Here is a 90,973-nt window from a genome sequence, read left to right as displayed (position 1 = left end):
GTCCTTGCGACCGGACTCGACGATCGCGCGCAGAACGTTACGACCGATACGACCAAAGCCGTTGATGGCGACCTTTACTGCCATTGTCTGTCTCCTGATGCTGAGGCGGGCACTGTTCGGCCCGATCCTCGTTTGGAACGGAGGAAGTCCGGCGGGTTCCGGAGCCTCCCCCAACTTTCCTCACCCGGTGGGAAAGGCGGGAAGACCGCCGTCCCCACCGGGCAATGCCGTCAACCCAACTTGACCGAGGCGAGCTCGGCGATACGGCTCGCGGTGATGCCGAACTTCTCGTAGAGCAGTTCGATCGGCGCCGAGGCGCCGAAGCCGGTCATGCCGACGAAGATACCGTCGGAGCCGATGATCTCGTCCCAACCCATGCGCAGGGCGGCTTCGACGCCGACCTTCACCTTGGCGCCACCGATGACTTCGGCGCGATAGGCGTCGGACTGGGCGCGGAAGTTCTCGAAGCTCGGAACCGAGACGACGCGCGTCGGATGGCCGGCGGCGTCGAGCAGCTTCTTGGCGTCGAGAGCGATGGCGACTTCCGAGCCGGTGGCGAAGATCGACACTTCGGCCCGGCCTTCGGCTGCCGCGACTTCATAGGCGCCCTTAGCGACCTTGTTGTCGGCGCTGACCTCGAAGCGGACCGCCGGCAGGTTCTGGCGCGACAGCGCCAGGGTCGTCGGGCCCTTCTTGTGGTTGAGCGCGAACTCCCAGGCCTCGGCCGTCTCGTAGGCGTCGGCCGGACGGATGACCGTCATGTTCGGGATGGCGCGCAGCGAGGCCAGATGCTCGATCGGCTGATGCGTCGGGCCGTCCTCGCCGAGACCGATGGAGTCATGGGTCATGACGTAGACGACGCGCTGGTGCATCAGGGCCGACAGGCGCATGGCCGGACGGGCGTAGTCGGAGAACACCAGGAAGGTGCCGCCGTAGGGGATGAAGCCGCCGTGCAGCGCGATGCCGTTCATGGCGGCGCTCATGCCGAACTCGCGGATGCCGTAGTGGATGTAGCTGCCCGTGTAGGCGGGCGCCTTCACCGCTTCCTGGCCCTTGGTCTTGGTCAGGTTGGAGCCGGTGAGGTCGGCCGAGCCGCCGGCCATCTCGGGGATGGAGCCGTTGACGACTTCGAGGGCCATCTCGGAGGCCTTGCGCGAGGCGACCTTGGGCAGTTCGGCGACCAGCTTGGCCTTGTAGGCGGCCATGGCGTCGTTGAAGGCGGCCGGCAGGTCGCCGGCGACGCGGCGGTCGAACTCGGCGCGCGTCTTGGCGTCGAGGGCATTGTAGCGGGCGAGCCAGGCGTCGCGGTCCTTGGCGGCACGCTTGCCGGCGGCGCGCCAGTCGGCGAGGATCTCGGCGGGAACCTCGAAGGGCGCATAGGGCCAGCCGAGCTTCTCGCGGGCGCCGGCGATCTCGGCGGCGCCGAGCGGAGCGCCGTGGACGGCGTGGGTGCCGGCCTTGGTGGGCGCGCCGAAGCCGATGGTCGTCTTGGCGGCGATCAGCACCGGCTTGTCGGATTTCTTGGCGCGCTCGAGGGCGGCGAGGATCGCCACGGGATCATGGCCGTCGACGGCGTCGGTGTTCCAGCCGGCGGCGCGGAAGCGGGCCGGGATGTCGCCGCTCTCGGAAACCGAGATGGGTCCATCGATTGAAATGCCGTTGTCGTCCCAGATCAGAACGAGCTTGTTGAGCTTGAGGTGGCCGGCCAGCGAGATCGCCTCGTGGCTGATGCCTTCCATCAGGCAGCCGTCGCCGGCCAGCACGTAGGTGCGATGGTCAACGAGGTCGTCGCCGAACTGGGCGTTCAGCATGCGCTCGGCGAGCGCGAAGCCGACCGACATGGCAAGCCCCTGGCCAAGCGGGCCGGTGGTGGTCTCGATGCCCTGGGCATAACCGTATTCCGGGTGGCCGGCGCACTTGGAGCCCCACTGGCGGAAGGTCTTGAGGTCGTCCATCGAAACATCCTCGACACCGATCAGGTGGAGGACGGAATAGAGCAGCATCGAGCCGTGGCCGGCCGACAGGATGAAGCGGTCGCGGTCGGGCCAGGCGGGGGCGGCGGCGTCGAACTTGATGACGTCGCCGAAAAGAACAGTGGCGATATCCGCGGTGCCCATGGGCATGCCGGGGTGGCCGGACTTGGCCTTTTCGACAGCATCCATCGCAAGAGCGCGGATGGCGTTGGCCATATTCTTGTACCGGGCAGAGTCAGTCATTGTTATTTCCTGACAGGATTTGGCCGGAAAACTCCTTGGGCAAGCCAAATGACGGACAAATACGTATCTTCCGGCAGATACGACGCGCCATTACGTCTTTCGGCTAAAGCGGCCGATCAATAGCAGGGCGGTATCATCTGTCAATGACGACAGGCCCTTGCCAAAGCGCTCACAGGCCAAAAAAGGGGAAAGCTGGTATTTTCCCAGATCGCCGGCAAACGGACCGTTGTCAGGTCTTTGTCTTTGTGGCAACCAGACCTGAGAGATCGTTCTGTAACTATGCTTTGATGGTCGTCTGACAAGGCCTTCTTCGGTTCCGAGGGTCACGGACTTCAACCTCCGTGCCGGTCACCGCGAGCCTGCCAGCCACCTCTCCCGAGCGAAGGACAACGCGATCTCGCACAAGTGATGAGTTCTCCGGCCGATCTTCTGTCGACCCGGTAGAGCATCCGGAGGCGGTCATGGCCGGAGCGGCGTCTTTGGACGCGGCCTTTGAAAGGCTCGACCAGGCATTGGGGCGCCTGGAACTTGCGGTGGAACGACGGCTTGCCGGCGAACGCACCATTTCCGGTCTCGAGGACGAGTTGTTCCGCCTCGGGGAGGATCGGTCGCGCCTTGCCGGCGACCTCGACGACGCGCTTGCCAAGGCCGGTCGTCTGGAAGACGCCAATCGCGAAGTGTCCCGCCGCCTCGTTGCCGCCATGGAGTCGATCCGCTCCGTTCTCGATACCCACGGAGGCTGATCCCTTGAGCCAGGTGACGGTGACGATTGCCGGCAAGACCTACCGCATGGCTTGCGACGATGGCCAGGAGGAGCATCTTTACGGGCTCGCCAGCCGTCTTGACGCCATCATCAACGAAATCCGGGGCGTGTTCGGCGAAATCGGCGACCAGCGACTGACCGTCATGAGCGCCATCACCGTGCTCGACCAGTTGTCGGAGACCGAGCGGCGCCTGAAGGGGCTGGAAGCTGAAGTGCGCTCTTTGCGCGAGAGCCGCGACGCGCTTCTCGAACGGCAGGGCGAGGTGGAGCGGCGCCTGGCCGAGAAGGTGCTCACCGCCGCTGCCCGCATAGAGGCCGCCGCCGAGAAGATGGTCTGAGAGACTGGCCCGAAGTTCTACCGGGGCGGACATCCCGGGCATATGTCTCGCCCCAGCGAGTTTGCGATCAGGCTCTGGCCTACCGGTCCCCGTGTCATCCACGCAGCCAAACGTCGGGTGGACATGAGCTTTCGTCTACTGGTGGCAGAGACGAAATAGGGGCACCCTCTTCGTTGGAATAGTTCGGTATTTTCTTCGGAGTCCCATGCAGGCGGTGCAGAGCTGATGCGGCGAAAGCACCGTTGCCTCGCTACGGATAATTCCATATATGGGGCGCGACAGGATTTTCCGGAGGACTTTCATGGCCAATCACGAGCGGGCAACGGAACATAGCGGCCCAAGCGCCTGGACGACGCTGGCGATGATGGTGGTTGTCCTCCTGGTTGGCATTGGTGCGGTGGCGGCCTTCGGCTACCCCGCCCTGATCGTCCTTGCCCTGGCCGGAACGGCGGCGATGCTTGCAACGCTCGTCGTCATGACGGCCGGTCGGTAACGGCTACTGCGATCCGCGCAGCGACTGGGGCGGTGGGGTTTCCTGCCGCCCCTTCTTTTTGCCCGAACCGATCCTGAGACTTGAACTAATCTTGAGGCCTTTTGTCGCAGTTTGGCTCTTTGCCGAACCGATGGTCTCGCCTATATAGGTGATGTGGCGTAGCTGCGCTTCTCGTTAGGAATCAATATCCCCGGGGCCTTAATGATCCTGAAGGGAGCTGTCCCCGCCCGAACCCGTGGGTTTGGGCAAACGGCGCCCACCTACGTTGTAGGTTTCCCGGGATCACACTTCCGACGGTCGTTCGCGGGCGCCACACCCCTTTTCGGCTTTCGGCCTTTCCGCAATTTCGGAGGCGTGCCATTTCCATCGATGATACTTCACCTCTTCCTTTCGGTGCGCTCGCGGCCACCGAGAAGGCTCGCGTCCGTGCGTCGGCGCTGACGTGCCGCGACGGACTCGACGCCATGGAGAGAGCGAGCGGATCGGCCGCCATCGTCGCGTCGGTGCTGGCTCTCGATCTGGAGCCGGGGTGCGCGGTTTCCGCTTTCCTGCCCATCCTCAGCGAAGTCGATCTCACCAAGGCCATTGCCGGGTTGGATGGGCGCGGCCATCCGGTCGGCCTGCCGGTGATGGTGGAAAGCGGTCTCGTCTTCCGCCGCGTTCGCCCCGGAGACAGGCTGGTTCCGCTGGGTTTCGGCACGCGAGGTCCTGGCCCCGACGCCCCGGAGATCCTGCCGGACGTTCTGTTGATGCCGCTCACCGCTTTCGATCGGAACGGCGGCCGGGTTGGCTACGGACGGGGCTTTTACGACCGCGCCGTGGCCGGTTTGCGCGCCGCCGGCCGTTTTCCCCGCTTGATCGGCATCGCCTTCTCGGTGCAGGAAGTGGCGGTGGTGCCCATGGAACCCCATGATGCACCACTCGACATGATCGTCACCGAGCGGGACGTCTTCCGCTTCGCTCCGTGATCTCTAGAGCAACTCCTGCAAAAGTGGGAACCGGTTTTGCGTCCGGAGTTGCGTGAAAACAAAGAGATAGAGCATGTCGGCGAACCAGGATTCGCCGGACATGCTCTAGAGGACGTGAGGGAGACCGCCGGACGATGCGATTGCTGTTCGTGGGAGACGTGGTGGGCCGCGCGGGCCGCAATGCCATTTCCGACATCCTGCCCGGCCTGATCGCCGACTACGCGCTCGATCTGGTGGTGGTCAACGGAGAGAACGCCGCCGGGGGCTTCGGCATCACCGAGGAGATCTGCCAGGACTTCCTCGACGCCGGCGCCGATGTCGTGACCACCGGCAATCATGCGTGGGACCAGCGCGAGGCGCTCGTCTTCATCGAGCGGCAGCCGCAGCTTCTCCGTCCCGCCAACTATCCGCCGGGAACGCCTGGGCGCGGCGCCACGGTGGCCATCGCCCGCAACGGCGCGCGGGTGCTGGTGGTCAACGTCATGGGCCGCGTCTACATGGATGCGCTCGACGATCCTTTCGCCGCCGCCGACCGCGAGCTCAACGCCTGCCCGCTCGGCAGCATGGTCGATGCCGTGGTGGTGGACATGCACGCCGAGGCGACGAGCGAGAAGCAGGCGATGGGCCATTATCTCGACGGACGGGCGTCGCTGGTCGTCGGTACTCACACCCACGTGCCGACCGCCGACTACCAGATCTTCGACGGCGGCACCGCCTACCTCTCCGACGCCGGCATGACCGGCGACTACGACAGCGTACTCGGCATGGAAAAGGACGAGCCCGTCAATCGTTTCCTGCGCAAGATTCCGACCGCTCGCTTCCAGCCGGCGCTGGGCGAGCCGACGCTGTGCGGCGTCGCCGTCGAGGTGAGCGATTCCACCGGCCTTGCCGAGGCGATCGAGCCCGTCCGGATCGGTGGCCGTCTTGCCGAGGCGCTGCCGACGTTTTGGTAAGTCCCCCGGCTGGATTTAAGGCCAACAAACGCCTATAAGGCGGCCCATTCGTGGAATAGTGCCGTGATCGATGGTCGCGGAGGCGTGTGCATGCGCCCCGCGCCCCTTCGCGGCCCCCTCAGGAGGCACTATGGCCGGTCATTCACAGTTCAAGAACATCATGCACCGCAAGGGCGCGCAGGACGCCAAGCGGTCGAAGATCTTCGCCAAGCTCGCCCGCGAAGTCACGGTGGCGGCCAAGATCGGCGGCATGGATCCGGCGATGAACGCCCGTCTGCGTCTCGCCATCCTCAACGCCCGCGCCGAGAACATGCCCAAGGACAATATCGACCGGGCGATCAAGAAGGCCGCCGGCGCCGATACGGAGAACTTCGACGAAGTCCGCTACGAGGGCTACGGCCCGGGCGGCACCGCCGTCATCGTCGAAGCCCTGACCGACAACCGCAACCGCACCGCCTCGGTGGTTCGCTCGATCTTCACCAAGGCCGGTGGCGCCCTCGGCGAAACCGGTTCGGTCGGCTTCATGTTCGATCGCCTCGGCGAGATCAGCTACCCGCTTTCGGCCGGCTCCAATGACGCCATGGTGGAAGCCGCCATCGAGGCTGGCGCCGACGACGTGGAGTCCGACGAGGAAGGCCATTTCATCTACTGCGCCTTCGAATCGATGGGCGAGGTGACCAAGGCGCTGGAAGCCGCGCTGGGCGCCGCCGCCTCGATCAAGTCGGTCTGGAAGCCGAAGACCACGTCGAACCTCGACGAGGAGAAGGCGACGAGCCTGATGAAGATGGTCGATCTCCTGGAAGACGACGACGACGTCCAGAACGTCTACACCAACATGGAAATCTCCGACGAAGTGGCGGCCAAGCTCGCGGGCTGAGGCTGACCTCGTTTCCGGCATTCGCGCCCGCCGTTGCCCCTGGGGTGACGGCGGGCGTTTTGTTCGTGGCCTGTGCTATCGTGGCGCCGGAGGTGCGAGATGAGCGAAGACGGTCATTCCGGCGGATGCCAGTGCGGGCGGGTGCGATTTCACGTTGCCGGACCGCTCGGGCGGGCCAGCATCTGCCATTGCCGCATGTGTCAGAAGGCCTTCGGCTCGTTCTTCGGCCCGCTGGTGTCGGCGCCCAACGAGCGCTTCTCCTGGACGCGCGGCGAACCGACGTGGTTCCAGAGCTCGAACAAGGTGCGGCGCGGCTTCTGCGATCATTGTGGCACGCCGCTCGCCTACGATTGGGGCGGCCCGGTGATGGAACTCGCCATCGGCGCCCTGGACGATCCAGAAAGCGCGCCGCCGACCATTCAGGTCGGGCTCGGTCACCGGATGAGCTGGTTCTCCCGCCTCGCAGACCTGCCGACCCGGCCGGCGGAGGAGCAGGAGAAGGTCGAGCGCTTCCAGGCCGAGATCGTTTCCTTCCAGCATCCCGACCACGACACCTGAGGGAGCGGGGCGTGTGCTTGTTTGGTGGCCTTCCGTGCTCATAGTTTGTTCTTGAGGTAGGGGGAGGCGGCTGTTAGCCCCGCGACGGTTGCCCGCCGTGTGGCAGCCGCCCTGTTGCCTACTGTCAAGGAGCTGCCATGACCCCGTCCCTTCCTTCGCTTGCCGCCGCTGGCGTGCTGATCGCCGTTTCTCCGGCGATGGCGACCGAGGCGCCGATTGCGCCCAAGGTGCTGGTGATCAGCATGTTCGAGCACGAGGCGACGCAGTGGCTCGAGCGCGAAAAGCTCGATATCAAGACACCGATTGCCGGCCTGTCCGAAGCCTTTCCCGATCTGTCGTGCAACGCGGCCGGTCTCTGCCTGGTCACGACGGCGATGGGCTACGCCAATGCGGCAAGCTCCATTTCCGCACTGGTCCACTCCGACAAGCTCGACCTCAGCCACACCTATTTCCTGATCGCCGGCATCGCCGGGGTCGATCCGGCCGATGGCACCACGGGGTCGGCTCTTTGGGCGCGCTATGTGATCGACGGCGGCCTGCAGTGGGAGGTCGACGCCCGTTCGCTGCCGAAGGGCTGGAATACCGGCCTGTTCGGCATGTACTCCAAGGCGCCGGGCGAGAAGCCGAAGTCGGTCTATGGCACGGAGATCTATCATCTCGACGAGGCGCTGCTGGACAAGGCCTATGCGCTGAGCAAGGACGTCGCTCTCGCCGACAGCGATGACGCGCGTGCCTACCGGGCGCTCTATCCCGCCGCCCCGGCCAATGCCGCGCCGAGCGTGTCGATCTGCGATACCGTTTCCGGCGACACCTGGTGGCACGGCAAGGCGATGAGCGATGCCATCAACGCCTGGGCCAAGCTCCTGACCGACGGCGCCGCCAATTACTGCACGACCCAGCAAGAGGACAACGCCACGCTGACCGCGCTGAAGCGGGGCGCCGACATGGGCCGGCTCGACTTCAAGCGAATCGCGGTGCTGCGCACGGCGTCCAACTTCGATCAGGAGCATCCGGGGCAACTGCCCAGCGACTCGCTCAATGCCAACTCCGGTGGGTTCATGCCTTCGCTCGAGAATGCCTACCGCGTCGGATCGGCGCTCACCGGCGCCATTATCGCCGGTTGGGATGCGTGGAAGGACGGCGTTCCCAAGGACTGATGCCAAAGGTCATCGTAGGTGGCGGACGCGTTCGAGAGTTTTTCGGAGAACCGAGAAACTCTCGATCCCCCAATGAGCGGCGACCCGGCGTCCTGAAGGATTGCCATGCCGAGGCCTCGTCAGACGAGGTAGAGCGTAAGGCGCTGGTTTCCCTGCCATTTCTGGACTTCACGGAAATGTTCACGCCTCGGCTCTAGGTCAAAGCGGCGGCGTGCACTAGAAAAGGGTGCATATACCCCTAAATCTGGTCGATCCTTTTCCGTCCAGCCGCCAGGAACCATCTCATGCCCACACTCTTCGATCCCGTTCGCCTCGGCGCCCTCGAACTCGGCAACCGTATCGTCATGGCGCCGTTGACGCGGTCGCGCGCCACTGCCGACCGCATCCCCACCGACGTGATGCGCGAGTATTACGAGCAGCGGGCGTCGGCCGGTCTCATCCTCACCGAGGCGACCATCGTCATGCCGAAGGGCGCCGGCTACGCCGCCACGCCCGGCATCTATTCCGACGCTCAGGTCGAGGCCTGGAAGCCGATCACCGAAGCGGTGCATCGCAAGGGCGGCAAGATCGTCATGCAGCTCTGGCACGTCGGCCGCATTTCCGATCCGTCGCTGCTGGATGGCGATCTGCCGGTGGCGCCGAGCGCCATCCAGCCGGCCGGACACGTCAGCCTGCTCCGGCCCATGCGCCCCTATCCGACGCCGCGCGCCCTCGACATCGGCGAACTGCCCGGCATCGTCGAGGCTTATCGCAAGGGCGCGGAAAATGCCCGCGAGGCCGGCTTCGACGGCGTGGAGATTCATGGCGCCAATGGCTATCTGCTCGACCAGTTCCTTCAGGACAAGACCAACCGCCGGACCGATGCCTATGGTGGGCCGGTCGAGAACCGCGCCCGGCTGATGCTGGAGGCGGTGGATGCGGCGATCAGCGTCTGGGGCGCCAGCCGCGTCGGCCTGCACCTTGCCCCGCGCGGCGACAGCCACGACATCGGCGACAGCGATCCGAAGGCCACCTTCGGCTACGTCGCCCGCGAGGCCGGCAAGCGTGGCCTTGCCTTCATCTTCACTCGCGAGCATCTCGGCGATGATCGTCTGACGCCCCATATCAAGGAGCAGTTCGGTGGCGCCCTGATCGCCAACGAAGGGTTCACCTTCGATCAGGCGACGGCGGAAGTGGCGGCCGGCCGAGCCGACGCGGTCGCCTGGGGCAAGGAGTTCATCGCCAACCCCGACCTCGTCGAGCGCTTCCATGCCGGTTCGGCGCGCAATCCGCTGGTGCCCGAGACCATCTACGCCGACGGCGCTCTCGGCTACACCGATTACCCGGCGCTTGAGACCGTCACGGCCTGACGGGAAACCCCGGATATCCACGGCAAAGAAGCGCCCCGCGGCGAGATCGTCGCGGGGCGTTTGGCATATTCCGGAAGGCCGGTCAGCCGTCCTCTGCCTCCCGGCGATATTCGAGGATGTCGCCGGGCTGGCATTCCAGCGCCGCGCAGATCTTGGCCAGCGTTTCGAAGCGAACGCCGCGTACCTTGCCCGACTTGAGCAAGGACAGGTTGGCCTCGGTGATGCCGATGGTGGCGGCCAGCTCCTTGGAGCGCATCTTGCGCCGCGCCAGGACGACGTCGAGATTGACGACAATGCCCATTGCTCAGACGAAACTCCGGTTTTCCTCGGCAAGGCCGAGCGCTTCCTGCATCACCAGCGAGAAGACCAGGAACAGAAAGCCGAGCATCAGACCGGCCAGCGCCTGCGAATCGATGCCTATCGTGAGCATACGGTGTCCTGGAGGGTTGGCCGAGGTCATGAGCAACGTCACCACCGTTGCGCAGACGACAGTGGAGGCTGAGCTTGAGAATGCCAGCCAGCCGACCCGGCCGAGCCGACGCGGAACCGCCGGATCGAACACGGGACCATTGGCGAACAGACGGAAGAGCCGTCCGAGCTCGAAGAGCATGGCAACCAGCAAGGCGATCGGCGCCATGGCGACGGCTCCGGCGGTGCTCACCATGGTCGGGGATGGCATCACGATGATTCCTTCTTCCGATTTGACGAGCCAGTCGGAGAGCGCTCCCTCGACCAGCCAGAGATAGGCTGTCGCGAGCACGATGACCGCCGCGGCTATGAAGCTCGCCCATGAGGCGAAGCTGGCAAGGCGCGTCAGACGGTGGTGTTGCGACGTGCCGGCTGGAGTCTGGGCCATGTCGTTGAGCGTAAGCGAGTTCATGATGTCCACACCTTGTCTGTGTTGGTGCAATTATCGTAGTTTAATAATTATGCACCGTCAAACAGAAATTATCTATCGACACTCGTGATCCGTCGACCACGCGGTCGGCCGCTGGCGGCGTCGATGATCGCTCGCCCGTCACCGACGCCTGCGAGACGGAGGCGAACGGTCTGGTCGTTGCGAGGCGGCCGTCTCAACGCGGTATCGCCGGCTCCGGCAATCAGGCGCCCGTCGTCGGCCAGTTTGGCGATCCGGCCGCGCGCGCAGCCGAGCTCGATGGACAGGAGGCGATCGAGGCGCAGGCCGGTCGGGTGCGGCACCGCAAGGAGGATCTCCACAGTCGTCGCGCCGGCATTGCCGGCGAGGACCGCCTTTTCCACGTCCACCCCGTCGGCTTGCAAGATCACGGAGGTCTTGCGGCGAAGGGGAGCAAGATCGAAGGCCAGGCGGCGGGCGAAGGCCGGGTCTGCCGATCTCAGGGCGGCGAGCTCGGCCGGAGGGATGTCGGCGGCAAGCCGGCGTTCGAAGATCGGCCGGTTCCAGGTGCGGTCGCAGTCGTCGCACTTGTAGATCAGCCAGGCATCGAGCCGCTTGCCGTTGGCGTTGAGGCGGATCTTGCCGCTCGGGTGATAGGGACGGTCGCCGCCGCAGGTCGGGCAGGGGAGAACGGGACGGGGACAGTCGCGCGGAACGATGGTCCAGCGGATGCGGAGACAGTCGGACATGCCAGGGTCTTCCTGAAAGGAAGTCCAGCGGCATGGCGGACGAGGCCCGACGGAGCGGGCGCGGCTTGGCGGGTGCGCGGATCAGTTCGGATGCGGCGGGGTGCCGACGGCGACAAGGCCAGGCCGGTCTCGATCCGCCACCCGATGGACATGAAACGTCGTCCGGAAACCGGAGTTTCCGAAAATGCGGGTGCTGCGGGATGAGACCGGCATTACAACGGCAAGGCGATGCCTCTTCATGTGCTTCCAACGGACCGGCTCAGTAGCATGGCCGGCGCCCGGTGCAACCGGGAAAAGCGCTGCCCGTTACCTTGGGTTGCCATCTGTTGCAGCGGCGCAATGGACGGTCACGCCGTCCTTGCCCGCCGTCAGTCCGGCGGTACCTAGCAGTTGAAGCTTGGCATTGAATACATTTTTTTGTGCACTATGCAATTTTTGATAATTGTTCCAGGTTAGCCTGCAAGCTTCCACTTTGCTTCGCCGTACCCGAGCCAGAGTTTCTCTAGAGAAACGCCTATTTTTTGGGGAGCGTATCATGGGATCAAGCCGTACCACTCATCCGGAGGCGCAGTCTGTCTCCGCAACCCACGCCCAGCCTGCGCCTCCCGACAAAAAGCTCGAAGCGCGCGAACACGAGGCGGAAATCGCCTCGCTCAAGGCGGAGATTGCAAACTACCGAACGGCGTTCGGCAACATTTCGCAGGGTGTTTGCCTGTTCGACGGCGCCCGCAAGCTGGTCTTCTGCAACGACCGCTATGCCCAGCTCTATCGCCTGACGGCCGAGCAGGTGCGGCCGGGAACGCCTCTTCAGGCCATCATTGAAGCCCGGTGCGCCGTTGGAACGTCGCCCGTGTCGGCGGAGGAGTATCTGCGTCTGGGAGAGGAGATCAACGCCTCAGGTCCCCCGACGTCGAGGCTCACCGAGCTTCCCGACGGCCGGCTCATCTATATCTCGAACCAAGGCATGCCGGGCGGCGGCTGGGTCTCGACGCATGAGGACGTGACGGAGGTCACGACCGCGCGCGCCCTGGCGTCCGAGCGCATCTCGTTGCAGCTGTTGATCGATCTGGTTCCCGACTACTTGTGGGTCAAGGATGTCGAGGGGCGTTTCGTCGTGGTGAACCGGGCTCTCGCAATCGATACGCGTTACGCTCACACCAGCGACATGATCGGCACGAGCGACGTGCAGCTTCATGCGCCGGAGATCGCCCAGGAGTTCCGGGCGATCGAAGCCGAGATCATGCGGAGCGGCATTCCGATGGTCGATCGGGAAGAGCTCGTCACCGACGCGGCCGGCGCCAAGAAGTGGATTTCCTCCACCAAGGTTCCGCTTCGCGACGACCGGAACGAGGTGATCGGTCTGGTTGGCATCGCCCGTGACATCACCGCCCGGAAGCTGGCCTCGGTGTTGCAAGCCGGGCAGATCAGGATCCTCGAGCAGATCGTTGCCGACGCCCCCTTGGAAGACGTGCTCGATCAGGTGGTGCTCCTGGCGGAATCCCAGAGCACCGGATTGTTCTGCTCCTTGCTGCTGCTCGACGCCGACGGCGTCACCCTGCGTCGCGGAGCGGCGCCCAGCGTGTCCGAGCCGTTCCTGGGGTCGGCAAAGGGAATCCGCGTGGGGCCCTACAACGCGTCCTGCGGCGCCGCCGCCCATCGACGCGAGATGGTGGTCGTGTCCGACATCCTGAGCGATCCCCTGTGGAACGAGTACCGGTCGGTGGCCAGCGCGCACGGCTTCCGTTCCTGCTGGTCCACGCCGATCATCTCGCGCAAGGGCGATGTCCTCGGCACCTTCGCCATGTACTCGAGGTCGGTGCGGGAGCCGGTCAAGGCCGAGTATCAGTTGATCGAGTTCGCCGCGCGTCTGGCAGAGATCGCCATCGAAAGGGCCCGCGCCACCGCCGCTTAAGAGGGGAGCGTCCGGGCCTCGGGCCGGGGCGGCCTTGTCGCCCCGGCCCGAGGCAGCGTTCGTCCTTCGCCATCGGGAACCGGTGGACGTCGTTTGGTCGCCATCTGTACAAACCATGAACGCATGGATAGCGTGCGCGCATGACCACTGTCACGCGAATCATCGGCATCGATCCCGGGCTCAGGCGCACCGGCTGGGGCGTCATCGACAGCCTCGGAAACTCGGTGCGCTTCGTCGCCTCGGGCGGGGTGACTTCGGACGGCGACCTGGATCTCGCTTCGAGGCTCGTCCAGATCCACGACGGGCTCGACGCGGTCCTGCACCAGTACCAGCCGGACGAGGCGGCGATCGAGATCACCTTCGTCAACAAGGACGCCGGCGCGACGCTGAAGCTCGGCCAGGCGCGCGGCGTGGCGCTGCTGGTGCCGGCACGGCGCGGCCTTCCGGTCGGCGAGTACGCGCCCAACGCTGTGAAGAAGGCGATCGTCGGCGCCGGCCATGCCGAGAAGGGGCAGATCCGCGTGATGGTCAAGGTCTTGATGCCGAAGGCGACCTTCGATAGCGACGACGCCGCCGACGCGCTGGCCATCGCGTTGACGCATGCCCATCATCGCGGTTCGGTGGTGGGGCGGCTCGCCAAGCTGGCGGCCGGGTGACAAGTGGAGGGCAGGGCAGCATGATCGGCAAGCTCAAGGGCGTGGTGGACAGCTTCGGCGACGATTGGATGATCCTCGACGTCCACGGCGTCGGCTACCAGGTCTACTGCTCGTCGCGGACCTTGCAGCGCCTGCCCAAGGCGGGCGAGGCGGCGACGCTGGCCATCGAGACCATGGTCCGCGAGGACATGATCCGCCTCTACGGTTTTTCCAACGATATCGAGCGCGAGTGGTTTCGCCTGTTGATGACGGTGCAGGGCGTCGGCGCCAAGGTGGCGCTCGCCGTGCTGTCGGTGCTCGATCCCGGCCAGCTCGCCACGGCCATCGCCATGCGCGACCTCACGGCCATCTCACGGGCGCCGGGGGTCGGCAAGCGCGTGGCCGAGCGCATCGCCACCGAACTCAAGGACAAGGCGCCGGCCTTTGCCGACGCCGACCCGTCGGTGATCCGCGTCGCCGCCGACGTTGCCGAGGCGCGGGTGTCCGGGCCGGTGGCCGAGGCTGTGTCGGCGCTGGTCAATCTCGGCTATGCCCAGTTGCAGGCCGCCGCCGCCGTGCAGGCCGCGGCCAAGTCGATCGGCAGCGAGGCGACCACCACCCAACTGATCCGGCAGGGCCTCAAGGAACTGGCGCGCTGACCCATGCGGCAACCGCCGCGACCCAATCAGAGACAACCAGGAGGCCAACATGGCCGATGAGATCATCAAAGCAGGCAATGTAGCAGTGATCACCGGCGCGGCGCGTGGCATCGGCCGGGCGGCGGCGCTCCGCCTCGCCCAGAAGGGCATGAAGCTGGTGCTGGCCGATGTCGTTGGGGGCGAACTGGCCGCGACAGCCTCGGCGGCCAAGGCGGCCGGCAGTCCGGAGGCGATCGCCGTGCCGACCGATGTCGGCGATCGCGCGGCGGTCGAGGCGCTGGCGGTGGCGGCCTTCGAGCGCTTCGGCGACGTCGATCTCCTGATGAACAACGCCGCCATCGGCGAAGGCGGCGGCGTCCTTGAGAATCCCGACAACTGGCGGAAACTGATGGACGTCAACTTCTGGGGCGTCGTCAACGGCGTGCAGGCCTTCGTGCCACGCATGATCGAAGCCGGCAGGCAGGGGTATGTCATCAACACCGGCTCGAAGCAGGGCATCACCACGCCGCCGGGCAACGCCGCCTACAACACCTCGAAGGCGGCCGTGAAGGTGGTGACCGAGCAACTGGCTCACGAACTGCGGTCCTGCAACAGCCGGCTCACCGCCCACCTTCTCATCCCCGGCTGGACGTTTACCGGCCTGACGGCGTCCGACCCCTCGGCCGAGAAGCCGGCCGGCGCCTGGCACGCGGTGGAGGTGATCGACTTCATGCTGGCTTCGCTGGAAAAGGGCGACTTCTACATCCTCTGCCCCGACAATGAGACGCCGCGTCGCCTCGACGAGAAGCGCATGGCCTGGGCGAGCGGCGACGTCATCTACAACCGCCCGGCGCTGTCGCGCTGGCATCCGGACTTCAAGGACGCCTTCGCCCGCTATATCGAGGAGTGATCGCCAGCAGGGCAGGGTAAGGCCTGAGACGGGCAGCCTGCGCGCAATGCCCTCGCTCGCCGTTCGTCTGGCGCGCCCATGGCGGGCCATGAGCGTCGATGAGTCACGCTGAGTCGCTCTGAACCCGCATGGACTCCGATGACTCCCATGGAGAGCGAGAAGGTTAGTTGGTGAGGATCCGCTGCGCGTCCGTTGCCAGAACCTCGACGTCGGCGTTCTCGCCCGAAACGACCGTGACCAGACGCTGGAACTGGCCATCCTCGTGGTTGGCGATGACGGTATAGTCGCCTTCCGCCAGAACGAAGGAGGGGAAGGCGCCGACGCCAGTGGTGACGAGGTCGCCGGCCTGGGTCAGGATCGACCAGCGGGTGTCGGCAATGGCTTCTCCGCCCTCGGCGCTCACCAGCTTCAGGGTGATCTTTGCGGCCTTCTCGGTCAGCGTGATGTCGGAGAGCTTGCCGGCCTTGACGTCGATGTCGGCGGTGGTGCGGGCGTTGGCATCGCCGTAGTTGGCGACGACGTTATAGACCTGGGCCGGCAGGCGCACGATCTGGCCCGGGGCGACGTCGAGCGCGACAGCCTTCGGCTCGCCGTGCGAGTCCAACTCCTGGGAGAAGATATCGAAGCTGAGGTCGCTGCCGTCGAGCGGCGGACGGTCCTTGCCGGTTACAGCGGCGAGGCGCACGCCTCCGGCGTTGAGGATCACCGATTCCGCCTTCAGGCCGGTGCCGACGACGACATGTTCCGTGGTGCCGGCGTACCCAAAGCCGCAATAGATGAAATAGCCGCCGGGTTTCAGGACGAAGTCGGCCGAGCCGCCGCGTCGTTCGGCCACCAGTTCGCGGATGCCGCTCGGCCCTTGCGCCTCGGCGAACACGCGCCAGACGACCCCGGCGCCGAGCGGTGGGCCGTCGGGCGTGAGGCGCGCAGTCATCGACAGCGTTCCCGTTTCGCGGGGAGCGACGGTGGCGAGCGGTTTGGTCTCGACGGCGGGCTCTGTGCTCGGCGCATAGGGCGTGGCCGCTTCGGGAAGTGGCGCCGACGTTCCATCGCCGGGTGGCGGCAGGAGTTGCAAGGGTCCCGCCCCCGGTTGCATGAAGCCGGGCATCGGCGCATCGCCCGCCAGAGGCGTGTCCTGGGCCAAGGCTGGCGTCGCAAACACGGTCGCAAGAGCAACGGTCGCGGCAATCCAGCCGTCGCGGGCAACGTACCACCATGCCATGCGTCGCAGTCTCGCTGCAGCCAAGCTTTTCATGGCGTCAGTCTTGGCCGATCATCGTGTTGATTTCAAGTCCGGGTTCGGTGTTGTGAGCTACCACGGCCGGGGCTTCCTGACGCTCGCTGATCGAGTGAGCCGGCCTGATCGAAGGGCGGCAGCCGGAGCGTGGGGACCGGGGAGACGCGCCGGGCTGCTGGATGTCTCATCGGGTCGGCGAGTGCCCTAGATCATTCGCCGACTGAGTTGAAACAGTTGGTCGTCCAGCGAATGCTCCAGATTCATTTGCTGGAGCAGCCGCTTTTCGATCAGGTTGATTCAACCTGATCGGCGGGTGCTCTAGGTATTTCCAAGGGGGTCGAACGAGGATATGCCGGTTGGGAGAACCATTTCTTTCCGGAGTCCTCCCTTCATGAACGCCATGCTCGATCTGCTGCTCACCCGCCGCTCCGTCCCGGCCCAGATGCTCGCCGCGCCCGGTCCGAGCGCCGACGAACTGCGGACGCTGTTGACGATCGCCTCGCGGGTGCCCGATCACGGCAAGCTCGCCCCCTGGCGCTTCATCGTCTTCGAGGGGGAGGCGCGGGTCGAGGCAGGTCGGCGTCTCGGCGAGATCGTCGTGGAGCGCCGGCCGGAGATATCGGAGGCGCGCCTTGAGGAGGAGCGGCGTCGCTTCTCCATGGCGCCATTGGTCGTGGCAGTGGTGGGCCGGGCCGCCGAGCACCCCAAGATCCCGGTCATCGAACAGATCTACTCGGCCGGCGCCGTCTGCCTCAACCTGGAGATCGCCGCCCACGCCATGGGCTATGCCGCCTGCTGGCTGACCGACTGGCCGGCCTATGACGCCGATGCGCGCGCCGCTCTCGGGCTGGCCGAGAAGGAGACCCTCGTCGGCCTCATCCACATCGGCACGCCGACGATCACGCCGACCGATCGCCCGCGCCCGGCGCTGGAAGACATCGTCAGCCGTTTTGGCGACTGAGGCGAGAAAAACAAAACGCCGTGGGTTTCCCCACGGCGCTCGCTTTGCTCAGGATGGAGATCAGCCCCGGGCGGCAGCTGCCAGGGCCGAGAATCGCGGTGCCGGCTGCGCGATGGCGGCGGCGGGAACGTAGAGGCCGCGCCGGTCGGGGGCAGGCTTGAAGGCGTCGGTGAGGCCGACCACCGTCTCGGCGGCGCCCAGCACCAGATAGCCATCGGGGGCCATGATCTTGGAGATACGGCCGAGGATGTCCACCTTGGTGGCCTGGTCGAAATAGATCAGGACGTTGCGGCAGAAGACGATGTCGAACTGGCCGAAGCTGGCGAAGCTCTCAAGAAGATTGAACTTCTTCCACTGCACCATCGATCGCAACTGCGGGGAGATGGTCCAGCTTTCGCCTTGCTGGGTGAAATACTTCAGCAGCAGCTGGATGGGCAGGCCGCGCTGCACCTCGAACTGGGTGTAGGTGCCGGCCTTGGCGCGATCCAGCACCTCGTTGGAGATGTCGGTGCCGAGGATCTCGATGCGCCAACCGGCAAGCTTGCTCTCCATCTCCTTGAGGCACATGGCGAGCGTGTAGGGCTCCTGGCCGGTGGAGGCGGCGGCGCACCAGATACGGATCTTCTTGCTCGACGCGCGGGCCTTCAAGAGCTCCGGCATCATCATCTGGGTGAAGTGCTCGAAGGGGGTCTTGTCGCGGTAGAAGAAGCTCTCGTTGGTGGTCATCGCCTCGACGACGGCCTCGGCGAGCGTCGTCTCGCGCGGTTCCTTCAGCTTGGCGACCAGCGCGGCGATGGACTGCAGGCCAGCCTTGCGGGCGACCGGCAGAAGGCGGCTTTCGATGAGATACTGTTTCTCGTTCGACAGAACGAGGCCGGAGCGGCTCTTCAGGAACTGACGCAGGTAGTCGTATTCCGCCGGACTCATGGACGGCCTCCGAGCAGGATCTTGGACACCTTCCGACCGATTTCGTTGAGCGGCAGAACGTCCGAACACATTCCGGTATGGGCGGCGGCGCCGGGCATGCCCCAGACCACCGATGTTTCTTCGTCCTGGGCGATGGCGCTTCCGCCGATCTCGCCGATCTTGCGCACGCCCTCGGCGCCGTCCGAACCCATGCCGGTGAGAACGACGGCCAGCGTCGCGGTCCCGAAGATTTCCGCCACCGACTTGAACAGCGGGTCGACGGCGGGCTTGCAGAAGTTGACCGGCGGCGCGTCGCTCAGCCTGATGACGACGTCGTTGCCGTTCTTGGCCAGCAGCATGTGCTTGCCGCCGGGGGCGACGTAGATATGGCCGGGCTGGATCACTTCGCCGTCGCGACCTTCGCTGGCCGGTCGGCCGGACGCCTTGGTTATGTGCTCGGCCAGGATGGCGGTGAAGGTCGGCGGCATGTGCTGTGTGATCACCACCGGCACCATGCCGATGGACGAACCGATTTCGCCAAACAGCGCGTTGAGGGCCTGCGGGCCGCCCGTGGACGAGCCGATTGCGAGGATGCGCGGGCGTACCGAGGAGTAGGCGCGGACGGTGAAGCTGGCGGGGCGCGAGGCGCGCAGAGCGCTTGGCGCGGCGGAGGCGCCGGTCTGGAGCGCACCGGTCAGCGAGCGGGCCATCGGCCGACCGCCCGCCGCCTGGCCGGGCAGGCCGCGCTTCTTGGCGCGCTGGCCGAGGTTGATCACCTTCTCGATCAGCTCGCGGCGAAACTCGGCCGACGTGGTGACGCCGGAGTTGGATTCGGGCTTGGGCACGTAGTCGGCGGCGCCGAGCGACAGGGCCTTCAGCGAGATTTCGGCATTGCGGCGCGTGAGCGTCGAGGCGACGACGACGACAAGGTTCCTCTTCTTCTCGATGAGAAGGGGCAGGGCGGTGAGCCCGTCCATGTCCGGCATTTCGATGTCGAGGATCACGACGTCGGGGTTGGATCTCAGGACGTCGTCCACCGCGAGGCGGCCGTTACGGTGGCTCGCTACCACGGCGAGATTGGGGTCCTCGTCGAGCCAGCGGCCGACCAGGCCACGAATGACCACAGAATCGTCGACGACCATCACTCGGATGGGGTCGGTCACAGTTCCGGAAGATGAAGGCGCGCGCGCGATGGCCGACATTGAATCGGTCTCCAATTTCGCATCGATCTGTGAACCGTCAGAGAAGCCCGACTTCCTGGAACTTGGCTTCGACAATTTCCCGATCAAAGGGCTTCATGATGTATTCGTTGGCGCCGGCGCGGATCGCACGGGCGATGTGGCCGACGTCGTTCTCCGTGGTGCAGAACACCACCTTCGGCGTGTCGCCGCCGTCCAGCTTGCGCAGCTGGGCGAGGAACTCCAGGCCGTCCATGACGGGCATGTTCCAATCGAGAAGGATGGCGTCCGGCATCGTTTCCTGACACTTCTCAAGGGCCTGCTGGCCATCCTCGGCCTCGAGAATGGTGAAGGACAGGTCTTCGAGAATGCGCCGGGCCACCTTGCGGATGACGCTCGAGTCGTCGACCACGAGACAGGTCTTCATTGTTTCACTCCTCACGGCGGGGAAGCCGGCTTTCTTGCGTCGTCACGTCAGGCGGCCATGTCGCCCTGCATGCGGCCAAGCACGCGCTCGACATCCAGGATGACCATCAGCTGCCCCGAGAGGCGATGGACACCGCCGGAAATCTCGGCCCAGCGAGGGTCAAGGTTGGCCGGGTTGGTCTCGCGGCCGGCCGCATCGAGGTTGAGCACTTCGCCGACCTCGTCGATGATGAGGCCGTAGGACTCGCCCCGATACTCGATGCCGACGGCCATGATGCCGTGGTTGCCTTCGCGCTGGGGCAGACCCAGGCGGCGGCGCATGTTGATCGCCGTCACGATGCGACCGCGAAGGTTGAGCACGCCGGCGACTTCCGGCGCCGACAGCGGCACGCGCGTCATGCTCTCGGGCACGAAGACGTCATGCACCTTGTGGATGGGCAGGCCGAACAGCTGGCCGCCGATGAACACGGTCACGTACTGGATCTGGCCGGAGTGGCTGTCGTTGGCGGCAGCGCCCGGGGTGTGGCTGGTGGCGGTCATGCTGCAATCCCATAGTCAGCGCTGGTGATTTCCTTGAGGGCGGCGATCAGGCCCGGACGGTCGAACTTGGCGACATACTCGTCGAAGCCGGACTGGCGGCCGCGCTCGATCGAGGCCGGTGTGCACAGGGCCGACAGGGCGATGATCGGCGTCTGCCGGAAGCGGGCGTCGCGACGCAGCATCTCGGCGAACTCGAAGCCGTTGACCACCGGCATCTCGATGTCGGAGACGATGACATCGAAGGCGGCGCCCTCGCCCAGAAGGCGCATGGCCTCCGTGGCCGACGAGCAGATCGTCACGTCGAAGCCGGCCGCCTTCATCACCGGTCCCAGCATGTTGCGGAAGAAGGCGCTGTCGTCGATGAACAGCAGCTTTCGCGTCAACGCGGCCGACGAGATTTCCTTGCGCTTGAACCAGTCCTCGAAGGCGAGCGGCAGGTAGTGGCCGATGTCGAGGATCTCGGTGGCCTTGCCCTTGATCACCGCCGAACCGAGGACGCCCGGCACGTCGGAGCCGACCTGGATGTCGAGCGACTCCTCGACGATGTCGACGATCTCGTCGACGACGAGGCCCATCGAGCGGCCGGCGTCGGAGAACACCAGCATCGGCTGGGTGCCTTCCTCGCGGCGGCGCACGTCGTAGTTCGGGTAGACCAGCGGCATGAGCGAGCCGCGGTACTGCACGAGGTCGCGGCCGTTGGAGTGCTCGATCTTCTCGATCTCGAACTCCTCGAGGCGGGTGACCAGGGACAGCGGCACCGCCTTCGGCTCGGGCGAGCCGGCGCGGAACAGCAGCATGGAGATCTTGGCGTCGTTGTCGATACCGCGGGCGGCGTCGGCATCGGCGTGGTTGTCGAGCGCGTCGCTGGCGACGGCCGTACCGATGGCGCTGGCGACGCCGTTGGGATCGACGATCATGATCACCGAGCCGTCACCGAGGATGGTGTTGCCCGAGAACATGGTGATGTGGCGAAGCATCTTCGACATCGGCTTGACGACGATTTCCTCCGTGTGGAAGACGCCGTCGACCACCAGGCCGAAGGTGACGTTGCCGACCTGCATGACGACGATGAAGCCCTCGTCCTCGCTCTTCTCCGCCGACATGTCGACCTTGAGGAGGCCGGCCAGCGGCACCAGCGGCAACAGCTTGTTGCGCAGGCGGAGGACCGGAGTGTCCTTGATGCGCTCGATGCGGTGTTCGGAGTTGTTCTGAACGCGCACCAGCTCGACCACCGAGAGCTGCGGGATGGCGAAGCGGTCGCCGCAGCTTTCGACGATCAGCGTCGAGACGATGGCCAGCGTCAGCGGGATCTTGATGGTGAAGGTCGTGCCCTTGCCCTGCGTCGACTTGAGGTCGACGGTGCCACCGATGGTCTCGATGTTGGTGCGGACGACGTCCATGCCGACGCCGCGCCCGGAGACGGACGTCACCTTGGCGGCGGTCGAGAAGCCGGGAGCGAAAATATACTTGTAGATCTGGTTTTCGCTCATCTTCTCGAGTTCGGCTTCACCGGCGAGGCCATTCTCGACAATCTTCTGCTTGATGCGATCGAGATTGAGGCCGCGACCATCGTCGGCGATCTCGATGATGATGTGTCCGCCCTCGTGGTAGGCGGCGAGGCGGATGGTGCCCTTCTCGGTCTTGCCGCTCTTGCGCCGATCCTCGGGACGCTCGAGACCATGGTCGGCCGAGTTGCGGACCATGTGGGTGAGCGGGTCCTTGATGAGCTCCAGCACCTGGCGGTCGAGTTCGGTCTCGGCGCCGACCATCTCGAGCTCGATCTGCTTGTTCAGTTCCTGGGCAAGGTCGCGGACGATGCGCGGCAGCTTCTGCCAGGCGTTGCCGATCGGCTGCATGCGCGTCTTCATGACGCCTTCCTGCAGCTCGGCGGTGACGTTGGAAAGGCGCTGCAGGGGCACCTTGAATTCGCTGTCTTCGTGACGACGGACGATTTCCAGCAACTGGTTGCGGGTCAGCACCAGCTCGGAGACCATGGTCATCAGATGTTCGAGCGTCTCGACGTTGACGCGGATCGACTGGCTGGACACCGAGCCCTTTTCGCTCTTGGCCTCGGCTTCGGCCTCGCCGTCCTCGGCGGACTTGGCCTTGCCCTGCTTGTCGTCCGGATTGGCCTGCTTCATGCGCGCCTCGATCTCGGCGGCGACGCGGGCAAAGTCGATGCCGACGGGAGCAGGCGCGGCCGCTTCCTCGGCGGCCGGTTCGTCGGCGGCGATGTCCACCTCGACTTCCGTCTCGCGGAAGGCGCGCTCAAGCTCGTCGAGCGACACTTCGCCGGGGCGCAGCTCGCGCTCCAGGACCTGGGCCACCAGCGTTCCGGCGGTTTCCTTCTTGTCCTTCTTCGGCGGCTCCTTGCGGGGCGCGGCCTCGGCCATCGACATGGCTTCCAGCAGAGAGATCAGGTCGCGGTCTTCGCCCTTGGGCTCTTCGCCCTCGTTGGCTTCGAGTTCGGCCAGAATGCCCTTGATGCGGTCGATGGTCTGCAAGACGAGGCTCACGGCCTCTTCCGTGACGGCGGCGCCCTCGCGGAACTTGCCCATCAGCGTCTCGGCGGCATGGGCAAGCGCTTCGAGGCGCGGCAGGCCCAGGAACCCGCAGGTGCCCTTGATCGTGTGCACGAGACGGAAAATGTTGTCGAGAATGCGGGCGTTGTTCGGCTCTTGCTCGAACTTCACCAGTTCCACGTCTACGGTATCGAGCGACTCGTTTGTCTCGGTGAGGAATTCACGCAAAAGGTCGTCCATACTTCACCCCCAGGGAAGGCCGAACCGGAGGCGCCGCATCCTTTTGGGGCGCTCGCTCTACCAGCCGCATTAGGGGGAAGTGTCCCGTCAAACTGTTAATATTGATTGAAGTGTCGGGTTCAAACGTATCTTTGAGACGCACATGTCGACGTCGGTCGAGGCGCACCACATGGCATGATGCACAAGACGACGTCGGCACTATCAGTAATTGTGGAGGCGCTTTACGCTTTATTCAGTTTGCTCGACCGGAATGGCGGTCTGCGCTGCCTTCGCCTCGAAGACGACGGTGTCGCCGTCCTTGGAAATCTCGATGACGAGGCCGGCCTCGCGGGCGAGTGCTCCGGCGTAGTAAGGCTGGATGGCGTGGGCGTCGACATGGTCGCCAAGATCACCGGCCAGGAGCTCGGCGACACGGGGCGGAATGCGGGACGCGGCGCCCGTCGCCTCGATGCGCTGGACAGGGAAGGGCAGGTCGCCCTCGACGCGCACCACCACGCGGCCGCCACGGGGAACGGCCTGCAGGGAAATCAGCAGCAGGTTGAGAAGCAGCTTGACCTGGTTTTTCGGCAGGAGGCGACGGGTCGCCTGCCAGTCGATGTCGGCCTTCTCGCTCTCCATGTAGCGCTTGGCCACGGTTTCGGCGTCGCCGAGATCGACCTCCGCGCCGACCGAGCCGGCGGCGCCGAAGGCGAGGCGCGCGAACTGCAGCTTGGAGGAGGCGGTGCGGGCGCTCTTGCGAATGAGGTCGAAGGCGAAGGCCTTCATGTCCTCGTTGTTTTCCTCGTCGAGAACCTCGAGGCCGTTGGTGATCGCGCCGACCGGCGAGATGATGTCATGGCAGACGCGCGAGCAGAGCAGGGCGGCAAAATCCAGGGCTTCCAGCTTGGCCAGGTCGGACATGGGCGGTTCCATTGGGTTCAGGGCCGACGACGGGCGAGGCCTATCGACGAATCGGACGATTGTTTGGGGTCATGGATAACGCCCGTTGCCGGTGCTCACAAGCGCGGGAATCCGCCTGACGCCTCAAAGATCGATGACATGTTCGTAAGCAAGGGCCGGTTCGCGACGGCTGGGCGCGCCGACGCGGCCCGTTATTGTCCCGACCGTCGGGCAAAAGACGCGAAAACCGTGTGCGTTCAGTAGGCCAGCACCTTCAGCACTTCGGGCCAGCGGGCGGCGGCGGCGGCGATCATGGCGTCGGGATTGGCGAGGAACGTCCGTCGTTCGTCCTCGGAGGCAAAGAGGTAGAGGCGATTGCGGTGGACGGCGAACAGCGTCGGATTGCCGGGCTGGGCGACGCCACGCGTGATGGCCGCCAGCGCGTAGCCGCCGAAACCGGGAATGTAGGCGGCCGGTGCGGCGCGGAAGGCGGCGGCATTGGCTTCGCTGGCGAAATGCCAGTAAGTATCGCCATAGACGACTTCATAGTCGGGAAGGCCCTGCAAGGCCGCGCCGCTGACGAAATAGGCCACTGGGTCATAGCCACCGAGCGACAAACCGGTGTAGGGATCGAACACTATCCTTTCGTCTAGTGCGTTTACCGGCTGGCAGGGGATGAGGAGAAACAGCGACAAGACAATGGCGCGGGCGAAAAAACTCGCCCAATCTTGCCGCCGTGATGTCTGATTCGTCTGTATGCTCATGATGCCACCGGCCGTCCCTCGCGTTCATCTTGGCAGGACCGGGTGTCGGCTAGGTTAATATTAGGAAGGTCTCGCAGCCCCGCCATGTCGGGCGGAGGGCAGGCGGGACAAGGAGGATTGCCGATGTCGCTGCGTCTGTCGGTGCTGAAAGCGCTGCCGTTCCTTCTGCTGGCCTTCGTTGTTTCGGCGGTGATGCCCGCCGCCGCCCAGCAGGCCCCGCAGACCTACTCGTCGTCGGAGCTGGTCGACACCGGCCACAAGTTCTTCGGCGAAATGTCGGGCGGCCTCGCCTCGGCGATCGAACGGGCGGCGTCCGAATACGGACAGCCCAACGGATACATCCTCGGTCAGGAAGGCTCGGGCGCCGTGTTCGGCGGGCTGCGTTACGGCGAGGGCATCCTCTACACCCGCAATGCCGGCAACACGCGCGTCTACTGGCAGGGGCCGACCTTTGGTCTCGATTTCGGCGGCGACGGCGCCCGGACCATGATTCTCGTCTACAATCTGCCGTCGGTTCAGTCGATCTATCAGCGCTTTGGCGGCGTCAACGGTTCGGCCTACCTGGTCGGCGGCTTCGGCATCACGGCGCTTCGCCAGGGCAACATCACGCTTGTGCCGGTGCGCACCGGCGTCGGCGCCCGTCTCGGCATCAATGTCGGCTACCTCAAGTTCACGCCTCAGGCGACCTGGAACCCATTCTGACGGTTGAGTGGCAACGAGGACGGCTTCCGCCACTTTTTTCTTCATCCGACAGGCGCGGACGTCGGTCGGCCCTTGACCGTTTTGTTGCCAATGCGCGACAAATGGTGGAATGTCGGGGACTGATCTGCCGCGGGATGGCATGACGTGATCGAGACGGTGCTGATCTTTCTGGCGGGGATGCTGACGGCGGGGCTCGGCGCGTTGCTGCTGATGCCGGCGATCAACTCGCGCGCCGTGCGGCTTTATCGCCGCAGGCTCGATCAGCAGCTGCCCCGTTCGGTCGCCGAGATGGCGGCGGCCAAGGACGCGATCCGGGCTGAGATGGCCGCGCGGATGGCGCGGATCGAGGTCGAGCTCGACATCGCGCGGCGGGCGGTGGCCAGCGCCGAGCTCAGCAGCTCCGAGGATCGCCGCCTGACCCGGGCGCTCGAGGCGGAGAAGGCGGCTTTCGAAGCGACCATCGCCGATTACGAAAAGCGCCTCGAGGAGGCTCATTCGATCGCCCGTTACGCTCACGAGGCGGTTGCGCGCGTCGATGCCGAGCGTCGCGAGCTGCAGCGCCAGGTCAGCACCCGGGCCATGGAGGCGGAGACGAGTCGCGACGAGGCGGAGTCGCTGGCCGCCGACATGAAGATGGCGCTGGTCGAGGCCGAGGCGCGCATCGCCGTGTTGTCCGAGACCATCGCCGACCTCACCCACACGCCGCCGCTGATTCAGTCTCCGACGGTGTCCAGCACATCGCCGGCTCCGGTCATTCACGTTGATTTCGGGGCGAAGACCGAGCGCCAGACGGACAGGCCGCCCGCCAAGGGAGAGGAAACGGATGTCGACGACGAGGCGCGCATCGACGACCTCGCCAACCGACTGAAGTTGCTGCGTGCCCGCAACGCCGTTGCCCGCCAGCGCATCGAATCGGCTCTCGCCAAGGGAAGTGAGCCGTCGGGCGATGCGCCGAAGTCGGGCTCGTCCTGACCCCGATTGTTCCTCGCATGCGTTCGAAAGCGATCTCAGCCGGTGCGGTGGCGTGCCGGCCGTAGCCGCGCGATCAGGCCGCCGGTGGGGCCGAAGGCGATGGACAGTGCGTAGAGGATGCCGGCGGCGACGATGATCGCCGGGCCCGACGGCAGATTGGCGGCGAAGGACGCGGCGAGGCCGGCGACCGACGACAGCGCCGCGAAGGCCATGGCCAGCGCCGTCATGGCGCCGAGCGAACGCGTCCAGAAGCGGGCGCTGGCGGCCGGCAGCATCATCAGGCCGACGGAGAGAAGCGTACCCAGCGCCTGGAAGCCGGCGATGAGGTTCAGCACCATCACCAGCATGAAAGCGACGTGGATGATCGCGCCGCGCCCGCCAACCGCCTTCAGGAAGCCGGGGTCGACGCACTCCAGCACCAGCGGTCGCCACATGACGGCGAAGGCCAGAACGGTGATCGAGGCGACGATGCCGATGAAGATGAGCGCGGTGTCGTCGATGGCCAGCACCGAGCCGAACAGCAGGTGCATCACGTCGACCGCCGAACCGCGCGCCGAGATCAGGATGACGCCGAGCGCCAGCGATACGAGGTAGAGGGTTGCGAGCGAGGCGTCTTCCCTGAGCGGCGTCAGGCGGGTGACGGCGCTGGCCATCAGGGCGATGGCGAGGCCCGCGGCGAGGCCGCCCGCCGTCATGGCCCAAAGGTTGAGGCCGGCCAGCAGGTAGCCGGCGGCGACGCCCGGCAGGATGGCGTGGGCCATGGCGTCGCCGGTCAGCGACAGGCGGCGCAGCATCAGGAACACGCCGACGGGCGCGGCGGCGACGGAGAGCACCAGGCAACCGGCGAGCGCCCGCCGCATGAAGGCGAAGTCCGAGAAGGCGGCGAGAAGATCGGCGATGGTCATGGGGCGGGCTCTGCCTCGCAGAAGGGGGCGGCTTCGTCCCAGGCTTCGATATGGTGGCGGGCCGCGGCGAGGTTCTCGGCCGTCAGGACGTCGGCGGTGGCGCCCTCGGCGATCAACCGTCGGGCGATCAGCAGCGTTCGCTCAAAGCGTCGGCGCACCAGTTCGAGGTCGTGCAGCACGGCGACCACCGTACGTCCCTCGGCGTTCCAGCGGGCGATGAGGTCCACCAGTTCGCCGATGGTGCGGTCGTCGACGGCGGTGAACGGTTCGTCCAGCAGGATCAGCGGCGCGTCCTGGAGGGAAAGGCGGGCGAAGAGCACCCGCTGCAACTGGCCGCCGGACAGCGTGTCGAGCGGGCGCTGCTCGAAGCCGATGAGGCCGACGCCGGCCAGCGCGCGCGCCACGTCCTCGTCGTCATCGCGGCGGAAGCCGCCGAAGGCGCCGCGTCGTTGCCAGAGGCCCATTGCCACGAAGTCGAACACTGGCAGAGGGAAGGTCCGATCGATTTCACTGAGCTGCGGCAGGTAGGCGACCTCGGTCCGACGACAGCCGCCGATGGCCACCTCGCCGCCGATCGGGCGGATGTGGCCGATCGCCGCCTTGAGCAGGGTGGACTTGCCGGCGCCATTGGGGCCGACGACGGCGGTCATGCTGCCGGGCGGAAAGCTGGCGGAGAGATGATGCAGCGCCGGATGACGGTCATAGCCGATCGTGGCGTTCCTGAAGGCCAGCGAGGCGCCGCCGGTCGGCCGGTCCTGTCGGGTGAAATCCATTATCGCAGCACCCATCCGATCGTCGCCCAGATGCCGGCGATGAGGATGCCGGCGCCGGCGAGGCGGGCGGCCAGACCAAAGCGCAACACCGACGGCCGTATGGCGATGATGACGGATCGACCGGTGTCGGCCGACGGAAATGGCGTGGAACGAAGGGGGTGTTGCAGCATGGCGGCCCGGGGCTCGGCGGCAAAAATCAAGGTCAGAACCGTTATAGTATAACGTTTTGTCGGTCAACCGCCGCGCCCGATGGCAAGCTGACACTTTAAAATGTGTCGAGACTGGCGCGGATCAATTTTTATTTATCCGGCAAGGTCATCCACATACATTCGTGTATGTAAATATAATTACAGGAGCGATCAGGAAACAATTTTCATAGAGAATTCGGTAAATGGAAACTTGTCGGAAGTCTTTCCTGAGAAAGAGCTATTTGCGACATATGCGAGGTGCATGCTTGAAGTCTCGGAGGTTATTGTTTAGTAGGATTAAAGGCAATACGATTCCCTTCAAGGTCGCAGCAAGTGGTCACCAGCATCCTCCTTTCCTCCGTTCGGCAAAATGCAGGGGAGGCGGCCGTCTCGGCCGAACCCGACCTCATGAAAACCTTCCTGCTCGCCTACGAGTCGGTGATCGAGACGCTTCGGCCGAGCATGAAGGTGGCTGGCCTCACCGAACCTCAATGGCGCGTGCTGCACGAGCTGAGGGCGCGCTCTCCGATGATCGCTTCCGAGCTCGCGGCCAACACATTCGTCAGGGCGTCGAGCCTGTCGCGCATCTTGCGCGACCTTGAGGCGCGCGACCTGATCGCCCGCGCCCAGCAGTTCGAGGATCTGAGGAAGACGCTCGTGTCGCTGACCGACTATGGTCGCAAGACGATCGCGCCGATCGAGGCAGCCTATGCCGAGCTCGGCCAGCGTATCGCCGATGCCGTTGGGCGCGAGGGCGTGCTTGCCTGCGCTTCCGCTTGCGCGGGTATCGTCGAGCAGATTGGCGCGCAGCCCGGCGACGACTGAGGCCGCTCTCCAGCCACAACAATGCGAACGACCGATCGGGAGGCCCGCTTTGGCGGCGCCTCCCGATCTTTTTGTTACCCCTGCGGCTGAGCCGGCGCCGTGACCAGCACCTTGTCGATGCGGCGGCCATCCATGTCGACGATCTCGAACCGCCAGCCGCGCCAGTCGACGATGTCGCCGGTGGACGGGATGGCCTTGGTCACCGACAGCACGAAGCCGGCCAGCGTTTCGTAGTCGCGTTCGGGGTCGTCGAGCCCCCTGCAGTCGATCTTCTCGGCCACAAGGTCCACGCCGAGGTCGGCATCGATCAGCCAGCTTCCGTCGGCGCGCTGGACGATCTCGCTGACCTCCTCGTCGGCCTCGCCGCCGAGGTTGCCGACGATGGCCGTCAGAATGTCGGCGGCGGTCACCATGCCCTCGACCGATCCGTATTCGTCGATCACCATCACCATCTGCAACGGCGAACGGCGAAGCGTGTCCAGCACGTCCAGCGCGGAGGCGGTGTCGGGCACCATGTCCACCTGGCGGATGCGGCTTCGGATGTCGAGCGGTTCGCCCTTCAGATGCTGGTCGAGCAGGTCCTTGGCCTGGATGACACCCTGCACCATGTCGATCTCGCCGGTGAACACCGGGTAGCGCGAGTGGGAGGAGGTGGCGATCGCCTCGATGATGCGCCGATCGTCCCAGTCGAGGTCGATGCCGGTGATGTCCGGGCGGGGGATCATGACGGCGCGGATCGACCGGTCGCTGAAGCGCATGACGCCGGCCATCAGCTCCTTCTCCTCCGGCTCGAGGATGCCCGAGTTGGTGCCTTCGGCGATCACCGCCTTGATCTCTTCCTCGGTTACCGTGCTCTCGCCGGTCGCCTTCAGGCCGAGGACGCCGATGATGAGGCGGCTGGAGCGCTCGAGCACGAAGACCAGGGGCGCCGCGATGAAGGCGACGCCGAGCATCGGCCGCGCCATCAGCGAGGCGACCGCTTCCGGATTGCTGAGCGCGATCTGCTTGGGCACCAGTTCGCCGATCACCAGCGAGAAGTAGGTGATGAGGCCGACCACGACGGCGATCGACAGCGCCGAGGCGAAGGAGGCGGGAACGCCTTCGGCCAGAAGGAACTCGGCGAAGGGTTCCGACAGCGTCGCACCCGAGTAGGCGCCGGCAAGGATGCCGACCAGCGTGATTCCGATCTGCACCGAGGAGAGAAAACGCCCCGGATTGGCGGCAAGCTTCAACACCGTCGCCGCGCCCTTCGATCCCCTGCTGGCCATGGCCTCGAGGCGCGGACGGCGGGAGGAAACCACCGCCAGCTCGGACATGGCAAAAAGACCGTTCAATATCAGGAGGATGAAGATAACGCCGATTTCAAAGAGGTAGCCCATGGGGTGCGGGGGTGACCCGGCTGCTCCGTCGCAAGTTGCAAGTTTTCGGAAAAATACAGGCTGTTCGGTTTTCCCGCTAGTGCTCGGCGCGGACATTTGCATGGCGCCCGAAATGATCGTCCGACCTATCGCTGGCGCATCGCCCGCCCTACGCCTGCCGGTGAGTGCGCAACGCCTTCCGTGTCGACGAGCAGATGGGTGAAGCCGGCGATGGCCGGTTTGCCAGTCGCCGACAGGCTGCCGGCGCCGGTGAGGTAGACCGGCAGGCGAAGGGCCGCGCCGGCCAGCGCCACGAGGCCGGCGGCGACGGAGCGCGGGGCGTCGATGCCGCCGGGGGCGCCCAGACCGAAGCCGTCGAGATCGATGCCGATGGCGGCAAGCCGGCGCGAGGCGGGCCTGTCGCGGCCGAGCCGGAGAGCTGCGCCCGGTCCGGCGATTTCCAGGATCAGCGATAGGGCGCCATCGGCAAGGCCGAGTTCCGCCTCGGCGACCGACAGCGCCACCGCCATCCGGTCGGCCGGGGCGAAATCGTCCTGGACCGGGACCAGGATTGCCCGGGCGCCGGTGGCGACGGCGGCTCGCGCGGCGTCGGCGTCGGCCGTTGCGACGGAGAAGGTTACGCCCGGTACTTCGTCGCCGCTTGCGATCAGCGGCCACAACAAGGTCGGATGATTGACCAAGTCTTTTCTGATGTTTCTGCTGAGTAACTGGAAGATGAACGACATTTACTAATCCTTAACCATTCCCGTTGAGAATGATTAACAAATAACTAACCGAGGCTGCGAAGCCTCGCCCTCCGACTTGCTGGAGTATCCGGAGGGCCCTTGCTGGTGAAACGCCCATGAATCCGGTTTTCCAATGGGTCTACGGGACGCCGGCGCAGAAGACGACGGCGCCGCCGACCACGTCAACAGGCATTTCGGGTCGCATCGAGCAGGCGTTCGATGCGGCGAGTGATACCACCGGGACCTCCTTCCAGTATCTCCTCGACACCGCCCAGCGGGAATCCTCGCTTCAGCCGGACGCCAAGGCCTCGACGTCGTCGGCCGCCGGCCTGTTCCAGTTCGTCGAGGGCACCTGGCTGCAGACGCTGAAGGAAGAGGGACCGTCACTGGGCCTTGGGCAGTATAGCGCCGAAATCACCAGGACGAACGGCGGTCGCTATCAGGTGGCGGACCCCGCCATGCGGGAGAAGATCCTGGCGTTGCGCGAGGATCCGGACGTCTCTTCGCTGGTGGCTGGCGCCTTCACCCGCCGCAATGCCGAATCCTTGCGCGACGACATCGGTCGCGATGCCACGGCGGGCGAGCTCTATATCGCCCATTTCCTGGGGGCGAAGGGCGCCTCGTCGCTGATCGGGGCTGCCGGCAGCGACCCGACATCGAGCGCCGCCGACCTGTTTCCCCAGGCGGCGAGGGCCAATCCGGCCATATTCTACGAGGGTGGGCGCGAGCGGACCGTCGCCGAGGTCTACGCCAACCTGACCGGCAAGCACGGCGGATCGGCTCCCGTGGCGGTCGATGCCGGCCATGTCGTCGCCCGGTTGGACAGGCCGGACGAGCCGGTCTCCACCCGCTGGGATCCGGCGCTCGGCTATACCGACGCCGAGACCGGCGGCGGTGCGTCGCGCCGCATCGCCGAGGCGGAGTCGGCGCTCACCGCGCTGACTTCGACGGATGGCCCGGCCAGCTCCGGCTGGACGGCGGCCGAGCCGACCGATGCCTTCTCGGCGATCTATCGCACCGAGGCGCCCGCCACCGCCACGGCCGCCTCGGCCTTCTGGCAGGGCTTCAGCCTGTTGCCGAACCTGTTCCACACGGCCGTCTCCGACGACGCCTCCAGCCTCGCCGCCACCGTCTCCCAGGCGGCCGATACCAGCGCGGCGTTGAGGGCCAGCCAGCCGGGGCAGATTCTCAACCGTGGTTTCAAGGCAAGCGGGCCGCTCGACCTCGCCCGTTTCCTCCACGATAGCTGACGTGTCCGTCGCCTCCTGTGCGAACATGCGAGGGGGCGCCCCTCGGGGGCGGACGCCGTCATGATCGATCTCGCCGCCCTTTTCGGCCTGTTCCTGGCGGCCCTGATGGCCGCCACCATTTTGCCGATGCAGTCGGAGGCGGCGCTGGTGGCGCTTCTCGTCGCCGGCACGCATCCGGTATGGCTCCTGGTGGCGATCGCCGGTCTGGGCAATGTGCTGGGATCTGTCGTCAACTGGCTCATCGGCCGTGGCGTCGAGCGGTTCCGGGACAGACGGTGGTTTCCGGTCAAGCCCGCCGCCCTCGACCGCGCCCAGGGCTGGTACCGGCGATATGGCAAATGGTCGCTGCTTCTCAGTTGGGCGCCCATCGTCGGCGATCCGCTCACCGTCGTCGCCGGCCTGGCGCGAGAACCCTTTCCCGTGTTCCTCGCCCTGGTCACCGTCGCCAAGGTCGGCCGCTACGTGGTGTTGGCGGCGGCTACCCTCAGCGTCATCTGAGTGCGAGCGCCAAATATCATGGTGAACCAATCCTTAAGGGTCGGCATGGGATCATCCCGTCGATGACCGCTGGCGCGTGTTGCCGGCGCAAGAGTTTGACGGGGCGAGGGCATGGGGCGGTTTCGGCTCATCGACTGGATGGACAACGCGCCGGCTCCGGCCCGGGCGTCGGCGGTGCCGGCGCTGGTCAGGAGCTACGTCCACGGCGACCTCACGGCCGAGGCGCGCGAGATGATGGAAGCGGCGCTGACGCTCATCGCCGACGATCCGTCGCCCGACGTCCGCCGCGCGCTCGCCGAGGCTCTGTCGATCCACGAGACGGCGCCGCGTCACCTGATCGTGGCGTTGTCGCAGGATCTGCCGGCCGTCGCCGAACCGATCTTCCGCCGCTCGCCCTGCCTGATCGATAGCGAGCTCACGGCGGCGGTAGAGCTCGGCACGCCGTCGATCGCCAAGGCCATCGCCAGCCGTCCATGGATCTCCTTCGACGTGGCCGATGCCATCGCCGCCGAGGGCGACCGCGAGGCCGTGCTTGTCATGCTCGGCAATCCGGGCGCCGATCTCGACGGCGAAGCCTTCGCCGTCATTGCCGAGCGTCTGGGCGCCGATGGCGAGATCCGGGAGGCGTTGTTCGCCCGCCGCGACCTGCCGCTTGCCGTCCGTCAGTCGCTGATTTCGGCGCTGGGCGAAAAGCTCGGCCGCTTCCTGGTCGGGCGCGCCTGGATCGCGCCCAAGCGAGCCGGTGTCGTGCTGCGCGAGGCTTGCGACAAGGCGACTGTGTTCCTGGCCGGCTCCGCCGAGGAAGCCGAACTGTCCGCGCTGATCGAGCATCTGCGGTCGACGGGGCAGCTGACGACGGCTCTGCTCATCCGCTCGATGTGCGAAGGGCACATCCGTTTTCTCGAGGCGGCGCTCGCCCGTCTGTCGGGGCTGCCCGCTCCCCGCGTCTATGCCCTCCTGATGGACGGTCGGGCCGGTGCGCTCCGGGCGCTGTTCACGCGGGCCGGCTTGCCGGAGCGCAGCCACGCCGCTTTCCTCGCCGCGCTCGAGGTCTGGCGCGAGCTGGATTACGACGGTCGCGATGGCGACAAGCCGCGTTTCGGCCGGCGCATGGTCGAGCGCATTCTCACCCGCTATCAGGAGTTCGCGCCGGGCGAGGTGGACGACCTTCTGGCCATGCTGAGGCGGCTAGCCGCGGAAAGCGCGCGCACTGCCGCTCGCGAGATCCTCGAGGCGCGACGCGAAGGCCGGCAACGGGCCGCCTGAGCACAAGATGCCAGGGCAGGCGGGTCTCTTGCTATCAGCTTGACCGAGAAGGCTCGTTGCTTTCAGGCCGATGTTCACAAATCGCGGATGATGACGCCGTCGTCTTCCTCGTCGGCGTGGCCGTGCTTGGTGATATAGGCTTCCGTCACGTCGAGCAGCGTCTGGGTCAGCGCCGAGCCGACGCGATTCTGCTCGTCCTTGGCGCGTTCGCGGACGATGGCGCGGATGGCGTCGACATGCTGGTTGACGAGGTCGATCGGCATCAACACACGATCGGTGATGCGCTCGAGCAGCGCACACAGGCTGCCGGCGACGCGGGTTGCCAGCGGGAAGCCGAGCGTGGTCGACTGGCCCTTGATGTCGTGAACGGCGCGGTGAAAGGCGTGTTTCTCCTCGCCTTCGCGATAGTCGGTGGCGGCCCAGGCATCGCGGGTCGAGAACATCGTCTTGACCTCGTCGAGCATCCAGTCGTCGAAATGTGTCGACAGGATCTGCAGCGCGGCCTCGGCGCGCTTCACCGGATCGTCGGCCGGAGAGCGACGACGGATCTCACGCACCTTCTTGCGGAGGTCGTTCTTGGCCTCGATATACTCGGGGGCGTCGGAAGGCTTGGTCATCGGCGTTGGTTCCGTCGACTGCGCGGCATGACACCGCAAGGTGCAATTGTCGCCGTCGTCGCTTAAGGAAACGTAACGGAAATCAGGTCCTGAACTGCTCGGTCAGCACGCGCTCCTCCCAACCGTGGTTGCGGTCGAAGAGGATGAGGCTGCGCTGGCGCACGTCGGCCCGGATGGCGACACGCAGCACGTCGCGCACCTCCTGATGATCGGCGGCGACGGAGACCGGCCGCTTCTGGTGCTCCAAGACGTCGATGACGATCGAGCAGCGGTCGGGAATGACGGCGCCGCGCCAGCCACGCGGGCGGAAGGCGCTGATCGGCGTCACGGCCAGGAGCGGCACGTGGATCGGCAGGATGGGGCCGTGGGCGGACAGATTGTAGGCGGTCGAGCCAGCCGGCGTCGCCACCAGCACGCCGTCGCAGCTCATCTCCTCGAGACGCACCTTGTCGTCGATGGAGATCCTGAGCTTGGCCGCCTGATAGGTCTGCCGCATCATCGACACTTCGTTGAAGGCGTGGGCGAGATGGGTGTCGCCGATCACCGTCTTCGCTTCCATGGCGAGCGGGTGCAGGGCGGTGACCACCGAATCGGCGAGCCGCTCCCTCAGCCCCTCGACGCGGAACTCGTTCATCAGGAAGCCGACCGAGCCGCAGTTGAGCCCATAGATCGGCTTGTCGGAATTGATGAAACGGTGGAGCGTCTGCAGCATCAGGCCGTCGCCGCCCAGCGCCACGATGGTGTCGGCCTCATCAGCTTCGACGTTGCCATACTCGGCGACGAGAAGCGCCCTGGCTTCCTGGGCCTCGGGCGTGTCGCTGGCAACGAAGGAAAGGCGTTCGAAGGAAGGGCGTCCGTTATGCGGCATCAGGTCCGTCGCGTCAGTCGTCCAGTGGTTCAACTGCTCCGACCGGCCGCCACCGTCCCCTGCCACACGCGACATGCGGACGGTGCGCCCGCCGCAATTGGGGGTCCACTTTCGTAGGATATGATCTAGCATGGCGTCGTTGAAAAGGAAACGTGCCGCGCCGGTCGCCGATTCTCGCCGCCTCGGCACCCCTCGGAAGCTGCGGGAGAGCCCATGTCGAAATCCGTCGACGACCTGCGTATCGTCAGCGTCACCTGCCCGGACGAGGCGACGGCGCTCGCCATCGGCCGTCTTGCCGTGGAACGGCGCCTCGCCGCCTGCGCCAACGTCGTGCCGGGCGTCCGCAGCGTCTATCGCTGGATGGGCGAGATCAGCGAGGACAGCGAAGTGCTTCTCACCATGAAGACGCGTGAGGACTTCGTGGAGTCGCTGTTCACGACCATCGTCGCCAATCACCCCTTTCAGCAGCCGGCCATCGAGGTGATGGCGCTGGCCGGCGTCGGGCGCGGCGTCGCCGCCTGGATCCGGGCGGAGACCGGCGGCGAGGGCAGCACGGCGCTGCCGAAGGGGTTCAAGTCGGTCGAATAGGCGCAGGTCACCTTTTCGGGCAATAAAAAACCCCGGCGAAGGCCGGGGCGAAGCCGAGCGCGGCGCGAAAAGGGGGAACGCGCCGCGGCTCTGTGGGGTCGGTCGTGTCAGACCGCTTCCTGGATCTCGTCCGGCTCGCGCAGCACGTAACCACGGCCCCAGACGGTCTCGATGTAGTTGCGGCCATCGGTGGCATTCGCCAGCTTCTTGCGAAGCTTGCAGATGAACACGTCGATGATCTTCAGTTCGGGCTCGTCCATGCCGCCGTAGAGATGGTTGAGGAACATCTCCTTGGTGAGGGTCGTGCCCTTGCGGAGCGAAAGCAGCTCCAGCATCTGGTATTCCTTGCCGGTCAGATGCACGCGGTTGCCGTTGACCTCGACGGTCTTGGTGTCGAGATTGACCACCAGATCGCCGGTGACGATGACAGACTGGGCGTGTCCCTTGGAACGGCGAACGATCGCATGGATGCGGGCGATCAGCTCGTCCTTGTGGAACGGCTTGGTCATGTAGTCGTCGGCGCCGAAGCCGAGGCCGCGCACCTTGTCCTCGATATTGCCCAGACCGGACAGAATGAGGATGGGCGTCTTGACCTTCGACACGCGCAGCGTCCTGAGCACCTCGTAGCCGGACATGTCCGGCAGGTTGAGGTCGAGCAGGATGATATCGTAGTCATAGAGCTTGCCGAGGTCGATGCCTTCCTCGCCAAGATCCGTCGTATAGACGTTGAAGCTCTCGGACTTCAGCATCAGTTCGATGCTTTGTGCGGTCGCGCTGTCGTCCTCGATCAGCAAAACTCGCATTCCGTTATCCCCTTTTTCTAGGGCCTCGGGCCCGACCTTCTGTCGGAAGCGTGTCCGATCTTCCGCCGGACATGGGCTATCGAGGCCAAGGCTAGTCCCGAATGGTTAACAAACAATGATTCTCGGCCGCAAGCTTTTTGACGCCATTCCGCCAAAAGTCCGGGCAGGCCCTTAAGAATCAACGATAAATCGGCTTCGGTTGTCCTCATGCGACAAATTAAGAAACTTGCCTAAGCGATTCTGCCGACTCCACGAAGATTCCTTGTCCACACCCCGGTCGCCCCGCGCCGGTCTCCATCGCACTCATGAGCAAAGTATTAACGCCGGACCTTAACGAAGCGTTACACTCCCCCCCATGGAGCCGAATCATTTCGGAAACCTTTTGCCCGGAACACGCCGATGACGCTGGATCGTCTCGCCGCAGAAATCGCCGCCCTCCGCCCGCTCGAGATTTACGGGCGGGTCGCCAGCGTGCAGGGCATGCTGGTCGAGGTGGCTGGCCCGGTGCAGGAGATGAGCGTCGGCGCCCGCCTGTCGGTCAGTGGATTCGGCGGTGCGCATGTGCCGGTCGAGGTGGTCGGGTTCAACAACGGCAAGGCGCTGTGTCTGCCCTTCGCTTCCATGGAGGGCGTGCGGCTCGGCGCCAAGGCGACGATCGCCACCTCGTCGGCGTCGGTACGCCCCTCCGAGGGCTGGCTCGGCCGGGTGATCAACGCCTTCGGCGAGCCGATCGACGGCAAGGGGCCGTTGCCGCTGGGGCCAAGCGAGATGCCGCTCAGGGCCTCTCCGCCTCAGGCGGCCGAGCGGGCGAGAGTGGGCGAGCCGATCGATCTCGGCGTTCGCGTCCTCAATACGTTCGCCACCTGCTGTCGCGGCCAGCGCATGGGCATCTTCGCCGGCTCGGGCGTCGGCAAGTCGGTTCTCCTGTCCATGCTGGCCCGCTACACCGCCTGCGACGTGTCGGTGATCGGGCTGGTCGGCGAACGCGGCCGCGAGGTGCAGGAGTTCATCGAGGACGACCTCGGCGAGGAGGGGCTCGCCCGTTCGGTGGTGGTGGTCGCCACCTCCGACGAGACGGCGCTGATGCGGCGCCAGGCCGCCTACATGACGCTGACCGTCGCCGAGTATTTCCGCGACCAGGGGCAGGACGTGCTCTGCCTGATGGACTCGGTGACGCGCTTTGCCATGGCCCAGCGCGAGATCGGCCTGTCGGCCGGCGAGCCGCCTACGTCAAAGGGATATACGCCGACGGTGTTCGCCGAGCTGCCGCGCCTTCTCGAACGCGCCGGGCCCGGCCCTGTGGGCGGCGGCACCATCACCGGCCTGTTCACCGTGCTGGTCGACGGCGACAATCATAACGAGCCGGTGGCCGACGCCGTGCGCGGCATTCTCGACGGCCATATCGTCATGGAGCGCGCCATCGCCGAGCGTGGTCGCTATCCGGCGGTCAACGTCCTGAAGACGGTGTCGCGCACCATGCCCGGCTGCGTCGAGCCGGAGATCCGGCCGATGATCCGCGACGCGAAACGGCTGATGGCCACCTTCGCCGACATGGAGGAACTGATCCGCCTTGGCGCCTACAGGCGCGGAAGCAACCCCGACGTCGATCAGTCGATCGACGTTTCCGCCCCGCTCGAAGCGTTCCTGACGCAGGGAAAAGGCGAATGCACCCGTCGTCACGATGGTTATCGCGATCTTGCTCACCTTTTGGAAAGCACTGTCGGTTTACGATACGAGCATTCCGGGGAGTAACTTGAAATGAAATCTCGCAACAGTCTCATCCGACTCAAGCGGTTTCAGGTCGACGAGAAGCGTCGGCAGGTGATGCAGATCGAGATGATGATCGCAGAGTTCGAGCGCATGGCTTCCGAACTCGACGAGCAGATTCTGGCCGAGCAGAAGCGCAGCGGCATTACTGACATCACCCACTTCGCCTATCCGACCTTTGCCAAGGCGGCGATGGGTCGCCGCGACAATCTCATGGGATCGGCCAACGATCTCAGGGGGCAGCTCGAGGCCGCGCAGGCGGCGCTCAGCGAGGCGGTGGAAGAGATGAAGAAGATCGAGCTTCTGGAGGAGCGCGATCACATGCGCGAAAAGACGGCCCAGGACGCGGCCGAGCAGGACGCGCTCGACGAAGTGGCCGCCCGCCGCTCCTATCATCAGGCCGGCTGATCCAGCAGCCAGCCTTCGTCGTCTTTCAGTCGCTCCGGATCGTTTTCGGGCGGGCATGCCGAGCATGTCCGCCGTTTTCGTATGGGCGCTTTCATGGAGGGGCGTCGGATTGAGGCGCCGGGCTCCGCTCGAATCAGGGTGCTTGCCAGCTCGTCGCGACGCCAGCCCCGGCGGTGCCCGAAATCTCGATCGTCACCGTGAGGTCTCCCGGCCACGTCCTGTCGGGCAGGGAACGGGCGGCGACCACGGTGGTCAACGCCACCAGCGCGGCGGCGATCCAGCTCAGGAGTTTGGTCTTGCGGGCCATGGCGTGCTGCCGTTCTCGTCGGGCGCGGCCCCTTCCGCGCCATGATGCCACCTTATTGCCGCCGGTTTGAACGCCCCCCGAACCCTTCGTTCATCTGCCGTTCATCCCGGTAAACGAGCGGTAAACGAGGTGTTTCGGCCGGAAACGGCAAGTGGGCGTCGGAAATGGAAACGCCAACGCCGCCATGAAGGTTCCATGGCGGCGTCAAAAATGCGGCGAGAAAGGGTCTTTCGAGGCGCGTCAGGTGTTGAACTTGAACAGCATGACGTCGCCGTCGGCGACGACGTATTCCTTGCCTTCGTCGCGGGCCTTGCCGAGTTCCTTGGCCTTCGCCTCGCCGTAGGCGATGTAGTCCTCGTAGGCGATGGTCTGGGCGCGGATGAAGCCGCGCTCGAAGTCGGTGTGGATGACGCCGGCGGCCTGGGGCGCCTTGGTGCCCTTCACGATGGTCCAGGCGCGGGTCTCTTTCGGGCCGACAGTGAAGTAGGTGATCAGGCCGAGCAGGTCGTAGCCGGCGCGGATCAACCGGTCGAGGCCGGGCTCTTCGAGGCCGAGCGTCTCGAGGAACTCCTTCTGTTCGGCGTCGTCGAGCTGGGCCACTTCCGCCTCGATGGCGGCCGAGATCACCACGGCTCCGGCGCCGAGCCTCTCGGCCATCTCGAAGACGCGGGCCGACTGGCTGTTGCCGGTGGCCGCCGAAGCTTCCTCGACGTTGCAGACGTAGAGCACCGGCTTGGAGGTCAAAAGGTTCAGCGCGTCGAAGGCAGCTTCCGACCCCTTGGGCACGCTGGCGGTACGGGCCGGACGGCCGTTGCGCAGCTCCGCGAGGGCGAGGTCCATCAGCTCGACCTGTTCCTTGATGTCCTTGTCGCCGCCCTGGGCGCGCTTCCTGAGCGGCACGACGCGGCGCTCGAGGCTGTCGAGGTCCGACAGCATCAGCTCGGTTTCCACCGTCTCGGCATCGCTCACCGGATCGATGCGTCCCTCGACATGGGTGATGTCGTCGTCCTCGAAGCAGCGGAGCACGTGGACGATGGCGTCGACCTCGCGGATGTTGCCAAGAAACTGGTTGCCGAGGCCTTCACCCTTGGATGCGCCGCGCACCAGGCCGGCGATATCGACGAAGGTGATGCGGGTCGGCACGATCTGCGCCGACTTGCCCTTCTCGGCCAGCACCGGCAGGCGCGGGTCGGGAACGGCCACCTCGCCGGTGTTCGGCTCGATGGTGCAGAAGGGATAGTTGGCGGCCTGGGCGGCCGCGGTCTTGGTGAGCGCGTTGAAGAGCGTGGACTTGCCGACGTTGGGCAGGCCGACGATGCCGCACTTGAAACCCATGGTGATCAGGCTTTCGTCTGGAGCAATGTGTTGGTCGAGGTGTTAGGGAAGCCTGCCGCCGGCCGTCAAGCGATTTATCCGGGAAGGCGTCCTGCTGCGGTGGTCGTCAGCGCCGGGTCCTCTGGGCCAGGAGGCCCTTGAGGATGGCCGCCATGGCATTCCTCTCCGGCGCCTTTTCCTCCGGCGCCTCACCGGCCGGCGCTGGCCCGGCGCCGGTTGCGTCCGGCTTGGGCCGGGGCTTGCGCTCGGGCTTCGGCTCGGTGATGGCGTGAACTCGGTTGGCGAAGGTGGCGTCGGCGCCTTTCACCAGCTCGCCGGCATTGTCGGCGATGGCGTCGAGGAGCCGCACCAGCCAGTCGCGATCGGCCTTGGCGAAATCGGAGAGAACGTGAGAGTGGACGAGGGCCTTGTCGCCGGGGTGACCGATGCCGAGCCGCATGCGACGATAGCCGTCGGTGATCTGCGAGGTGATGGACCTCAGGCCATTGTGTCCGCCATGGCCGCCGCCCACCTTCATCCGAAGCTTGCCGGGTGGCAGGTCGAGTTCGTCATGGATGACGACAACGTCGGTTGGGGCGAGCTTCAGGAAGCGTACGGCATCGCCCACCGAGCGACCGCTCTCGTTCATGTAGGTCTGCGGCTTCATGAGCAGCACGCGCTCGCCGTCGATGGCGCCTTCCGACACCTCGGCTTGGAAGTTCTTCCGCCAGGCAGGAAATCGGTGGCGCGTGTGGATGACGTCGGCCGCCATGAAGCCTATGTTGTGGCGGTTCGACGCATATTTGGCGCCGGGATTGCCAAGACCGACCAGAATGAGCACGCGCCTCTCCTGAAAAGATCAGGGGTTCCGATCTCGCGACCGGAACCCCGAATGTCAAGCACAAGACCCGTGCGATCAGGCCTTGGGAGCCTTGGGGGCCTCGGCGGCAGCAGGAGCAGCGGCGGCGGCTTCGGCAGCTTCTTCCGAGGTCGCAGCGGCCGAGCCAACGATGGTGGCGACGGCGAAATCGTCATGGCCGACCAGCGTGGCGCCTTCCGGCAGCTTCACGGCGGAGATATGCACGGCGTCGCCAATGTTGAGCTCGCTGACGTCGGCCGTCAGGTACTCGGGAATGGCGCCGGCGGAAACCAGGAGCTCAACCTCATGGGCGGCGATCGTCAGGACGCCACCACGCTTGATGCCAGCCGACTTTTCCTGGCCGACGAAGTGCACCGGGACGCTGACGGTCACCTTGGTGTTCTCGGACACGCGGATGAAGTCGACGTGCACGAGGGTGTCGGTCACCGGGTCGAGCTGATAGTCGCGGGGCAGAGCCTTGATTTCCTTGCCATCGACCTTGAGGGTGACGATGTGCGTCATGAAACCGCCGGCGTGCAGCTTCAGGAAGGTTTCCTTGGTGTCGACCGCGATCGACAGCGGCGGCTGCTTGTCGCCATAAACGACGGCGGGCGTCTTGCCTTCACGGCGCAGGGCGCGGGCGGACCCCTTTCCCACCCGGTCACGCGGCGAGGCGACGAGCTCGTAGGTCTGAGCCATTTTCTCGTGCTTTCATCTTCGGATTACTGGCGGCGGCGGCCACGTGGCCGATGCCGATCCGGCGCTCCCTCCAGGGGGGTCGGCGCGGATGCGGGCGCTATAGCGGAAACGCTCGCCGAAGGCAAGGGAATGCGGGTTTTTCATGGGGAACCCGGCCTCGCCCGACGGCCCGCCGCCATGCACCACGACCAAGGGCGAGGCTGGATTCCAGTCTCTACTTCCGGTTACAAACACTCCGACCCAGGTGTTGCCTTCCATGGTGCCGATATGAAGTTCCTGGCCGCCGTTATTGCGTTTGTCTGCCTTTCCGCCGCCGCCGTTCCGACTCTTGCCGACGAAGCGCCGGTGCCTTCGCCCAAATACCCAGGTTGGTGGACCGCCAGGGCGGATACGGGGACCATCTTCTTTTATTGCAGGGTGAACAAGATCTGCGGGGAAGGCTCAATCGTCAGCCTGCACATGCATGACCTGCCAGCCCCGACCAAAGCCGACATTCGCGCCAAATATGATGAGCCGCGATTGCCGATAACATGTCGAAACATTGGCAAGTACGAGTCTTGCGAATATCCGGGCGCCATCGACAAAAAAGGGTGCCCGACCCACTTCAAACAGGCGATGTTTGCCGGGCTCAAGGCCGACTTCTTCCACGACGGCTTCCTGTCCCAGCGGGTGCCAGCCGGCGCGGGGTACAACTTCCTCATCACCATTGCCAGTTCGGCCACGAGTTATCAGCAGGCCAAGAAGAACTATGCGCTGTTCCGGTCGTCGATCGCTCCCTGAGTATTCGGGGGCTCAACGACTTTCCTCCCGCGACTTCTCCTCCAAGCCGGAAGCCGCGAGGGGCTTCGGGGCATCCCGGTCTGGAAATACCGATGAAAACGTTTAGGAAGGCGGGGCCGGCATTTCCACGTGCGGCATGACAGGAGCTGAGGGTAATGGCGACGGACGGCAAGAGCATGCGGGAAGAGATTCTTCGCGAGCTCACGGAGAACATCCTTCCCTTCTGGCAGTGTCGCATGCGCGACCCGAATGGCGGCTTTTTTGGCGGCGCCGATTGTGACGGCATCGTCGACAAGGCCGCGCCTCGCGCCGCCGTGGTCAATGCCCGCATCCTCTGGACCTTCGCCACCGCGACTCGCGTGCTCGGCACGAACTACGGCGCGACCGCCGAGTGGGCCTTCGACGACCTTCGCTCACGCTTCATCGACGGCGAGCACGGCGGCCTCTTTTGGCTCGTCGATGCCGAGGGGCGACCGCTCTCCGACCGCAAGCAGATCTATGCCCAGGCCTTCGCCATCTATGCCTTTTCGGAGTATGCCCGCGCCACCGGCAACCGCGAGGCCCTCCAACTGGCGATTGATCTGTTCCGGCTGATCGAGAAACATGCCGCCGACCGCGAGCGCGGCGGCTATGTCGAGGCGCTCGGCCGCTCCTGGGGCGCGCTCGCCGACATGCGTCTGTCGGAGAAGGACCTCAACAGCCCGAAGTCGATGAACACGCACCTCCACATCATGGAGGCCTATACCAACTTGCTCAGGATCTGGCGCGATCCGGCGCTGGTGGCGCGACAGTCGGCACTGATCGACGTCACTCTCGACCGCATCGTCGATAGCCGGACGGGTCATTTCAAGCTGTTCTTCGACATGGACTGGCGTTCGCTGAACGATCACGTCTCCTACGGGCACGACATCGAGGGGAGCTGGCTGCTGGTCGAGGCCGCCGAGGTGCTGGGCAACGAAGCGCTGATCGCAAGGGCGAGGGCGGCTGCCGTGATGATGGCCGAGCGGACGCTGGCCGAGGGGCGCGACCGCGACGGCAGCCTTCACTACGAGGCGCGTGGCGACGGCAGCCTGATCGACGCCAACAAGCACTGGTGGGCGCAGGCCGAGGCGCTGGTCGGCTTCCAGAACGCCTTCGAGTTGACCGGCAACCTGGCCTTCAAGGATGCGGTGCGCGACGTCTGGGCCTTCATCCGCGATCATGTGGTCGATCATGCGCACGGCGAGTGGCACGCCAAGCTGACGCCCGACGGACGCCCCTACACGGCGGAGGAGGATGCGGATGCCTGCCTCGCCGGTCCGTGGAAGTGCCCCTATCACAACGCCCGCGCCTGCTTCGAGATGCTGGCCCGGTTGAAGGGGTGAACGGCTCGACCAGACTTGAAACGAAAACGCCGTGGCTCGCTTGGCGAACCACGGCGCTTCTTCTGGAAGTCGTTTTGCCGCTCAGATGAACAGGCTGGACACCGACTGCTCGGCGGCGGTGCGCGAGATGGCCTCGCCGATCAGCGGGGCGATGGAGATCCAGCGCAGCTTGGGGCTGTTCTCGAAATCCTCGGTCGGCTGGATGGAGTTGGTGAACACCATTTCCTTCAGCTTCGAGGCGGTGATGCGGGCAATGGCGCCACCGGTCAGAACGCCATGGGTGGCGTAGGCGGTGACCGACTTGGCGCCCTGGGCGAGCAGCGCCTCGGCGGCGTTGCACAGCGTGCCGCCGGAATCGACGATGTCGTCGACGAGAATGCAGTCGCGGCCGTCGACGGCGCCGATGATGTTCATCACCTCCGATTCGCCGGGCCGTTCGCGACGCTTGTCGACGATGGCGAGCGGGGCGTCGATGCGCTTGGCCAGCGCGCGGGCGCGGACCACGCCGCCGACGTCGGGCGACACGATCACCACGTTGTCGGTAGCGTAGCGTTCCTTGATGTCGCGCACGAAGACCGGCGCGGCGAACAGGTTGTCGGTGGGAATGTCGAAGAAGCCCTGGATCTGGCCGGCGTGCAGGTCGAGGGTGAGGACGCGGTCGACACCGGCGTTGGTGATCAGGTTGGCGACCAGCTTGGCCGAGATCGGCGTGCGGCCCTGAGAGCGGCGATCCTGCCGGGCGTAGCCGAAGTAGGGCAGCACGGCGGTGATGCGCTTGGCCGAGGAACGACGGAGCGCGTCGGTGATGATCAACAGCTCCATCAGGTTGTCGTTGGCGGGGTAGCTGGTGGACTGAAGAACGAAGACGTCCTCGCCGCGCACGTTCTCGAGGATCTCTACGAAAATCTCCTGGTCGGCGAAGCGGCGGACGGAGGTCTTGGTCAGCGGTTTCTCCAGATAATCGGAGACCTGATCGGCCAGCTTCGGGTTGGAGTTTCCAGCGACAAGTTTCATGAACGTCGACCTCGCGAAAAGACCACGCCGCCCTCACGGGGGCGGCGACCGGCTGGCTGGCTCAGATTTGCGGGCCTTTTAGCAGCGCGGCGGGGACGCGTAAACACGCGATCTCGCGAATGCTGCCATGCTCCCAGCGTTTTGCGCCGACTTATTAATAAGTCAGAGCGTGCCGGCCAATGGGTTCGTTTCGGCGGTGCCCGCCCGGACGGTGGAGGCACCAGTCACGGACGGGCGCGGCAGACGGTTGATCCAGGCGTAGACGTCCTCGACGGTGCGGGCGGCCACGGTGTCGAGCGCGGTTCCGTCGACGCTGTTCCACGGGTCGTTGTCGGAAGCGCTGGTGATCTCGACGCCGGAAAAACGCAGCACGCGGGCGCCTCTCTGGTCGATGATGTCCCAGACATAGGTGACGTTGGTGCCGACGTCGCCACCGACGGCCGACAGATATCCCCAGACGTGATAGGTGGCCGACGGATCGGTGCGGCGGACGAGGTGCAGGTTGCGGGCCTGGGCGTGCTTGGCGATCGCCCGGGCCAGTTCGTCCTGCTTGTTGGTCGGAACGCCCTTGATCTGGTCGAATGAGAAGGTTGCCATGGCCGCCGGGACGGCGGGCGCGGCCGGCTGGGTCGCCTCGGGCGGCGCCGGCACGGTCGGCCCTGCAACGGCGGCGGCCTTCGGCCGGGCGGGGGCGGTCGACTGGCAGGCGGCGAGGACGGAGGCGAGTGCGATTGCCAGGGCTACGCCCGGCAGCCGGAGCGATCCGGTACGCTTCGTTCCGCTCTGAAAACCCATCCATCAGCCTCCCGGCAAATCACAGCCGTGTGCCGTTAGAGCATTTTTCGGCTCGTCTGGAAACCGTTTTTGCGTTGTCTAGCCCTTGGTTGGAAGGACAGGGCCATCACGGCCCCTCGAGCGCGATGGCGGCCAGGTGGCGGCCGTAGTCGGCCTCGCCCTTCAGCGTCATGCGGCGGTAGGAAAAGAAGCGCGCCTCGTCGCCATAGGTGCAAAGGGCAAGGTTGGTGGCGCGGATGCCGGCCCGCTCCAGGCGGAAGATGATGTAGCCGGGCAGGTCGAACATGGCGTGTCCCGCGCGCTTCGACGGGGAGAACCAAAGGTCGATCGCCTCGCCGGCCTCGCGAAACCGGGCGACGAACTCCGGCCCCACCTCGTAGGCGGCCGCGGAGATCGTCGGGCCGAGGCTGGCCATGATGTCGCCGCGCCGGCTGCCGAGCCTGACCATGGCATTGATGGTCGCTTCGAGAACGCCGGTGAAGGCGCCCTTCCAGCCGGCGTGGGCGGCGCCGACGACTCGTGCCTCGGCATCGGCGAACAGCACCGGGCCGCAGTCGGCGTGGCTGGTTCCGAGCGCGATGCCGGGAACGCGGGTGACGAGGGCGTCGGCTTCGGGATTGTCTTTGACGGCCCAGGGATCGGTCACCACGACGACGTCGGGCGAATGCACCTGGTAAAGCGTGACCAGCTTGTTGCGCGGAACGCCGATGGCGTCGGCGATGCGGCCTCGGTTCTCGGTGACGTTGGCGTGGGCGTCCTTGGAGCCGTAGCCGGTGTTGAGGCTGGCGTAGAGCCCGCCCGACACGCCGCCCTCACGGGTGAACCAGCCGTGGCGGATGCCGGGGAGGGCCGAAAGGACGGGCGAACGGACGATCATCGGTGTGTTCCGGAGGAGGGCGTTTGGAGCGGCTTATCTTCCTCAAATGACGATGCAATCGCGACCATTTTCGGGCGGGCTTTGGGAAAGAGAGTGAAGTTTCCCTAAACTTCTCCACGGGAGGCAGTGTGGATCAGGGGTGCGCGGCGATTCACGCTCCGGCCAGCCTCCGCACATCCCGCGCAATGGCGGATAGCGTTTCGAGCGAGCCCTGATAATCCTGCAAGGCGAAACGATCCCAGATCGCGTCGACGCGGCGCGGCAGATCGGCCGGCGTGACGGGCAGGGCGCCGGCCAGCCGCAAGGCGCCTTTCTCGTTCATGACGTAGACGCCGTTGATCGCGGCGATCACCTGCGCCGCGCAGGCCAGCGCCCGAAAGATCGAGCCTGCAATGTAGCTTCTGTCGTTGCGCGAGATGGCCTTGGCGGCGTTGCCGGCGGCAAAGTCGATCTCCCAGGAGAACCGCTCGATCAACGCTCGCCGGAGCGCCGGCGGATAGGGCACGAGGCTTTGCTTGAGGCGGGCAATGGTGGCGTTCGGGTCGGCGAGCGGCAGGCAGTGGTGGATCTCGGCGAGCCAGATCGAGGAAACGAAACAATGTGGGTGGCCGGGCTGGTAGTCGACCGACAGGATACCTTGCCCTGCCTCATCGATGACGGCGGCGACGCGGTCGGCGTCGCGGTAGAGCAGATCCACCGCCTGCCCCCCGATCCTCAGCCAGCCGCCGCCCACGATCCACCGTCCCCACTCGCCGATTTCGGTAATGGTGGCCTCATCGGGCGCATCGAGGTGGGGCGCGACGGCCTCACGTAGATCGCGCACGTCGAACGGCGCGTCGGCGCGGAAGTAGAGCCCGATGTCGTAGTCCGACTCGGCCGTGGCATCTCCACGGGCGCGCGATCCGCCCAGCACTACGGCGTCGATGCCCGGAACCGCGGAGAGCGCGGGCACGAGGAGTTCGATCAAGGGGTCGATCATCGGGCGGCTCCCTTCGCCATGAGGCGGCGCCCGGCCGCGCGGTCCGTCAGAATCCCGGCAGGGCCAGCGGCGGGTGGGTTACCGCCATGGCCTTGAACAGCGTGCCCATTTCGTCCGGGCCGGCGAGGCGCTCCACGGCGGCGACGATGTTCGCCTGTTCCTCGGCATTTCGGCCGGCGCCGAGCGCGCCCGCCCGTTCGGTGAGGCCCATGGCGAGAAGGAAGTCGCCCTGCGTGGTCGGTCCCAGAACCGACGCGCCCTCGGCTGTGGCAGCGGCGGCCAGACGGTCGAAATCGACGTGGGCGGTGAGGTCGCACTCGCCGGGTTCGCGCAGCGGATCGGCGTAATGGTGGGCGCGCACGGCTTGCAGCGTCTCGCCGAAGCCGCTCTTCACGTGACCGTAGTCGAAGATCAGCGCCGCGCCGCCGTGCTGCGCGAGGCGATGGGCCAGCGTGCCGACGATGGCCTCGGCCGGGCGGTTGATCTCGGCCACGGCGCCGAGCGGCGCCTCGGCGGCGCCGGCCGGCAGCAGCGCCGGATCGGGCGCGGCGGCGCCGAGGCCGAAGGCGAGGTTGCCGTTGTCGTCGAGGCCGACGACGCGCTCGCGCCAGCCGCGCTCGCTCCGGACGAACTGGCGGATCGGCAGGGCGTCGAAGAACTCGTTGGCGACGACGATCAGCGGCCCGTCCGGCAGGTCGTCGATGCGGTCGTGCCAGATGGGACTGGCGAGGCCCGTGAGGCCGGCGGCCTGTCGGCGGCGAAGCTCGGGACTGATCTCGACCAGATGGACCTCGGCGGCGCGGATGAAGCCGGGATCGACGCGGCCGGCCCGGAGCAGATCGGCCATCAGCGTACCGCGTCCGGGGCCGAGTTCGACCAGCGACAGGCGCGGCGGCCGGCCGAGCGCCTCGTAGGCGGCGACGCACCAGATGCCGATCAGCTCGCCGAACATCTGGCTGATCTCGGGCGCGGTGATGAAGTCGCCCTCGAGGCCGATGGCGGTGCGCGTGGTGTAGTAGCCGTGGTCCGGATCGGACAGGACGATGCTCATGTAGTCGGCGACGGAGATCGGGCCGACGGCGGCGATCAGCTTGCAGATCTTCTCTTCGAGCACCGTCATGACGATGGCTCCGGCCGTCGTGTCCGGCCGCCGAGCGCCAGAACGATCAGGACAACGGCGGCGACGGCGGTGACGATCGACAGGAGCATGCCCATTGTCAGGAAGTTGTCGAACAGGAAGCCGACTTGCGGGTCGGGCTCGCGCACGGTCTCGACCAGGGTGCGGGCGGCGGCATAGATCAGCCCGAAGATGCCGACCGTAAGGCCGGGCTTCTTCAGAATGCCGGCCTTCCAGATGAGCGGCGTCAGCACGGCGAAGATCAGGAGGCCTTCGAGGCCGGCTTCGTAGAGCTGACTGGGGTGGCGCGGCAGGCCGTCGGAGTTGGGGAAGATGAAGGCCCAGGGCACGTCGGTGACGCGGCCGTAGAGCTCGCCGTTGACGAAATTGGCGAGGCGACCGAGGAACAGGCCGACCGGCACGGCGGCGGCCGACAGGTCGAACACAGTCAGGACGTTGAGGCCACGCCGGCGGGCGAACAGATACTGGGCGACGGCGGTGCCGATGAAGCCGCCGTGTACCGACATGCCGCCGTGCCAGATCTGCAGGATCTCGATCGGGTTCCGGCTGTAGGCCTCGAAGTTGTAGAACAGGATGTAGCCGATGCGGCCGCCCAGCACGACGCCGAGCGTCATCCACACAAGGAGGTCGTCGATGTCGGTGGCCTTCGGACGCTTGAGGCCATCCCACAGCCGCTCGGTGTCGACCATGCGGATGATGTACCACCATCCGAAGATCAGCCCGGTCACGTAGGCGAGCCCGTACCAGCGGATGGAGACCGGGCCGAACTCGAGGAGAACGGGGCTGATCGGCGGGAAGGGCAGGGCGAGAAGTGGCATCGTGGTCCTTCTGTCGGATGTCGGCGCGGAACCCCCGAGGGTGACATCTCTCGCGAGCGAGGATTGATGGGCGTTTCCCGCCTCGTCAAGCCTGATCGAGGCTTAACTTTGGCAATCGCCCATCCGGTTCCGCCTTTGCGCCCAAATAAGGAGGTTGTCGGCCATGCGAGACTTCTCCGGGGCTTCACCCATCTTCCGCTTGAAGCGGAGGCGGCGAGGGGCCAAATAGAGGATCTGGCCCGCCATTCGGAGACGACTGCCATGACGACCGGCCCGCAGGGACGTATCTACGACGAATTCGCCAAGCTGATGAACGACGCCGCCGGCCTCGCTCAGTCGGCCGGGCGCGAAGTTTCCTCGGCCTTCCGTGCCCAGGGCGAGAAGTTCGCTTCCGAACTCGATCTCGTGCGCCGCGAAGACCTGGAAACGGTGCAGGACATCGCCACGCGCGCGCTGGCCGAGGTGGAGCGGCTGACTGCCCGCGTCGCCGAGCTGGAGAAGCGGCTTTCCCACAACGAGGCGGAGGCTGCCGCCGTCGTCGAGGGGCCGGAGAGCCCCGAAGGCGCGTGAGGGCTTCCGTTTTCATGCCCTTCCGGCTTATCCTGTCGTCAACGTGAGATTCGTGCGCTCCTGTATTTCGGATCGGCGCATGTCGGGTTGCTGCATTCCGGGGCGGTTTCGGCCGCTTCGGTGTTGTCGGTAGGCGTTTTGCGGCCACCGGCTAAAAGGTGTCGGCGTCGGCGTTCCCGCCCCGGTGCGGAGCAACGAAGGTCGACATCGGTATCGGCACACGCTGTTCCGCAGCGGCAACCCTGGAGGTCAAGATGACCCTCATCGACGTGCATCCCGAGCGAACCGCCAATCCCGTGGACGAGATCGAGCTCCTCGCCGCGCAGAACGACTGGACGTTCGAGCGCTCCGACGAGGACGAGATCGCCATCTCCATCGCTGGCGACGACACGGATTACAACGTCGCCGTCACCTGGCTCTCCGAGATCGAGGCGCTGCATGTCGCCTGCGCCTTCGATATCAAGGTGCCTGCCGCCCGCCGGAACGAGGTGACCAAGCTGCTGGCGCTGGTCAACGAGCAGCTCTGGATCGGCCATTTCGACATCTGGCAGGCCGAGGGCGTGGTCATGTACCGCAACACGCTGCTGCTCGCCGGCCAGGCGGACGTGACCAACGAACAGATGGAGGCGCTGATCGAAACGGCGGTCGACACCTGTGAACGGCACAGGCTCGCCTTCGATTTCGCGGTGCGCGGCGGCCGCAACGCCAAGGACGCGCTCGCCCTGGCGCTGATGGAAACGGTCGGCGAGGCCTGAACCTTTTCACTTTGAAGTTCGCGGGGTCCCGGCAGGTTCTGCCGGGACCTTGCTTTTTGATGGTGCTACCGCCATCGGCTGACGCAGCGGTCGCTGATATGATAGAGAGCCGCCCTTCGCGAATCCCCAGAGCATCGCGCGGAAAAGTGGAAACCGGTTTTCCGCGGAAGCGATGCGATACCAAGAAGAGAGAGCGGTGGGCGTTCCCCTGAGCGCACATCGTTCCTGAGTCCATGACAGACGATCCCGAACTCACCGCCGATATCGACGCCGACGACGCCCCGACCGCCGAGCCGCCCGAACTCGAGGACGCGGTGGAGGAAGAGGGCGGCGAGATCGACCTGTCGACGGCCGAGACGCGGCGCGGCGTCGAGGTGGTGCAGGCGATGGTGCGGCTGTTGCCCAACAGCCCGGGCGTCTATCGCATGCTGTCGGTCTCGGGCGACGTGCTCTACGTCGGCAAGGCCAAGAGCCTCAAGAAGCGGGTGACCAACTACACCCGGCTCGGCCAGTTGCCGACCCGCATCATCCGCATGGTGCAGGCGACGGCGGCGATGGAGTTCGTCGTCACCAAGACCGAGACGGAAGCGCTGCTCCTGGAAGCCAACCTGATCAAGCAGCTTCGGCCGCGCTTCAACGTGCTGCTGCGCGACGACAAGAGCTTCCCCTATATCCTGATCACCGGCGACCACGTGGCGCCGCAGCTCGTCAAGCATCGCGGCGCCCGCTCGCGCAAGGGCAGCTTCTTCGGCCCCTTCGCCTCGGCGTCGGCGGTGACGGCGACCATCAACGCCATGCAGAAGGCCTTCCTGATCCGCACCTGCTCGGACGGCGAATTCGAGACTCGGACGCGGCCCTGCATGCTCTACCAGATCAAGCGTTGTTCGGCGCCCTGCACCGGCGAGATCGACGCCGTGGGCTATGCCCGGCTCGTGGGCGAGGCCAAGGATTTCCTCTCCGGCAAGAGCCGGCAGATCAAGGAACATCTTGCCGTCGAGATGAACGCTGCCGCCGAGGCGCTGGACTTCGAGCGAGCCGCCGTCTGTCGCGATCGCCTCGCCGCGCTATCCCATGTGCAGAGCCGGCAGGGAATCAACCCGCAGGGTATCGAGGAGGCCGACGTGTTCGCCGTCCATCAGGAGGGCGGGCAGACCTGCGTCGAGGTGTTCTTCTTCCGCACCGGCCAGAACTGGGGCAACCACGCCTTTTTCCCCAAGGCCGGCGGCGCCGAAGCCGGCGAGGCGCTGTCCTCGTTCATCGCCCAGTTCTACGACGACAAGCCATGTCCGTCGCTCATCCTGGTCAGCCACGCCTTCGAAGACATGGCGCTGATGACCGAGGCGCTCACAGAGAAGGCCGGGCGGCGCGTCGAAGTGCTCCGTCCGCAGCGCGGCGAGAAGAAAGAGGTGGTCGAGCAGGCGGTGCAGAACGCCCGCGAGGCGCTGGCCCGCCGCATGGCCGATACCTCGAGCCAGCTGAAGCTCCTGGAGGGCGTTGGCCGGGTGTTCGGCCTTGCCGAGACACCTAAGCGCATCGAGGTCTACGACAACGCCCATATCATGGGCTCCAACCCGGTGGGCGGCATGATCGTCGCCGGCCCCGGCGGCTTCGTGAAGAACCAGTATCGCAAGTTCAACATCCGCTCGACCGACATCACGCCGGGCGACGATTTCGGCATGATGCGCGAGGTGATGGAGCGGCGCTTTTCCCGCCTCGTCAAGGAGCACGGCAGCCGCGCCGAGGCGCCGCGCGACGAGGACGGTTTCGGCCCTTGGCCGGACCTGGTGCTGATCGACGGCGGCGCCGGCCAGTTGTCGGCGGTGAAATCGATCATCGATGAACTCGGCATCACCGACATTCCGCTGGTGGGCGTCGCCAAGGGGCCGGACCGCGACGCCGGCCGCGAGCGCTTCTTCGTGCCGGGCCGGCCGGACTTCATGCTGCCGACCCGCGACCCCATCCTCTACTTCATCCAGCGCATGCGCGACGAGGCGCACCGCTTCGCCAACGGCAGCCATGCCGTCAGGCGGTCCAAGCAGATTTCCGAGGGCGGATTGCAGGAGATCCCCGGCGTCGGCCCGACGCGCAAGCGGGCGCTGCTCAACCACTTCGGCACGCTGAAGGAGATCGAGCGGGCGGCGCTCACCGATCTCGAAAAGGTGCCGGGCATTTCCGCCGCGACCGCCAAGGCCATCCACGACTATTTCCGTAAGGGATGAGGACCATAGGCACCGCCGGCTATCGTCAGCGCAAGAATCCGGGCACAAGCAAACTGGCTGTCTTTGAACCGTCGGCAGGGCGACCCGGCGATGCCTGGAGTTTCCGATGATGCGTCTGAAGGCTTTTGGTTTCGCTCTGCCCCTTATGCTGGTGATCGCTGGCTGCGCTTCCGTTCCCCTGAAGCAGGCTGGCACGCTGTCGTCCTACGACAGGCTTGGCGAGCCGAAGGGAAGCCTGTCGAAGGCACGGGTCTATGTCGACGGTAACGGCCTCGCCCCGTTGCAAAAGGCCCGGATCGTGCCAACGGTTTTTGCCTTTGGCGCGTTGCCTCGGATTGCGGACCCGGCGGATCGGACCCTGGTGACCAACGCCATCGATCGTGCTCTGTGTGTTGCCCTCAGCGACAGATACCAGATGGTGCCGACCGCCCAGCGGGCCGATCTCACTGTGCGGGCCGTTGTCACTGATATCGTGCCGACCGACAAGGCGATGGCGGGTGTTTCGGCCGTGGTGTCGCTCGGAAGCGGCTTTGTTCTGCCCGTGGGCATTCCGCGTCTTCCGATCGGATTGGGTGGGCTTGCGGTCGAAGCGGAAGCGGTTGACGGCGCCGGGGTGCAGCGCGCCGCAATCGTGTGGGCGCGCGGCGCCAACTCCATCCAGGACGATCCGCTGGTGTCCGAGGTCGGGGACGCCTATGGCATGGCCGCCAGTTTCAGCAACGAGTTTGCGCGGTTGCTGGTGCTCGGCAAGGAACCACCAGACCTGGACCTTGCGCTACCGTCGGGACAGCGGCTGAAATCATGGTTCGGCGGCAATCCGAAATATCCGGCCTGCGACGCATTCGGTCGCGCTCCTGGGCTTGCGGGCGTCGTTGCCGGCAAGTTCGGCGCCCCGCCTGAGTGGACGGACAAAGGTTCGGCACCTGCCGCCCAGCAATGACGGGGTCGGCGGGAGCGCGGAAGCGCTCCAGGATCATGCTTGGTAAGCCTCGTCCTTTCGAGCCTCGTATCGCTCCGATCGGATGATGCTCTACAGAAGGCTCGCAGCCACGTTGATCGCCAGGGCCAGGATGGCGGTGTTGAAGAAGAAGGCCAACACCGAGTGAGCCAGAGCCACGCGGCGGATGCGCGGCGAGGCGATGGCGACGTCGGCCGTCTGGGCGGCGACGCCGATGGTGAAGGCGAAATAGGCGAAGTCCCAATAGCCGGGTTCCTCGATGCGGTCGGGGAAGATCAGGCCCGGCTTTTCCTTGAGATACCCCTCCCTGAGATAGAAGTCGTGGGCGTAGTGCAGGGCCATGATGGTGTGGACGAACAGCCAGCTCATCAGGATGGTGAGCGCGGCGATTCCCGCCCGCCAGAAGCGGAAGGGATCGCCGGCACCGGCCTGCAAGAGCTCGGCGCCGATGGCGACGAGGCTCGACAGCGTCGCCGCCATCGACAGGAGGATGATCGTCCATTCGCCCTCGTCGTGCTGGGCGGCGCGGCGGCGCAGTTCATGGACGTCGGAGCCGATCATCATGTGCCAGGTGGTGGCAAGATAAAGGGCGACGCCGGCGTCCCAGCCGATCAGAAGGCGGCTTTGCACTGTGATGCTGGTCGGAAGCAGCAGGCCGGCGATGCCGCCGAGCGCGGCGGCGGCGATGAGGCGCGGCCGGATGCTGAGGGCGTGAAGGCCCCGGCGCAGAAGGGAACGACGGATCTTGCGGCCTTCCTCGACGGGCATGCTGGCTCTCCCGGCTACGAGCGGTCGGCTCAGCTATAGCAGGTCCGTCGGGTGGGAGCGCAGATTTGCGAGGCTGTCCGACGTTGCCGGGGTCAGGGCGCGGCCGTCCGCGTCTGGCTGATCAGAAGGTCGCGCGTCTCGGCCCGCTCGGCGATGGCGACGCCGGTGAGGTCGGCCAGCCAGGCACCGTCCGCCGCGAGACGGACGGCGGCCAGCGCCAACGTGCCGTCGGTGTCCCGGTGCCGATCCTGGCGGGCCTGAATCCACTCCGACCACAGGCGCCTCGGTTGCGGGTCGGTCAGCATCGAGATCGACAACGCCGCCCAGATGGCGCCGTCGGCTTCCGGCGCCATGTCGAAGACCGAGGCGACATAGGCGCGGGTGAAGGCGCCGAACGGTTCGGGATCGGCGGCGATCCGGGCGTCGAGATCGCGATCCAGCGCGTCGAGCAGATCGGCGAAGACCGCGTCGATCAGCGCCTGCTTGCTCGGAAAATGGTGCAGCAGGCCCCCCTTGGTGACGCCCGCCGCTTCGGCGACCGCCTGTACCGTCACGGCGGCGAGTCCGTGCTCGACGGCCAGTTTGGCCGCGTGGTCCAGCAGCGCGCGCTGGACGAGCTCGGGCTGCTTCTTGCGCCGATAGCCGGTTTCGGGGTGGTCCGCGTCCATCTCAGTGGACCGCGCTGTGCGACATGGTGTTGAGGACGACGGCCCCGAGCACGATCAGGCCCATGCCGACCATTGCCCAGGTGTCGAGGGCCTGGCGGAAGACGAGGACGCCGACGGCGGCGGTCAGCACGATGCCGACGCCGCTCCAGATCGCATAGGCAATGGCGAGCGGAATCGCCTTCAGCGCCTGCGACAGGAAGAAGAAGGCGGCGGCGAAGCAGATGGCCATACCGATCGTGGGCAGCGTTTTGGAGAACTGCTCGCTCTTTTGAAGCAGGGACGAGCCCGTTACTTCCGAGACGATGGCAAGCGCGAGATAGCCGTAGGCGGCCAGTGGTGGATTCATGATGGCTCCTGAAAACGGTCCGAAAGATACCGAATGGTCGGTTTCTTTTCAAGCGCCATCGCGGCCTTCGTTCAAGTGGGCTCGCGCAGGTGATGGCTTCACGCCACGGTGATCGCCGAACTCTCGACCGGCGCGTTTCTTCCGCGTTCCGACCCTTGCCCTCGGGAAAGCATCGTGCAATGTCATTGGCGGATCAACAGATGTCGGCGCCATGAAATTCGTTTGGTCCCTGCCCAATATTCTCACCTACCTCCGCATCGTCGCCGTTCCGGCGGTGGTCGCCGCCTTCTACCTGGAAGGCGATACGGGGCGCTGGCTGGCCTTCGGCCTGTTCGCGGCCGCGTCGATCACCGACTATTTCGACGGCTATCTGGCCCGGCTGTGGAAGCAGCAGTCGACGCTCGGGCGCATGCTCGATCCGATCGCCGACAAGCTTCTGGTGTCGGTCTGCCTGTTGGTGCTCACCTATCACGGCACCATCGGCGGCTTCTCGCTGTGGGCGGCGGTGATCATCCTGATGCGCGAGATCTTCGTCTCGGGACTCCGGGAGTTTCTCGCCGATCTCAAGGTCAGCGTGCCCGTCACGCGCCTTGCCAAGTGGAAGACGACGCTGCAGCTGATCGCCATCGGCATCCTGTTGCTGGGACCGACCGGCGACAAGCTGGTGACCGGCATCACCGAGCTCGGCATCGCCATGCTTTGGACAGCGGCTCTCGTCACGCTCTACACGGGCTACGACTACTTCCGCAGCGGCGTGGTCTACCTGATGGAGGAGAGCCATGAGCCGTGAGCCAGTGCTGATCCGCTATTTCGCCTGGGTGCGCGAGCGCATCGGCCTGTCCGAGGAGCGACTGGCGCTGCCGGAAACGGTGAAGACGGCCGGCGATCTGGTCCGCTGGCTGTCGGAGCGCGGCGAAGCCTATGCCTTTGCCTTCGAGGCGCCCGAGACCATTCGCGTCGCCGTCGACCAGTTGCATATCGAGCAGGATGAGCCGTTGGGCAATGCCCGCGAGATCGCCCTGTTCCCGCCCATGACCGGCGGTTGACGCCATGAACGCCGCGACCCCGCGCATCACCGTCCGCGTCGGGCCCGACGACTTCGACGTCGGCGCCGAGATCGACGCCTTGCAGGCCGGAGACCCCGCCGTCGGCGCGGTGACCAGTTTCGTCGGCTATTGCCGGGACGAGGGCGGCCGTCTCTCTGCGTTGGAGCTGGAATACTATCCCGGCATGGCCGAGGCGGAGATCGGCCGCGTGGTGAGCGAGGCCGTCGCCCGCTGGCCGCTTCTCGCCGTCACCGTCATCCATCGCGGCGGCCGCATCAAGCCGGGCGAGCGCATCGTGCTGGTCGTCGTGTCGTCAAGCCACCGCGACGCGGCCTTTGCCGCCTGCGACTACGTGATGGATTTCCTCAAGACCCGCGCCCCCTTCTGGAAGAAGGAGCATCCGGCCGACCGCAGCGAGGGCGGCTGGGTGGAAGCCAAGGCCCACGACGACGCGCGGGCCGAGCGGTGGGGCGACAAGGGTTAGGAGCTTGCCTCGTCAGGCTTTGCCGCAGCGGCCGATTTCGGCACGTAGCGGACTCCATCCAGGTCCTTGAAGTGTGCATCGCAAGTCAGGAGGTCGGCCTCGAATAGCTGCGCTGTCGCGTATACGATGGCGTCGGCCGTTGCCAGCTTGTGTCGCAGCCCGATCTCGGCGGCTGCCAGAGCAATGTCGGTGTCAAGCGGAACGACGATGCACTTCTGGCTGAAGGCGGCCACGTCTTCGGCCAGGCTCTCTCCTGCGGTGCGCAGAAGAAATTTCGCCATTTCGAGCTGCACGATGGTCGGAACCAGCCACTCATGGCGGGGCGGGAGCTCGGCGGCAATGAGTTGCCCTGTCGTGGAGCCACTCATGTACTCGAGCCATGCGGATGTGTCGACGACGCGCATCAGTAACGGTCGTTACGGTCGCGGTAATCCTGAACGTCCACGCCGGCCAGCGTACCGGCGAGATCTTCGACCTTCGGCACGGGAACGAGAAGGACGCCGGAGCCCTTGGGGATAAATGCGAACTCTTGGCCCGGCTTCCACTTCCGTGCGTTTCGGACGCCCTTCGGGATGGAAATCTGGAACTTTGATGAGAGAGTGGCGGTGTCGGACATTGGCAGCATCCGCGATCGATCGACTATCGGTAAGACAGTATCACCGATAGCCCTGTTCCTGTAGGTGCCAAGGCCCACGACGACGCGCGGGCCGAGCGGTGGGGCGACAAGGGTTAGGAGCTTGCCCTGATCAGCTTGGCCGGGTCGCCGAACTTGCCGTCGCGATAATCGGCATAGGCCTGCCGGATCTCGTCCTCGCTGTTCATCACGAAGGGGCCATGCGCCACCAACGGCGCATCGATCGGCGTGGCATGGCCGAACAGCAGCACGGCGTCGTCGGCCGCAGCGACGATGAAGGTGTCGTCATCGTCGGTCAGTTCCACGAGATGGTACTTGTCGACCTGCGTGCCGGCGATGTCGACCCGGCCGGCGACGACGTAGAGGAAGACGTGCCGCCCCTTTTCGGCCTGAAGGGCGGCCTTGGCGCCGGCCTTCAGCTCCACCCAGGACATGAAGACGTCCGTCAGCGACTTGATCGGGCCGGTCGCCCCGCCGAACTCGCCGGAGACCAGGTTGAGCGTGCCGTTGCCGGCGGCGATCGACAGGGCGGGAATGTCGGCCCGCTGCACGCCGGTATAGCGCGGCTCGGTCATCTTCAGCGACGGGGGCAGGTTGACCCAGAGCTGCAGGATTTCCATCGGCCCGCCTTCGCGCTTGAAGGCCTCCGGCGACAGCTCGGCGTGGACGAGGCCCGAGCCGGCCGTCATCCACTGCACGCCGCCGGCCTCGATGATGCTCTCGTGGCCGCCGGTGTCGAGATGGGAGAGACTCCCCTCGAGGATGAAGGTCACCGTTTCGAAGCCGCGGTGGGGGTGCGGGCCGAAGGGCAGGCCGCGATTGCCGGGCGGATAGGTCTGCGGACCGTGGTGGTTGAGGAACAGGAAGGGATCCACCTGCTCGACGTCCGGTCCCGGCAGCGGCCGGCGGGTGACGAGATCGGCGATGTCGTCGCGATAGGCAGGGTGGACGGCGAGAACGCTACGCATGAGGGGCCCTTCCGGCTGGCTACGCAGTTCCGCCTAATATAGGCCACAATCCAAATCCGGCAACTCGCCGTTTCCACGCGTCAACCGGCAAGGCGACACGCGGCGCCGGCTTGTCCGGGCGAGAGGATGGGCGGGAGGCTTTGGTGGAGAAAGGTCTCGGCACGGGGCGCCAAGACAGCTATGAGGCTTGTGCGGTGCTCCGCGGAAGGCGGATTGACCGGCGCGGGCCGGAAGGAGAGGGCGATATGCAAGACGTGATGCGGTCCGGCTCGAAGAAGATCGCCCTGAGACTCCTGCCGCTGCTTTGTCTCGGCTACGTGGTCGCCTATCTCGACCGCATCAACGTCAGCTTTGCCGCCCTTCAGCTCAACGAGGATCTCAGCCTGTCGCCGGCCGCCTATGGTCTCGGCGCGGGGCTGTTCTTTGCCGGCTATGTGCTGTTCGAGGTGCCGAGCAACCTCATTCTGCGGCGCGTCGGGGCGAAGGTGTGGATCTCGCGGATCATGATCAGCTGGGGCCTGATCTCCGCGCTGACGGCCTTCGTTCACAACGAGACCACGTTCTATCTCTGCCGCTTTCTGCTGGGCATCGCGGAAGCGGGCTTCCTGCCGGGCGTCATTCTCTACCTCAATCAGTGGCTCTTGCCGCAGGACCGCGCCCGGGCGCTGTCCGTGCTCGCCTCCTCGACGGCGGTGGCGGGGCTGGTGGGCAGCCCGTTGTCGATGTGGCTGCTCGGCATGGACGGCCTTTGGGGCTTGCGCGGCTGGCAATGGCTGTTCGTTCTCGAGGGCATACCGGCGGTCCTCCTCGGCGTGGCCATTCTCCTGGCCTTGCCGAACAGGCCGACGGTGGCGAAATGGCTGACGGATGCGGAGAAGTCCGCTCTGCAAGGCGCGCTGGACAGGGAAGCGGGATATCTGGAGCTTCACCACTTCAATCGGCTCGGGCCGAGCCTGTTCTCGACAGTCGCCCTTCTGGGGCTCGTCTATTTCTGCATGGTGCTGGGCATGTATGGCGTGGCCTTCTGGATGCCGCAGATCCTGAAGGACATCCTCGGCGGCGCGGATCTGTCGCTGCTCGGCTGGTATAACGCCATCCCCTTCCTGGCGGCCGTTGTCGGCATGCTGGCGATCGGCTGGAGCTCCGACCGCCTCGGCGAGCGAAAGCTGCATGTGATCGGCTCGCTCATCCTGGCCGCCGCCGGCTGCGTTCTCGCCGGCAAGGCAACCGGGCTCCTCGGAAGTATCGCCGCGTTGTCGCTGGCGTTGATCGGGCTTTGGTCGGTGATCGGGCCCTTCTGGGCGTTCGCCACTGCGCGCATGGGCGGTCTGGCGGCGGCCGTCGGCGTGGCGCTGATCAACTCGATCGGTAACACCGGCGGCTTTTTCGGGCCGTATGTCATGGGATGGCTGAAGAGCGCGACCGCCGACTATCGGGTCGGGCTCTACGTGCTGGCGCTCGTCCTTGTCCTCGGCGTGGTCTCGATGGCTCTGGTGCGCGGCGGCAAGCCGGCTTTGACTGCCGTCAAAGCCTGATAGGGGCCCATTCGTCAGCCTGCCCCCACCGGTCGAGGACGCTGGCGATGCGCTGTTCAAAACGCGTCACCCGCTCGGCTGTCGGCTTCTCGGCCGAGTGCAGCGACAGCATGTTGAAGCGGACGCCACGAGCGCAGGCGCCGAGGATGGCGATACGGAGGATGCGCCGCACCGGCTGCCACAGCACCAGCGTGTCGATCCACCAGGGCGAGCCGAGCGTGGTGATCGCCAGCACGCGGGCAAGCTTGAGGTGCGGCTTGATGGGACCGAAGTTGCTGGCGTGATCGAAGGCGATCCCAGGCGACCAGACGCGGTCGAACCACCCCTTCAGGATGGCCGGAAAGCCGTACCACCAGGTGGGAAACACCAGCACGAGCGCTTCCGCCCCCGTCAACCGTGCCGCTTCGCCTGCGACCGCCGACGCATCGAAGCTGCCGGCGTAGTAGCTCCGGCGTTCGTCCTCGCTCAGTGCGGCGCCGAAGCCGTTACCGTAGAGATCCTCGACCGTCACGTCATGACCGGCCGCCTCGAGCCGCTCGATGGTGAAACGAGCCAGCGACCGGCAGAGGCTGTCCGGCAGGGGGTGGGCGACGACGACAAGGCATTTCATGGGGAAGACTCTGAACGCAGAAGGACTGCGCCAGCTTGGCATGTGCGGCAGGCCGCGCCCACCCGATTTCGATCAACGGCTCGGTTGCAATACTTAACCGAGCCGCAGGAGGCATCTTTCCTAACGGAATCAAACAAATATTTACCGCGCCCGACGACCATCCGGCAGTTGAACCTGAAGGAATGGTGCACCCATGTCTCTACTGTCCGAAGCCGGCAAGGCTCGTATCGGCCTCTATCTTCTGGACGGCGTCCAGGACGCGGACAGGGCCGCCCTGGCTCCGGTCGTCAGGTCGATCATCGACGAGGCGCTCGCCTTCAATCTCAGCTGGACGCCCACCAAAGCCACCGCGTTCCGGGCGTCCTTCGAGACGCATGGCGCGGCGCTGACGGCCAAGGCCAAGCACTATACGCTGCGTCTGTTCGAAGCGCCGCTGGATGGCGACTTCGAGACCGATAGTCTGGAAAGAGTGAAGTTCGAGCGGTCCTGCGGTTTCGACTTCCGCTACCGCGTGGCGCTGAAAAGCGCACTGATGAGCCATGGCATCGCGGCGATCGGCAAACGCTTCCGCTGGAATGGCGTCAAGGCGGCTCATTTCATCGACGTCTACACCCGCCTGCTGCAGCTCGATGCAGCGATGGCGATCGCTTTGCACGTGCAGATCGACGGGGAGGCGGCCAAGAGCACGGCCAGCCAGTCGGGCGACGTTCTGACCAACTTCGGCTCGACCATCGACAGGTTGCGCAACTCCATCAACACGGTTGCCAAGGACCTGGGGTCGACCACCGAGGCTCTGCAAAGCCTGTCCAGCCGGGTATCGAGCGACGTCAACAGCGCCACCCGCTCGTCGGAGGGTGCGAGCCATTCGATCGGTTCGACGGCGGCGACCACGGAGGAGCTGTCGGCGTCGATCGTCGAGATCGGCACGCAGGCCAGCGAGAGCGCCAGCCTGGCCGCGAAGGCCGTTTCCGAGACCATGGCCAGCCGCGAGGCAATCCTCTCGCTGGAAGAGACCGTGGAGCGTATCGGTTCCTTCGTCGGGCTGATCACCAACATTGCTTCCCAGACCAATCTTCTGGCGCTCAACGCCACCATCGAGGCTGCTCGCGCCGGCGAGGCCGGCAGGGGCTTTGCCGTCGTGGCGCAGGAAGTGAAGCAGCTGGCGTCGCAGACCGCCCAGGCCACCGACGAGATCGGCAAGCAGATCGGCCTCATCCAGGAGGCGACAAAGCGTTCGGCCGAGGTAACGGAGGAGACCGCCAAGGTGGTGGCGGCGATTTCCGAGAAGTCGCAGATGGTGTCGGAAGCGGTGGAAGCGCAATCGACGGCGACCCACGAGATTGCCGAGGCGACCAACAGCGCGGTGCGTCACTCCGGCAACATGACCGACGTGTTGCGCGCCATCGAGGCGGCGGTCAACGAAACCAGCGTCATGGCCGATCGCGTCCGGTCGATTTCCGAACTCTTGACCGGCCATACCGGCGAACTCGACAGGGCCGCCGAGGAAATCATCGGCGCGACTCGCGATCTCGGCAAGGTTCGCGAACTGAAGCTGCGCTGATCGGCCGTCAGTCCGGCTGGTCGGAGCTCCGCTGGAGCCGACCCAGATAGCTCTTCAGCAGAGTGTCGAGCATCGCCCGTTCCGGCTCCGACAGCGTCGATACCAGCCGGTGCTGGTTCTCGACATGGGCCGTCACGGCCTCGTCGATCAGGGCGAAACCCTTGTCGGTGAGCGACACGATCATGCCGCGCCGGTCGTCAGGGTTCTGGCGTCGTTCGACCAAGCCAGCCTTGGCCAATTGATCGATGCGGTTGGTCATGGTGCCGGAGCTGATCATCATCTGCTCCATCAACTCGCCCGGCGACAGGCTATGGGGCGGGCCTGACCGCCGCAGCGTCGCCAGCACGTCGAAGCCCGAACTGTTCAGGCCGAAGCGGGCGAATACCTCTTCCTGCCGGCGGGACAGCAGCTCCCGCAGCCGGCCCAGCCGCCCGATCAGCGCCATCGGCTCCACGTCGAGGTCGGGTCGCTCGCGGTTCCATTGGGCAATGATCTTGTCGACGCCATCCATGGGAGAAGTGTCATCACGGAATTATCTTGACGTCAAGATTTCTCCAATTATCTTGACGTCGAGATAAATGGAGTGACCCATGCACCGGCTGTCCGACGTCGTCCTCACCGCCTTGGCCCCTCTGATCTGGGGTAGCACCTATATCGTGACGGTCACCTTTCTGCCGGGGCTCGATCCGCTGCTGGTGTCGCTCCTCCGGGCGTTGCCGGCCGGCCTGCTGTTGCTACTGCTCACCCGGCAACTGCCGACCGGCGTCTGGTGGCCGCGCGTCTTCCTGCTCGGGGCGCTGAACTTCTCGTTCTTCTGGTGGATGCTGTTCATTGCTGCCTATCGGCTGCCGGGCGGCGTCGCCGCCACGGTGGGGGCAATCCAGCCGCTGGTCGTCGTGTTCCTGGCGCGTTTGCTGGTGGGAACGCCGATCATGTCGGTTTCCATCGCCGCTGCGGTGGGTGGCGCGCTCGGTGTCGGCCTTCTGATCCTGAAGCCAAGCGCCACGCTCGATGCGATGGGCATCATGGCAGGGCTGGCGGGTGCGCTTTCCATGGCGTTGGGCACCGTGCTGACGCGACGCTGGCAGCCGCCGGTGCCACTTCTGACCTTCACGGCCTGGCAGCTGACGGCCGGCGGCATCCTGCTGTTGCCGGCGTTGTTCTGGAACCTGCCGGCGCTTGCCGTCTTCACCACCGACAACCTGATCGGCGTCGCCTATCTCGGCCTGATCGGCGCCGGCCTCACCTATGTCCTGTGGTTCCGGGGCATCGCCCGGCTCAACCCCAACCTCGTGGCCCAACTCGGCTTCCTGAGCCCGGTGACGGCGGTGGCGCTCGGCTGGCTGTTCAGGGACGAGACGCTGTCGCTCGCGCAGTGGCTCGGCATCGCCCTGATCTTCGGCAGCATCCTCTTGGGGCAGAGGGGGATGAGGCGGAGGTAGGCAGGGTAGGAAGGCCAAGAGAGATCGGAGCGCGTCTTATGGAGTTGCGTCCTGAAGGAGGTCCTTTAGTTCGTCCGGCACCTCCCTGGCCGCCGTTTGCAACGCCTTCCAGGTGTCGGGTGGGTTCCCTTGTTCGAGCATGGCCTTGAACACTGCATATGGATCCGACCTGCTGCCTCTGGCTCTCAGGGTGGTCTCGTCATTCACCCAGGCGAACACAATGATGCGGCTGGCGCTGTCGTAACGGAAGAACAGCCTGAAGCGTTGTCCGAACTTTGCTCTGGACCAGTGGCGGTAGTCCGGCCCCATAGTGTTGCCGATCCGGTGATCCGTATGTCCAGGATCCTGAGGGATGACCTGCAGCACCAGTTTGGCGATGGACGCGAACACGCGGACGTTGGCGTTGGAACGAAAGCCTGTGGGGTCGGCGGCGCGCGCCCGTTTGACCGCGTCGGCCAGCGTCTTGATCTGGCCGAGCATCATGTCATGGAAAAGCAGTGTCCAGCCGTTGACGATCAAAGGCACACGTCACCTTCGATCGGCTCGTTCAGATCGACCTCGACGTCCTTGAGGGCGGACTGGAGGCTTTCAAGCAGATCGTCGGATAGCGTTCCGACATGGCCTTCCGTGGCAAGATCGTTGGCAATCAGGCGCAGGAAGGATTCTATGGCCGGATCGCTGTGCTCGGCTTCCACCTGTTCGATGGTGATACGACGGCCTTCCGCGCGGACGATGATTTGTCCGCCCTCGGCGACTCCCAGAAGTTGTCGCACGACGAGCGGGAGGGTTGTTTGTCCCTTCCTGGTCACCGCGCAGGTTTTCTCGATGACGGCGGGCGCGTTCATAACTCGTCTCCTTTGCCTTGGTCGGAAAGGTAGGGAATTCTCATTACCGCGTCAAGGATACAGAATATGCTCTTCGGCCCATCTCTACCTTCTTAGGTTAGGAAGGGTACGCTCTCGGCCGGCAGCTCCAGAATGAGGCCCCGACGCCGCTGTTCAGGCTGCTTCCTGGCTCAGGACGTCCAGCAGACTGGGGTCACGATCAAGCAGGCGTAGAAGGTTGCTCATCGCTTGACTGACCAGAACATCGCCGGCTTCGTATTTCTGGAAAGCGGCGGGGCCGCCGCCAAGCCGGGCCGAAGCGTCCCGCTGACTGAGTTTCAGCTTGCGGCGTATGCGTCTGACATCGGACGGCTCCAACAGCCCGCTGGCGCGCGCCTTCAGGACCGTCATCGCCCGATGATAGGCGGTCTGGCCGGCCTTGTCGAAGATGGCGTCTTCCTCGTCCTCACCATACCAGCCAGGCATGTCGACCGTCAGGCTGCGGCCGCCGAAGGTGAACGTCGTCGGGCGGACGCCAAAGGTCAGGGGACGACCCGTCTCGGGAGAAATCATGGTGTCCATGGCGCAACCCTCAAGTTTCATTCCTTCGCCTTGAACGACAAGAGGTGAAAGGCGGCGAGCTTACCGTCGGTGAACTTCACATAGACGACGCCGGCTGAGGACGGCACATGATAAACATCCTGCCATTGGCGAAGATCGAAGTTGGAGGTCGTCGACTTGTAGAAGTGACGCGCCTCCATTGTTCCGATCACCTGCCGGATATCGTCCATGTCGAAACCGAGATCGGCCGCCCCCGCAAGAGCAACTCGCGTAACGAAGAAGCCGTCAGCTGAGCTTGCCGCTCTCTTGAAAGCGGCCAAGTCGTGCGAAGGCTTTCGCTTATCGTTCATGACAATGAATATACCATAATGGTACCAAAATACACAACTCCCGGACACTGGGCATCCAACGGCCGACGTCCGAGTTAGGTCGATGGGACGATCGTTCCCTGGTGAAACAGCATCTGCCAGCGGCCATCGATCAGCTTCCAGATCGAGCTGCGAAGTGTGACTCTTGCCGCTGCTCCTCCGGGGAGATGGCGACTGCTTCGGTAGGTTACGAGGACAACATCGGACGCGATGGGACGGGCAGTGAAATCATGCACATCCGGCGCGAGGGCGGCCTCCGCGATGGACTCCTCGACCAATGCCTCGATGATCGAGGCCTTGTCGTAGACCCTGCCCGAACTGCCGAACTCGGTGAAGTCATCGGCAAGGAGGGCGTGTACGGTGTCCGGCGAGCGCCTGACCTCGGGGCGATGCAGCTTCTGTTCGAGGATGCGAAAGAAGTCTGCGTCGGGAACATCCTGCGCCATCTTCATCCTCTCGCCATGCCCCCAGGGGGGACTACTTCCCCCAGCGTCCCTTCTTCTTTCCCGCGACCGTGCCCGCCGCCGTGCTGGGCGGCGGGCGCTTGGGCGGTTCGCTGCCCATCGGTACTTCGGTGCGGCCGACGGTCATCTCGTCGAGGCTGTTCTTGCGGACGCGCGACGGCGGGGTGTTGGCGGACTTGCCGTATTTCTTGCCGCCCCCGAAGCCGCCGCCGGCGGCGTCGACGTCGCTCTGGCGGGCCATCGGGTCTTCGGCGATGGTCAGTTCGGCGGCCTGCAAGCGCTTCAGTTCGTCGCGCAGGCGGGCCGCTTCCTCGAACTCCAGGTCGGCGGCGGCCTTGCGCATCCGCTGTTCCAGGTCGGCCATGTAGGCCTTGAGGTTGTGGCCGATCAGTTCGCCTTCCTCGGCGAGGCCGGTGTCGACGCGGACGTGATCCTGCTCGTAGACCGAGTTCAAGACGTCGCCGATGGACCGCTTGACGCTCTCCGGCGTGATGCCGTGCTCGGTGTTGTAGGCCACCTGCTTCTCGCGGCGGCGGTTGGTCTCGGCGATGGCCCGCTCCATCGAACCGGTCATGTTGTCGGCGTAGAGGATGACCTTGCCGTCGACGTTACGCGCCGCTCTGCCGATGGTCTGGACCAGCGAGGTCTCCGACCGCAGGAAGCCTTCCTTGTCGGCGTCGAGAATGGCGACCAGCGCGCACTCGGGAATGTCGAGGCCTTCGCGCAACAGGTTGATGCCGACCAGCACGTCGAAGGCGCCGAGGCGCAGGTCGCGCAGGATCTCGATGCGCTCCAGTGTGTCGATGTCCGAGTGCATGTAGCGGACCTTCACGCCCTGCTCGTGCAGGTATTCGGTGAGATCCTCGGCCATGCGCTTGGTGAGCACGGTGACCAGCGTGCGGTAGCCGGCATTGGTCACCTGCCGCACTTCGCCGAGGAGATCGTCGACCTGGGTGCGGGCCGGGCGGATCTCCACCGGCGGGTCGATCAGGCCGGTGGGGCGGATCACCTGCTCGGCGAACACGCCGCCCGACTGGTCGAGCTCCCAGCCGCCGGGGGTGGCGGAGACGCAGACGGTCTGCGGCCGCATGGCGTCCCACTCCTCGAAGCGCAGCGGGCGGTTGTCCATGCAGGAGGGCAGGCGGAAGCCATATTCGGCCAGCGTCGCCTTGCGGCGGAAGTCGCCGCGATACATGGCGCCGATCTGCGGCACGGTGACGTGGCTTTCGTCGATGAAGACGAGGGCGTTGTCGGGCAGGTATTCGAACAGCGTCGGCGGTGGCTCGCCGGGCGCGCGTCCCGTCAGATAGCGCGAGTAATTCTCGATGCCGGCGCAAGCGCCGGTCGCCTCCATCATTTCCATGTCGAAGGTGCAGCGCTGTTCGAGGCGCTGTGCCTCGAGAAGACGACCGTGGGCGTTGAGCTCGACGAGGCGGTCGCGCAGCTCCGCCTTGATCGACTTGATGGCCTGGGCCAGCGTCGGCTTGGGCGTCACATAGTGCGAGTTGGCGTAGATCTTGACGAACTTCATGTCGGCCGACTTGTGGCCGGTCAGCGGATCGAACTCGGTGATCGCCTCTACCTCGTCGCCGAACAGCGAGATGCGCCAGGCGCGATCCTCCAAGTGGGCCGGGAAGACTTCGATGGTGTCGCCGCGCACCCGGAAGGTGCCGCGGGCGAAGCCGACGTCGGCGCGCTTGTATTGCAGCGCCACGAGGTCGGCGAGGAGCTGCCGCTGGTCGATGCGGTCGCCGACTTCCAGGCCGAAGGTCATGGCGGTGTAGGTCTCGACCGAGCCGATACCGTAGATGCAGGAGACCGAGGCGACGATGATGACGTCGTCGCGTTCGAGCAGGGCGCGCGTCGCCGAGTGGCGCATGCGGTCGATCTGCTCGTTGATGGTCGATTCCTTCTCGATATAGGTGTCGGTGCGCGGAACGTAGGCTTCCGGCTGGTAGTAGTCGTAGTAGGAGACGAAATACTCGACGGCGTTGTCCGGGAAGAAGCTCTTGAACTCGGAATAGAGCTGGGCGGCCAGCGTCTTGTTGGGCGCGAGGATCAGGGCGGGGCGGTTGGTGGCGGCGATGATGTTGGCCACCGTGAAGGTCTTGCCCGAGCCGGTGACGCCGAGCAGCACCTGCGTCTTGTCCTGCTGCTCGATGCCGGCGAGGAGGTCGGCGATGGCGGTGGGCTGGTCGCCCTTCGGCTCGTAGGCCGACGACAGCTTGAAGGTGATGCCGCCTTCCGATTTCGGTGGACGCTCCGGCCGGTGCGGCACCCAGGGCTGGCCGTCGCGGAAGATGTCGCGGCCCTTCTGGATCATCTCTTCCAGCGCCTTGACCGTGGCCGTGACGCCGCCGAGCGGCATCGCCTGCGCCTCTTCCATCGACACCGACATGCCGGCGACGGGATTGAGGCCACCGGCGGCGCGCACCTTGGGATCGGTGGAGCCGCCCAGCGAGCCGCCGCGCGACGACTTGCGCGACGTCAGCTCGGCCTTGGCCTTGCGCTTGCCCGGCTTGACGACGGTTTCCTCGACGACGCGCGACTCTGTTGGCTTGGGCTTTTCGGCGTCGTCGGAGACGTCCTTCAACCAGTCCGAGAAGGACCCCGTCATCGGCGTTCCCTCGAACGGCGCTTGCGGCATCTCGGAGAAACCGGGCGCCGGATCGGTGTCGGGGGTGGAGGCGGGCTTGCGGGGAGGCATGGGCGGACTCGTCGTTATCCTGAGCGAACGGAGACCTTATCACATCCACTGCGGTCAGAGCATGGCAGCAGGGCGACAGGTGCCGGCGCTTCGTCTACGATCTCCTTACGCTTCGCAAATGGAAGGCGATGCCCGGGCAAGCCGCTGGGCTGATCACCGAGCGAGACCTCCGGCGGTGACCGTCGCAGAGATCGACGCGGATGCGAGAGCGGGCCTTGCGCAAACTCCTGTCGAAGCGGCTGCGCAAGATGACGCTGCTCTATGGTCCGATACACCTTGCCCGCCGCGCCTTCGACTGAAGGCCGGGGCCGTCAGTCGTTGCGGCAAACGCCGTTCACCCACTTGCAGGGCGCGCCGGGCTTGCCGACGGCGCTGCCATATTTCGGCTTGGCGTCGGCCGGCGCCGCCGGCTGGGCGGAACTGGCGGACGATTGGCCGGTCGCGCCGGTTTGTGGCGTGGTGGACGGCTGGGTGACGGTGGGCGGGGGCGTCGAAGGTTGAGTTGCCGGCGGGGTGCTGGCAACCACCGGCGGCGCGGTCTGGACGCGCGGCTTTGACGGGTAGACGCCGACGTCCGGCTGGGGCAGGTCCGGCATCGGCGGGGCGGCCACCACCGGTGGCCGGTAGACGTAGCCCGGCGGCGGCTCGATGTAGACCTCGCCCTGATAGACATCCGGTGGCGCCCATTCCGGCTCGCGGTAGACGGGTGGCGGATTGGTGTAGACCTGCGGTTCGCGATAGATCGGTGGCGGCGTCAGAACCGGTGGCCGCAGGATGCGTCGTTCGGGCGACCAGTTGCGAACGGTGCCGAGATACCGCGAGGCTATCCAGCCTCGCGTCCGACCGTAGCCGACGTCACACCAGTTCTCATCGTCGAGACAGCCGTAGATCTCGACCGGTGCGCCGGGCGGCAGCACCATGATGGCATAGTATTGCGCGCCCGGGCCGGTGCGGAGATTGACGGCGGCCAGCACTTCGGCCGGCGCGGCCAGCGCGCCGGTCGTCGAGGAGATCAGGCAGGCCAGGCCGAGCATCGTGGCCAGACGTCGCATCCTCATCGTGTTCCATCCTCGATCATGGCGTGGCCCATTGCGAGCCACGATCGCTCAACCTGTTTCAGCGGCCCCAGTCCCGACGATCCCAATCGCGATGGTCGCGATCGCGGCGCCAGTCGGGAGCGGGACGTTCCTGACGCGGACGATGTTGATACCACGGACGATGGGCATAGTGGTTGTCCCAATAGCCGAAATTGAAGGTCAGGAACGGCACCGAGGAATTGGGGCGCGGACGATAGGCTGGGCCGCGGTAGAAGGTGGAGAGGTAGCGCGACGATACCCAGCCGCGTTCGCGACCGTAGGAGACATCGCACCAGGTGTAGCCCTGCAGGCAGCCGTAGAGCTTCACCGGCGCACCGGCCGGCAGCACGAGGATCGGGTAATACTGGGTTCCTGGACCGGCTCGAAGGTTGACGTTGGCGGTCACACGGGCGGACGCGGCGGAGGCAACCGACGGCGCCGCGATGGTCGCGGCGGCAAGCACGGCAATCGTCAGCAAGGGCTTCAACATGGCTTCACTCCTCTTGTCGGGCGGGTCGACGGGTGCTCCTCGGCAAGTCAAGTCGACCGGACATTCAATGGTCAACCTTATGCCATCCTTGCCTTGAGCCTGCGCTGAACTGGCCGTTCATGGGCCGTTCATGTCCGCCGCGACGCTCGGTCCGCAATCTGGGGCGCAGATGCGGCGGCAGTGGGACCATCGGCCGGCAATGGCGAATTTCCTTGCCGGCGGGGCGGCATGTGATCTAGCTCTCGCGCCATGAACTACCGCCACGCCTTTCATGCCGGAAACTTTGCCGACGTGCTGAAGCACGCCGTGCTCGCCCGCATCCTCGTCTATCTCGGTCGCAAGGATGCCGGCTACCACGTCATCGACAGCCATGCCGGCATCGGCCTCTATGATCTCGCCGCCGACGAGGCGCTCAGGACAGGCGAATGGGAGGGCGGCGTCGGCCGCATCCGGGCGGCCCGCCTGTCGCCGGCGCTCGGCGATTGGCTCGCCCCCTGGCAAGCGGCCCTCCGCGCCGTCAACGGCGGGGATGACCTTCTCGTCTATCCCGGCTCGCCAGTCATCGCCACGGCGCTCGGCCGTCTGCAGGATCGCTATCACTTCAACGAGCTGCATCCGCAGGACGCGGAAACGCTCTCCGCGCTCTTCGCGGGCGACCGGCGGGTGCGCGTCGTCTCGGAGGATGGCTACATCACCGTCCGCGCCCAGTTGCCGCCGCGCGAACGGCGCGGCGTCGTGGTGATCGACCCGCCTTTCGAGGAGCCCGGCGAGTTCGATCGCCTTTTGCGCGCGGTTCATGACGCCCACAAGCGCTTCGCGACCGGCTGCCTTCTGATCTGGTATCCGATCAAGGATATCGCCGCCGTCGACGCCTTCCTGAAAGGGGCGGCCGAGGTGGGCTATCCGCGCCTCGTCGCCATCGAGCAATGGGTGCGCGAGCCCCGTGGCGACGGGCCGCTCTCCGGCGCCGGCGTGCTCTGCGCCAATCCGCCCTTCATGCTGGCCGACGAGACCGAGGCGATCCTGCCGGAGCTGATCCGTCTTCTCGCCGTGGACGAGGGCGCCGGCGGCCGTGTGCTGAGGCTCGCCGAGGACAGCTGACGGCGAGGGGGCGGAGCGCTCCACTCCGCGCGCCAAGGGTGCGCGAGCGAGGGAAGGCCATGCTCTGCTGCGAGGACGCGCCCCTTGCGTCCTTGCGAGAGGGGCGCCAACCCCCGGATTTCCGCGAAAAGCGGTAAGAATTTCTCAATGCGCAGGGAATATAAGCAGTCGGACGAAGTGGGAAAGTCGCGTTGTCCTGCCGGCGAATGGAGTTCGCTTCGGCAGGCGTGGCTTGGCTGGCGTTCGCTTTGGCGGCGCCTCCGACTGGCAGGAACAGTCGAGCCGCCGGAACCTCCGGGGCCATCCTGTTCAACGGAAGGTCGCGGACAGGGGACACGATCCTGAACCTTTGCGGCCTTCGAGACGACCCGCTGTGTCTTGGGCACGGCCGGGTCCGCCGAACCATGCGCCACGCAAACACTATCGGGAAAGCGGTCAGATGGGACGATCTCGTGTTGGCATCCAGCTCATGGGCGAGCCCCAGGCGGAGATCGACGCCTGCCTCGCGGAGTTGCTGTCGCAAGGGTTCGACGCGCACAGGACAGTCCCGGGGGCTCGCGAACTCGCCAGGGCCGGACGGCAGGACATTCTGGTCTTCGCCGGCAGGTACCGACCGGACGACCATGTTCCCGCCCGCCTTGCCGATCTCGTCGGCCCCATGAGGTCGCGAACGATCCTGTTCCTCGCCGGCATGGACCCGCGCCGTTTCATCGCCTTCGAGCAGGCGGGCTTTTCCTTCATCAACATCACCACCGACATGAGCGTGAAAAGCCTCGTCGGCCTGATCGCCCAGGTCGATCCGCACGCGGTCTATCTGGCGTCCAAGACGGCGGCCTTGCGGGCGTCGGTGTCGAACGGCATCGCCGGGGCCGTCGTCGACCTGTTCGATCGCCTCCGGGCCAATCCCGTGGCGCCGGCCCTCGAGGAGGCGGCGTCCCAGCGCCGGGCGATGACCGAGCTGATCGGCAAGTCGCCGATGTCGGTCTGGATCGACCTGATCCAGAACTATCACGACGGCACCGCCCAGCATTGCGCGCTCGTCTCCGGCTACACGCTCGCCTTTGCCCGGGCGCTCGGCGTCGGCGAGCGGCAGACCGGTCGCCTGTTCGACGCCGCCTTTTTCCACGACGTGGGCAAGGCGATGACGCCGCTGGAGATCCTCGACAAGCCGGGCGCGCTTGACGCGACCGAATGGGAGATCATGAAGCGGCATGCCGCCCATGGCTACGACATCCTCTCCCGCGACGCGCAGACCGGCGGCGAGATCGCCCGCGTCGCCCGAGATCATCACGAGTATCTCGATGGCTCCGGCTACCCGAGGGGTATCCGCGCCGGAGAGATCGACGACATCACCCGCATCATCACCATCTGCGACATCTTCGCGGCCCTGACCGAAAAACGCTCCTACAAGCCGCCGAAGCCGGCCGACGAAGCCTATTCGATCCTCCAGTCGATGGCCGGCGCGAAGCTCGACGCGGATTTGGTGCGCGAGTTCGAGAAGGTGGCCGCCGAATGCGACGGCGGCCACAGGCCCGTCCTGTCGGCCGCCTGACGGGCGAGGCGCGAGACGCGGGAAAGGTTTGTCGGTTCGACCGGGAAAAAGACGATGCTGAACCTCAGGGCGCTCATTGTGGACGACTCCGCGATCGTCCGCACTCAATTGCGGAACGAGATCCGGGAAATCGTGCCGGATTGCCACGTCTTCGAGGTCGAAAGCGTCCTCGAGGCGGGCCGGTTCCTGTTGCGCGGCGTGCCCGACGTCCTGTTCCTCGACCTCAACATGCCCAACATCAACGGCATCGAACTCTTGAAGAAGTTCGATTCCGTGCTCGGCGGGCGCCGTCCCCCCATCGTGGTCTCCATTTCCACCGACATGCGGCAGGCTACGCTGGACGCGCTGAAGGCGCGTGGCGCCTATGCGCTGTTGCCCAAGCCTTTCGACAAGTCGAAGGTGGCGATGATGCTGCTGCGCGTCGTCAAGATGGTCCAGTCGCGTCGCGTGCTGATCGTCGACGACAGCGCGACCGTTCGCTCGGTGGTCAAACGCATTATCAAGCACAGCCGGTTCAAGCTTGACGTCGAGGAAGCCGCCAATGGCGCCGATGCGATCCGCCAGTTCCGGATCGGTGGTTTCGATCTTGCCTTCATCGACGTCGAAATGCCGGGCATCGACGGCCTCGAGGCGGCCGGCGAGATCCTGTACTCGTCGGTCGACGCGCATGTGGTGCTGATGTCCGGCAAGGACGACGAGGCGATCCGCCGCGCAGCGTCCCACATCGGCGTGGACTTCTTCCTCAAGAAGCCCTTCTACGCCCGGGATGTGGATGAGGTCCTGCACAGCCTCTACAGCGTGGCCGAAACGGAGTTCGTCACGATGCGGGAGCCCGACGTGTTCGAGGAACCGGAGACCAACATTCTCTATCTGCCGTGATCTCGACGGAAGCGGGACGGCGTTGTCGTCCGCAAAGCCTGCGTCCAGCTTCGCACGAGCTAGCTGGTCAAAGACTGCGCAATAGCACTTGGTCTAGCCAGATTAAGAACTCCTCTACCAGCTTTTGCTAAAATACCGCTCTTCGCCAAGGAGCCGAAATGAACCGCCTGACCGTAAGCCTCACGCTGAGAATAATCATCGCCGGCCTCGTCGCCGGCATTCTGATCCAGTTGGGGATCGGCGCCTGGACTTCTTGGCAGAGCGCCCGGACGGCGGCCCGCATCGAAACGGTTTCTCGCGCCACGACGCAGATGTTCCAGGCTTTGCCGAACCTCAGGATCGATCGCAGCAGCACCGTCCGGGCCATCAAGGCCGAGGGCGCGCTGGATGGTTTCGTCAAGCAGCTCAGCGACGCGCGAGGCGCCGAGATGCCGGCCATCGAGGCGGCGATCGCCACGCTCGAAGGCTCCGACCTGTCCGACGGGGCGCAGCTCGCCAGGTCGCTTCGCGGCGCCGTCGACGCGCTCAAGGCGCTTCAGGCCAAGACCGAGGACGCCTTCAGGCAGGACAAGGCCAGCCGTCAGGCTTCGCTTGCCGATGATTACACCAAGGCCGCCACGGCGATGATCGACCAGCTGTCGGCCACCTCGTCGCGGATCGCCGAGGAGGTTCGGCTGGCCGACGGGCTGATCGACCGGCTGCTCGACATCAAGGCGCTGGCCTGGGTGATGCGCAACGCGGCCGGTGAGGCGTCCGGCCTGACCGCCAACGCCCTCGGGCCGATCGGGACTCCCGAGGACGCCCTGGAAACCTACTTCACCCACATGGCTTCCGCCCAGGTGGCGTGGCAGTCCATCAAGGACATGTCCTCAGGCGTCGACCTGCCGCCCACCTTCGCCGAGGCGGTCGCCGCCGCCGATCGCGACTATTTCAGCTCGGGCGCCATCGAGAGGCAAACCAAGCTCATCGAAACGGTCATCGCCGGCAAGAAGGCCGATACCGATACGTTGGGCTGGAGCACCTATAACGCGCCGCGGCTGACGTCATTGCTCAATGTCGCCAACGTCGCGCTCGCCATTGCCGAAACCAACGCTGTCGAGACCAACACCAAGGCGACCCTGTCGCTCTGGATGAACCTCGGCCTGTTCGTCGGCGCGCTGGCGCTGGCCATCGGCGTCGCCGTCCTGGTGCAGCGGCGCATCATTCATCCGCTCGGCGTCATCGGCGATCGCATGATGGCGCTGTCGAGGGGCGAGTTCTCGATCGAGGCGCCCTATACGGAGCGCAACGACGAGATCGGTGCGCTCGGCAGGACCATGGCGGTGTTCCGCGACAGCATGCAGGAGACCGAGCGGCTGCGCGCCGAACGGGCCGACCAGGAGCGTCACGAACAGGAGCGCCGCGCCGCCGACATGAACGCGCTGGCGCTGCGCTTCGACGAGGCGGTCGGCGATATCGTCGACATGGTTGCCTCCGCGTCCACGGAGTTGCAGATGTCGGCGAAGTCGCTGACGGCGCTGGCCGACTCCACGCAGGACCAGTCGGCGTCGGTAGCTGCCGCCGCCGAGCAGGCATCGGCCAACGTTGCCTCGGTGGCGTCGGCGACCGAGGAGCTGTCGTCGTCGGTGTCGGAGATCGCCCGGCAAGTGGAAAAGTCGTCGGATATCGCCTCGAAGGCGGTGAACGAGGCCGAGCACACCAACGACATGGTCAAGGGGCTGGCGGCGGCGGCCGAGAAGATCGGCGCAGTGGTTGAGCTGATCAGCAATATCGCCGGTCAGACCAACCTTCTGGCGCTCAACGCGACCATCGAGGCGGCGCGGGCCGGCGAGGCCGGCAAGGGCTTCGCCGTGGTCGCGGCCGAGGTCAAGCAACTGGCCGACCAGACCGCCAAGGCGACGGCCGAGATCGGTGCGCAGATCGGCGCCATACAATCGGCGACGACTGAGGCGGCGACGGCCATTCACGGCATTGGCTCTACCATCGAGACCATGAACGAGATCTCCAAGTCGATCACCGGCGCGGTTGAGGGGCAGAACGCCGCCACGGTGGAGATCGCCCGCAACGTCCAGGAAGCCTCGATCGGCACGGGTACGGTGTCGCAGTCCATCACGTCCGTCACCATGGCGGCCAGCGAATCGAGCAGCGCCGCGACGCAGGTGCTGGCTTCGGCATCCGAACTCAGCAAGAATGCCGAGCGGTTGAGGCACGAACTGGCAACCTTCCTCGGCTCGATCCGGGCCGCTTGAGGCGTAGTGGCGCCCATCCCGGCGCGATGCGGCATCGGACCGAACCCATGTTCCCGGCGGGCATCGACTGCCGGGAAGCAGGGGCTGTGTGCAGGATTCAGAAACATCTGCGTGTGTTGAGGACGTATCTCAGTTCTTTGAATCTACGCATTTTCTTTGAGCGAAGCGGCATCTGCTCCGCTCAAGATTGCATTATGATCTCCTTCCGAACCGAAAGCGTGACGCACCTAACCGGGTGTCGGAGGAGACCCTTCCAGTGGCTGACGACCAGAAGCACTTTCGAGCCGTGTCGAGCATCACCTTCGGCGTTGCCGACCTTCCCCGCGCCCGCGCCTTCTACGACGCTTTGGGCTTCGTGGCCGACCCGGCATCGAACGACGAGTATGTGATCTACGCGCTCGAGAATCTGAAGCTTTCGCTCTTTCCAAGAGCGTTGTTGGCCAAGGATGCCGAAGTCGCCGACGACGGTCATGGCTTCGACGGCATCACCTTCGCGCACGACTATCCGTCGGCGGAAGCCGTCGACGCGGCGATGTCCCATGCGCTCGCGGCGGGGGCGGTTCTGCGCCGGCCGGCCCGGACGGTGTTCTGGGGCGGCTACTCGGCTTTCGTTGCCGACCCCGACGGTCATCTCTGGGAACTGGTCTACAACCCGTTCCTTTAGCAAGGTCAATCGAGGCGGCAGCGTCTGCCTCGGTCATTGGCGCGAAGGCCGAGTTCCCGGCGGGTTCCGGCGGAGGGCTTGCGAGAGGCTGATCCTCAATGAAGCGCCGGTCTGAAAAATCAGATCGACAAGCGAGCGGTCGCAGGTATTCTCTTGCTCGAATCCGCCCTCTGTTCGGGCATTCGGCCCGATGGACGCCCTGTCTCGACACCCGAGGACCGATCATGCGCCTTGCCTTCGCCTTGCTCGCGCTTTCAAGCTCCACCGTGATGGCCGCCGCCGGGGGGCTTCCGGTTTGCGATGACGCCTCGGTCCTTTCCACTCTTTCGAGTCGCCAGGCCTGGGCCGAGGCCCATACCTGGAAGGACGGCGTCACCATCGCCGCACTCGATCGGATCGGCGAACGACGTCTGGTGACCGAAGGCTTCAGCGCCATCGATCGGCGCTATTGCGCCGCCCGCGCCGAACTCACCTCGGCTCGGCCGACGACGCTCTACTATGTGGTTTCGGCCGGCGAGGGCTTCGCCGGTTACGGCTGGAACGTCGAGTTCTGCCTGTCCGGCCATGACCCCTACAAGGTCTACGGCGCCGACTGCAAGGTTCTGAAGTGACGAGGCTCGCCCGGCTGTTGGTTCTCCTTGCCGCGGTCTGGCCGGTCGCCGCGCTTGCCGCCGATCGCCCCGGGCGTTTCGATTTCTACGTGCTGTCGCTCAGCTGGTCGCCAAGCTATTGCGAGGCCGAGGGCGGTGCGCGCGACGACGCGCAATGCGAGAGCGGCCGTCGCTACGGCTTCCTGGTGCATGGCCTCTGGCCGCAATACGAACGCGGCTATCCGGCCGATTGTCCGACGCGCCTTGCGCCGGATCGGACGGATATCCGAGCCATTGCCGACCTGATGACGGCGCCCGGTCTCGTCCGCCACGAGTGGCGCAAGCATGGGTCCTGTTCAGGTCTTTCGCCGACCGACTACTTCAAGACCGTTCGGGCGGCTCGCGAGGCTGTTCGCATTCCGGCCGCTTTTCGGCGGCTCGACACCTATGTGATGGTCTCCCCCGCCGAGGTGGAGGCGGCCTTCCTTGCGGCCAATCCCGGACTCCGGCCCGGCGGCGTTTCCGTCGTCTGCGATGGGCGTCGCCTCAGGGAAGTGCGCGTCTGCCTGACGCGCGGCCTCGGCTTTCGCGCCTGCGAGGAGGTCGACAGGCGGGCCTGCCGCGCCAGCCGGGTGGTGTTGCCGCCGATCAGGTGAGGCGCGAGGCGCTATCGGCCTCGTTCGCGCGGGGCAGCCACGCGGTTGCCTTTTCCGGTGGGCCATGGCAGTAACCTAAGCGTTCACACGGACCCGCCTCGCGGGTGGCTCTTCCGGCCGCCGATCCGCCGGATAATCTCTCACGACACGCGCGACCCACTCGCCTTTCCAAGGCGTGGCGTGGCCTGTCGTCTCGGGACGCGAAGATCCAATGACCTTGTTCGAGACCCTCCGGAAGGAATGGCTGTCCAATATTCGCGGCGACATCCTCGCGGGCATCGTCGTCGCACTTGCCCTCATTCCGGAAGCCATCGGATTCTCGGTCATTGCCGGCGTCGATCCCAAGATCGGCCTCTATGCCTCATTTGCGATCGCGGTGACGTCGGCCATCGTCGGCGGCCGGCCCGGCATGATCTCGGCGGCGACGGCAGCCACGGCCGTGCTGATGGTGGATCTCGTCCGCGACCATGGTCTGCAATACCTGTTGGCGGCGACCATCCTGATGGGCGTCCTCCAGATCGTGGCGGGCTTTCTGAAGCTCGGCTTGCTGATGCGCTATGTCTCGAAGTCGGTGATGACCGGCTTCGTCAACGCGCTGGCCATCCTGATCTTCATGGCCCAGCTTCCCGAACTCATCGGCGTTGCGCCGGTGACCTACGTCCTGGTCGTCGCCGGCCTTGCCGTGATCTATCTCTTTCCCTACGTCACCAAGGCCATTCCGAGCCCGCTCGTCGCCATCGTTCTGGTGACCGGCGCGGTCCTGACGCTGGGAATCGATGTGCGGACGGTTGGCGATCTCGGCGAACTGCCGTCCTCGTTGCCGACCTTCCTGATCCCGCAGGTGCCGTTCAACCTGGAAACGCTGAGGATCATCCTGCCCTACTCGGTGGCGCTGGCGGCGGTGGGGCTTCTGGAATCGCTGTTGACGGCGGCGATCGTCGACGACCTCACCGATACCCCGAGCAACAAGAACCGCGAGTGCGGCGGCCAGGGCGTCGCCAACATCGTCAGCGGCTTTCTCGGCGGCATGGGCGGCTGCGCCATGATCGGCCAGTCGGTGATCAACGTGAAGTCGGGTGGCCGAGGACGCCTCTCCGGCCTCGTCGCCGGCGGCTTCCTGCTGTTCCTGATCGTCGTGCTCGGCCCCTGGGTCAGCCAGATCCCGATGGCCGCGCTGGTGGCGGTGATGATCATGGTGTCGGTCGGCACCTTCTCCTGGAGCTCGATCCGCAACATGCGGCAGTACCCGCCGTCGGCGTCCATCGTGATGGTCGCGACCGTGGTGGTGGTGGTCTACACGCATGATCTCGCCCAGGGCGTCCTCGTCGGCGTGCTGCTGTCCGGCATCTTCTTTGCCTCCAACGTCGCCCGCGTGTTCGCGGTGTCCTCCTCGCTGTCACCGGATGGCCGGACACGCACCTATGTCGTTCACGGACAGCTGTTCTTTGCCTCGTCCGACGCCTTCGTCGCCGCGCTCGACTTCAAGGAGGTGGTGGAACGGGTGGTGATCGACGTCAGCCATGCCCACCTCTGGGACGTTTCGGCGATCGCGGCGCTCGACAAGGTGGTCATCAAGTTCCGCCGCGAGGGGGCGGAGGTGGAGGTTCTCGGCCTCAACGAGGCGAGCGCGACCATGGTGGACCGCTTCGCGATCCACAACGACCCGGACGCCGTCGACAAGGTAATTTGAAAACAGGTAGATAGATCGGAAGGCAGGGCACGCGACCCGGCCACAGGGAGGGACGAATGACCAAGGTACTCGCCTGCGTGGACGTGTCGGTCTATGCGATCAGCGTTGCGGATCACGCGGCCTGGGCGGCCCGACGGATGGACGCTTCGGTGTCGATCCTGCACGTCATCGGCCGGAAGGAGCGGGGCGACCTGCTCGACCTATCCGGCGCTCTTGGGGTGGACGCCAACGCGCAGCTTCTCGACAGTCTGGCGAGGATCGACGAGGAGAGCGCCAAGCTCGCCCAGGAGCGAGGGCGCGCGCTTCTCGACACGAGCCGGGCGCGCTTGACCGAGCAGGGCGTCGCCGAGGTGAACGTCAAGTTCCGACACGGCTCCTTCGTCGACACCGTCGCCGAGTGCGAGGAGGATGTGTCGCTGATCGTCATCGGCAAGCGAGGCGCCAGCGCCGACTTCGCCCAGATGCATATCGGCAGCAATCTCGAACGGGTGGTTCGATCCGCCAAGCGGCCGATCCTCGTCGCCTCGCGCGAGTGGAAGGGCATTTCCCGAGTGCTCCTGGCCTATGACGGCGGCCCCAGCGCCAGGAAGGCGCTGGAGTACATGGCGTCGAAGCCGTTGTTTGGCGGTCTGGAGGTCCATGTGGTGACGGTCGGAGACGATACGCCGGCCAACCGTCAGCGGCTGGAGGATGCCACGCGGGTGCTCGGCGATCGCGGGGAGGCCGTGGTCTCGAAGCTCATACCCGGCGACCCGACGAAGGCCATCGGCGACTATGTCCGGGCCGAAGGCATCGATCTTCTCGCCATCGGCGCCTATGGCCATTCGGCGGTGCGAAACCTGCTGGTCGGCAGCACGACGTCGGCCATGATCCGCACCTGCCTGATCCCGTTGATGCTGTTCCGCTGACGACTTTACCATGCCCCAAGGGGCGCGGTGCGATGCCGGATGGCGTGTTCGCCAGCATGCAACCGTCTGGTCCGGCAGACTGTTTCGGTATCGCGGCTTTTCCGATGTGGCTCGCCACGCGCCAATGTCCCTCGTTGCCCGTGAATGCGGTGCCTTCCGGCTTTAGGACCGAAGGGGGTGTTCAGACTGCCTTTCGGACCGCCCATATGTGTGCAATGGTCCAGGTCGGGAGAGGCGCCTCTCGTTCGGATCCGGATGAGGCGATTGGGGGAGACATGTCGCGGCAGTCGGTTTTTGCAGTAGCGTTCCTGGCACTGGTTCTCGGCATGGCGGCCGATGCGTCGGCGGCGGTTTCCAAGCGGTTCGGCTCCGTTTCGATCGCCTGTGACGAAGCCCGGCATTGCGCCGCCAGCGTGCAGGCGGCCAACCAGGACAAGGCCAGCGTCGTCGTGCTCCAGCGTTCGCCGGAGAGCCGGGCGCGGTGGACGGTGTCGATCTCGACGCTGGGCGTGCTGGCAGACCGCAACCGGCCGGTGGCGGTCTCCGTCGACAACGGCGTCGACATCACGCTCTACCCCGGCTCGGACTACGCGCCCTTCGTCCATCCTTCCGACTACTACATCGTGTCGCCCGCCGCGCTCGGGCGGCTGATGCTGCAGATCCAGCGCGGTCACATGCTGCGCTTTTCGTTCATCGACATCGCCGGCAAGGCGCATACGGACCGCTTCCCGCTCGACGGGTTGGCGGACGCCCTCAACGAGATCGACCGCCAGCAGGGGCGCATTCCCGGCGACCGCCGGGCCGGGCCGCCGGAAGACCTGCCGGAAGCGCCGGATGTCGATGCCGGAGCCCATCTCTCGGCGGCTGGTGTCCCACCTCGTCTTCTGGAGCTGCATCTGGCCTCGGCCGCCTGCGAAAAGCCCGACGCGGCCGATATCGCCGCCGCGGAGCCGCTGATCGCGCCGCTTGGCGAGACGGCGATGCTCTATGTCATCCCCTGCTATCGCAGCTCTTCGGGACTCGCCTCCCGCCTCTACACAATCGATCGGGGCGAGATCGGCGGCATCAATCCGCTCCTCTTCGCCGGCTTTTCCGACCGGCTTGGCTGGTATGGCGTCGACGTGCTGTTCGATGTCGCCTATGACGCGGCGAGCCTGAGCCTGCAAGCCAGTGGCGCCGATGACAACGGTTGCGCCTTCAAGGCCGGCTGGACCTTTACCGATACCGCTTTCCGTCTCGACCGTCTTTCGGCCGCCACCAGCTGCGGCGACGCCGCGTCCGGCTGGAGGGATGTCTATCCGGCGCGTTGATTTGTATGGGTTTTTGCCATGGCAGACATGATTTTGCGTTGCAGCCTGACGTCACCCTTCGGCCGCAAGCCTCGCCTTGCCGCCGCCGTTCTTGGCCTTTCCGAGCGGATTGAAGTGACGCCGGCCGACACGTTCGACGACAACGACAGCCTGAGGGCGCAGAACCCGCTCGGCAAGGTGCCGACGCTGGTGCTCGCCGATGGGGCGACCCTCTACGACAGCCGCGTCATCCTCGAGTATTTCGACCATCTCGCCGGTGGCGGCCGCCTCATTCCGATCGAGCCGGAGGCGCGTTTCGCCGCGCTGAAGCTGCAGGCGCTCGGCGACGGCATTCTCGATGCCGGCGTGCTCCGGCGGCTCGAAACCCTGTTCCGCGACGAGCCCTCGTGGTCGCAGCGCTGGCTCGGCTATCAGAGCGGCAAGATGAACCGCGCCCTCGACGCGCTGGACCTGGCGCCGCCGTCGGATACGGAGATTCTGGTGGGCGAGATCGCCGTCGCCTGCGGTCTCGGCTTCATCGATTTCCGCCTCGGCGACGACTGGCGGGCCGGCCGGCCGCGCCTTGCCGAGTGGTTCGAGCGCTTCGCCGCCCGCTGTCCCGGCTTTGTCGAGACGTCTCCGCGTTGAGGCTTGTCAGTCTTCGGAGCTGATCCCCATCAGGTCGCGTAGGCGATCGAGCGGCAACGCGTCGACGTGGCGGCCCTTCTTGCCGCTCATCGGTCTGGCGGCGCACATGGCGTTCAGCACCGCCTCGTCGACGGCTTCGACCGCCGCCAGGAACAGCGGGTCGAGGAGATCGTTGGAGATCGCCTCGAAGCCGAGTCTTGCCGGCTCCGGCAACGGGCCGGGATCGTTGGCGGTGGAGAAGGCGAGGAAGATGTCGCCCGAGCTGTTGCCCGATGGCGTGCCGGCGCGGCCGATGCCGATGGCGGCGCGGCGGGCCAGCCGCTCGATCTGGGTCGGGATGAGCGGTGCGTCGGTGGCGATGACGACGATGATCGAGCCGCGCTCGCGCTCATGGACGCGGTTTTCGGGCAGTGCCGCGCCGACCGGCTGACCGCACACCGTCAGCCAGGGGCGAAGGCCGTGGTTGGCCTGCACCAGCGCGCCCAGCGTATAGTCCTTGCCGGCCAGCGGGATCTTGCGCGAGGCGGTGCCGGTGCCGCCCTTGAACTCGTAGGCGATCATGCCGGTGCCGCCGCCCACCGAGCCCTCGGCGACCGGGCCGCCCGTTGCGCCGTCGATGGCGGCGAGGACATGGCGTTCGGTGACATGCAGGCCGGCGATGTCGTTGAGGTAGCCGTCATAGGTTTCGGCGGCCACTGGCAGCACCCAGAGATTCTCCCCCACCTTGTCCGGGAAGTGCTCGACCATCCAGCGGACGGTGGCGTGATGGGCGAGGCCGACGGAGAAGGTGTTGGTGATGGTGATCGGCCCGGTGAACCAGCCGGCTTCCTTGATCCAGTGCACGCCGGTCATCTCGCCATTGCCGTTCATCGAGAAGGCGCCGGCCCAGACCGGATTGAGAAGATCGGCCGGCGGACGCGGCAACACGGCGGTGACGCCGGTGCGGATGGAGGCGTCGTCGTCGATGATCGTCGTCAGTCCCACCGAGACGCCGGGCACGTCGGTGATGGCGTTGAGCGGGCCGGGCGTGCCGGGAAGCGGCAAGCCGAGCGCCCTTGCGCGCCGAGGGGAGGGGGGAACGCTGGTGCGAGGGGACTTGGAATCATTGACCATAAGGTGTTCTGCCTAGTTGAGCGGCAGGCGCGGTGCCGAGCGCCTAAATGTTACTCTTGTACCTAATCATATCGATGTTAGAAAAATAACTCAACAACGGATGCACCGCAAAGCGAGGACACCCCTGCCGATGGTCACCCAGCCCCTCAGAGAGTCTGCCCGGAAGGCGGTCGACGGCGCGTCGGTCATCGAGATCGAGCGCATTTCCAAGCGCTTTCGGTCGGCTGAGGGCGCCGAGGTAACCGCGCTCGACGAGGTCAGCCTGAAGATTTCCGCCGGCCGCTTCACCACGCTGCTCGGGCCTTCGGGTTGCGGCAAGACGACGCTGCTCCGGGCCATCGCCGGTTTCGAGGACCCGGACGCCGGTCGTATCCTGCTGGGGGGCGCCGATATCACGCGCACGCCGCCTTTTGAGCGGCCGGTGAACACCGTCTTCCAGCATTACGCGCTGTTCCCGCATCTCTCCGTCGAGGAGAATGTCGCCTATGGTCTGGAGGTGACCGGCGTCGCCCGCTCGACCATCCGGCCCCGCGTCGCGGAGGCGCTGGAGCTGGTCCGGCTCGGCGGTCTTGGCAACCGGCGCATCGCCCAACTGTCGGGCGGCCAGCAGCAGCGCGTGGCGCTGGCCCGGTCGCTTGTCCTGCAGCCGGAAGTGCTCCTGCTCGACGAGCCGATGGCGGCGCTCGACCGCAACCTGCGCAAGGAGATGCAGGTCGAGCTGAAGCGCCTTCAGAACGAAGTGAAGATCGCCTTCCTCTGCGTCACCCACGACCAGGAGGAAGCGCTGTCGATGAGCGATACCGTCGTGGTGATGAACCGGGGCCGCGTCGAACAGATCGGCAGCCCGCGCGACATCTACGAGCGGCCGGCGAGCCGCTTTGTCGCCGGTTTCGTCGGCGATGCCGCGCTGATCGACGGCACGGTCACGGGCGCGGACGCCTCCGGTGCCGCGCTCGCGCTTGCCGATGGCTCGGTGATCCAGACGCGCAAGGCCGATCTCGCGGCGGGCTCGCCCGCCACCGCCGTGTTACGGCCGGATCGGCTGACCCTTCTGGCCGACGGGCGCGAAGCGCCGCACGTTCTGACCGGACAGGTGCGCAGCGCCATCTATCTCGGCGACAAGATCCGCCTCGACGCCGATGTCGCCGGCTGCGGCGTCGTGGTGCTCTGCAACGGGGCGGCCGAGGTTCCCGCCGCCGGGGCGACGGTGCGTCTCGCCTACGATCCGGCCGACGTGCAGGTGGTGACGCAATGAGCGCCACCCCTCCCATCAGCCGCGCCGAACGGCGGCGTCGCCAAAGCGGACTTGCGCTTCTCACCCCCAGCGCGCTGCTGCTCGCCTGCCTGTTTCTTGTGCCGCTCGGCCTCGTGACCGTCTACTCGGTGATGACGCGCGGCACCTATGGCGGCGTCGTCTGGCAGATCGATTTCGATTCCTATGCCCGGATCTTCGGCCTGCCGAACGAAGACGAGCTGCGCGACTGGGACTTCATCTATTACGGCGTGTTCCTGCGCACCGCCGTCATCGCCGGGCTGACGGCGCTCATCGCGCTCGTGGTCGGCTATCCGGCCGCCTGGTTCATCGCCCGGGCGCCGCGCCGCCGCCGGTCGGCGCTGCTTCTGCTCATAACGCTGCCGTTCTTCGTCAACGCGCTGGTGCGCATCTACGCCTGGATGCTGATCCTGAGGAGCGACGGCCTTGCCAACAATATCCTGCTCTGGCTCGGCCTGATCAAGGAACCGCTGACGCTGATCTACACACCCGGCGCCATCATCCTCTCCATGGTCTACCAGTATCTGCCCTTCATGGTGTTGCCGCTCTATGCCTCCATCGAGAAGCTCGATCCGCGTCTCGTCGAGGCGTCCTTCGATCTCGGCGCCGCCCGCTTAACCACCTTCCGCCGGGTGATCGTGCCGCTCACCTGGCCGGGCATCGCCGCCGGGCTGGTCCTGACCTTCGTGCCGGCCTTCGGCAATTTCATCGCTCCGACGCTGATCGGCGGCTCCAAGCAGCTTCAGGTCGGAACCCTGCTCGCCCAGGCCTTCCTGTCGGCGCGCGACTGGCCGTTCGGCGCGGCGGTGTCGACCATCCTCGGCGTCATCGTGCTCGTCGCGCTGATCTTCATGGTGCGCAGCGACAGGGGCGCGGCCGGAAAGGGGGCGCGGTCATGAGTACTTCACGCTGGAGCCGCAACGGTCGCGGCCTTCTGTCCCTGCATGTCGCGCTGTTCTTCGTCTTCCTCTACCTGCCGATCGCCATGCTGGTGGTCTACTCGTTCAACGCCAACGACGTGTCGATGATGACCTGGACGGGCTTCACCTTCGACTGGTACGCGCGCGTGTTCGAGAATCTCGGCCTCGTTTCGGCCGATCAGACCCAGATCGCCGCCGGCAACGCCCAGCTCTACTCCGATCCCAATCTGGCGCCGGCGGTGATCAACAGCCTGATCGTCGGCTTCGCCTCCGCCTCGATCGCCACCATCGTCGGCACGCTGACGGCCATCGGCCTCGACCGGGCGGTGTTTCCCGGCAAGGAGGTCTATCGCGGCCTCGTCATGCTGCCGATCATCATCCCCGACATCGTGCTCGGCATCGCGCTTCTGGTGTTCCTGTCGTCGGTCGGCCTGCCGCTGGGGCGGGGCTCGGTGATCGCCGCCCACACGCTGTTCCTCACCTCCTATGTCACGGTGGTGGTCGGGGCCCGTCTTGCCGGCATGGATCGCAGCCTCGACGAAGCCTCGGCCGACCTCGGCGCCACGCCGTCGGTAACCTTCCGCCGGGTGACGCTGCCACTGCTCGCGCCGTCGATTGCCGGCGGCTTCCTGCTGTCGCTGGTCATCTCCTTCGATGACCTCGTCATCGCCTTCTTCACCACCGGCGTCGGGGCGACGACGCTGCCGATCTACCTGTTCAGCGCCATCAAGCGGAACGTGTCGCCAGAGATCAATGCCGTGTCGGTGCTGATCGTCGCCATGTCCATGCTCTGCGTCGTCATCGCCCTCATCCTGAGGCGAGACAACCGTGGCGCCAGCCTTTGACCCGCCGAAACCAGCCCCAACCATCCCCGTCAGGGAGAGTTCCATGACCCGCAAAAGCTGCCTCGGATCGTTGACCGCCGCCTGTCTCGCCAGCCTTGCCCTTGTCCATCCCGCCGCGGCGGCGGGCAAGCTGGCCCTCTACAACTGGTCGATCTACATCGATCCCCAGGTGGTCGAGGACTTCTCCAAGGAGACCGGCATCGCCACCACGCTCGACAACTACGGCAACAACGAAGAGATGCTGGCCAAGATCCAGGCCGGCGCCACCGGCTATGACATCGTCTTCCCGTCGGTGCACATGCAGGACATCATGACGTCTCTCGACCTCTTGCAGCCGGTCGGCCTGCAGAGCCTCAAGGGGCACGAGAACATCGACGACAGGTACTTCCGGGCCAAGACCGACCTCGATCACCAGAACTGCATGCCCTACAACTGGGGCTCGACCGGCCTGCTGGTCAACAAGGCGATGACCGCTGGGCAGGAGGTCGATACCTGGAAGGTGGTGTTCGATCCGCCGGAGGCGCTGAAGGGCAAGATCGCCATGCTGGACGATGTGCGCGAGACCGTCGGCGCGGCGCTGATCTACAACGGTTTCTCGATCAACTCCACCGACCCGAAGGAGCTGGCCAAGGCCCGCGACACCATCATCAAGGCCAAGCCCTACTGGGCGGCCATGCTGACCGACGGCATCGGCGACAAGGTGGTCAATGGCGACTTCGCCGTGGCGCAGTGGTGGTCGGGCTCGGCCGCCCAGACGGTCGACACCGCCAAGGACAAGGTCGAATATGTGCTGCCGCGCGAGGGCGTCAACGGCTTCCAGGAAGACATGTGCCTGCTGAAGAGCGCGCCGAACGTCGCCGAGGCCAAGCTGTTCTTCGAATATATGATGCGCCCGGAGGTGTCGGCCAAGAACACCAACTGGCTGCGCGGCGGTTCGCCCAACAAGGCGGCCATGCCGCTGATCGACAAGGGGTTGACCGAGAACAAGGCGCTCTATCCGGACGAAGCGACCTTCAAGCTGTTCAACCTCGTTCAGGATCTTGGCGACGGCATTCGCCTGTGGGACGCCGTCTGGACCAAGGTGAAGGCCGACTGATCAGCCGGACCCGGAAGGGAAAATGGCCGCCGCCGGTTGGAAGATCGGCGGCGGTTCAGCGTTTTTCGAAGTCGCCGAACATGTCCTGAAGGCGGGCGATGCGCTGGGTGCGCCGCCGCACCTCATCGCCGCCGTCGGCGATCACCGACGTCATCAGGAAATCGAGCAGGGCGGCCAGCGACATGAAGTTGTCCCAGGTGCGCGAGCGCGTCGCCGGCAGCGTCAGGGTGCACTGGTCCTCGCCCGCCCAGTCGCAGTACTGGTCGGTGACCACCAGGAGCCGATGGCCGGCCGCGACCGCCTCACGCGCCAGGATCCGCGACTTGCTGGCATAGCGCCGGCAGTCGATGAGAACCAGCAGCGTGCCCTCCGGCGGATGGTCGAGCAGCTCGACATAGGTGCCGTTGAGGCCGTCGAGATAGCGCACGCCGTCGCGGGCGTAGGCGAGCTGTTCGGCGAAGTAGCGGGCGATGCCGCCGATGTTCTGATAGCTGGCGACGAACACCTCGCGGGCGGCCAGCAGCAGCCCGACCGCCTCGGCCCAGGCGGGTTGCTTGGACAGCGCGTAGAGCCGGTGCAGCGTTTCGATCTGGTCGGTCATCACCTCGGCCAGCAACTGGCCGTTCTGAAGGTCGCGCCTCAGGATATCCGGCGTGTCGATCACCTGCCACGCGGTGGTGGTGGCGCGCAGCCGCAGCTCGGTCTTCAGTCCGTCGAGACCCTGAAAGCCGAGCCGGCGCAGAAAGCGGCTGACCGTCATCGGGCTGAGGTGCAACTGCTGGCCGATCGAGGCCGCCGTCTCGAAGGGCAGGTTGGCGAGGTTGTCGATGAAGAAGCGCGCCAGTCGGCGCTCGGCCGGCGTGCCGGTCGCCGCCGTGGCTTCCAGTTCGCGCTCCACCCCACTCAGAGGTCCATCACCGTTTGGGGAATCTGCGACCAAATCCGACGTCCTTCCAGCGGCCCGGGCGACACATAGTCGCAAAGCGGGTTTTCCTTTGCAACAAAGGACTTGCACGTCTCATGCCGGTTCCGTCCGTTGGCTTGCTCGTCCCGGCGCATCCTTGGACGCCGGTCCGAACTCCTCGACCACGGCATCGACGAAGCTGCGAAGCTTGACGGTCGGCCTGCGACCGGCGGGGTAGAGGACGTGCATGGGCTTGGCCGGTCCCTCGTAGTCCGGCAGCACGCGAACGAGACGGCCGGCGGCGATCTCGCCGTTCAATATGCTCTCCGGACCCAGCGTCACGCCGAAGCCCTCGACGGCGGCATGCAGCAGGGCCTTCCAGTCGTTGCTGCGGAAGCGCCCGTTCGCCCTGACTTCCTCGGTCTTGCCATGGCGCGAGAACAGCCAACGGCAGGGAATGCTGGGCGACCAGTAGCCATAGGCGAGGCAATCGTGCGTTTCGAGTTCGGCCGGCGTCTTCGGCGTGCCGCGCCGCTCAAGATAGGCGGGAGCGGCGCAGGCGATGAGCTTGTAGGGCGCCAGCGGATGGGCGACCAGCGCGTTGTCGTCGACCTCGCCGACGCGGATCATCACCTCGAAGGCCTCTTCCAGCGGGTCGATGAAGCGGTCGTTGAGCGTCAGATCGACCCGCATGCCGGGGTAGCGGTCGAGATAGCGCGTGACGAAGGGGGCAAGGCTGAAGGAGCCGAAGGTCACCGGCGCGTTGACCCTCAAGACGCCTTCAGGCCGCGACCGCATGTCGAGCGCCAGCGTGTCGGCCGCCTCGGCCTCGGCCAGCACCAGCTTGCAGCGGTCGTAATAGACGCGCCCGACGTCGGTCAGGCTTTGCCGGCGCGTGGTGCGGTGAAGCAGGGTGGCGCCAAGCCGGTCCTCCAGAAAGACCACGTGCTTGGCCACCATCTGGGGTGACATGCCCATGGCCTCGGCGGCGGATGCGAAGGAGCCGAGATCGGAGGCCTTCACGAAGACCGCCATGCTG

At 65.7% G+C, this 90,973-nt stretch carries 100 protein-coding genes, 1 other RNA gene and 1 other annotated feature (1 of these 102 running past the window's edge); of the genes, 51 read left to right on the top strand and 50 right to left on the bottom strand.

The window, feature by feature from the left end:
- Positions 1-84, bottom strand: an 84-nt coding sequence (locus tag M4J40_RS22525) for a glyceraldehyde 3-phosphate dehydrogenase NAD-binding domain-containing protein (protein WP_311134048.1), incomplete at its 3' end; no start/stop codon positions are given.
- 146 nt (positions 85-230) lie between these two features.
- Positions 231-2,264, bottom strand: a complete 2,034-nt coding sequence (gene tkt, locus M4J40_RS09090) for a transketolase (RefSeq protein WP_257235153.1) — start codon at positions 2,262-2,264, stop codon at positions 231-233.
- A gap of 413 nt (positions 2,265-2,677) precedes the next feature.
- Between tkt and M4J40_RS09085 the strand changes: the two genes are divergently transcribed.
- From M4J40_RS09085 to M4J40_RS09040, 10 genes are all read left to right on the top strand, one after another.
- Positions 2,678-2,959: a DUF4164 domain-containing protein gene (locus M4J40_RS09085; protein ID WP_026784299.1), complete on the top strand. Its 282-nt coding sequence runs from the start codon at positions 2,678-2,680 to the stop codon at positions 2,957-2,959.
- Positions 2,960-2,963: 4 nt separating this feature from the next.
- Complete coding sequence (locus M4J40_RS09080; RefSeq protein ID WP_251753770.1) at positions 2,964-3,317, top strand: cell division protein ZapA; 354 nt, start codon at positions 2,964-2,966, stop codon at positions 3,315-3,317.
- 301 nt (positions 3,318-3,618) lie between these two features.
- Positions 3,619-3,810, top strand: a complete 192-nt coding sequence (locus M4J40_RS09075) for a hypothetical protein (RefSeq protein ID WP_251753769.1) — start codon at positions 3,619-3,621, stop codon at positions 3,808-3,810.
- A 156-nt stretch (positions 3,811-3,966) separates the two neighbouring features.
- Positions 3,967-4,122, top strand: a non-coding RNA gene (gene ssrS / locus M4J40_RS09070) — 6S RNA.
- Between the two features lie 53 nt (positions 4,123-4,175).
- Positions 4,176-4,778 carry a 5-formyltetrahydrofolate cyclo-ligase gene (locus tag M4J40_RS09065; protein ID WP_405030740.1) on the top strand — a complete coding sequence of 201 codons (603 nt, stop codon included), beginning with the start codon at positions 4,176-4,178 and terminating at the stop codon, positions 4,776-4,778.
- Positions 4,779-4,912: 134 nt separating this feature from the next.
- On the top strand, positions 4,913-5,731 hold the full coding sequence (locus tag M4J40_RS09060; protein WP_251753767.1) for a TIGR00282 family metallophosphoesterase: 819 nt from the start codon (positions 4,913-4,915) through the stop codon (positions 5,729-5,731).
- 130 nt (positions 5,732-5,861) lie between these two features.
- Complete coding sequence (locus M4J40_RS09055) at positions 5,862-6,608, top strand: YebC/PmpR family DNA-binding transcriptional regulator (RefSeq protein WP_251753766.1); 747 nt, start codon at positions 5,862-5,864, stop codon at positions 6,606-6,608.
- Positions 6,609-6,707: 99 nt separating this feature from the next.
- On the top strand, positions 6,708-7,166 hold the full coding sequence (locus tag M4J40_RS09050; protein ID WP_251753765.1) for a GFA family protein: 459 nt from the start codon (positions 6,708-6,710) through the stop codon (positions 7,164-7,166).
- Between the two features lie 137 nt (positions 7,167-7,303).
- Complete coding sequence (locus M4J40_RS09045) at positions 7,304-8,323, top strand: purine nucleoside permease (RefSeq protein WP_251753764.1); 1,020 nt, start codon at positions 7,304-7,306, stop codon at positions 8,321-8,323.
- A gap of 284 nt (positions 8,324-8,607) precedes the next feature.
- Positions 8,608-9,672 carry an alkene reductase gene (locus M4J40_RS09040; protein ID WP_251753763.1) on the top strand — a complete coding sequence of 355 codons (1,065 nt, stop codon included), beginning with the start codon at positions 8,608-8,610 and terminating at the stop codon, positions 9,670-9,672.
- Between the two features lie 82 nt (positions 9,673-9,754).
- Here M4J40_RS09040 and M4J40_RS09035 read toward each other — a convergent pair whose 3' ends face one another.
- The 3 genes from M4J40_RS09035 to M4J40_RS09025 all read right to left on the bottom strand — a co-directional run bounded on the left by M4J40_RS09035 (position 9,755) and on the right by M4J40_RS09025 (position 11,277).
- A complete protein-coding gene (locus tag M4J40_RS09035) occupies positions 9,755-9,973 on the bottom strand; it encodes a helix-turn-helix transcriptional regulator (RefSeq protein WP_251753762.1) in 219 nt (72 codons plus the stop codon).
- Positions 9,974-9,976: 3 nt separating this feature from the next.
- Positions 9,977-10,552, bottom strand: coding sequence for a DUF2975 domain-containing protein (locus tag M4J40_RS09030; RefSeq protein WP_251753761.1), 576 nt, complete (start codon positions 10,550-10,552; stop codon positions 9,977-9,979).
- Positions 10,553-10,620: 68 nt separating this feature from the next.
- Positions 10,621-11,277, bottom strand: coding sequence for a DUF1062 domain-containing protein (locus M4J40_RS09025; protein ID WP_251753760.1), 657 nt, complete (start codon positions 11,275-11,277; stop codon positions 10,621-10,623).
- Positions 11,278-11,812: 535 nt separating this feature from the next.
- On the opposite strand from M4J40_RS09025, the gene M4J40_RS09020 reads away from it, so the two are divergent.
- The 4 genes from M4J40_RS09020 to M4J40_RS09005 all read left to right on the top strand — a co-directional run bounded on the left by M4J40_RS09020 (position 11,813) and on the right by M4J40_RS09005 (position 15,372).
- On the top strand, positions 11,813-13,189 hold the full coding sequence (locus M4J40_RS09020) for a PAS-domain containing protein (protein WP_251753759.1): 1,377 nt from the start codon (positions 11,813-11,815) through the stop codon (positions 13,187-13,189).
- Between the two features lie 140 nt (positions 13,190-13,329).
- Positions 13,330-13,845, top strand: a complete 516-nt coding sequence (gene ruvC / locus M4J40_RS09015; protein WP_251753758.1) for a crossover junction endodeoxyribonuclease RuvC — start codon at positions 13,330-13,332, stop codon at positions 13,843-13,845.
- Between the two features lie 20 nt (positions 13,846-13,865).
- On the top strand, positions 13,866-14,483 hold the full coding sequence (gene ruvA, locus M4J40_RS09010) for a Holliday junction branch migration protein RuvA (protein ID WP_251729709.1): 618 nt from the start codon (positions 13,866-13,868) through the stop codon (positions 14,481-14,483).
- Positions 14,484-14,532: 49 nt separating this feature from the next.
- Complete coding sequence (locus M4J40_RS09005; protein ID WP_251753757.1) at positions 14,533-15,372, top strand: SDR family NAD(P)-dependent oxidoreductase; 840 nt, start codon at positions 14,533-14,535, stop codon at positions 15,370-15,372.
- 163 nt (positions 15,373-15,535) lie between these two features.
- Here M4J40_RS09005 and M4J40_RS09000 read toward each other — a convergent pair whose 3' ends face one another.
- Positions 15,536-16,594, bottom strand: a complete 1,059-nt coding sequence (locus M4J40_RS09000) for a hypothetical protein (protein ID WP_251753756.1) — start codon at positions 16,592-16,594, stop codon at positions 15,536-15,538.
- Between the two features lie 406 nt (positions 16,595-17,000).
- Here M4J40_RS09000 and M4J40_RS08995 point away from each other — a divergent pair, with 406 nt between their 5' ends.
- On the top strand, positions 17,001-17,570 hold the full coding sequence (locus M4J40_RS08995; protein ID WP_251753755.1) for a nitroreductase: 570 nt from the start codon (positions 17,001-17,003) through the stop codon (positions 17,568-17,570).
- A 60-nt stretch (positions 17,571-17,630) separates the two neighbouring features.
- Here the strand turns inward: M4J40_RS08995 and M4J40_RS08990 are convergent, their stop codons facing one another.
- From M4J40_RS08990 to M4J40_RS08960, 7 genes are all read right to left on the bottom strand, one after another.
- A complete protein-coding gene (locus M4J40_RS08990; RefSeq protein ID WP_251753754.1) occupies positions 17,631-18,497 on the bottom strand; it encodes a protein-glutamate O-methyltransferase CheR in 867 nt (288 codons plus the stop codon).
- Complete coding sequence (locus M4J40_RS08985; RefSeq protein WP_251753753.1) at positions 18,494-19,678, bottom strand: chemotaxis response regulator protein-glutamate methylesterase; 1,185 nt, start codon at positions 19,676-19,678, stop codon at positions 18,494-18,496. The genes M4J40_RS08990 and M4J40_RS08985 overlap by 4 nt, the downstream gene beginning before the upstream one ends.
- Positions 19,679-19,715: 37 nt before the next feature.
- Positions 19,716-20,081, bottom strand: coding sequence for a PleD family two-component system response regulator (locus tag M4J40_RS08980; protein ID WP_101290277.1), 366 nt, complete (start codon positions 20,079-20,081; stop codon positions 19,716-19,718).
- Between the two features lie 47 nt (positions 20,082-20,128).
- Positions 20,129-20,620, bottom strand: a complete 492-nt coding sequence (locus tag M4J40_RS08975; RefSeq protein WP_251753752.1) for a chemotaxis protein CheW — start codon at positions 20,618-20,620, stop codon at positions 20,129-20,131.
- Positions 20,617-23,382, bottom strand: coding sequence for a chemotaxis protein CheW (locus M4J40_RS08970; protein WP_251753751.1), 2,766 nt, complete (start codon positions 23,380-23,382; stop codon positions 20,617-20,619). The genes M4J40_RS08975 and M4J40_RS08970 overlap by 4 nt, the downstream gene beginning before the upstream one ends.
- Before the next feature lie 228 nt (positions 23,383-23,610).
- The gene (chpT, locus tag M4J40_RS08965; protein WP_251753750.1) at positions 23,611-24,282 is read right to left on the bottom strand and encodes a histidine phosphotransferase ChpT; all 672 of its coding nucleotides are present in this window, start codon (positions 24,280-24,282) and stop codon (positions 23,611-23,613) included.
- A 236-nt stretch (positions 24,283-24,518) separates the two neighbouring features.
- Complete coding sequence (locus M4J40_RS08960; RefSeq protein WP_251753749.1) at positions 24,519-24,899, bottom strand: YHS domain-containing (seleno)protein; 381 nt, start codon at positions 24,897-24,899, stop codon at positions 24,519-24,521.
- 249 nt (positions 24,900-25,148) lie between these two features.
- Here M4J40_RS08960 and M4J40_RS08955 point away from each other — a divergent pair, with 249 nt between their 5' ends.
- A complete protein-coding gene (locus tag M4J40_RS08955; protein ID WP_251753748.1) occupies positions 25,149-25,727 on the top strand; it encodes a DUF1134 domain-containing protein in 579 nt (192 codons plus the stop codon).
- Between the two features lie 144 nt (positions 25,728-25,871).
- A complete protein-coding gene (locus M4J40_RS08950; RefSeq protein WP_251753747.1) occupies positions 25,872-26,699 on the top strand; it encodes a hypothetical protein in 828 nt (275 codons plus the stop codon).
- Positions 26,700-26,734: 35 nt separating this feature from the next.
- On the opposite strand, the gene M4J40_RS08945 is transcribed toward M4J40_RS08950, so the two are convergent.
- From M4J40_RS08945 to M4J40_RS08935, 3 genes are read right to left on the bottom strand one after another with little or no spacing between them, the layout of a single operon-like run.
- Positions 26,735-27,604, bottom strand: coding sequence for a metal ABC transporter permease (locus tag M4J40_RS08945; RefSeq protein ID WP_251753746.1), 870 nt, complete (start codon positions 27,602-27,604; stop codon positions 26,735-26,737).
- Complete coding sequence (locus M4J40_RS08940) at positions 27,601-28,377, bottom strand: metal ABC transporter ATP-binding protein (protein WP_251753745.1); 777 nt, start codon at positions 28,375-28,377, stop codon at positions 27,601-27,603. The genes M4J40_RS08945 and M4J40_RS08940 overlap by 4 nt, the downstream gene beginning before the upstream one ends.
- Complete coding sequence (locus M4J40_RS08935; protein WP_251753744.1) at positions 28,377-28,547, bottom strand: hypothetical protein; 171 nt, start codon at positions 28,545-28,547, stop codon at positions 28,377-28,379. Before M4J40_RS08935 ends, M4J40_RS08940 begins: the two co-directional genes overlap by 1 nt.
- A 426-nt stretch (positions 28,548-28,973) precedes the next feature.
- Between M4J40_RS08935 and M4J40_RS08930 the strand changes: the two genes are divergently transcribed.
- Positions 28,974-29,390: a MarR family transcriptional regulator gene (locus M4J40_RS08930; protein WP_251753743.1), complete on the top strand. Its 417-nt coding sequence runs from the start codon at positions 28,974-28,976 to the stop codon at positions 29,388-29,390.
- Positions 29,391-29,464: 74 nt separating this feature from the next.
- On the opposite strand, the gene M4J40_RS08925 is transcribed toward M4J40_RS08930, so the two are convergent.
- On the bottom strand, positions 29,465-30,769 hold the full coding sequence (locus M4J40_RS08925) for a hemolysin family protein (protein ID WP_251753742.1): 1,305 nt from the start codon (positions 30,767-30,769) through the stop codon (positions 29,465-29,467).
- Between the two features lie 125 nt (positions 30,770-30,894).
- A complete protein-coding gene (locus tag M4J40_RS08920; protein WP_251753741.1) occupies positions 30,895-31,494 on the bottom strand; it encodes a hypothetical protein in 600 nt (199 codons plus the stop codon).
- 116 nt (positions 31,495-31,610) lie between these two features.
- Here M4J40_RS08920 and M4J40_RS08915 point away from each other — a divergent pair, with 116 nt between their 5' ends.
- The 3 genes from M4J40_RS08915 to M4J40_RS08905 all read left to right on the top strand — a co-directional run bounded on the left by M4J40_RS08915 (position 31,611) and on the right by M4J40_RS08905 (position 34,508).
- Positions 31,611-32,744 carry a lytic transglycosylase domain-containing protein gene (locus M4J40_RS08915; RefSeq protein ID WP_251753740.1) on the top strand — a complete coding sequence of 378 codons (1,134 nt, stop codon included), beginning with the start codon at positions 31,611-31,613 and terminating at the stop codon, positions 32,742-32,744.
- A 60-nt stretch (positions 32,745-32,804) separates the two neighbouring features.
- Positions 32,805-33,242 (top strand): YqaA family protein, encoded by a 438-nt coding sequence (locus M4J40_RS08910; RefSeq protein WP_251753739.1) that lies wholly within the window; start codon positions 32,805-32,807, stop codon positions 33,240-33,242.
- Positions 33,243-33,353: 111 nt separating this feature from the next.
- The gene (locus M4J40_RS08905) at positions 33,354-34,508 is read left to right on the top strand and encodes a DUF2336 domain-containing protein (RefSeq protein ID WP_251753738.1); all 1,155 of its coding nucleotides are present in this window, start codon (positions 33,354-33,356) and stop codon (positions 34,506-34,508) included.
- A 74-nt stretch (positions 34,509-34,582) separates the two neighbouring features.
- Here the strand turns inward: M4J40_RS08905 and M4J40_RS08900 are convergent, their stop codons facing one another.
- A complete protein-coding gene (locus M4J40_RS08900; protein ID WP_251753737.1) occupies positions 34,583-35,125 on the bottom strand; it encodes an Hpt domain-containing protein in 543 nt (180 codons plus the stop codon).
- An 82-nt stretch (positions 35,126-35,207) separates the two neighbouring features.
- Positions 35,208-35,993: an NAD kinase gene (locus tag M4J40_RS08895; RefSeq protein ID WP_251754251.1), complete on the bottom strand. Its 786-nt coding sequence runs from the start codon at positions 35,991-35,993 to the stop codon at positions 35,208-35,210.
- 213 nt (positions 35,994-36,206) lie between these two features.
- Between M4J40_RS08895 and cutA the strand changes: the two genes are divergently transcribed.
- Positions 36,207-36,581: a divalent-cation tolerance protein CutA gene (gene cutA, locus M4J40_RS08890; RefSeq protein ID WP_251753736.1), complete on the top strand. Its 375-nt coding sequence runs from the start codon at positions 36,207-36,209 to the stop codon at positions 36,579-36,581.
- Positions 36,582-36,688: 107 nt separating this feature from the next.
- On the opposite strand, the gene ctrA is transcribed toward cutA, so the two are convergent.
- On the bottom strand, positions 36,689-37,384 hold the full coding sequence (gene ctrA, locus M4J40_RS08885; protein ID WP_026792093.1) for a response regulator transcription factor CtrA: 696 nt from the start codon (positions 37,382-37,384) through the stop codon (positions 36,689-36,691).
- 405 nt (positions 37,385-37,789) lie between these two features.
- Between ctrA and fliI the strand changes: the two genes are divergently transcribed.
- Together fliI and fliJ are read left to right on the top strand one after the other, a co-directional pair.
- A complete protein-coding gene (gene fliI / locus M4J40_RS08880; RefSeq protein WP_251754250.1) occupies positions 37,790-39,136 on the top strand; it encodes a flagellar protein export ATPase FliI in 1,347 nt (448 codons plus the stop codon).
- Between the two features lie 6 nt (positions 39,137-39,142).
- Entirely contained in the window at positions 39,143-39,559 is a 417-nt protein-coding gene (gene fliJ, locus M4J40_RS08875; RefSeq protein WP_251753735.1) for a flagellar export protein FliJ, read from the top strand.
- Positions 39,560-39,692: 133 nt separating this feature from the next.
- On the opposite strand, the gene M4J40_RS08870 is transcribed toward fliJ, so the two are convergent.
- The 4 genes from M4J40_RS08870 to M4J40_RS08855 form a co-directional block, all read right to left on the bottom strand.
- Complete coding sequence (locus M4J40_RS08870) at positions 39,693-39,917, bottom strand: hypothetical protein (RefSeq protein ID WP_251753734.1); 225 nt, start codon at positions 39,915-39,917, stop codon at positions 39,693-39,695.
- Positions 39,918-40,106: 189 nt separating this feature from the next.
- Positions 40,107-41,201, bottom strand: a complete 1,095-nt coding sequence (ychF, locus tag M4J40_RS08865) for a redox-regulated ATPase YchF (RefSeq protein WP_251753733.1) — start codon at positions 41,199-41,201, stop codon at positions 40,107-40,109.
- A 106-nt stretch (positions 41,202-41,307) separates the two neighbouring features.
- Entirely contained in the window at positions 41,308-42,021 is a 714-nt protein-coding gene (pth, locus tag M4J40_RS08860; protein WP_251753732.1) for an aminoacyl-tRNA hydrolase, read from the bottom strand.
- 75 nt (positions 42,022-42,096) lie between these two features.
- Positions 42,097-42,738 (bottom strand): 50S ribosomal protein L25/general stress protein Ctc, encoded by a 642-nt coding sequence (locus tag M4J40_RS08855; protein WP_251753731.1) that lies wholly within the window; start codon positions 42,736-42,738, stop codon positions 42,097-42,099.
- 267 nt (positions 42,739-43,005) lie between these two features.
- On the opposite strand from M4J40_RS08855, the gene M4J40_RS08850 reads away from it, so the two are divergent.
- Both M4J40_RS08850 and M4J40_RS08845 read left to right on the top strand, forming a co-directional pair.
- On the top strand, positions 43,006-43,518 hold the full coding sequence (locus tag M4J40_RS08850) for a hypothetical protein (protein ID WP_251753730.1): 513 nt from the start codon (positions 43,006-43,008) through the stop codon (positions 43,516-43,518).
- Positions 43,519-43,673: 155 nt separating this feature from the next.
- The gene (locus M4J40_RS08845) at positions 43,674-44,882 is read left to right on the top strand and encodes an AGE family epimerase/isomerase (protein ID WP_251753729.1); all 1,209 of its coding nucleotides are present in this window, start codon (positions 43,674-43,676) and stop codon (positions 44,880-44,882) included.
- 81 nt (positions 44,883-44,963) lie between these two features.
- Here the strand turns inward: M4J40_RS08845 and M4J40_RS08840 are convergent, their stop codons facing one another.
- From M4J40_RS08840 to lgt, 6 genes are all read right to left on the bottom strand, one after another.
- Positions 44,964-45,896 (bottom strand): ribose-phosphate pyrophosphokinase, encoded by a 933-nt coding sequence (locus M4J40_RS08840; protein WP_251753728.1) that lies wholly within the window; start codon positions 45,894-45,896, stop codon positions 44,964-44,966.
- A gap of 162 nt (positions 45,897-46,058) precedes the next feature.
- Complete coding sequence (locus M4J40_RS08835; protein WP_251753727.1) at positions 46,059-46,691, bottom strand: hypothetical protein; 633 nt, start codon at positions 46,689-46,691, stop codon at positions 46,059-46,061.
- 106 nt (positions 46,692-46,797) lie between these two features.
- Positions 46,798-47,568, bottom strand: coding sequence for a peptidoglycan editing factor PgeF (gene pgeF / locus M4J40_RS08830; RefSeq protein WP_251753726.1), 771 nt, complete (start codon positions 47,566-47,568; stop codon positions 46,798-46,800).
- A gap of 151 nt (positions 47,569-47,719) precedes the next feature.
- Positions 47,720-48,547 carry a nucleotidyltransferase domain-containing protein gene (locus M4J40_RS08825; protein ID WP_251753725.1) on the bottom strand — a complete coding sequence of 276 codons (828 nt, stop codon included), beginning with the start codon at positions 48,545-48,547 and terminating at the stop codon, positions 47,720-47,722.
- A 46-nt stretch (positions 48,548-48,593) separates the two neighbouring features.
- Entirely contained in the window at positions 48,594-49,667 is a 1,074-nt protein-coding gene (locus M4J40_RS08820; RefSeq protein WP_251753724.1) for a class I SAM-dependent methyltransferase, read from the bottom strand.
- Positions 49,664-50,503, bottom strand: coding sequence for a prolipoprotein diacylglyceryl transferase (gene lgt / locus M4J40_RS08815; RefSeq protein WP_251753723.1), 840 nt, complete (start codon positions 50,501-50,503; stop codon positions 49,664-49,666). Before lgt ends, M4J40_RS08820 begins: the two co-directional genes overlap by 4 nt.
- Positions 50,504-50,764: 261 nt before the next feature.
- Here lgt and M4J40_RS08810 point away from each other — a divergent pair, with 261 nt between their 5' ends.
- The 4 genes from M4J40_RS08810 to M4J40_RS08795 all read left to right on the top strand — a co-directional run bounded on the left by M4J40_RS08810 (position 50,765) and on the right by M4J40_RS08795 (position 54,987).
- Positions 50,765-51,073: an accessory factor UbiK family protein gene (locus tag M4J40_RS08810; protein WP_251753722.1), complete on the top strand. Its 309-nt coding sequence runs from the start codon at positions 50,765-50,767 to the stop codon at positions 51,071-51,073.
- Between the two features lie 254 nt (positions 51,074-51,327).
- A complete protein-coding gene (locus M4J40_RS08805; RefSeq protein WP_251753721.1) occupies positions 51,328-51,828 on the top strand; it encodes a YbjN domain-containing protein in 501 nt (166 codons plus the stop codon).
- Between the two features lie 233 nt (positions 51,829-52,061).
- Positions 52,062-54,047, top strand: coding sequence for an excinuclease ABC subunit UvrC (gene uvrC, locus M4J40_RS08800; RefSeq protein ID WP_251753720.1), 1,986 nt, complete (start codon positions 52,062-52,064; stop codon positions 54,045-54,047).
- A gap of 106 nt (positions 54,048-54,153) precedes the next feature.
- Positions 54,154-54,987, top strand: coding sequence for a DUF3313 domain-containing protein (locus tag M4J40_RS08795; protein ID WP_405030731.1), 834 nt, complete (start codon positions 54,154-54,156; stop codon positions 54,985-54,987).
- A 90-nt stretch (positions 54,988-55,077) separates the two neighbouring features.
- Here the strand turns inward: M4J40_RS08795 and M4J40_RS08790 are convergent, their stop codons facing one another.
- The 3 genes from M4J40_RS08790 to M4J40_RS08780 form a co-directional block, all read right to left on the bottom strand.
- The gene (locus M4J40_RS08790; protein WP_251753719.1) at positions 55,078-55,773 is read right to left on the bottom strand and encodes a DUF1345 domain-containing protein; all 696 of its coding nucleotides are present in this window, start codon (positions 55,771-55,773) and stop codon (positions 55,078-55,080) included.
- Between the two features lie 92 nt (positions 55,774-55,865).
- Positions 55,866-56,441, bottom strand: a complete 576-nt coding sequence (locus M4J40_RS08785; protein ID WP_251753718.1) for a TetR/AcrR family transcriptional regulator — start codon at positions 56,439-56,441, stop codon at positions 55,866-55,868.
- 1 nt (position 56,442) lies between these two features.
- A complete protein-coding gene (locus M4J40_RS08780; RefSeq protein ID WP_251753717.1) occupies positions 56,443-56,787 on the bottom strand; it encodes a multidrug efflux SMR transporter in 345 nt (114 codons plus the stop codon).
- A gap of 211 nt (positions 56,788-56,998) precedes the next feature.
- On the opposite strand from M4J40_RS08780, the gene pgsA reads away from it, so the two are divergent.
- From pgsA to M4J40_RS08765, 3 genes are read left to right on the top strand one after another with little or no spacing between them, the layout of a single operon-like run.
- Positions 56,999-57,577 carry a CDP-diacylglycerol--glycerol-3-phosphate 3-phosphatidyltransferase gene (pgsA, locus tag M4J40_RS08775; protein WP_251753716.1) on the top strand — a complete coding sequence of 193 codons (579 nt, stop codon included), beginning with the start codon at positions 56,999-57,001 and terminating at the stop codon, positions 57,575-57,577.
- A 4-nt stretch (positions 57,578-57,581) separates the two neighbouring features.
- Entirely contained in the window at positions 57,582-57,833 is a 252-nt protein-coding gene (gene moaD / locus M4J40_RS08770; protein WP_251754248.1) for a molybdopterin converting factor subunit 1, read from the top strand.
- Positions 57,834-57,837: 4 nt separating this feature from the next.
- On the top strand, positions 57,838-58,317 hold the full coding sequence (locus tag M4J40_RS08765; RefSeq protein WP_251753715.1) for a molybdenum cofactor biosynthesis protein MoaE: 480 nt from the start codon (positions 57,838-57,840) through the stop codon (positions 58,315-58,317).
- Here the strand turns inward: M4J40_RS08765 and M4J40_RS08760 are convergent.
- From M4J40_RS08760 to M4J40_RS08750, 3 genes are all read right to left on the bottom strand, one after another.
- Positions 58,314-58,721: a type II toxin-antitoxin system VapC family toxin gene (locus M4J40_RS08760; protein ID WP_251753714.1), complete on the bottom strand. Its 408-nt coding sequence runs from the start codon at positions 58,719-58,721 to the stop codon at positions 58,314-58,316. The genes M4J40_RS08765 and M4J40_RS08760 overlap by 4 nt on opposite strands.
- Positions 58,721-58,933: an AbrB/MazE/SpoVT family DNA-binding domain-containing protein gene (locus M4J40_RS08755; RefSeq protein WP_251753713.1), complete on the bottom strand. Its 213-nt coding sequence runs from the start codon at positions 58,931-58,933 to the stop codon at positions 58,721-58,723. Before M4J40_RS08755 ends, M4J40_RS08760 begins: the two co-directional genes overlap by 1 nt.
- Before the next feature lie 113 nt (positions 58,934-59,046).
- Positions 59,047-59,919: a pirin family protein gene (locus tag M4J40_RS08750; protein ID WP_251753712.1), complete on the bottom strand. Its 873-nt coding sequence runs from the start codon at positions 59,917-59,919 to the stop codon at positions 59,047-59,049.
- Between the two features lie 245 nt (positions 59,920-60,164).
- On the opposite strand from M4J40_RS08750, the gene M4J40_RS08745 reads away from it, so the two are divergent.
- Positions 60,165-61,454 carry an MFS transporter gene (locus tag M4J40_RS08745; protein WP_251753711.1) on the top strand — a complete coding sequence of 430 codons (1,290 nt, stop codon included), beginning with the start codon at positions 60,165-60,167 and terminating at the stop codon, positions 61,452-61,454.
- Here the strand turns inward: M4J40_RS08745 and M4J40_RS08740 are convergent.
- A complete protein-coding gene (locus M4J40_RS08740; RefSeq protein ID WP_251753710.1) occupies positions 61,444-62,064 on the bottom strand; it encodes an NAD(P)H-dependent oxidoreductase in 621 nt (206 codons plus the stop codon). The two genes, M4J40_RS08745 and M4J40_RS08740, sit on opposite strands and share 11 nt — an antisense overlap.
- Before the next feature lie 193 nt (positions 62,065-62,257).
- Here M4J40_RS08740 and M4J40_RS08735 point away from each other — a divergent pair, with 193 nt between their 5' ends.
- Positions 62,258-63,625: a methyl-accepting chemotaxis protein gene (locus tag M4J40_RS08735; protein WP_251753709.1), complete on the top strand. Its 1,368-nt coding sequence runs from the start codon at positions 62,258-62,260 to the stop codon at positions 63,623-63,625.
- Positions 63,626-63,632: 7 nt separating this feature from the next.
- On the opposite strand, the gene M4J40_RS08730 is transcribed toward M4J40_RS08735, so the two are convergent.
- The gene (locus tag M4J40_RS08730) at positions 63,633-64,136 is read right to left on the bottom strand and encodes a MarR family winged helix-turn-helix transcriptional regulator (RefSeq protein ID WP_251753708.1); all 504 of its coding nucleotides are present in this window, start codon (positions 64,134-64,136) and stop codon (positions 63,633-63,635) included.
- 79 nt (positions 64,137-64,215) lie between these two features.
- On the opposite strand from M4J40_RS08730, the gene M4J40_RS08725 reads away from it, so the two are divergent.
- The gene (locus tag M4J40_RS08725) at positions 64,216-65,067 is read left to right on the top strand and encodes an EamA family transporter (protein ID WP_251753707.1); all 852 of its coding nucleotides are present in this window, start codon (positions 64,216-64,218) and stop codon (positions 65,065-65,067) included.
- Between the two features lie 36 nt (positions 65,068-65,103).
- Here M4J40_RS08725 and M4J40_RS08720 read toward each other — a convergent pair whose 3' ends face one another.
- From M4J40_RS08720 to M4J40_RS08685, 8 genes are all read right to left on the bottom strand, one after another.
- The gene (locus M4J40_RS08720) at positions 65,104-65,586 is read right to left on the bottom strand and encodes a type II toxin-antitoxin system YhaV family toxin (RefSeq protein ID WP_251753706.1); all 483 of its coding nucleotides are present in this window, start codon (positions 65,584-65,586) and stop codon (positions 65,104-65,106) included.
- The gene (locus M4J40_RS08715) at positions 65,583-65,912 is read right to left on the bottom strand and encodes a type II toxin-antitoxin system PrlF family antitoxin (protein WP_251753705.1); all 330 of its coding nucleotides are present in this window, start codon (positions 65,910-65,912) and stop codon (positions 65,583-65,585) included. The genes M4J40_RS08720 and M4J40_RS08715 overlap by 4 nt, the downstream gene beginning before the upstream one ends.
- Before the next feature lie 153 nt (positions 65,913-66,065).
- A complete protein-coding gene (locus M4J40_RS08710) occupies positions 66,066-66,494 on the bottom strand; it encodes a type II toxin-antitoxin system MqsA family antitoxin (protein WP_251753704.1) in 429 nt (142 codons plus the stop codon).
- A complete protein-coding gene (locus M4J40_RS08705; protein WP_251753703.1) occupies positions 66,491-66,802 on the bottom strand; it encodes a type II toxin-antitoxin system MqsR family toxin in 312 nt (103 codons plus the stop codon). Before M4J40_RS08705 ends, M4J40_RS08710 begins: the two co-directional genes overlap by 4 nt.
- Before the next feature lie 74 nt (positions 66,803-66,876).
- On the bottom strand, positions 66,877-67,266 hold the full coding sequence (locus M4J40_RS08700; protein ID WP_251753702.1) for a DUF4440 domain-containing protein: 390 nt from the start codon (positions 67,264-67,266) through the stop codon (positions 66,877-66,879).
- A gap of 31 nt (positions 67,267-67,297) precedes the next feature.
- Complete coding sequence (uvrB, locus tag M4J40_RS08695) at positions 67,298-69,991, bottom strand: excinuclease ABC subunit UvrB (RefSeq protein ID WP_251753701.1); 2,694 nt, start codon at positions 69,989-69,991, stop codon at positions 67,298-67,300.
- A 311-nt stretch (positions 69,992-70,302) separates the two neighbouring features.
- Positions 70,303-71,049 carry an SH3 domain-containing protein gene (locus M4J40_RS08690; protein ID WP_251753700.1) on the bottom strand — a complete coding sequence of 249 codons (747 nt, stop codon included), beginning with the start codon at positions 71,047-71,049 and terminating at the stop codon, positions 70,303-70,305.
- A gap of 58 nt (positions 71,050-71,107) precedes the next feature.
- Positions 71,108-71,557 (bottom strand): SH3 domain-containing protein, encoded by a 450-nt coding sequence (locus tag M4J40_RS08685; RefSeq protein WP_251753699.1) that lies wholly within the window; start codon positions 71,555-71,557, stop codon positions 71,108-71,110.
- A gap of 249 nt (positions 71,558-71,806) precedes the next feature.
- On the opposite strand from M4J40_RS08685, the gene M4J40_RS08680 reads away from it, so the two are divergent.
- The 11 genes from M4J40_RS08680 to M4J40_RS08630 all read left to right on the top strand — a co-directional run bounded on the left by M4J40_RS08680 (position 71,807) and on the right by M4J40_RS08630 (position 83,783).
- A complete protein-coding gene (locus tag M4J40_RS08680; RefSeq protein ID WP_251753698.1) occupies positions 71,807-72,658 on the top strand; it encodes a 23S rRNA (adenine(2030)-N(6))-methyltransferase RlmJ in 852 nt (283 codons plus the stop codon).
- Between the two features lie 439 nt (positions 72,659-73,097).
- A complete protein-coding gene (locus tag M4J40_RS08675; protein WP_251753697.1) occupies positions 73,098-74,210 on the top strand; it encodes an HD-GYP domain-containing protein in 1,113 nt (370 codons plus the stop codon).
- 54 nt (positions 74,211-74,264) lie between these two features.
- The gene (locus M4J40_RS08670; protein ID WP_251753696.1) at positions 74,265-75,089 is read left to right on the top strand and encodes a response regulator; all 825 of its coding nucleotides are present in this window, start codon (positions 74,265-74,267) and stop codon (positions 75,087-75,089) included.
- Between the two features lie 158 nt (positions 75,090-75,247).
- The gene (locus M4J40_RS08665) at positions 75,248-77,338 is read left to right on the top strand and encodes a methyl-accepting chemotaxis protein (RefSeq protein ID WP_251753695.1); all 2,091 of its coding nucleotides are present in this window, start codon (positions 75,248-75,250) and stop codon (positions 77,336-77,338) included.
- Positions 77,339-77,594: 256 nt separating this feature from the next.
- Positions 77,595-78,002 carry a VOC family protein gene (locus M4J40_RS08660; protein ID WP_251753694.1) on the top strand — a complete coding sequence of 136 codons (408 nt, stop codon included), beginning with the start codon at positions 77,595-77,597 and terminating at the stop codon, positions 78,000-78,002.
- A 224-nt stretch (positions 78,003-78,226) separates the two neighbouring features.
- Entirely contained in the window at positions 78,227-78,613 is a 387-nt protein-coding gene (locus M4J40_RS08655; RefSeq protein ID WP_251753693.1) for a hypothetical protein, read from the top strand.
- Entirely contained in the window at positions 78,595-79,248 is a 654-nt protein-coding gene (locus tag M4J40_RS08650) for a ribonuclease T2 family protein (protein WP_405030739.1), read from the top strand. The genes M4J40_RS08655 and M4J40_RS08650 overlap by 19 nt, the downstream gene beginning before the upstream one ends.
- A gap of 86 nt (positions 79,249-79,334) precedes the next feature.
- Positions 79,335-79,386 (top strand) — a sequence feature (sul1 is cis-regulatory element that is thought to sense ions involved in sulfur or methionine metabolism; They are found in Alphaproteobacteria).
- Between the two features lie 73 nt (positions 79,387-79,459).
- Positions 79,460-80,938, top strand: coding sequence for a SulP family inorganic anion transporter (locus M4J40_RS08645; RefSeq protein ID WP_251753691.1), 1,479 nt, complete (start codon positions 79,460-79,462; stop codon positions 80,936-80,938).
- Positions 80,939-80,994: 56 nt separating this feature from the next.
- Positions 80,995-81,846 (top strand): universal stress protein, encoded by an 852-nt coding sequence (locus M4J40_RS08640; RefSeq protein WP_251753690.1) that lies wholly within the window; start codon positions 80,995-80,997, stop codon positions 81,844-81,846.
- Between the two features lie 275 nt (positions 81,847-82,121).
- Positions 82,122-83,156 (top strand): DUF1176 domain-containing protein, encoded by a 1,035-nt coding sequence (locus tag M4J40_RS08635; protein WP_251753689.1) that lies wholly within the window; start codon positions 82,122-82,124, stop codon positions 83,154-83,156.
- A gap of 18 nt (positions 83,157-83,174) precedes the next feature.
- Entirely contained in the window at positions 83,175-83,783 is a 609-nt protein-coding gene (locus tag M4J40_RS08630; protein ID WP_311134089.1) for a glutathione S-transferase family protein, read from the top strand.
- Between the two features lie 6 nt (positions 83,784-83,789).
- Here the strand turns inward: M4J40_RS08630 and M4J40_RS08625 are convergent, their stop codons facing one another.
- Positions 83,790-84,896: a P1 family peptidase gene (locus M4J40_RS08625; RefSeq protein WP_251753688.1), complete on the bottom strand. Its 1,107-nt coding sequence runs from the start codon at positions 84,894-84,896 to the stop codon at positions 83,790-83,792.
- 130 nt (positions 84,897-85,026) lie between these two features.
- On the opposite strand from M4J40_RS08625, the gene M4J40_RS08620 reads away from it, so the two are divergent.
- Genes M4J40_RS08620 through M4J40_RS08605 form a run of 4 tightly spaced genes read left to right on the top strand, consistent with a single transcriptional unit; the run spans position 85,027 to position 89,030 of the window.
- Positions 85,027-86,151 (top strand): ABC transporter ATP-binding protein, encoded by a 1,125-nt coding sequence (locus M4J40_RS08620; RefSeq protein WP_251753687.1) that lies wholly within the window; start codon positions 85,027-85,029, stop codon positions 86,149-86,151.
- Complete coding sequence (locus M4J40_RS08615; protein WP_251753686.1) at positions 86,148-87,068, top strand: ABC transporter permease; 921 nt, start codon at positions 86,148-86,150, stop codon at positions 87,066-87,068. Before M4J40_RS08620 ends, M4J40_RS08615 begins: the two co-directional genes overlap by 4 nt.
- Positions 87,065-87,934 carry an ABC transporter permease gene (locus M4J40_RS08610; RefSeq protein ID WP_251753685.1) on the top strand — a complete coding sequence of 290 codons (870 nt, stop codon included), beginning with the start codon at positions 87,065-87,067 and terminating at the stop codon, positions 87,932-87,934. The genes M4J40_RS08615 and M4J40_RS08610 overlap by 4 nt, the downstream gene beginning before the upstream one ends.
- Positions 87,935-87,977: 43 nt before the next feature.
- Positions 87,978-89,030 (top strand): PotD/PotF family extracellular solute-binding protein, encoded by a 1,053-nt coding sequence (locus tag M4J40_RS08605; RefSeq protein WP_251753684.1) that lies wholly within the window; start codon positions 87,978-87,980, stop codon positions 89,028-89,030.
- 55 nt (positions 89,031-89,085) lie between these two features.
- On the opposite strand, the gene M4J40_RS08600 is transcribed toward M4J40_RS08605, so the two are convergent.
- The gene (locus M4J40_RS08600) at positions 89,086-89,970 is read right to left on the bottom strand and encodes a MurR/RpiR family transcriptional regulator (protein WP_251753683.1); all 885 of its coding nucleotides are present in this window, start codon (positions 89,968-89,970) and stop codon (positions 89,086-89,088) included.
- A gap of 78 nt (positions 89,971-90,048) precedes the next feature.
- Positions 90,049-90,973 carry the 3' portion of a LysR family transcriptional regulator gene (locus M4J40_RS08595; RefSeq protein WP_251753682.1) on the bottom strand. Its footprint extends 14 nt past the window's final position, so only the last 925 of its 939 coding nucleotides appear in the window; its start codon lies beyond the right edge, outside the window — the gene reads right to left on this strand; it ends in the stop codon at positions 90,049-90,051.

Origin of the sequence: Pleomorphomonas sp. JP5 (genome assembly GCF_023721815.1) — a bacterium.
Lineage (GTDB): Bacteria > Pseudomonadota > Alphaproteobacteria > Rhizobiales > Pleomorphomonadaceae > Pleomorphomonas.
Note: the sequence above shows the minus strand (reverse complement) of the source record. Positions and strands in the feature narration are given on the sequence as shown.

Coding starts and splice junctions, on each gene's coding strand:
- M4J40_RS09085 (WP_026784299.1), top strand. CDS start 2,678: ATGGCCGGAGCGGCGTCTTTGGACGCGGCCTTTGAAAGGCTCGACCAG.
- M4J40_RS09075 (WP_251753769.1), top strand. CDS start 3,619: ATGGCCAATCACGAGCGGGCAACGGAACATAGCGGCCCAAGCGCCTGG.
- M4J40_RS09060 (WP_251753767.1), top strand. CDS start 4,913: ATGCGATTGCTGTTCGTGGGAGACGTGGTGGGCCGCGCGGGCCGCAAT.
- M4J40_RS09055 (WP_251753766.1), top strand. CDS start 5,862: ATGGCCGGTCATTCACAGTTCAAGAACATCATGCACCGCAAGGGCGCG.
- M4J40_RS09050 (WP_251753765.1), top strand. CDS start 6,708: ATGAGCGAAGACGGTCATTCCGGCGGATGCCAGTGCGGGCGGGTGCGA.
- M4J40_RS09045 (WP_251753764.1), top strand. CDS start 7,304: ATGACCCCGTCCCTTCCTTCGCTTGCCGCCGCTGGCGTGCTGATCGCC.
- M4J40_RS09040 (WP_251753763.1), top strand. CDS start 8,608: ATGCCCACACTCTTCGATCCCGTTCGCCTCGGCGCCCTCGAACTCGGC.
- M4J40_RS09035 (WP_251753762.1), bottom strand. CDS start 9,973: ATGGGCATTGTCGTCAATCTCGACGTCGTCCTGGCGCGGCGCAAGATG.
- M4J40_RS09030 (WP_251753761.1), bottom strand. CDS start 10,552: ATGAACTCGCTTACGCTCAACGACATGGCCCAGACTCCAGCCGGCACG.
- M4J40_RS09025 (WP_251753760.1), bottom strand. CDS start 11,277: ATGTCCGACTGTCTCCGCATCCGCTGGACCATCGTTCCGCGCGACTGT.
- M4J40_RS09020 (WP_251753759.1), top strand. CDS start 11,813: ATGGGATCAAGCCGTACCACTCATCCGGAGGCGCAGTCTGTCTCCGCA.
- ruvC (WP_251753758.1), top strand. CDS start 13,330: ATGACCACTGTCACGCGAATCATCGGCATCGATCCCGGGCTCAGGCGC.
- ruvA (WP_251729709.1), top strand. CDS start 13,866: ATGATCGGCAAGCTCAAGGGCGTGGTGGACAGCTTCGGCGACGATTGG.
- M4J40_RS09005 (WP_251753757.1), top strand. CDS start 14,533: ATGGCCGATGAGATCATCAAAGCAGGCAATGTAGCAGTGATCACCGGC.
- M4J40_RS09000 (WP_251753756.1), bottom strand. CDS start 16,594: ATGGCATGGTGGTACGTTGCCCGCGACGGCTGGATTGCCGCGACCGTT.
- M4J40_RS08995 (WP_251753755.1), top strand. CDS start 17,001: ATGAACGCCATGCTCGATCTGCTGCTCACCCGCCGCTCCGTCCCGGCC.
- M4J40_RS08990 (WP_251753754.1), bottom strand. CDS start 18,497: ATGAGTCCGGCGGAATACGACTACCTGCGTCAGTTCCTGAAGAGCCGC.
- M4J40_RS08985 (WP_251753753.1), bottom strand. CDS start 19,678: ATGTCGGCCATCGCGCGCGCGCCTTCATCTTCCGGAACTGTGACCGAC.
- M4J40_RS08980 (WP_101290277.1), bottom strand. CDS start 20,081: ATGAAGACCTGTCTCGTGGTCGACGACTCGAGCGTCATCCGCAAGGTG.
- M4J40_RS08975 (WP_251753752.1), bottom strand. CDS start 20,620: ATGACCGCCACCAGCCACACCCCGGGCGCTGCCGCCAACGACAGCCAC.
- M4J40_RS08970 (WP_251753751.1), bottom strand. CDS start 23,382: ATGGACGACCTTTTGCGTGAATTCCTCACCGAGACAAACGAGTCGCTC.
- chpT (WP_251753750.1), bottom strand. CDS start 24,282: ATGTCCGACCTGGCCAAGCTGGAAGCCCTGGATTTTGCCGCCCTGCTC.
- M4J40_RS08955 (WP_251753748.1), top strand. CDS start 25,149: ATGTCGCTGCGTCTGTCGGTGCTGAAAGCGCTGCCGTTCCTTCTGCTG.
- M4J40_RS08945 (WP_251753746.1), bottom strand. CDS start 27,604: ATGACCATCGCCGATCTTCTCGCCGCCTTCTCGGACTTCGCCTTCATG.
- M4J40_RS08940 (WP_251753745.1), bottom strand. CDS start 28,377: ATGGATTTCACCCGACAGGACCGGCCGACCGGCGGCGCCTCGCTGGCC.
- M4J40_RS08935 (WP_251753744.1), bottom strand. CDS start 28,547: ATGCTGCAACACCCCCTTCGTTCCACGCCATTTCCGTCGGCCGACACC.
- M4J40_RS08930 (WP_251753743.1), top strand. CDS start 28,974: ATGAAAACCTTCCTGCTCGCCTACGAGTCGGTGATCGAGACGCTTCGG.
- M4J40_RS08925 (WP_251753742.1), bottom strand. CDS start 30,769: ATGGGCTACCTCTTTGAAATCGGCGTTATCTTCATCCTCCTGATATTG.
- M4J40_RS08920 (WP_251753741.1), bottom strand. CDS start 31,494: ATGTCGTTCATCTTCCAGTTACTCAGCAGAAACATCAGAAAAGACTTG.
- M4J40_RS08915 (WP_251753740.1), top strand. CDS start 31,611: ATGAATCCGGTTTTCCAATGGGTCTACGGGACGCCGGCGCAGAAGACG.
- M4J40_RS08910 (WP_251753739.1), top strand. CDS start 32,805: ATGATCGATCTCGCCGCCCTTTTCGGCCTGTTCCTGGCGGCCCTGATG.
- M4J40_RS08905 (WP_251753738.1), top strand. CDS start 33,354: ATGGGGCGGTTTCGGCTCATCGACTGGATGGACAACGCGCCGGCTCCG.
- M4J40_RS08900 (WP_251753737.1), bottom strand. CDS start 35,125: ATGACCAAGCCTTCCGACGCCCCCGAGTATATCGAGGCCAAGAACGAC.
- M4J40_RS08895 (WP_251754251.1), bottom strand. CDS start 35,993: ATGCCGCATAACGGACGCCCTTCCTTCGAACGCCTTTCCTTCGTTGCC.
- cutA (WP_251753736.1), top strand. CDS start 36,207: ATGTCGAAATCCGTCGACGACCTGCGTATCGTCAGCGTCACCTGCCCG.
- ctrA (WP_026792093.1), bottom strand. CDS start 37,384: ATGCGAGTTTTGCTGATCGAGGACGACAGCGCGACCGCACAAAGCATC.
- fliJ (WP_251753735.1), top strand. CDS start 39,143: ATGAAATCTCGCAACAGTCTCATCCGACTCAAGCGGTTTCAGGTCGAC.
- ychF (WP_251753733.1), bottom strand. CDS start 41,201: ATGGGTTTCAAGTGCGGCATCGTCGGCCTGCCCAACGTCGGCAAGTCC.
- M4J40_RS08855 (WP_251753731.1), bottom strand. CDS start 42,738: ATGGCTCAGACCTACGAGCTCGTCGCCTCGCCGCGTGACCGGGTGGGA.
- M4J40_RS08850 (WP_251753730.1), top strand. CDS start 43,006: ATGAAGTTCCTGGCCGCCGTTATTGCGTTTGTCTGCCTTTCCGCCGCC.
- M4J40_RS08845 (WP_251753729.1), top strand. CDS start 43,674: ATGGCGACGGACGGCAAGAGCATGCGGGAAGAGATTCTTCGCGAGCTC.
- M4J40_RS08840 (WP_251753728.1), bottom strand. CDS start 45,896: ATGAAACTTGTCGCTGGAAACTCCAACCCGAAGCTGGCCGATCAGGTC.
- M4J40_RS08835 (WP_251753727.1), bottom strand. CDS start 46,691: ATGGGTTTTCAGAGCGGAACGAAGCGTACCGGATCGCTCCGGCTGCCG.
- pgeF (WP_251753726.1), bottom strand. CDS start 47,568: ATGATCGTCCGTTCGCCCGTCCTTTCGGCCCTCCCCGGCATCCGCCAC.
- M4J40_RS08825 (WP_251753725.1), bottom strand. CDS start 48,547: ATGATCGACCCCTTGATCGAACTCCTCGTGCCCGCGCTCTCCGCGGTT.
- M4J40_RS08820 (WP_251753724.1), bottom strand. CDS start 49,667: ATGACGGTGCTCGAAGAGAAGATCTGCAAGCTGATCGCCGCCGTCGGC.
- lgt (WP_251753723.1), bottom strand. CDS start 50,503: ATGCCACTTCTCGCCCTGCCCTTCCCGCCGATCAGCCCCGTTCTCCTC.
- M4J40_RS08810 (WP_251753722.1), top strand. CDS start 50,765: ATGACGACCGGCCCGCAGGGACGTATCTACGACGAATTCGCCAAGCTG.
- M4J40_RS08805 (WP_251753721.1), top strand. CDS start 51,328: ATGACCCTCATCGACGTGCATCCCGAGCGAACCGCCAATCCCGTGGAC.
- uvrC (WP_251753720.1), top strand. CDS start 52,062: ATGACAGACGATCCCGAACTCACCGCCGATATCGACGCCGACGACGCC.
- M4J40_RS08795 (WP_405030731.1), top strand. CDS start 54,154: ATGATGCGTCTGAAGGCTTTTGGTTTCGCTCTGCCCCTTATGCTGGTG.
- M4J40_RS08790 (WP_251753719.1), bottom strand. CDS start 55,773: ATGCCCGTCGAGGAAGGCCGCAAGATCCGTCGTTCCCTTCTGCGCCGG.
- M4J40_RS08785 (WP_251753718.1), bottom strand. CDS start 56,441: ATGGACGCGGACCACCCCGAAACCGGCTATCGGCGCAAGAAGCAGCCC.
- M4J40_RS08780 (WP_251753717.1), bottom strand. CDS start 56,787: ATGAATCCACCACTGGCCGCCTACGGCTATCTCGCGCTTGCCATCGTC.
- pgsA (WP_251753716.1), top strand. CDS start 56,999: ATGAAATTCGTTTGGTCCCTGCCCAATATTCTCACCTACCTCCGCATC.
- M4J40_RS08765 (WP_251753715.1), top strand. CDS start 57,838: ATGAACGCCGCGACCCCGCGCATCACCGTCCGCGTCGGGCCCGACGAC.
- M4J40_RS08760 (WP_251753714.1), bottom strand. CDS start 58,721: ATGCGCGTCGTCGACACATCCGCATGGCTCGAGTACATGAGTGGCTCC.
- M4J40_RS08755 (WP_251753713.1), bottom strand. CDS start 58,933: ATGTCCGACACCGCCACTCTCTCATCAAAGTTCCAGATTTCCATCCCG.
- M4J40_RS08750 (WP_251753712.1), bottom strand. CDS start 59,919: ATGCGTAGCGTTCTCGCCGTCCACCCTGCCTATCGCGACGACATCGCC.
- M4J40_RS08745 (WP_251753711.1), top strand. CDS start 60,165: ATGCAAGACGTGATGCGGTCCGGCTCGAAGAAGATCGCCCTGAGACTC.
- M4J40_RS08740 (WP_251753710.1), bottom strand. CDS start 62,064: ATGAAATGCCTTGTCGTCGTCGCCCACCCCCTGCCGGACAGCCTCTGC.
- M4J40_RS08735 (WP_251753709.1), top strand. CDS start 62,258: ATGTCTCTACTGTCCGAAGCCGGCAAGGCTCGTATCGGCCTCTATCTT.
- M4J40_RS08730 (WP_251753708.1), bottom strand. CDS start 64,136: ATGGATGGCGTCGACAAGATCATTGCCCAATGGAACCGCGAGCGACCC.
- M4J40_RS08725 (WP_251753707.1), top strand. CDS start 64,216: ATGCACCGGCTGTCCGACGTCGTCCTCACCGCCTTGGCCCCTCTGATC.
- M4J40_RS08715 (WP_251753705.1), bottom strand. CDS start 65,912: ATGAACGCGCCCGCCGTCATCGAGAAAACCTGCGCGGTGACCAGGAAG.
- M4J40_RS08710 (WP_251753704.1), bottom strand. CDS start 66,494: ATGAAACTTGAGGGTTGCGCCATGGACACCATGATTTCTCCCGAGACG.
- M4J40_RS08705 (WP_251753703.1), bottom strand. CDS start 66,802: ATGAACGATAAGCGAAAGCCTTCGCACGACTTGGCCGCTTTCAAGAGA.
- M4J40_RS08700 (WP_251753702.1), bottom strand. CDS start 67,266: ATGGCGCAGGATGTTCCCGACGCAGACTTCTTTCGCATCCTCGAACAG.
- uvrB (WP_251753701.1), bottom strand. CDS start 69,991: ATGCCTCCCCGCAAGCCCGCCTCCACCCCCGACACCGATCCGGCGCCC.
- M4J40_RS08690 (WP_251753700.1), bottom strand. CDS start 71,049: ATGAGGATGCGACGTCTGGCCACGATGCTCGGCCTGGCCTGCCTGATC.
- M4J40_RS08685 (WP_251753699.1), bottom strand. CDS start 71,557: ATGTTGAAGCCCTTGCTGACGATTGCCGTGCTTGCCGCCGCGACCATC.
- M4J40_RS08680 (WP_251753698.1), top strand. CDS start 71,807: ATGAACTACCGCCACGCCTTTCATGCCGGAAACTTTGCCGACGTGCTG.
- M4J40_RS08675 (WP_251753697.1), top strand. CDS start 73,098: ATGGGACGATCTCGTGTTGGCATCCAGCTCATGGGCGAGCCCCAGGCG.
- M4J40_RS08670 (WP_251753696.1), top strand. CDS start 74,265: ATGCTGAACCTCAGGGCGCTCATTGTGGACGACTCCGCGATCGTCCGC.
- M4J40_RS08665 (WP_251753695.1), top strand. CDS start 75,248: ATGAACCGCCTGACCGTAAGCCTCACGCTGAGAATAATCATCGCCGGC.
- M4J40_RS08655 (WP_251753693.1), top strand. CDS start 78,227: ATGCGCCTTGCCTTCGCCTTGCTCGCGCTTTCAAGCTCCACCGTGATG.
- M4J40_RS08645 (WP_251753691.1), top strand. CDS start 79,460: ATGACCTTGTTCGAGACCCTCCGGAAGGAATGGCTGTCCAATATTCGC.
- M4J40_RS08640 (WP_251753690.1), top strand. CDS start 80,995: ATGACCAAGGTACTCGCCTGCGTGGACGTGTCGGTCTATGCGATCAGC.
- M4J40_RS08635 (WP_251753689.1), top strand. CDS start 82,122: ATGTCGCGGCAGTCGGTTTTTGCAGTAGCGTTCCTGGCACTGGTTCTC.
- M4J40_RS08630 (WP_311134089.1), top strand. CDS start 83,175: ATGGCAGACATGATTTTGCGTTGCAGCCTGACGTCACCCTTCGGCCGC.
- M4J40_RS08625 (WP_251753688.1), bottom strand. CDS start 84,896: ATGGTCAATGATTCCAAGTCCCCTCGCACCAGCGTTCCCCCCTCCCCT.
- M4J40_RS08620 (WP_251753687.1), top strand. CDS start 85,027: ATGGTCACCCAGCCCCTCAGAGAGTCTGCCCGGAAGGCGGTCGACGGC.
- M4J40_RS08615 (WP_251753686.1), top strand. CDS start 86,148: ATGAGCGCCACCCCTCCCATCAGCCGCGCCGAACGGCGGCGTCGCCAA.
- M4J40_RS08610 (WP_251753685.1), top strand. CDS start 87,065: ATGAGTACTTCACGCTGGAGCCGCAACGGTCGCGGCCTTCTGTCCCTG.
- M4J40_RS08605 (WP_251753684.1), top strand. CDS start 87,978: ATGACCCGCAAAAGCTGCCTCGGATCGTTGACCGCCGCCTGTCTCGCC.